Raw genomic sequence first — 115,343 nt, 5'->3', positions numbered from 1 at the left:
TGTTATCGCAAATGGAAGCCTTCATGACCCAGAAAAAGCAAAAGAAATTATCGAAAAAGATGAATCTGATGTTATCACTTTAGGTCGTGGAGCTCTTGCTAACTATGACTGGGTAAACAAAGTGAAAGATGGAGTACAACCAGACGAATTTGTACCAGAAAAGACATTAAGTCCTGACGCTAAAATCAAAGGATTTGAAGTGTAAACATTCTTCGTGTAATAGTGATAGTGCTTGAATAAGATAAAACACCAAATTTTGAAATTACCATAGTTATGTTTATTAAATAGAAGGATGAATTAGATAAAATTCATCCTTCTATTTATTCCATCAGTCTTTGGCTAGAGGAAAGTTTGTGAACAAATACATTTAAACAAAAGGTGCTTCAGTTCAAGGGCTATCTTCAGCAATCGAGCGCTATTGTTGAATCAAACTTAGATTTTTAAACAACTTTATTGTTATTTTTTAGTGTAGTGAAATATCTTACATCAAAAATTAAACAACTTTATTTTTCGCATAACCTCGTCCTTAGAACGGAGTTATGCTTGTTTGAACTTTTAAAAATAAATAATTTTATTTTCATTTTACATTATGGTAGCATTTTAGTAAATTTATTTATATGATTATATTATATAAATAAATAGTTTCAGAAAGGTAAGTGAAATAGTATAATTAATTTCGAACCATTTAATCTAACAATAAATGACATAGCGATCAAACTTGCTATGGTACTGTTTATACCGTTATTCTTAGCATTGCTTGACGAAGTCATACTTATGAAATTTATGAGAGAATCAATTGCTGGCAGGCTAGCTTATCTATCTTGTCTATTTTTTATGTACTATGTATTTAGTTCTGTAAATCTATAAAATTTTAGTTTGAATTTTCTTGGACCAAGCAAGTCCCAAAAATGAAAATGGATACTTTCTTGTCTAGAAAGTATCCATTTTCATGTCTTTGTACATTAAAGAAAGGAGGGGAGGTTAACTTTCATTATTCAAGTGTTCATTAAATTCCGATTTAATGAACACTTGGATAATATACGTACCTCTCTCCCTTCTTTATTTTTAAACTAAAATAATTAATGATAGGTATGATATTCATGAAGTAATTATTACTTTGTACACAGTTAAGCATTTATTTGTATGATGGTGTGATTTTTGAAAGAAGAACAAAGGAATTCTTGACTGTAAAAGTAAATATAAAAGTAATACAAAAAAGCAAATATAGATAAAAATTTTTTGATACATTTATGAGTATAAAAATTTATTTATATGAAAAATTAAATGTGGTTGAGTTATCAGAAAAAAATCAATAACTTCAATTGTGAAAAGATGAAAAAGGAGCGGAAATACGCTCCTTTTTCATTTACCTCACTATTTTTAAGAGGTTAGTATGAATAAGATATGAATAAAGGATGAATAGCATTTTTTTTGATAAAAATTTATTGGTTTTTTTATGGAATATATATGAAACGTTGTATAAAATAATCAAGAAAGTCAAAAATTATAGGAGGAAAGTTGTGAAGAAAAATAAGAGTTTAATAAGTTTTTTAGGAGTGTTTATTATGCTGTTTTCTTTTTGTTTTCAAGGAAATGTACAGGCAGATGTAAATACTGTTCAATCTGGGAAAATCAAATCAGGAAATGTAACGGTATGGGAAGTTGGGAATGTAGCGAAAGTGTTAGCTGATGTAGAGCGCTTAAATTTAAATACAGTAAATGTACCGATTCAGGTAGATATTCCGAACGTGACTTCTACAAACATGGTAATTAATCAAGCGCAAAAGCAACAGGCTATTCTTTTAATTCAAGAATTATTAAAGCATAATATTCAAGTTATTGTGGAACCTTTCCCGTATATTCAGCAAGGAAATGTTGGGGAAACGGAATGGAATCCAAGTAATATTAATGATTTCTTCTGGAATTGGAAAACGGTTATTTTACAAGACATCTTTAATTCCATTACAAGTAAATACAATGTGTACGGACTCAAGATTGCTTCTAATTTCGTGAATATGGAATATGCAGAAGGATATTGGAGCGATACGATTGATTTCGTTCGTCAGCAGTATAAAGGAAATGTTTTGTATCAAATGAATTGGTGGTTAACAGCAAGTTGGGATCCTTCTTATGAAGCGAAGTTTGTAGAGAAAATCAATCGTCCGTATTTAAAAAAGGTGGATATTGTTAGTATCGATAGTTGGTTTGAAGTTTCAGAAAAAAGAAATCCATCATACGAAGAAGTGAAGCAAAGTTTATTTGCCACGACAGTGTATAATCGTGGACAAAATGTTGTGCAGCAGTTGGAACAATTACATAAAGCAACAGGAAACCCGGTTTACTTTGGTGGATTCAACGTTCCGGCACGTGAACTAGGCTTGCAAAATCCGTGGAATCCAGATGTTTCTAATGTGTTTTCAAAGGACGTACAATTAAACGGATGGCGCGCTTATCGTGATGTATTAGAACCGAAACCATATTTTAAAGGTTTTTCAATTTGGTTTATTGGCTCTCATAATAGTACGCATGCGTATCAAATACATAGTAAAGAAGCAGAGGCAGTTATTAACGGCTGGTACCGAAAATAATTTTTATAAAATAGGTCAGTTTTAGATTTTACCACATATATTTCTAGTGAAAGGCCTTTCACCATCTTATCACCTAGGGGGCAATCATAATGAAATTTTTGTCTTACCTTACAGTAATTTTGGTGATTCTTGGCGGTTTGAATTGGTTGTTTGTAGCGTTAGATTACAATGTAGTTGAGAAATGGTTTGGTTCTATGCCGGCGCTTGTGGACACTATTTATTGGCTCATTGGTCTTTCTGCCATTTATCAAATTTTTGATCGGTTCTTCACGGACAATTAGCAATTATACTTTATTACTAGAGTGTTAAGTACGATTATGTACTTAACACTTTTTTGTATGTTTATAAAAAATAGTTTGCACATGCAAGCGATTCCATTGCGTCTTACGCCGTAATGATAGAAAACAAATTGACCACGTATTATATTTTAGGTTATAATTCAGAAAGTTTAAAAATTAATAAAATGAGAAATAGGGAGGTTTTTAGGGTGATGGAGAGAGTGTATAATTTTTCAGCTGGACCATCAATACTCCCTTTGCCAGTTTTAGAGAAAGTGCAAAAGGAGCTTGTAAATTATAACGGGACAGGCATGTCTATTATGGAAATGAGTCATCGATCTTCTTATTTTCAAAGTATTATAGATGAAGCGAGTAACCTACTTCGTGAATTAATGAACATTCCTGATGAGTATGAAGTATTGTTTTTACAAGGTGGTGCTTCATTACAATTCTCTATGATACCGTTAAATTTAATGAATACGTATAAAAAATCAGGGTACGTATTGACTGGTTCATGGTCTAAAAAGGCACTGCAAGAAGCTGAAAAAGTTGGAGAAGTACAAGTGATTGCTTCTTCTGAAAATGAGAAGTTTACTACAATTCCTAAACTGTATGGTTTACTAGGCGATGAAAAACTAGATTATGTACATATTACAACGAATAATACAATTGAGGGGACGAAATATGTGGATATTCCACATGTAGATAAAGTACCGCTCGTTGCGGATATGTCCTCAAATATTTTATCAGAACAATACGATGTTACGAAGTTCGGTCTTATATATGCGGGAGCGCAAAAGAATTTAGGGCCAGCGGGCTTAACGATTGCTATTATAAAAAGAGATTTAATTGGAGGAGCAGATTGCTCTTGTCCTACGATGTTAAACTATGAAACTTACAGTAAAAATAACTCCTTATATAATACACCGCCGTCCTTTAGTATTTACGTAACGAAACTTGTACTAGAGTGGCTGAAAGAGCAGGGCGGGGTATCTGCGATCGAAGAACAGAATAGAATGAAATCTTCACTTCTTTACAATTTCTTAGATGAATCAACATTGTTTACTTCACCGGTTGATCCTACGTATCGATCACTTATGAACATTCCGTTTACAACACCGTCAGAAGAGCTGAACAATGAGTTTTTACAAAAAGCGAAAGAACGCGGTCTTGTTACGCTAAAAGGACATCGCTCAGTCGGTGGTATGCGCGCTAGTATTTACAATGCGATGCCAGCACACGGCGTACAGCAATTAGTAAATTATATGAAGGAATTTGAGCTTGAGAATAGATAGGGAGATGGGGATATGTTTCGTGTTCAAACGTTAAATCAAATTGCGGAAAAAGGTTTGCAAGTTCTTAGCGGGGAGCGTTATGAAGTAGGGGAAAGAATGAACCACCCAGACGGTATTTTACTTCGCAGTTATTCTTTACATCAAGAAGATTTTTCAAAAGACTTAAAGGCGATTGCAAGGGCTGGTGCTGGTGTAAATAATATTCCTGTCGAGCGATGTACAGAAAAAGGGATTGTAGTATTTAATACACCAGGAGCGAATGCCAATGCAGTAAAGGAACTTATTATCGCCAGTCTGATTATGTCTTCACGTAACATTATTAACGGAGTAAGCTGGACGAAAAATTTAGAAGGTGAAGAAGTACCGCAGCTTGTTGAATCAGGGAAAAAACAATTCGTTGGATCAGAAATTGCAGGGAAGCGTCTAGGTGTTATCGGACTTGGCGCAATTGGTGCTTTAGTTGCGAACGATGCGTTAGCTTTAGGGATGGACGTCGTCGGATATGATCCTTATATTTCAGTTGAAACTGCATGGCGCCTTTCTACACATGTGCAAAGAGCGTTTAGTTTAGATGAAATTTTTGCAACGTGTGATTATATTACACTACATATTCCTCTTACGAATCAAACGAAGGGGATTATTGGTGAACACGCTATAGAGAAGATGAAAAAAGGAATGCGTCTATTCAATTTCTCAAGAGGAGAACTTGTAGATGAAAAGGTTCTTCAAAAAGCGTTAGAAGAAGAGGTTATTGCGCATTACGTAACGGACTTTCCGAATGAAAATGTGATTAAAATGAAAAACGTAACAGCGACGCCTCACCTCGGTGCATCTACGTCTGAATCGGAAGAAAATTGTGCAATAATGGCAGCGCGTCAATTACGTGAATATTTAGAGACAGGAAATATTCGTAATTCAGTAAACTATCCAAACGTAGAACTGCCGTATATCGGAAAGAAACGTATTACGATCATGCATCAAAACGTTCCAAACATGGTAGGACAAATTACAGGATGCTTAGCAGAACATCATATTAATATTGCCGATATGATTAATCGTAGTAAACATTCTTGGGCGTACACAATGATTGATATTGATAACGGAATTGATGATATAATAAAAGAGAACATTGTGGAAAATATAAGCAAAATTACAGGTGTTGTAGCCGTTCGAATGATTGTGTAAAGGAGAGAGGGAAACTTGGCAAAAATCCGACCGTTTCGGGCCATTCGTCCAGTAGAAGAAAAAGCAGTGGAAGTCGCTGCTTTACCGTATGACGTATTAAATAGTGAAGAAGCAAGAGAGGTTGTAAAAGGGAATCCGTATTCTTTCTTACACGTTGATAAAGCAGAAATTGATTTAGACCCGGCACTTTCACCGTACGATGATCGCGTATATGAAAAAGCGGGTGAAAATTTAAATCGGTTTATACGAGAAGAAGTGTTCATTCAAGACGAAGAGCCAGCGTTATACATTTATGAATTGACGATGCAAGGAAGAACGCAGTCAGGCCTTGTCGTTTGTACATCTATTGATGAGTATGAAGATGATACAATTAAAAAACATGAAAGAACGCGTCATGAAAAAGAACTTGATCGCATTCGCCACGTAGATGTGTGTGACGCGAATACGGGTCCTATCTTTTTAACGTATCGTACAAAAGAAGAGATAAAGAGTTTTATTGCCAGCTGGAAAGAAGAACATGCGCCAATCTATACATTTACAGCAGAAGACGGCGTTAAGCATGTTGCCTGGAAAATAGCTGATGAAGAAGTAATTGCAAGTTTAGTGAACTTATTTGAAGATATTCCCAATCTTTATATTGCAGATGGACATCACCGCTCCGCATCAGCTGCAAAAGTTGGGCTCATGCGAAGAGAACAATATCCGAATTACACAGGAGAAGAAGAGTTTAATTTCTTCTTATCTGTTTTATTCCCACACGGTGAGTTATCCATTTGGGACTATAACCGGGTTGTGAAAGATTTAAATGGCTTATCAGAAGAACAGTTTTTAAAGCAAATCACGCAATACTTCTATGTAGAAGAAGCATCTGTTTCTCCGTATAAACCAAATGAACCAAAAACATTTGGAATGTATGTAAACGAGAAGTGGTATAAGCTCACAGTGAAAGAGGAAACGTTTGATGCGAATGATCTTGTGAAAGGTTTAGATGTATCTATTTTGCAAGATCACTTATTAAGCCAAGTACTTGAAATACATGATCCGCGATCTGATTCACGCATCGACTTTGTCGGAGGAATCCGCGGATTAGAAGAACTAGAACGTCTTGTAAATAGCGGTGCATATAAAGCGGCGTTCTCACTATATCCGACATCAATGGAATCTTTATTAGCAATCGCAGACGCTGGAGAAATTATGCCGCCAAAATCAACGTGGTTTGAACCGAAACTGCGCAGTGGGTTGTTTGTACATTCTTTAAAATAAATATAGACTTCATTAGTTTGAAAAACCGAAATGATTTTAGTTTCGGTTTTTCTTATTTTAAAAGAGTTTTTGAGGAGGGGGACTAATGAAATTGCAAGTAGGCGAAAAAATCACCTTTGAACGAACTTTTACGAAAGAGGATGTTGCGTTATTTACGGAAGTATCGAAAGATGAAGGCGTTCATCATGTTACACCAGATGAGCAGGGGAGATTTGTTGTACAGGGCCTGTTAACATCAACACTACCTACAAAAGTAGGCGGTGATTATAATGTATTAGCTTGCAAGATGGATTTTGAATTTTTACGTCCTGTTTTTAGCGGTGATACGATTCGTTGTGACATAACCATTGAACAATTTGAGCCTGACGAAAAAATCGTACGAAAATTACGGCGATGTTTATATGCAGGAATCAACTTGAAAAGGAAATAATAAAGGGGAGATAAGGCTAGGTAGCATAAAATATATCACTATATGTGGAGTGGTTAATGCAAACATGTGGGTTGACTGGTTTTAAATGATGAATTAGCGGTAGTGGAGGGGAAAGAATATGGTGAGTATAAAGATAAAGTAGAAAATATAATGAATTGAACCCGAAAAGTAACGCAGTAATTGGAGGTGGTACACTAAACTAGATATTAAGTTAAGTAGAAAATTGCAACGATATATATTTCCTTGTGCTCTAGAACACAAGGAAACATTGAGCAAAGAAGTTAGTTGTTTTATGTGTAAGGTTTAACCCAAAATTGTAAGTATATAACTCACACCATTATGTAGTTACCTTGAAGCATCTACAGGTATTCTTATCATCCCTCAAGAACCACTTAGCTCTCGAAGTTGAGTAATTTTATGCACAATTAAATTAACGTTTTTCTACATAGATTAGTTGACATTTATATATAGTTCATCCATTTCTAAATGTATTTTTGCTTTGTTGTTTTTCAAATATAACGGATAAAATTTTCGTATTCACGAATTTAGTGCATAATGGTCGTTGGATAAATTGAAATACCACGTCCCTTTAGAATTTCAGACATATTATCTTTCTCAAACTACTTTTCTTTAACATATCTCATCTATTATGCTCCTTAGTTGGTTTTCCGAAGTTTATTATAGTTTGAAAAAACTGCACGAGAACCTATATTTATACTGTTTTGGTGCAGGTTCGCTACAATATAAAATACACAACAGTAAGGATAAAACCTACTTTATAATTGTAAATGAAACTTATGTATATGTGAAGTAAGGGGAAAGAGGGTCTGCGCATAATTAACAACCCTTTTTTATAACGTTTCTTTGCAGAGGCACGTTATAAAAAAGGGTTGTTAATTGAAAGATGAAAAATAACTTCTAGTAATCATTCATATTTTATTAAATTACATTGATCTAATTATAAGTCAGCTGAAACTGTACTTATTCCAACCTGGATAGTGCTAATAACAGTATATAATCTGTGGTATGAGTTTATAGGAGTAGAAACTAATTTTCATTTGATGTATTTATTTGATGATTGGTTATAGTACTATACTTCTTATTCATAACTATATAAATCCAACCAATAACTGATAAGATAACTGGATAGAAAATAGCCCAACCACTAAATGAGTATACAATAATACATATAATTAGAGATAGGAAGGCCATCCACCAACCTATATCACGCACTTTTAATAATTTAAGAGCAGCAAGCATTGTAAAAATATATGAAGTAATAAATATTACACTAGGACCTTTAAGAAGCATTTCTAAATTTGGTCGTGCCATACCATAAAAAATTAAAATACAACTAAAAATGCCTCCTAGAACTAGTAATACCCTAGTTGGAGTTTGAAATTGAGAGTGTAACTTAGCAAAGAAGGAAGGGAAATGTCCTTCTCTAGCTTGAGCGTAAATCATTCTTGAAAAACCTGCAATGTTAGCATGTACAGCACTAAACGATATGAAAATTGCTAAAATGGTTGTTATATATGTACCTATCGGTCCTAATCCTTTTGATATTAGAATACTAAGGGAAGCTATCTGATCTTTATCACCATATGAGTGGGTCCCTATTGTTACAAAAGATATTGCAATGTACATAATGGAGATACAAATTGCTCCTAAAAATAAACTAATCGAAATATCCTTAGCGGGCCTTTTAAATTCTTCAGCTAATGGGGTTATCATTTCCCACCCTACAAAGGAGAAAAAGATAATTACAGAAGAAGCGCCAACGGAAGACCACCCGTTTGGTACAAATGGTGTAAAAGAACTTAATTTTACATATGGTATAGAAACGATAACAGCGACAACTATTAAAAGTGAAATAATACAAATTACAAACACACTAACTTTTGATGATAGCTCGATTCCTTTTATATGTAAGAGTAAAGAGGTAATTAAAATTAATGCTGCAATTCCTATAACACTAAGATTGCTTATTGGAAAAACATATCCAATATAATGGGCACCTGTTAAAGCAATAATAGGCACTCCAATAGGAATAGATCCTAACATAATCCAGCCTAGGATGGCACTCGTATTTGCATTAAATGCCATCTGAACATAAGCTGTAATTCCTCCAGCACTAGGAATCATTTTAGCAAGACGCGCTAGAGTTGCTACAATAGGAAAAGCTAATATAGACATGATAACCCAAGATAAAATTGAAGCTGGTCCAGCGCTATTTGCAGTAATTGAAGGTAAAATAAGGATTCCACAGCCTAACACAGCTCCGATGGTTAATGCGGTCCCCTGTACCCAAGTAATTGAACGTTTCAATGATTGTTGTGTCAAGATTCTCAGCCTCTCTTTCGTTAATTAATATTAATTATATAAAGTTTAAAAAAAAGATAACATGCTATAATTTATGTATTAATTATAATTTTCTTAAAGAATTTAAGAATTATTAAATGTTTTCTTAATTAATCAAGGGGAGGCCAAGCAATGGATGATACAGATTTAAAGATTCTTTCTCATCTTCAGGAAAATGCACGTTTAAGTATGGTTGAAATAGGAAAACTGGTAGGTTTGAGTTCTCCTTCTGTTACAGAGCGAGTTAGAAGACTAGAAGAACAGGGGGTAATTATAAGTTATCGCACGATTGTTAATCCGAAAGAATTAAAAAAACATATTACTGCGTTTGTTTTGATGGAACCAAGGGATTGCAATAAATATAAAAAGTTTGCAATGGAACATTCAGATGTGGTTGAATGTCACCGTATTGCCGGTATGTATAGTTATCTAACAAAGGTAGTGACGGAATCTGTACATACACTCGAAGACTATATTAATTTGTGCTTAGAGTATGGAAAGCCTACAACCTTAATAGTGCTTTCTTCTCCAGTAGAACATAAATCATTTTTTACAGAGAGTGAAAAACTTTAATTACATATGAGTGATTATTCAAAATAAAAAGCGTTAAATTAATACCTAATAGGAAATAGAGTCCTATTAGGTATTAATTTTCAGAAAATTATTTAGAAAATTTAGATAAAAAATAATATTTGACATATTCTTACTACTGATGGAATAATGAACATTGTATTTTAGAAAAATTAAATTCTTAGTTAATTGGAGGTAGGATTATTATGAAATATGCAGTGCTCACAAATGATTTACAGTACGATTTGGTTAATAAAAATGAGGATAGAATTGCAGCTGTGGAGGCGTTTACGCCTAAAATGGTGTCTTTCTTAAATACTATGAGAGAAAATGATGTTTCTATTATTCACCTGCAGTTAATTAACTTAGAAGATGATCCGAAAGCTGAACGATATGGTGATTTTTTACCAGTCACAAAGGGATCTAAAGGTGCAGAAATCTTACCTGAGTTTCTTCATGAAAAAGATATTATTATGGAGAAAAATAAGGATAGTGGCTTTTTTGAGACACATCTTGATGAAACCTTAAAAAAATTAGGAGTAGATACAATTATTATTACGGGTATGCAAACTCAAATTTGTGTCCAAACAACTGCAGCGGATGGATTTTTCCGTGGTTATAATGTAATCGTACCAGAAGATGCAGTTGTTTCAGCGAAGGCTGAAGATAAAGAACGTGCTTTAAAATGGTTAGGTTCATATTGTGCAAAGATTATGAGTATCGAGGAAATTTGCAATTCGATTTCTAAAAATGAAGATATTTCTTTTGATGGAGTTGCAATTCCGTAAGTAAATACGTTGTAATATCACTTGTTCTATGTAGCAAGTGATATTATTTTTCAAAAATAAAAATAAAAAGGAGTTTTAACAAATGAAATTAACTAAAGATTTAGAAAATATAATTTTAGATCATGGAACAGGAGGACTATTGAGCCATGATTTAATTAGTTCAATTATTACTGCAAAACTAGAAGATGTTCACCTTGGAAAAATGGAGGATAGTGCCATTCTTGAGGTAAGTAGTAGAAGATTGGCGATGACAACAGACTCTTTTGTTATTGATCCTATCTTTTTTGGTGAAGGAAATATAGGTAAAGTAGCAGTTTGTGGAACGGTTAATGATTTAGCGGTTAGTGGTGCAAAACCACTTTATCTATCATTGGCATTAGTACTAGAAGAGGGTTTTCCAATTAAAGATTTGGAAGAAATATTAGATTCTATAAGAGAGACCGCGAAAGAAGCTGGCGTGTATATTGTTGCTGGTGATACAAAAGTTGTTAAAAAAGGTGAAGTAGACAAAATCTTTATTAATACAACTGGAATAGGAGTTTTTGAAGGAGATGTATCACCATTTTCAGTAAATTCTATTCAAGAAGGTGACGATATCATTATAACAGGACAACTAGGAAACCATAGTATACATATCCTTTCCATAAGAGAAGGATTAGGGTTTGAACAGAGAATAAATAGTGATTGTGCACCATTAAATCATATGATTTCAGAGTTAAAAAACCATTTTGGTGATTCTATACATTGTATGCGAGATATTACAAGAGGCGGGTTAGGTACAGTTTTAAATGAAGTTTCAGAAACAATTAATACTGGAATAAAAATACAAGAAAAAGATATTCCTATGTTAGCAGAAACTATTATGGCTGCCGACATGTTAGGTGTTAATCCTATGTATCTAGCTAATGAGGGTAATGTTTGTATGTTTGTGTCTCCAGAGGTAAGTGAAGAAGTTGTGAGAGTACTAAAAAATACTAAATATGGTAAAGAAGCTGCGGTAATTGGTAAAGTTACTCAAACACAAGAAAGACAAGTGCTAATGGAAGCAAAATCAGGTGAATTAAAACTTATTGAGTTATTATATGGGGCAGAATTACCTCGATTATGTTAGGAGACAATTTATGAAAAAGGTAATAAATGTGTTTATAAAAAAGTATCAAGTTAAAGGCATTGTGCAAGGTGTTGGTTTTAGACCTTTCGTATATAGAATAGCAAAAAAGTATCATCTAAACGGATGGGTGTTAAATGATTCAAATGGAGTGCTTATAGAAGTAGAAGGGGAACAAAATAATATTACGCATTTTATTCATGACATAGAATTTAATTCCCCAGAATTGGCTTATGTGCAAGAGGTTAAATTGATAGAGGAACAAGAATCTAATAATCGTTATAGCTCTTTTGATATTTTGAGTAGCCAAAAACATAGCAGTAGGCAAACTTTAATATCTCCTGATACTTATGTATGTAATGAATGTTTAGAAGAATTATTTGATCCAACGAATAGAAGGTTTCGTTATCCATTTATTAATTGTACAAATTGTGGACCTAGATATTCAATAATAAAAGATATTCCTTATGATAGACCGTATACTACAATGGTAAAATTTCCTATGTGCAAAGAGTGTGATAAAGAATACAAAGACATATTGGATCGGAGATTCCATGCACAACCAAATGCTTGCTGGAAATGTGGACCACAAGTTCAATTGAAAACAGCAGATGGTACAAATGTCCCCACTGATAATCCAATAGAAAAAACAATTGATTTGTTAAAAAAGGGGAAAATCCTAGCTATTAAAGGGTTAGGTGGATATCACTTAGTTGTAGATCCAATGAATCATGAAGTTGTAAAAGAATTAAGAAAAAGAAAAAAACGGGATGAAAAACCTTTTGCTTTAATGTCATCTCAATTAGATGATGTGAAAAATTTTGCTGAAATAACAAAAAATGAAGAAGCTTTATTAGTATCTAAAGAACGACCAATTGTGCTATTGAACAAAAAGAAAAATGAGTATATTTCTTCAGATGTTGCACCTAATAATAATACCTATGGGGTAATGTTAGCCTATACACCACTTCATCATCTCATTTTAAGAGAGAATTTTATTGCATTAATAGCTACGAGCGCCAATGTTTCTGATGAACCAATTGTATATAAAGATGGAGATGCAATTGAGGAGCTAAAAGGAATTGCAGATTATTATTTAGTACACAATAGGGAGATATTCACTAGAGTAGATGACTCTATTGTTAGGGGTATTGATTTAGATGATGAAATAACAAAACTACAAATAATTCGTCGCGCTAGAGGTTATGTACCAAACCCAATTGATTTTAAAGAAGGATCAACTAATGTACTAGCTTTAGGAGCAGAATTAAAGAATACGATTTGCTTAACTAAAGGTGAAAAAGCTTTTATTAGTCATCATATTGGCGATTTAAAAAACTATAAAATTTATGAATCGTTTAAAAATACTATAGCTCACTTACAAAAAATCTTTGAAATCAGTCCTTCTGTAATTGCAAGTGATCTTCATCCTGATTTTTATAGTACAAAATATGCATTTGATCAAAAAGTTTTACCAGTTATACAGGTTCAGCATCATCATGCCCATATGGCTTCTTGTATGGTTGATAATCAATTAGATGGTCCTGTTTTAGGAGTTATTTTAGATGGTACGGGTTATGGTGATGATGGGAATATTTGGGGTGGAGAATTTTTAATCGGTGATTTTCTTAATTATGAAAGAGCGGCATATATCGATTACTTTCAGCTGCCAGGCGGTGATAAAGCTGTTAAAGAACCGTATAGAATTGCTTTAGGAATATTGACGCAAATATATGGTGAACAAGTCAAAGAATTACCAATAAAGATAATTTCAGAGCGAAATAATTTTGAACTAGATGTACTTATAAAAATGATTCAAAAAGGAATTAATTCTCCTCTTACTTCAAGTATGGGAAGGCTTTTTGATGCTGTTTCAGCACTATTGGGTGTCCGTGAAACAGTCCAATATGAAGGGCAGGCTGCTATTGAGTTGGAGCAAGCGATTGATATCAATAATTCTTCCAATCCTTTATTATCTTATGAAATAGTTGCTTCGAATGGAATTAGAAAAATTGATATAAAACCTATGTTTAAAGAGTTGGTATCTTTGATACTTAAAAATAAGTATACCAAGGGTGAATTGAGCTATCGTTTTCATTATACAATGGTTCAAATGATTACAGAAACCTGTAAACAAATTCGTCAAGAAACAGGGATTAATACACTAGTTCTTAGTGGGGGAGTATTTTTAAATAAGTTTTTACTTGTAGAAACATATAAGTCACTTAAGGCTTGTAAATTCGAGGTTTACATGCACAAACAAGTACCTACCAATGATGGGGGAATCTCTCTTGGTCAAGCAGCAATAGCAGCTCATCGCTATAAAGAAATGCATTCGGTATAAATTTACAATAGCAATTATATAACTTTTCATTATTCTTTGTGAGTATAGTAAAAACGAAAAATTAGGAGGTGCTCTTTTATGGTAGTTAGTTCAAAAATGGATATATTTAATGAACTGGAATCCCAAGTTCGAAGTTATAGTAGAAGCTTTCCAACGATCTTCACTAAGTCTAAAGGATATAAATTATGGGATGTAGATGGAAAAGAGTATATTGACTTTTTCTCAGGTGCTGGTGCCCTTAATTATGGACATAATGATGATAAAATGAAACAGGTATTAATAGATTATCTTTTAGAAGATGGTATTATTCATAGTCTTGATATGGGAACAAGTGCTAAAGTGAATTTTTTAAAGCACTTTAACAAAATTATTTTGGAACCACGTGATTTAAATTATAAAATTATGTTTCCTGGTCCAACAGGTACAAATTCTGTTGAAAGTGCACTGAAAATTGCTCGAAAGGTGACTGGACGAACAAATATCATAAGTTTTTCTAATGCTTTTCATGGAATGAGTTTAGGATCACTTTCGATAACGAGTAATCATTTTAAGCGAAAGGGTGCTGGAGTACCACTAAATAATAGTATTATCATGCCGTATGAAAATTATTTAGATTCTCTTAATTCTTTATCATATTTAGAAAAAGTATTAGGCGATAGTGGAAGTGGAGTGGATTTACCTGCTGCAATTATTCTAGAAACAGTTCAAGGTGAGGGTGGTTTAAATACCGCTAGCTCCCAATGGTTAAAGGGAATTGAAAGATTGTGTAAAAAATATAATATATTATTGATTGTTGATGATATTCAAGCAGGTTGCGGACGTACGGGTACATTTTTTAGCTTTGAACTTGCGAACATTAAACCAGACATAATTTGTTTGTCAAAATCTATAAGTGGCATTGGCCTTCCGATGGCTATTACACTAATTAAACCAGAATATGATAAGTGGGAACCAGGAGAACATAATGGAACGTTTCGAGGGAATAATCTAGCATTTTTAGCAGCTACAGAAGCATTGAATTATTGGCAAGATATAGAGTTTATTAATGCATTAAAATGGAAAAGTGAAAAAATCACTAGCTTTCTTAATGGGATTTGTTTGAAATATCCCCAGCTTCAAGGAGAAGTTCGAGGAAGAGGCTTTATGCAGGGAATAGTGTGTAATACTTTTGGAATAGCTAAAAAGATTTGCTCAGTTGCATTTGAAAATGGTTTGATTATCGAAACGTCTGGGCCTAATGATGAAGTAATTAAGTTGTTACCTTCTTTAACAATTGATATAGAAGGCTTAAGTCATGGATTTGAATTGTTAGAAGAAAGTATTTTTAATATTATAAAAGAGTAACTAGGTAATGAATAAAAATATCATCAAAGTAGGTAAGAAGAGTGCTTCGGCTCTAGCTTGTCTTTCGCTTAAATATATTACTAAGTAATATATAATATGCTTATAGATGTGAAAGTGAGGGAGAGAATGGCATACAACAAGGTACAAAATGAAGCCACAAAAACTATAAAAAACGTAATCCCGAATAAGCGAAATAACTCAATTATAAGACTATGGCTAGAAGTTTCATCAAGAATTTAGCCCCACAAGAAGATTTTGATATGCTAAATGAATTAATGGCAGAGAAAGAGGAGAATGACCGTGCTAGAAAATGAATTAGGTATCAAAAATCAATTGGAATTGAATCGGGTGGAAGAACGACTATCAAAAATGAAAGCCAAAGATTTATATGATTTAGGAGAAATAAACCACATAGAAGTTGGCACATTTAAGGGTCTTTCTGACATTCATAATTATCTATTTGAGGATATTTATTTCTTTGCTGGAAAGGTTCGAAAGGTTAACCTAGCGAAGGGGAACTTTCGATTTGCTCCTGTTATGTATCTAAGTCATTCACTAGAACATATAAACACTATGCCACAAACAACCTTTGATGAAATCGTTGAGAAATAAGTTGAAATGAATATTGCCCCCCTTTTTAGAGAAAGAAATGGTAGAGAGACTAGAATATGGTTAGATTTAATCTTTAAGAATGAAATGCAACAGGTGGTCGACTGGAATAAAATTGATAAAGAAGATTATTTACTGGCAATGGAACGCAGCCCAATTAAAGATATTGAAATTAAGCATATACTCCAAAATGCACTAGTAGATAAAATTAATAGCCGTGCAGTATTCATGAGAGGCATTGATATTAGTTACTATTATGAGGGATATACCGAATATGATATAGAGGATTTATAAATAAAAAGGGCTGAAATAGCCCTTTTTTATTTGCGTTATGAAGAGGATTTTCATATGAAAACAGTATAAAAAGTCCATATTGTTATATGAAACTTATCTTTCATTTGCGCTAAAACCGACATAATGCTGTACCTTTATAAAAAGAATATATTTAATTTAAAGTAGCGAATACTGCTAAAGTATTACTTTATGTTAAGATTCATAAAAGAAGTTCCTCTTTTCTGATAATAAATATTTATGCATAATTAATAATTAATACGCATTAATGGTTTTATGTTTGATTCGTGTATTCCTTTCCATCTACATGAATCATTTATTGTAACAGCTTTCACGTCCAAAATATGATGTTCCAACCAAGGACAATATAAGTATTCTTATAATAATTTTCCAATATAATCAATGTGTTAATGAAAGTAACTCTGTGTTATTTTTGCTTTGCTATTAACTAATACAGCTTCAAACAAAGGACATAATTGTTACATACTAAGTGTAATTTATTACCCATTCAAAATTCTGTCTATTCAATCTTTCTAAAAATAAAAAAAGATTGAACTCATAAATATACAAGTTATAATGAGGGCGTCGAGAGATAATTTATGACCTCTAGAGAAAATATCAACCTCGTTTTGGTTCAAAAATTCTAAAGAACTTGCCAGTAAGTTTCTAAAATTGGACATACTGATATGATTACTATATGAAGGGTTGTGGATCAAAAGGAAAGTTTATTCAACTCAATAAAGAAAGCGCTATCAAATGGGTCTTGTTTTGAATTGATCATTCTAATAACTTAGATTCAACAGCAATTAAAAATAATAAACTATGGGGGTGCTTATATGAACATAAATGTAGCATCTATTAAAGAAAAAAAGGTTGTTAAATACAAAAGTTGTTTTGATGTGATTGGGCCCATAATGATAGGTCCTTCAAGTTCACATACTGCAGGTGCTTTGGCTATTGGAACAGTTGCTAATAAATTATTTCAAGGTCTTCCAAAAAAAGTTGTGGTAAAGTATTATGAATCATTTGCTGAAACACATAAAGGTCACGGAACTGATTTTGCAATAATTGCTGGTATATTAGGCTTTGCTGCTGATGACAGCAAAGTGCCAGATGCTATTAAAATAGCAGAATCTAAAGGGATTGACATTACTTTTATTGAAAAATCAGGTGATAGTCCTGCCGGTCATCCAAATACGGCAGATATATATTTAGAGGATGACAGTCGAAGTATTAGAACGATGGGTATTTCAGTCGGTGGTGGATTGATTGAAGTCAAACATGTTGAAATTGACGGATTTAGCTTAGAACTGCAGGGGCCATTGCCAGTTATTATTGCGATTTCAGAAAGAGCTGACTTTGAATTTGTCTTACGCAGGATCTTTAAACAATATGATGTTGAAATTAACAACTTTCATAGTTTGAAAGATAAAACAAAATATTTATATGCATTTGCTTTGGATTCGCTATTGCCTGGTAATGCTCAGAAGGAATTAGGGAATTTAAGCAATATAGCTAATCTTATTATTCTTTAGTTACATTAAGGAGTGAAAAAATATGTATATGGCCATAAAAGAAATTGTGGATGCAGCTAATAAAAGTCAAAAACCAATTTATAAATTAGCAATTGAACAGGAAATCGAACAAACTAAAACTTCTTATGAAGAAGTTTGGAGTGAAATGGAACGAAATTTAGCGACTATGCAAAATGCTATAAATAAAAGTATCGAGGGCGACGGTGTATTTTCTCCAACCGGTTTAACCGGAGGTGATGCAGTTAAAATTAAAAACTATCGAGAAAATAGGAAAACTCTTTCTGGAGATTTGATGGTGTTAGGGATTCAAAGTGCTATCGGCGTTAATGAAGTAAATGCTGCATTAGGAGCTATTTGTGCAACTCCAACAGCAGGTGCGAGTGGGACGATTCCGGGAGTCCTATTTAGTATTAAAGATACGTTGCAGTTAAGTCATGAAGATATGATACATTTTCTATTCACATCAGCGTTATTTGGAACGATAGTAGCAAACAACGCTTGTATTTCAGGAGCGTATGGAGGATGTCAAGCTGAAGTGGGCAGTGCCTCAGCTATGGCGGCTGCAGCTGCGGTAGAAGCTGCAGGTGGAACGCCACAGCAATCTTCTGAAGCTTTTTCGATTGCATTACAAAATTTACTTGGTTTAGTTTGTGATCCGGTCGCTGGTTTGGTAGAAATTCCTTGTGTAAAGAGAAACGCCATTGGAACGGCAAATGCTTTAGCAGCAGCGGACATCGCATTAGCCGGTGTAAACAATATCATCAATGCTGACGAAGTTATTGAAGCGATGTACAGAGTTGGAAGACAGATGCCTCGCGAATTAAGAGAGACAGGTTTAGGTGGAATTGCGGCTACACCTACAGGGATTGTCATTAAAAATAAAATATTTGGGGAGAAACAATCAAATCAATGAACAGTTAATGTCTATATTGTGAAAAAGTTAACAATCTATTCTCTATTGTTCGCTTAAGGATTTCTAGATATTGGGGGAATTATCAATAATATATCCTACTATATGATTGAAACATTTTGTAAGTGGTAACAAACTCGTCAGGTTGATGCTTCGTTAATTTTTTGATTTTGAACAACTTAAAAGAATGAAATACGATGTGGCGCAATTTATAAACAATTCATTTTTAAAGAACGGTCTATATTCCTATACCTTAAATAAAGACGTAAGAATAGGAAACAAGGAGGAATTATTATATGAATGAGAATACTGCAAAAAACATAGAATTTCAAGCTGATAATACTACAGGGAAAAATGAGAAATATCTAGACCCTAAAAAATGGCATAAACAAGATACTACATGGGCATTGAGTCTATTTGGAACAGCAATTGGAGCAGGAGTACTCTTCTTACCTATTAATGCAGGTTCAGGTGGTTTATTATCGTTGCTGTTAATTACCATACTTGCATATCCTGTTATGTATTACTCACATAGGGCGCTGGCTAAAATGATATACGCTTCGAATTCTGCCGAAGAGGGGATTACAGGTACAATAAGAGAGTATTTCGGAAATAAAGCAAGTATCATTTTTAACATCGTATATTTCGTCTCCATTTATACAATCGTGCTGATGTATTCGGTTGCACTTACAAATACTGCAAGTAGTTTTATTGTACACCAATTGCACATGCCGGAGCCTCCAAGGGCTATTTTATCACTTGTATTAGTACTCGGTCTTATCACTATACTAAATTTTGGTCAGGATATTACTGTAAAGATAATGAGCATGCTAGTATATCCTTTCATTGCTTCTCTACTTTTTATTGCAATATCTTTAATTCCACAATGGAATACTTCAATGCTAAGTTTTTCAAGTGTTTCTACTGCTTCAACTGGAACAGGATATTTTGGAATGATTTGGATGATACTACCAATCATAGTATTCTCGTTTAATCATTCTCCTATGATTTCGTCATTTGTTATGAAACAGAGGGCTACGTATGGAATAGACGCTACTGATGCCAAATGTGCTCAAATACAAAAAGTTTGTTATATCATGACATTCGTTGTTGTTATGTTCTTTGTGTGGAGCAGTACTTTAAGTTTGACTCCAGATGATCTTAAGGTAGCAAAAGAACAGAACTTGTCAATCCTATCATATCTTGCTAATGAGCTTAATTCACCAGTAATCACGATTGCGGCTCCGATTATTGCATTTGTGGCTATTACAAAGTCTTTCCTTGGCCATTATATAGGAGCGTATGAGGTAATGCGTGACATGATTATCAAGTCCGGTAAAAAACGTGGGAAAGATATAGGAGAGAAAACAGTTAAGACAATGATTCTTACTTTTGTTGTATTAACTTGCTGGTATGTTGCTTATACAAATCCAAGTATTCTTGGAATTATTGATGCACTTAGCGGTCCGTTAGTCGCTGCTATCTTATGTCTATTACCGATGTATGCGATTCGTAAAGTACCAGTACTAGCAAAATACAGAGGGAAAATGAGTAACGTATTTGTAATTGTTATAGGAATACTTACTGTTCTAGCAAGTATTAAGTCATTATTCTAATTCACTATTGTTAGTTCAGATGCAAAAATAGTAGGATATGAAAAGAGAATAAAAGACTTTTAGCGGAACTGAAGTATATATTGTTTAACCAGAGAGATTATGGTTTTGGACAAATTATTCACCTTGGATAGTTTGTCTTTTTTTGATTATATGAGGTTAAGCCCATACCCATCAAGTTAAAATATTGAAGTACGCCCATCGTCATCAAGCTAAAATTTTATAGTACCCCTAGAACAAGATTTTTTCTAATTTGTAACAAAAAAGCTCGTTTTTGTTTTGGAGTATTTCTGAATTCTTAGGTTGGTAGGTATACGTCAATATCTCATATAGTAAAAATAATGGCTCAAAAACGGCTTTTGTCGATTTAAAAGCCGAAAGGAATTATTAAATTTTATAAAAAAAGTAAGAATTACCAGGTTAATTGGTATTTCTTACTTTTTTTTACATGCATACTATTAATATCATAGCATTAAAAATTCTTGCACGGAGAGTGAGGTTTCTATATGCATTATGATGAAAATATAAGTTTAACAGGACGTATTGTGTCACCTGGTGAAGCACAATATGATTCGGCACGTCAATCGTTTAACACATTTTTTAATAGATTCCCTTTTGTTATAGTCTTTGCACAAAATACTCAAGACGTTGTGAATGCAGTACGATGGTCATTACATAATAACGTACCTATACGAGTACGTTCAGGAGGTCACAATTATGAAGGCTTGTCAGTTTTAGATGGTGTTATTGTAATTGATGTCAGTGAGATAAATCAAATAAAAATAGATCCAACATCAAAAACTGTTACAGTAGGAACTGGTTGTAAAAATCTCCAGTTAGCTGAGATTCTTGGGAAAGAAGGTTTAGCTATTCCTAATGGGGTTTGTCCTAAACCAGCTATCGCAGGAATAGCTTTAGGTGGCGGGCAAGGTATTCTTTCTAGACCATTAGGACTACTACTTGATCATGTAGTAGAAATAGAAATGGTTGATGCTAACGGCTGTGTATTGCAGGTTAATGATCAGGAGCATCCTAATTTATTCTGGGCTTTACGTGGTGGAGGCGGAAGTTTCGGTATTTGTACATCATTTCGCTTTCGTACTCAGGAAATTAAGACAGTTGGTTTTGCTGAAGTTAGTTGGGGACACCAGGATTTAAAAGCCGTTATACAGGAATGGCAAAAGTATACTCTACCTACTTCTGATAAACGCTTTACCCCTACATTATTATTGTCGTCAGAAAAGACAGCCCCCTTGTTGATGCATGGGATTTTCCATGGATCAGTTACAGACTTACAGAAATTGATACAACCACTTCTCCAAATTGGATCACCTATAAAAGTAGAAATAAAAGAACTGTCTTATTTAGAAGCTATAACGTTAATATCCAATCATCAGCCTGCAACTCCTTTTCCATTTAAAAGCGTAGCACCTTTTATGGACACTTTATTACCTGAAGAAGGTATTGCTACGATTCAACATTTTATAAATCAAGCTCCATCTAATTCTACTGTTTCCGTATTTTTTCAGGGCTTAGGTGGGACTGTTTCTGAAGTATTCGAGGAAACTACTGCTTATTTTTATCGAAAAGCCCTAGTGAATATGGTGCTATTTTCCACGTGGGACAAACCTGAGGGCGCAGCACAAGGGATTCGCTGGGTAGAAGATTTTCGTCACGCATTGATTCCTTTTACGAAAGGTGTCTACGTTAACACTCCAAATCTTTCAATGAAAGATTGGTCAGATTTATATTACGGTGAAAACTTCAAACGGTTGACTCAAGTGAAAGCTAAATACGATCCAGAAGATATTTTCAATTTTCCACAAAGCATTCCACCTGTACATAAAAAATAGAATTAATAATACATTTGTTTATTTGTAAAATTAGAAGGGAGTATGATGATTTATGAAAAAAATAGAAGTGAATCTCATTTAATCTTATTTATTTTATGGGAATTGTAAGATATACTAAAAGTAGGTGCAAAAATGCACTATTTGAAAAAGAGTGCAAGGCAAAAAGGAATCCGTAAAGGGTTCCTTTTTTTGTTTTTTAGAAAATGAAGCAACTTTCTAATTATCACTTTTTTGTATGCGTGAATGAACTTCCTTTTTATAAACATAAAAGGTATTTTTGGAAAATTGCCATATTCCTGTAACAAAACAAAGGTATGTTATGTGTGTAAAATATAAAGAGAAAGAAGGAAAAGTTGTGAAAAAAATTTTACCAATTGTTGCGTTGTTAGGCATGATGAGTTTTGGAGTACAGGAAATGAATGTAAAAGCTGATACCTATTACAAGAGCGATTCAAAAATTAGTTTTTGGGATTCGAAAAGGAAGGGTACTAATTTCATGAATAGTACGTCATTACCCGAGAACTATAAAAGTGCAAAAGAAGCTAATATTGAATATGTTCGTTTAGCACCTGATAAATGGGCAAAGGATAAAGATTTTTTATTTGAGGATAAACCGGATACCTCTGGAAAGGATTTTCTGATAGGTAGTGCAGATAACTATCAGGGATTAGTAAAGGAGGATCTAGAAAAATTAAAAGAGGATTTAGATGCCGCACAATCACAGGGAATGAAAGTTGTTCTTACAATGTTATCTTTGCCTGGTGATCGGTGGCGCCAATTTAATAATAACAAGAATGACGACAGAATATGGGAAGAAGAGAAGTATCAAGAACAAGCAAGTCAATTCTGGAAAGACTTAGCTTTGGAACTAAAAGATCATCCCGCAGTGGTTGGTTATAATATTATAAATGAACCACATCCAGAAACAGCTAAAAATAATAGATATAATGATTTTTGGACGGAAGATTACGAGAAATGGTATAAAAAAGTGAAAGGAACGACAGCGGATTTAAACAGATTCTATGAAAAGGTGATTAACTCTATTCGTGAAGTGGACAAAGAAACACCGGTTATTTTAGATTCAGGTTTATATGCTACTCCATGGGCTTTTAAATATTTAAACCCAGTAGAGGATAAAAAAACACTATACGCATTTCATATGTATGAACCATATGAATTAACGAGTCAAGGTGAAAAACAAAACAAGGAATATCAATATCCAGGACTAGTAAACGTAGGGGATTTAGAGAAACCTGTAATGTGGAATAAACAGGGATTAGAGAAATTTTTAAAGTCGATTGAACAATGGTCTAAGAAAAATCATGTACCATCTAATCGAATTATTGCAGAGGAATTTGGAATTAACCGTACTGTTCCAGGAGCTACTCAATACATGCAAGATCTTATTTCTATCTTCAATCAAAAAGGTTGGCATAAATCATTCTATGCATTTCGTGAAGATACATGGACAGGAATGAATTATGAATTAGGAACAGGAAAAATAAAATGGGACGAAGAGGGTAAACCGATACGTCAAGATAATTCACTCTGGGATGTGATAAAAAAAGATTTACAGGGGCATAAGTAGTTTGGAAAGTTTGGTTTAAGAACTAAATGTAAGCATTTAATTCAAATAGAGTTAGATGTTTTTGATATCAAAAAAGGCGGAGTCATATTAAAGATTCCGCCTTTCTTTTACATATAGAGTAGCAACCTGGTTTATTTACAAAAAACAACAAGATTCTTAGAGAATAGTTTAGAAAAAAGTTAAGGAAGTTTAAATAAATGTGGTTGCAATTATTTCAACCATTGAAGTTAAAAAATTTTTATGAATTTTTCGCTAGATTATAAGCTTTAAATGTTGAAATTTATTTACTTATTTCGCCGAATGAATACATTTATACAATTAGATGGAAGTTATGGGTGTTGAATCAAAACATAATAGTTTGTTATTGATGAGTTTATCGTAAAGTTGTTATTTAATGTGTCATCAAATAGTATTTGTATACAATGATAAATAAAGAAAAGGAGATTATTATGAGAAAAAATAGACTAAAAGATACAACATAGATAGCATGAATAGCTTGGGGTGTAAAAACATAAAAAACAAAAATCCTTAAGTGCATTAAGGAAAAATGGGGGAGTTAATATGGGGAATAATTCAAAACATAAAACTAGAAAAATACTTGCAGCCACGGCTACAGTAACTATGCTTGCAACTGGAATAATTTCTACAACAGATATCATTGCAGAGGAAACGCAGCAGCAAAATAAAATATCGACATCACTTCAAGATGAAAAGTCAGTTAAATCAGAAAACAGAACGTATACAGTTCCAGGAAAAGGGGATGTTGAGGTACTGAAACAACAGGAAAGAAAAAGTATGGCATTTAGTCCATATGAACCGACTGGTTTATATGCAAAGCCAAATGAACAAATAACGATTAATGTAGAAGGAAATCAAAATATTCAAGCATACATTGGAACGTATTCGTATGATGCTTCTTGGAGAGAAGATTCTAAAATAAAATCATTTACATTAAAACCAGGTATAAACACAATCCAATCGCCAAATGGAGGAATGATTTATTTTTACAATAAACAACAAGGTGGTACCATTCGAACAATGGTCACAACTGGTGGAACGACTACTCCTCTCTTTGAACTAGGCAAGCATACAAAACAAGATTTAATAGACATGCTGAACCAATATCCAAATGCACATGCAGTGGAGCTAAAAGGAGAACGTGTATTAATTACGGCCAGCCCTGCACGTGTTAAGAAATATTTGCTAGGTTCTAATACAGATCCTGTACAACTCTTAAAAAAGATGGATGAAGCTACCCGAATTCAAGACAAAGTAGCTGGATTATCCGAAGAACAAGCAGACAAGCATTATATTCATTACGTAGAAGAAAATCATTCACCAGATTATTATATGTATGCGACTTCTTATCGAACTGCATATGTAGGAGATGCAATTCAATACGTGTTAGATATTAATAAATTTATAAAAGATGGTTGGGGTCCTTGGCATGAGGCAGGGCATTTGAGACAGCAATCACCATGGAAGTTTTATAATATGACAGAAGTACAAAATAATATTTACAGCCTTTCTGTAGAAAAAGCATTTACATCTAATCAACCTTTTAGATTGCAACAAGAGGGTGCGTATACTAAGGCATTTCAATACTTAGAACAACCTAATAAAAATTATGACGAAGTTAGTGATGTTTTTGTTAAGCTTGTTATGCTTTGGCAACTACAATTAGCATATGGAGAAGACTTCTATCCTAAACTGCATCAATTGTATAGAGATATGCCTTCTAATGAACTTCCACAAACTGATGAAAATAAAAAACAATTATTTATGATTTCAGCATCAAAAGTAGCCAAACAAAATTTGATGCCTTTCTTTGAGAAGTGGGGATTACGTCCAAATAATGATACCATTCAAAAAGTGGCTGCATTAGGATATCCGATTTTAACAGCAGAGATTTGGAAGGGGACGGATTCTAATCCAATTAAACCAGATGTGCCTAATGCAAATAATATTTTAGAAGGAAGCCAGTTTGCATGGTCACTAAAAGGAATAAGTGATTTTGAGTTTGCTAAAATCAATTTCAATAAGTCGGCTGAAGAAATGCAAGTGGACTTAAAAGCAGGCGTACCGCATCATTATTTTAATGAAACATATGCGAGTATTAAAGTACAAAATGCATCAGGCAAAGTAGTATACAATAAAGACATTTATGGAAACAAACAACAAAATGCTGAATCGCAAAAAGTTCCAGTTAAAGTAGGAGATTATATTGAGTTAACACATCTAGAAGGTGTGCATAGAGCTACTTTAACAAATGTAGATAATAGTAAACAAGAAAGCTTTGGAAAAAAAGCAATGTACGAAGTTACAAAAGAAGGCCTGAAAAAAGTAGAAAAAATGCCAGAAGCAACAATTTTAGATGGAAATCAATTTGCATGGTCACTAAAAGGAATAAGTGATTTTGAGTTTGCTAAAATCAATTTCAATAAGTCGGCTGAAGAAATGCAAGTGGACTTAAAAGTAGGCGTACCGCATCATTATTTTAATGAAACATATGCGAGTATTAAAGTGCAAAATGCATCAGGCAAAGTAGTATACAATAAAGATATTTATGGAAATAAACAACAAAATGCTGAATCGCAAAAAGTTCCAGTTAAAGTAGGAGATTATATTGAGTTAACACATCTAGAAGGTGTGCATAGAGCTACTTTAACAAATGTAGATAATAGTAAACAAGAAAGCTTTGGAAAAAAAGCAATGTACGAAATTACAAAAGAAGGTCTGAAGAAAGTAGAAAAAATGCCAAAAACAACGGTTTTAGATGGAAATCAATTTAGTTGGTCTTTAAAAGGATATAGTGATAGAGAAATTGCAAAAGTAAATTATAATAGGGTAACAGAGAAAATGCAGGTGAATTTAGAAGCAGGCGTACCACATTCTTATTTTAATAATACGTATGCGAGTATCAAAGTACAGAATTCATCCGGTAGTGTTGTGTACAATAAGGAAATAGTGGGAAATAGACAGCAAACTGCTGAAAGCCAAACTGTGCCAGTCAAAGTGGGAGATTATATTGAGTTTACCCATATAGAAGGGGAAGCAGTGAATGAAAAGGCTCGGGCTACACTTACTAACCTTGAGAATAATAAACAAGAATATATAGGCAAAAAAAGAATCTATCAAGTTACTTCAACGGGATTAAACAAAATAGATTAACATGAAAAATATTCAAATTATTAGTTAGATGCTTAATAGCCGTTCATTATGAACGGTTATTTGGCTATTATTTAAAATAAAGTGAAATTAATTTTAAAAATATGTTTGAGGACCGAGTGGTGTTTAGATGCTATAGATTTGAGAAAAAAGAAACAGAATAATAAGGTATTTGTTGATAAAGACTCTCTTTAGTTACAATATTTTACATATTCGGTATGGTGTATATGAGTGCTATATATTAAGGGGGGAATGGGAATGAAGAGGTTCATAACTCATGCAAATGGTAATAATATCTTTAAAAAGTTAGTTTTAATGGTGTTGCCAATAGTTTTAATGATAATGATGATAACCCCATCAAATGATGCATTGGCAGCCAACCAATCAAATGTAAGTTCACTAAAAGGTGTGAATCTATTTAATGGAAGCTGGACTGTTGCTATACAAGCTGCAAATTTATAATATGTGTCTGCTGAGCCATCGGGCAATATAGTAGCAAATCGTAATGCAGTTAATGAATGGGAGAAATTCGAATTAATTCCGACTGGGGAATTATATACGTTTGCTTTAAAAGCGAAAAGTAATGGAAAATACGTTTCGTTTGAGCCAAATGGTAGAGTAGTAGCAGATCGTACATCAATTGGGGCATGGGAAAAATTTATCTTATATAATGGTGGAGACAATAGGATATATGTATTACAAGCGTTAAGTAATGGTAGATTTATATCAGCAAATGGTGGTAGAGAATTAACTGCTAATAGTTATGTAGCTGGAAGTTGGGAAAGATTTGTTATTGTGTATTTCTAAATTCTGAAGTGTTTTATATATAAATAATAATGAATGGTTTAGTTCATATGCATGCTAAATAAAGATTTAAGTACTTAATACAAGTGTATATTAAGGTGTAAAAAGGATTGCAAGTAATTGTCAGTCCTTTTTGTATGTTAAATAAGTAATTATTGAGGATGTAATGAGAAGAAAAAGAACCCTATTGGGTTCTTTTTCAAGGCATATTAACAGTAAGGAGAATCATGAAATGCTACTTCAAATCTTTATTAGGGGAAAGATTTTGAAAAAGCTTAACATACATCTATTTTTACATAAATGTAAGATATAGTAAATTGATAATCTTTATACTTACTATTATTAATATTCAATTAAGATAGTTAACACTATGTATATAGTGTTAACTGATGTTTAGTGTAGTATACATCTAGAAATCTAGTATTAGATTACAATTGTCAAAAAAGCTAATAGATTTATCGTTTCAAATTCTAACTAACATTTAAACGATTTTAATTGAAATGGGGTGTGTATTAACTCTTATAAGCCGAAAGTAAATAAAGACCCTGTAAAAGATACAGGGCCGGATACAGGGTTAAGGGAACGCATAGTTTCTTAAAAACATAATAGCATATATTTTTTGTATAGCTATATGAGGATTTTGACAAAATTAAGAACAAGACAGAAGATCTTTGAGAAAGCAAATATAGTGGTGGAAATATGATTTGGAAGTGAACAATTTACATGTTGATATAGACGGAAAATCTTGAGCACCATGATCAAATTGTCTTTAAATAAGAGGTTTAGGTTAGTGAAATAGTTGAATCTTCCTGAAAAAGAAAAATGTTTTTTAAATTAAAAGAAGAAAAGACACCTTTTGAGTGTCTTTTCTTTTGGGGTACAGCTCACATATTGCTGAATTAGATATGAAACCATAATTCAAATATGAAATAAACAACTTAAGAAATTTTAACATAATCTGAACTGAAAAAAATATGTAATAGTGCATCTTTAGTTTTCAATTGTTGTATTGGATATAGAACAGCAATATAAATAAAAGGGCATGCAGTCGTATCTACCGCCCTTTTTAGGAGGAATTCAAGACACCCAATAGAACACGTATTGGTAAAAAGGCTCAAAAATAGTGTATGTAAAAAGAAATAGTCCTATACCAAAAGTTGAGCTATATCTTTTTTACTGATTCAAAAATCAAATACCGTTCTTTTCAAAAGCAGTACAGCAAGCATATGGTTTGGAATGGAATCAGAAAAAGTATACATGAAAATGGCAGACAACAATTTTGTCGCCTGCCAGTGCCAATGGACTGAATGAGTTAGTCAATTACTATAAATTTACTATCCCATTACCAGAAGAGTGAAGCCGCTAGTTCAAACGGCTTAACCCTAGTTTGCCTAAGAAAGAAAAAATTATGAGTGGAAATTTTGTTTGCTCTATATGAAAAGATAATTAGATATTCATCAGACAAGGATAATACAGCATACCTTGAATAGGGTGTAGGAACGAATTAAGAAAAAGAATGTGATTAAGGAAGGGACTGAATCAGCAGTGGGAATTTCAGACAGGATTTGGGGAGCCGTGGTTGCCTTGGGCATTGCGACTAATATCGTTGCTTGTATAATGGCAGTATACATTCAAAAATATGAGTTAATGATAAACTACCTTACAAATACTTTATTTTTAATAATTATAGCGATAACGTATATTAAGATGAAAATTAATAAGTTGGTGGCGTTAGGATTTACGTTAGTTGTAATGGAAAAAGGTATTAAGGCAGGTTATGACTTCTACACACATAATTACTATGGCGTCAGTTGGAGTTTAGCTATCATTATCTATTGCATATACGAGATGAAAAATTATTATGTTGAAACAAATAAATAGCCGCAAAAAATAAAGGTTAGTAGGAGAAATTCTTGTTAAAGTATACAATTTTTTTAAACAACGATATTCCGGTCCTGTTTTTTACTTCAACAGCAAAAAAAAAGACGCCATAAGGCGCCCAAAAATTGGGTAAACGAGTTTTTAGTTTTCCAATCTAAAGAAATTATGTATCAGCTCACAATGAGAGCATATCATAATATGCAATCAAAAAATATGCATTATTACATATATGAGTTTAACAAAAGTAAGATGGGAGTAATTCAAAATAATATAAAAAAGACACTACAAGAGTGTCTTTTTGTGGAAAATACTCTATAATTAACTTTGGGGAAGGTAATGTTAGAGTATTCGTTTAGCATTATCTTTATATTTGATAAACCATGAAATCAAAAGATTTTGTGGTTTATTTTTTGAACAATAGCTATTACAAGTATTGGCAGGACGCTATTGATTGTTATAAGCATTTGGAGAGGTAGAATTAAACATCTAACATCGAATAACAGTTCCAGAATATAACGTTATGAAATGATCTCCCATATCCATAACGTTACTTGCCTGTATAAAGCCCTTAAAACCTTCTGAAGAATAATAAATCTCTTTTGGTATACTTTCTTTAGTTTGGAAATGTGCTTTAGAATATTTTACATAATGGTTTTTAATAACTTTTGATTCTGGAACAATATTGTTTTTTTGTTCCAATGTTTGCCTAGCATTAGAAGGTGGTATGAATTTTTGAGTGTCTTGGTAATTATGATCTAAGGTGTCAGCCTGTACACTGTGTGACGACACAAAGACGCTTAAACTACTTCCCACAATTAATGTTGCAAATGCTAACTTTGAGACTTTCGTTAATCTAATCATTTTATAATCTCCTTTTCATTATTTTGTAAGGTACCTCCTTACACCTCACAGTCTATATCCACTACATAAGGGTGTACATACATATTGATAGACAAAATTCTACAAAATACCTCGTGTTTTTTAGTTTGTGTATAATAATTCAATGTTTAATAATTTATCAGAAGTAAAAATGTAGGCCTTATATAAATGAAAATGAATAATTTATGCAGAGCTTGTATATGAGATTATTGTTCAAATATTCTAAAATGAGTTGATAAAGATGATGTGGTATTATTAGACAATAATTGATTCGATAAGTTGAATTTGAAAAGTGAATTCTTTTTTTGAGTTTTTATCATTTTAGCCAAGAAGACTCCTTCCTCAAGAAGCGTGAAGGGGCACAGCGCAGTGAGTAGGTGGGAGATGAATTGGCTTCGAACAAGGGATGGCAGGAAGCCATCTTAATTGTTCGACATACAGAAAGTGTTACTTTACTATCTACCGAATGTATGTTTGAATTGTAATTGTTATATGCCGAAATGGAAGTGAATGAAATGATGATCAATAAAGCCTATAAGTTTTGTATCTATCCAAATCAAGCACAAGCAATTTCAAAACTAGAACAAATAAGTGAATAATTGCATAGACTGTATTTTTGTTAAAGCAAGGCATTATTCTCTCAGAACAAAGGAATCACTAGAACAATATGTGATTCCTTTGAAAAATGTGATCAAATTCTGGACTAATTTCTTATGGTCCCGGTATCTTTTATTTTGACGTGTGTCTTTACATTTATTTTAGCCTCTGCCAACGCTTGCAACCAATCTCCTTTTACTTTTTTCCATTCTTTATATTGAAAAGCTCTAGCATATAGGGATAATCCAATTGGATCAATTCTATTTTGCTGTATTTCATTCAATATATTTTGCAAATTATTATTAACTTCTTTTTGAATAGCACCTTTTAAATTATTTATATTTTTTTTATTATCATAGTGTCCCTTCATTAAATTCGGATTGGTTTTTTCTATTAAAGCTACATTAGCATATATATTGAAATTAAATACAAATTTTCCGTTTTGAAAATTAACATCTACCTTTCTTTTCGCGTTCTGTATGAAGATAGAAGTGTTTGTTTTTTTGTTAAATTTTTTAGGGGGAAGCGAAAGGTGTAGTATCATTCGGCCGTTACTTTTTGGCTTATTTATAAGATTGAAAAATTTAACATCTTTTTTAGGGATATGAGTTAAATATTTCCCTCGGCGATTTAAAAATGCAATTCCTACTGTGTCGATTTCATTCTTTGTTTTTTTGATAATTGGAACAGTTTGCGTCATGCCTTCTTCATTTTGTTCTCTCATTAATTGTTGAATTGTAGAAGAGACGGATTGGTTATTTTGAATTGAGGATTCGATTACACCATTTATATAAGATGAAAGTGATGGTTTATTAGGCTTATGAATTTTAAAAATTTCTTCTGCAGGTCCATCTACAAGTACTACTTTAGCATTAATAGTAGCGTAAGGATCACGATAAGAGGAATCAAGCTCCTGCAACCAATTTGCTTCTTGCGCTAATTTTTTCCCAATTAAAATGATTTCAGCTTTGGAAGCTGTCATAAAGCCAGTTAACTTCGTATCTATTTTACTGAATCCAGTATATACAGTAGATGCTTGTGTCCAATGTTCTATAGTGCTTTTTGGCTGTTTATGATGAAAGAGTGGTATGCTTGTTCCAACTTTTATGTCTCCATTAGGGGTTCTATCCAAGCCAATTAACAGGATTAATGAAACCTTCTCAAGAGGAATTCTCTGACTACAACCAATTAAATATACACAACAAATTACAATCCATATCCATTTTCGAATCAAAGTTGTTTCCTCCTAGTAATCCAAGTAAAAAGAATACTGTAAGCGAAAAATAAGATTGGTAATAGAATAAAGAAAACGACATTAAAGATATCCATAAGAGAATATATAAACAAATATTGATCCACATCGGGATTTAGGAAAATAAATAGGCCAACTATAAATAACATAAAAGCAAGCAGCGCCCAATTGCGGGCGTTTTTTTGAAGTGAAATGGTCACAGATTTAAAACTGAAAAATAAATACGGATATATCGTAGTGGAAAATACAATTAAATAGTAAGCGATATATATAATTTCTAATCGTTCCATGAAAGAAAAACGAACCCCTTTTAACAGATGAAATACTGGCCAGATTACGTCTTTTATCCCCTCCGGACTAAAGTATATATAAGAAAGAATAGTCACATATAGATAGAAAAACATGGTTCCAGTATTCGCAATTAGTAGTCCTTTTATGGCTTTTTGTTTTTTTTGTAAGAACGGGTATATATAATATGCAAGTTCTAAGCCAGCATAAGGAGTAATGGTTTCTTTTGTTGCCTTTAGAATAGGGTATAATCCATCTTTAAAAATAGGTAATAGGTGTAAAGGGTTGTAGTTAGTCTTTAGTGAAAAAAGAAGAAATAGTGGCATCCAAGTAGTGAAGAAGAAAACAAGCATAGAATAACTAGTAAGAGCCCTTAACCCACTCAGGGCCAAAATAATAAAAGGTAATAGTAATAATATGGTGATTTGATAAGCAGGAGTGGAAGGGAATATCCACACTTTTACAATATCAGTTGCCTTTAATAAAGTATTAAAGCCAGCAAAAAATAGATAAAAGGCATATAAAAGAAAAAGAATTGTCCCTATCCATTTACCAAAGTACGTTTTTAGGATTTGTGAGAAATTTTTGTTGGGATTTTTTTGTAACAATAATATAATAAATACGCCGATTATAGAAGTAGTTATCCAGCCAAGAATGATAGAAATCCAGCCATCTGTGCCAGCCGTAGTAGCAAGTGGGCTTGGCATGATTAACATACCTGATGCAAGTTGCAGTGAATGAATGAAAATAATAAATTCAAATAAAGTTATGTTTTGGAATTTAAGATTCCCCATGCGAACCACCTTCTTTTTTCTTTTTTTGTTTCGGCTGTCCTGTACTCGAGCGGGTGGTAATCATAGAAATAGGAAATCTTACAAAAGAATCTTTTAATTCTTGAAGCCGAAATGGCGCGATTGGCAATCCGTATGGTGAACCATAGGAGGTTAGTGAAACAAAATGAGCGAATAAGAGCATTAATCCACTAACGATACCTACAATCCCATAAAAGTATGCCAATAACATCATTGGAAAACGAATAAGGCGTATAGAACTTGATAAATCATAATTAGAAACAATAAATGATGCAATGGCTGTAATAGATACGATAATAACCATAACGTTACTCACAAGACCTGCTTGAACAGCCGCCTGTCCAATTACAATCCCTCCAACAATTCCAATGGTCTGTCCAATTGGTTGTGGTAAGCGAATACCAGCTTCACGTAGCATTTCTAGTGTGATTTCCATTATAAAAGCTTCTAATAAGGGAGAGAAAGGGACTTTGACTCTAGACGTTGCAATAGAAGTGTATAAATCTATAGGAATGATTTCAAAGTGAAAAGACACTATAGCAATATAAAATGCCGGTAAAAAAATAGCTATAATAAATCCTGCAAATCGTAATAAGCGAAAAAATGAAGCAATGAGCCAATGAATATTATAATCATCTGGAGTTTGAAAGAATCCAATTAAATTCATTGGAACAATCATTGCACCAGGGGATCTATCCATTAACACTGCTACTTTTCCATCGAGTATATGATTTGAAATGGCATCTGGGCGTTCGCTTAAATAAGCTTGTGGGAAAGGAGTCCAATTTTGATCTTTTGTATAATTAGATAGTTCTCCAATACTCAATACTGCATCCGTTTTAATTCTACAGATTCTAGTTTCTATTTCTTGGACTACATCTGCGTTTGCTACATCACCTAAGTAAATTAAATAAACTACTGAAGTGGCTCGTTCTCCAATCGTCAGCTTTTTGATCTTTAACTCTGTTGAAGGAAGATATCGACGAATTAAGCCTATATTTTTTGTGGCATTCTCAATAAATCCATCATGTGAGCCTTTAATAGTAACTTCTGAAATGGGTTCTTGAATTGCTCTTTCTGCCCAGCCTTTTGTATTTATTAGAAGTGACCGCTTTTCTCCTTCCATAAATAGAACACATTGACCCTCAAGTAATCCTTCTTTAATTTTATTCCATGTAAATACTATTTTGGTATGAGTAGCAATAATATTAGAATTAAATATTTGACTGTCTTCATTTACTTCTTGTAGTAATGGTGTAACAACATTGCTTTTTAAAGCGACACCATCTGTAAGGCCTTCAAAATAATATAGTAAAATATTCGTGGTTGTTTTTAATTGCAAAGGATGTTCGATTAAATCTGCACTAATATCAAAGATATTATTTAATGTATTTTTAAGTTCTTTTAAGTTACTTGTTTGGATGTTTTTAATGTTTTTATCTGTTTTAGTTTCTAAGGTCTCTTCATTTAAGGACAAAATTGACACCTCTTTAATATATAACGATTAGTTGTATTTATTATTTTTAGTTGAGGGAATTTTATTCACAAATTTAAACAAATTTGGAATGGAAATTAATAATTGAGAGTAAAAAAGTAGAGGTAATTTGTGTGGAAATCTAAGTATCAAGATAGAATTGAAATTTGAATGATTATAACAAAAAAGAACCCTTGTAAGGCTCTTTTTCATAGTTGGTAAATATGTTGTCAACAATAGAGGGCAATTAAGGTAGTAATTTAGATGTCTTTAAGTTAATCAGTTGAATTTTGTAGGAAGAATTCTTTTTTCATATTTTAATGATCGATTAAAAAGACATTACATTTATTTGGGTGTTCTAGTGTATTTAAACTTTGCATGCTAACAATTTTTGTTTAGGGACAAAATATTTTTTTCTGAATTGACAGAAAAATTAAAGTGCAAAATTCCTATTGGTTATTTTGGTAGGTATCAAATATTTCTTTGGCCTTATTTTCTTGATGTTACCGTACATTTATATGTTTCTAAGGGAAAGAATTACTTTTATTTTTATTACCCTCTATTGTTTGATTAAGATGGTAACATGAAATTAAAACGTTTACAACCAGAAAATAAAGAAAAAACATTAAAATGCGACTTTTTTCGACAATTTTTCTACGTTAATATCTAATATTTTTATAGGAAAAGGTGGTGGAAAACGTACCCTTTTCCTATAAGATGTTTTGTAGGAATTAGATATAACTAAAGTAATAATAGTCTAAAATTAAAATGAAATTCCATGAATTTGAGCCCAAAGTCATGAAAACCATTGATAACGTTATAATTGAATTTTTGAACCGTAAGAGTTTTAAAAGTAAGGTCAAACTTTAGTCCACTTTGCGTTTCTTCCTTTTGTAACTAGCTTAATATGCCCAAATAATTGCAAGGAATTTAAAGCCTTACTAATTGTACTCTCTGCAATGTCTGGATATGTGTTACGAATACTTTCCTTAGTAAAGGGTTGTTTTTGTTTAAGTATAAAATCCTGAATTCTCTCAACTTTAGTATGTTTACATATAGAATCTAGAACAGTGTTATGCAGATCTTTGTAAGCCTCTAATATAATAGTTAAAAACGTTTTTAACCAAAAGCTACTATTGTGTTCCTCGCAGTACCAATTTACCGAAGATTTATAAATCGAATTGTAATATTCAGATTCATTTTTCTTAATATACTTATCCAAACATACATATTTTACAAATGTATGTCCACTCTTAATTAGCAGCAACTGCATTAACATAAATGCTAGCCTGCCATTACCTTGATTGAAAGGGACTATGCAATAAAAATTTAATATAAAACGAGCTATTAATAAAAGCGAATGTAGCCCCTTACTAGTATTTAATGAGTTGTATTGATCACATAATTGCTCCATAAACTGTGGAATGAGTTCATGTGGAAGAATGCGGTAACTATTCAAGTGCATTCCATGCTCAGGAATACCTGGAATAATAAAAGATTTTTCACGCCACTTGGCACTATCAGAGGTAAGGTAATGTATTAGTTGAAAATGTAATTCCTGTATAGTTGCTGGATTAATTGATAAAGTACAGGAGTTTTTATGTACAAAAGAAAGTGTTTGATAATAACAAAAAATAGCATCTTCCGAAATGTTTTGAGGTACTATATCATCTAAAATAAGTTCTTTTAATCTTTTATTAGGAACTTTTATATCCTCATAAATAGTAGTGAAATTTTTTATGTAATGTAGTGGTATAGTTTTTTCTAAACTATTAAATATGTCAGGGTTTTGTTCCTGATAAGCAGCTAATTTTCCTTTGAATTCGCTAATTTCACTTATTAAATTGATTAACCTCCTTTTTAATTCAATATTTTTATACTTATCATCAAAAAAATCTCTCATTTTTGTTCCCCCTGTAACCCCTTAACACGTTGTTGCATATATCATTCCATTCCATTCTAAAGGTGTTTCATGACATCATTATCAAATAACGACATTTTTGTTCTGATTTTGATCTTGTTTTATAATCTATATTTTTATTTGATAATAAAAATATAAAAGTTATAAAAAAGAATCGTTAGGATTCAATTTTAATAGGCATAATCCTAACATCAAATGTACAAATGTACAATAAAAAAATAAAAAATATAAAACTATCGACTCTTTTAAAAGATTATTAGGTAGTTGTGGCTATAGATATGTTTTAGTTTTAGAGTAAATATTGAAGTGGCAATAAATTTTTCATGGTTGAAAAAATAGATAAACTATTAATTTGTGACAGTTATGTGCCTAATCTATTCATTTGCTATGATGAGAATTCCAAAATTAGATCCTAATGAGCTTAATTTTCTATATTTAATATAAAGATTAGGGGAGGTATGTTGATAAAATGTATCATTAAATATAGACATATGTAACGTTTAACACTTGTATTGTAAAATATTTTGACATAAGTTAATTTGAATACTAGGTACAGGAACATTTAATAAAAATTCAGTGATGTACCCTTTAAACGTTTCACCCTAAAAACGTTTGTATTTATTTAAAACAAAACCTCAAGCACACTGAAGTTTTTCCCTTTGTTTCTGTACCTTATTAGGTAAAAATAATACAATAAATTGGTAGAACGTTATGGGGGGAATTGGATATTTTTTTATCTTACATTATCAATCTCTTGATGATTTGTTTAAAGGAAGGATTAACAGGGCAGGAGATAGCCATTAAAAAGAGCTATAAATTAAGTTGGACAAACGATCGGGGAAACGAAAGATTATTTTTGTCGTGGAACTGAGAAGTTCCCACTTTAAGTTTTGCAAAGTGGTGGGTAGTTCATTCATATATTTAAAATATAGTTTAACCGTTTTTTTTTTAATTGTATTACGGATATGTTTATCTAAAGAAGGGGGGATTAACTTGAGGAAATGTGAGCCAAGCTCAAGATATTGAGCTCGGCCCTTAGGGATGTATTTTCTTAGTGATTGTAATTCATATTATCACCTCCTTTAATGGATATTTGGAGAAAAGATATTTAAAACACATTATAAATTAACTAATATTGTTAGGAAAAAGAAACTGGCAACAACTCAATACCTCTTGAAGTAGCTGTGACCCTACGTGTTGGGCGTCTCAATAATCGTAAACGACTCGACTCTTCTAAAAGACATAAAATCAATTCTTTAATTGCTAATTTACCAAAAAAAGTTCCTACACATGTATGTGGTCCCCAACCAAACCCCAGATGTGGATTTTTTGAACGGTCAAGAATTATACTATCAGGTTCAGGAAACACTTCCGGATCCCTATTGGCTGCAGCAAACAGTACTACAATTACATCACCTTTCTGAATTGTAGTATCTCTAATTTTTGTCGTTTTGGCAGCTATGCGACCCGTTCCTTGTGCTGGTCCATCAAAACGAATTAATTCATCCACCCCAGTGTCAATTAAAGATTTATCATTTAATTTATCAAATACTTCTGGGTGTTCTAATAGAGCAAGCACGACATTACCAAATACAGCATATAAAGATCCAAAACTTGCATTGAACATCGTACCAGTTGTATTACGAATGTAATGCTCAGGAACATTTGTGTTTTGAGCATGCTTTCTAATGTATGAAACAATTCCTGGCCTATCTTCAGTAGCAAACCACTCACCAACAAGAGCATTGAGTTTTTCGCGTGCTTGATTACCTGGTTCAATATTCTCAGGTCTTAGTCCTGAATCCATTTGTCGAGTAATAGCTTCCGATATTTCAAGAAAAGAATCCAAGTTTGGCTCATCAACACCAAGTGTAATTGCTGTCATACTTAATGCTAGCGGAGCGGAAACCTCTCTCATAAAATCAAATTCATTTATTGATTTGTGTTTTTTTAAAATATCTTTAATTAATACATGTATTTTCTCTCGAACATTATTAATATCCTGTGAATTAAAAGCTTTCGTTAATAGATTACGCAAAGGTATATTGTCAGGTGGATCCAAAGATTGAACATTATGACGTACATCTGGAATTTCCACTCCAACTCGTCTTCTATCAGTTGTAAACACTTCATGATTACGTAGCACTTCTTTACAATCATCGTATCTTGTTAATACCCATGATTTCATTCCTTCATGCCAATAAACGGGAGCGTTCTCTCTTAACTTTTTATAAATAGGATATGGATTCAATAATGTTTGAGGATCGAGAGGATCATATTTAAGTTCTATTTTTTGTAACATAATCGTCTCCTTTCACAAAAAATAGTGTTTTTATCTTTTTCTATAAATTAACAAGAGCTCTCCTAATCACCAATACCCTCCTTAATTGTCTCCTCAAGAAGGGATTCTAATTTGGAAACTGATTGAATCTTATTAGCATAAATAGGAGCAGCATGAGTTATGCTAAATTCACCAGCTATTATTGCACTCGCTAAAGCGATGTCAGTAAACTTTTTTCCTTTCTCATTAAAACTCCGTAGTTGATTTATAATTCATAAATCAAATTTAACACTTTTAGCACAAATGTAAATATTTTGAATTTGTAGAAATATTATTCTGATTATTATGAATATTATGACATATATAAGGTTTTGATTTTGAACAAAGTTGTGATGTTTTTACCCTTTGGATTGGTTTATCTAAAGGGGGTCACCATACATGCCCATCAATTTAAGATTTTGAAGTACCCCATCGTTATCAAGCTAAGATTTTAAAGTACCCCATCGTTATCAAGCTAAGATTTTAAAGTACCCCCTAAATGGAAATTTTGTGTTTTTATAGTATCGAAGTTTATTTTTCTCTTTTTGGGGGTAACTTTTTTTCTTAAGTTGATGGGCATGGGGTTAAGAAAACATGTGCAAATTAAGATTTGGAAATTATATAATAGAAATGTGAAGACTGGAAGAAACTGATATTATCAGTTTCTTCCAGTCTTTTTTACTTTAAAAGTGTATTTTTTCTACATAAGTTTAAACATAAATTTTAAATTAATATTTGAATTTTTTGTGAAATTAAATGAGGTTTCTATTCTTCTATTAATACATAATGTTACAAAATAGACTTATTGTATTTATTTTATTTTTATATGAGATTAAAAATAATAATAAATGTACCAATGTATGAGAGATATTAGTAGATTTATAAGTAATTTGTTCGTTTATCTCTATATTGCTATTATATTAGCGATAACAATAATATATAGGGGGGACAAGAATGAATTTGAAATTTACATCTAAATTTGAAAGATTAAGAAAAAGTAAAAAAGGAATTGGTGCTTGTGTTTTAGCTGCAGGGGTGACGGCTATTACAATGATTCCTCAAAGTGCGTATGCACACGGATTTGTTGAAAAGCCAACCAGTCGTGCTGCTTTATGTAGTCAGAATTATGGAGCATTAAATTTAAATTGTGGAAATATAATGTACGAACCTCAAAGTCTAGAAGCACCTAAAGGATTCCCAGATGGTGGACCGATTGATGGGAAAATCGCTTCGGCAGGAGGACTGTTTGGAGGAATCCTTGACCAACAAACATCAAATCGCTGGTTCAAAAATACGATTAAGGGTGGAGAAACTACATTTACATGGAAATATACAGCTGCACATCTTACAAGTAAATGGCATTATTATATTACAAAAAAGGGATGGGACCCTAATAAACCATTAACACGTGCTGAATTAGAACCAATTGGAACAGTGAAACATGATGGTTCGGTCGCATCAAATAATTTAACACATACAATTAATGTACCAACTGATCGAAATGGTTATCATGTTATTTTAGCTGTATGGGATGTAGCAGATACGTCAAATGCGTTTTATAATGTAATTGATGTAAATCTAGTAAATAATGAAGCTCCCGATACAGTAGCCCCAAGTCAACCAACTGGTTTAAGTACGTCTAACGTTACTGCCAATAGTGTTGCACTAACATGGAAGGCCTCTACGGATAATATAGGTGTAAAAGAGTATCAAGTGTTACGCAATGGAGAAGTAATTGATACGGTATCAGGTACAACATTTATTGATAAAAAGCTAAAAGAAAATACGGAATATACCTATACAATAAAGGCATTAGACTCTGCTGGAAACATATCAAAAGAAAGTGAAGAACTAAAGATTAAGACAGCAAATGAAACAACAGATAAAGAAGCTCCGACTCAACCGAAAGGATTACATAGTATGAGTACAACAGCGACAACTGTTGATTTGATGTGGAGTCCGTCTGAAGATAATGTAGGAGTAGACCATTATATTGTATATAGAGAAAGCGCTGGAGTTATGAATAAAATCGGGACAACGGATAATACATCCTTTATGGATAAAGAATTGAAGGCTAATACATCGTATAAATATGTAGTAACAGCGGTTGATTTAGCTGGAAATGAATCTAGTAGAAGTGATGTATTGAATGTAAAAACAAAGGCAGAGGACTCCACATATGAAAAATGGGATGCGAGAAAAGCATATACTAAAGGTGATAGAGTAGTATATGAGGGGAAAGTGTATGAAGCAGTTCAAGATTATCAAGGAAATGGTGACACAAATTGGATTTTTGCTCTATCGCTTTGGAAGCCAGTTTTGAATCAATGATAAATGGGCAAATGTACTTAACATTTTTGGATTTTTCTTTGAAAATAAACGGTCGTGCAAAATATAAATTCTCGAATGGTTTAAATGATTTGCAAATAAATTTAATCTCCATCTAATATTGACGAAATGAAATCCAAAAAGAATCCCAATGGTATTCCATTGGGATTCTTTTTTTCTAATTTTTAATAGCATATATTTTCACAGTGAATTTGTTAGTGGCACCAATTGGACTTGCGATATAATATTTAGTATTTGAGTAAGCCTCAGTCCTAGATCCATGTGAAATATTTTTCCAACGAATAGAATCGGTACCGAGGGAAACATCAATCATTACATTGAAAGAGATAGTAGAAGGATGATCTTTTTCTGAAGGTTCAATAACCCATTTTAATTCTTTGGTACCTACAGGTAAACTATCAATTTTAAAGTTTTGACTGGATCGATTTTTTTGTCCGGATAAAGGACTAGATTCGGATGGAATTTGCAAAATTAATATCTCTTTTTCATTTGAATGCACCCCATTTAATTTAATGATATTATCAATTAAACCTGGTCCGGGAAAATCAGCTGCGATAATACCGGAATGTCTAATTTCACCTTGTTGTAAGAGTTGGGTCCCAAGTGTATTCATCCCACCATAATATACTTGCCCATTTCTATCGCGGGGGAAATCACTCCACGCATTAGTGTAATTCGTTTGAATCAACTTAGGGCTACTATCAGTATTTCTATTCTCTTTTCCGCTTGCAACAAACCAAGGATATACATTATTTAAAAATGCGGCTGCACCACCCGTACCACTAAAATGGTTAAGATATATTTTTCCATTATTAAAGTTAGTATTTGCACTTTGTAGATGAGTTTTTATCGCATTCCATTTTTCATATATTTCGTCTGGTCCGCTTCCAATTTCAAATTTATCTTGTATATTCAAACTATCGTAATCAATACCGTACAATTGAGAAGATGTAAAGTTTTGTAAGACTACAATTTTGCCACGGATATCTCCTAAAATAGGGTTGTTTCTGTCTATAGTTGGTACGGAATTAGGATCCCAAAAATATGAAGCATTAACGTTTTTATATTTTAAAAATATATCCTCAAATGCTAGAGATCCACTTTCAGGTGAAGTTTCTTCTTTTAAGCGCATTAAAATTGTTTCTGTCGGATAATCTTTTAAAAATTGAATTGCGTCTTTTAATACATCTTCAAACATTGCTTTTTGATTTACAATGCCATGGTACATTGCAAAAGAATTTTTTACACGTTTAACGCGCATATCTACATATCGAATTCCAGAATTTAATTGTTAGGGTAGACTCATAGTTTGATTCCTTGTCAAATTTTCATCAAGAAAACTTGCTCCATGTAAAGCCATTGTACCATGAGTTCCTGGAATAGATATTTCACTTAATTTTGTTGAATCAGCTACTTCTGACATCCATGATGGATTCTGATATCCTATATTGGGTTCATAGGAATAACCTGGATGACTATCAGCTAAAATAGTAGATGGTGCACTTAAACTTGCTAGTATAAAACAAGTAATGATGCTAACTTTAAAGAAATTTTTAATTTTAATTTTGTTCATTTTATCTCTCCTAACCTTTAAAAAATAGCTATAATAAGATGGTTTTTTACTATATTTATTGTTTTTTATTCCTAATGTAATTAATTTTTGTAATTGAAAAAGGGGTAGTGAGCTAACTTAAGATATTATTAGTTTATTGTAATAATTTATATCTAATAGCCAAATGGATTTTTAAAGAATTGAAGCATAGATAGGTAAAAATAAGTTTTTTGCTGTATTGTATACAAACAAAACAGAAGCCTTAAAAAGACTTCTATTTTGTGACATATTATGAATGATAAGGTGGTTAACAAACTAAGATAATGTGAGTGAGCGGTAAAAATCTATTTATAGCTGTTTCAGGAATTTCTTATAACAAGGCTATTTAGGAAAAGTGGTCCCTACAATGCTAATAAAAATTAAAACATTCTACTCATTAAAACTTAGACTAACTACAGTTGCGATAGATTGGGCTGCATGTTCCCAGCTTCCATCTATAACTTTACCAATCTGCTGACCAAGTGAATTTAAATCATTTGGATTAACTGGAATTCCATTATACGCAGCAAGAATTGATAAAAGTGGAGCAGCAAATGGTGTCCAACCACCTCTATCAATATTAAATACAGGCTTATCTACTACTTTTCCATCTTGCACAGTAAACTCATAATAAAATTGATCATCTGGACGGAAACTTAAATGATGAGAAATTTGTCCCTTAACATATTTTTTTCCTCCACCTAGATTTACTACTTCTATTTCTTTTACGTTAAATTCATGCTCAAATACTTTTATTTTTTTGACTTCTGGACCATTTAAGGCAGCATTAACAGCTGTTTCTAAATTATTTTGTGCTAATGGTTGAATACTCATTTGTGCCTCTTTTTGTTGGATAGGAGCCTCTTTTTCTGCAGCAAATACTGATGTAGAAGGTAGTGCACCTGTAGCTAACGTAGCTGCAAGTGCTGTTGTCATCATGATTTTTCTTTTCATCTTCATAGTTTATCTTCCTCTCTTAAAGTTTTGATATATAATCTTTTAAAGACTGACATTGTGTAATATTCTATTTAATAATGCACAAAAAACTGGTTTAAGAATTATGTCAGAGAATTAAAATTATATATGTATTTTAGATGATATCTATCTACACATATTTTTTCAATTTTTAGATAAATATAATGGTAATGACTTCTTAAGAGTCAATTTAGTACCTTGTTTATCTATAGAAATCCTATAAATAAACTAATTCTATAGTGAATGTAATATATTTGATATCAAATGTCTTACATAATGCTATAAAATTTCACAATTTTTTATTTTAAAGAATGGAGCAATAGGGATTCTAATTGCAAGGGATACGGGAATAGCCTAATCAATTAGAGTTTGAAAGAATTCTTTTCTTAGGATTCCCTCACTTCTAAATGAAGTGAAAGAGGGGGTAGTTCAAAATAATGAGAAGGAATCAAAGTTATGATGTATTGAAAGAAAAGAGAAAAGAGCGTAATAATTTTCCGAACCGGGGTTAAATGTCAAAGGTTCGAAATAATCTTCTAAACCTTGAAATAACAGGTAAAAATAATAAGCACTCACGTAGAAGTGCTTATTCAAATTCGATTTCTGTTTTACCATCTGATGTGAAGTATCTTATGGTTGTTTTGTCGTATTCTTGCAAGCCACTCTGCGCAACGGCGTCTTTTAACTTTGTTCTCGTTCTGTAGCCGGAATTTTTCCGTAAGCCTTCATCAGCATTTGACAATGCTGTTTTGTCAACGAAAACATATAATACATACAAGTTATTTTCTTTATTTAATTCAACCGCTGTTACAGTACCACCGAAATATTCTATAATCTCCTTGGTTCTACGTTCAATACTTTTCGTCATTCGTGTCTGCTCATCTTTTGGTTGTTCTGTTTTCACCGTTGTTTGTTGTGTTTTTGACTGCTCCTGTTGAACCATTTCTTTTTCACCGCAAGCTGCTAACATTACAACCGATAAACCAACTACTAATACTAATTTCTTCATCATCTAAATCCTCTTAATGTTAATATCTAAATATTATCATAAAATGAAATTTATTGCTGGATATGGAGTGATATGTAATGCTTTTCGTGAGTATGAATTATGTGGTGTCACCTATTGTAACAGTTAAAATGTTAGTACTTATCTTTCTTAATAACTTTATATATTTGACTTCGTGAAAAGCATTTTAATGGATTGTTTTAGCTTAATATAAAAAAGAGAACGCATTATTATTTACGTCCTCTTTTTATATATTAGATAAATTAAAGCAGAAACTTTTATTTTAATTATGTAGATTCACGAATAATTAAGTTAGTAGGATATTCAATAATTTTACGTTTAATAGATTCATCTGTATTTATATATAGTAGTATCTCGTTAACGGTACGTTTACTCAGTTCAACAATTGGAATATCAATAGTACTAATTGTTGGGGTTGTAACTGTACAAATTAATTGATTATCATAACCACAAACAGCTAAGTCAGTTGGAATAGAATACCCTTTAATAGTAGCTCCTTTAATGACTCCAGCAGCAACTTGATCATTTCCAGTAAATAATGCAGTAGGTTTATCTTTTAATTTATCTAGTTTCTCAAAAATTTTAAATCCATCATTAATAGTAATTGCATCTCCAAATAGCCAATTTTTATTGAATGGTAATTGTTTTTCTTTTAAGGCATGCAGATAACCTTGTTGGCGTTTTAATTGTGCTTGACTATTAAGAGAGTCAAAACAAAAGCCAATTTTTTTATGACCTTTGCTTATTAAATGTTTAACAGCTTTGTATCCAGCTTCAAATTCATCGTAACAAATTATCGGAATAGGTGCATTTTCCTCATACTCATTACAAAGTATTATGGGCCCATATGCTAAATAATGCTCTATATTTTCCCAACTATTTTCTAGGGATGCGAGAATTACACCATCTACAGCTTTATTCTTTAGTAATGAAAGTAATTCAAGCTCTATTTTTTTCTCATAAAAAGTCTGATAAATTAGCAATTTGTAATTGTGTTTTAATAATTCTTTAGAAATTTCTCTAGCTAATTTCCCGAAAAAAGGATGATCTATATTTGGAATTGATAGAGCAATGGTTTGTGTCTTATTTATCCTAAGATTCCTAGCAATAGCACTAGGAGTATAGTTGAATTCTTGCATTACTTTTATTATTTTCTCACGTTTTTCTGAATTTACATAAGGATGATTATTTAGAACTCTTGAAACCGTAGCATTTGATACATTACATAATTTAGCTATTTCATTAATTGTTACCATAGAGAAACCCTCCGTAAAAAATATGTTGACATGTAATCGATAACATAAAATATAGTCTACTCATGATTTTCAAAATAATTTCTTAGAGGTGATTTAACGTGAAAACTCTTACTACAATTTCTGGACATAGTAAAGACAATTTAGCTTTATTAAAGTGCCTACAGGGGGAAACAAAAGAAAAAGAATTTGAAATTAGTAATATATTGCCGAATCACAAGATGAAAGAGAAATTATTTAGGGAAAACAAATTGAAAATAGATATTGATATAGAAAAAGATATTTTCAATTATAGCAGAAAAAATATACAGAAAATAGAATTTATGCCAGTTAATCGGTTGATTTCTCAAGATGAGGTTGAAAAAATTATTGGAGTTTTAAAAGATGTTTTACCAACAGGTCAATTTACAAGTGGACCATTTTCAAAAAAGCTAGAAGAAGTAATCGGAAGTTATTTAAATAAAAAGTTTGTAATTGCAACAAGCAGTGGTACAGATGCCCTTATGGTGTCATTGTTATCTATTGGTATTCAGCCTGGAGATGAAGTAATTATGCCAGCTAATAGTTTTGCGGCTACTGAAAATGCCGTGTTAGCAGTCGGAGCAAAACCTATATTTGTAGATATAGATCAGAAGAGTTATTGTATTGATCCATCTAAAATAGAAGAAGCTATCACCAAAAAAACTAAATGCATTTTACCTGTACATTTGTATGGTAAACAATGTGAAATGAAAAAAATTCGTGAAATTGCGGATATATATCAATTAAGAGTTATTGAAGATGCATGTCAAGCTATTGGTTCTTCAAATCTTGGAGAATATGGAGATATTATTGTCCTTAGTTTTAATCCATATAAGAATTTTGGTGTATGTGGTAAGGCAGGAGCAATAATTACTGATAATGAAACTCTTGCCATTCGTTGCAATCAATATAGTTATCATGGATTTGAAATTGATAAAAAAAATAAAAAGGTATTAGACTTTGGATTCAATTCTAAAATTGATAATTTGCAAGCAGCTATTGGTTTGGAAAGAATTAAGTACTTATCATATAACAATTTAAAAAGGGCGTATTTAGCTCAACGATATATACGTGATTTAAAAGAATTAGAGGATAGAGAACTAATTAAGCTACCTACAATGACAGAAGATAATGTCTGGCACCTTTTTCCGATTAGAGTTGAAAATGGAAGAAGAGACGAGTTGAAAAATAAATTGTACCAATTGTATAACATTGAAACAGATATTTATTATCCGATATTATCTCATAAACAAAATACTAAGTGGATAAAGGAAAATTATTTGCAAAACAATATGTTCAATACAGAGCAAGTTCATAAAGAAATATTACATTTACCTTTACATCCAAATATGATGTTAGAAGAGCAAAATTTCGTTTTGGAGGGATTATTCAATGTCAATAAGTAATGAAGTTTTACAGTCTTTAAATTTTGAAAGATTACCACAAGTTAAAAAGCCTAAGTATGTAGTGTTCTGTGATTTTGATGAAACTTATTATCCTCATAACATGGATGATTCTAAAAGAAGCAATATGAAATTGTTAGAAAAGTATTTGTATGAACACGGAAGTAAAGGGGATTTAGTAATTGGTTGGATAACGGGAAGTAGTTTAGAATCAATTGTTGAAAAAATGAAAAAGGGTGGTATTCAGTATTTCCCTCATTTTGTGGCGAGTGGATTAGGTACAGAAATAACGTACTTTGATAGTAATGGGACTACTATAGATGATCAAATTTGGGAAGAGAGAATTATAGAGGGTGGTTTTGATTCTTCGAAGATTGAAAGAATTCTTAAATTGCTAGAATTAAAATATGAAATTTTTTTAAGACCTCAGACACAATTAGGAAGTTCTAAGTACAAATTTAATTTTTATTATGAAGAGCAAAATGAATTTATTGATGCAAAGAATTTAGAAAAGATAGAAGAAATCGGAGAGATATTCCAAGTTGGAGTTAATATTAACAAATGTAATCCATTAGCTGGTGATCCAGAAAATTGCTATGATGTAGATTTTATTCCACTTGGAACAGGTAAAGATGAGATAGTGAAATTTATTTTAGACAAGTACGAACTAGATAAAACAAATGCAATTGCTTTTGGAGATAGTGGGAATGATTTAAGGATGCTACAAGCTGTAAGGCATGGCTATTTAGTAGAAAATGCAACAGAAGAGGCCAAAAAAACACACTCAATGCTAGCTCAAGGTGAATACTCGATTGGAATTTTAAATACTCTAAAGCACATTATTAATTAAAAGGGGATGTTCATATAATGAATATTGGGATTATAGGTGCAGGAAGTATTGCAAGAGCTCATTCTAGAGCATTATCAACTATTGATAATTGTAAATTAGTTGGAGTGTATGATGTTAATTCTGAGAATGCCGATAAATTGGTAGGGGATTTTGGTGGGAAGGTTTTTGATAGCTATGAAGAGTTACTAGAAGTAGTTGATGGGGTAATAATATCTTCCCCGAATTTTTGTCATAAATCTCAAGCTGTTCAAGCATTATTAAAAAACAAACATGTTTTATGTGAAAAGCCTATGGCGATTTCTTGTGAGGAAGCAAAGTACATGATGACAATAGCGAAAAATACTAATTTAGTCGCTTCAATGGGGTTTAATTATCGCTACTTATCCTATGTTAAGGCTTTAAAGCAATTAATTCAAAATGAAGAATTAGGGGAAATAGTAGTAATAAGATTGCATTTTAAAAAAAATAGCGCTTTTAGGAGAACTTCGTTTACTTGGCGAGATGATTTTCAAAGTAATAGAACTAGTGGAGCCTTGGGAGATTTGGGAATTCATCTAATAGATTTACTATGGTTTTTATTTGAGAGTGATTTTAGAGAGGATACCGTTCGAACTAAAATCAAAACAAATGTTAAGGAAAAAGAAAGCAAACCAGTTTTTGTTGATGACTATGCTGAGGTTTATGGCCAATTGGAAAATAAGGTTTTTGTTAATATTACAACATCTAAAAGTTCATTTCCTGATGATTGTGGTTTTAGTATAGAGGTAATAGGTACGAAAAAAGAATATAAGTATTCTTCTAAAGAGCCAAATAAATATAGACTCTTTGATGGATTGGAAAAACATGAAATCGCATTACCATTACCTTTACTAGTCGATCCAGAAAATGAGATTTTTGAATGGTCTGATTCTTTTAGAAGTGAAATTTTAGAATGGGCAAAGGCTGCGGAAGGTGGTCCTAAAAAGTCTGTAGCAACATTTGAAGATGGATTTCGTTCACAAGTTATTTTGGATATGTTTTTTGATAAAAGCAGTAGTAATAAAGAGCGATCTGTAGCAACTATTTAGTTTTATGGTAAAAACAGGGGTTTAGAACTTTTACTTAAATCCCTGTTTTTATTTTGGATTGGAGTTGAGAAAAGATGCGGTTAATGTTTTATTATGGTTGCTTGTTTTATTTTATTGTAGGAATCATACATGTTTGTATCGGTAGTTTAATTCCTTCATTAATACAATATTATGGAAGAACCCCTGATCAATTAGGTGTTTTAATATTTTTTCAATTTACAGGTTTTTTATTTGGTGTTCTAAGTTCGCCTATACTAGTAAGAAAGTATCATTATTTTAAAACAATAACATTAGGTGTTTTAGTAATGTCCATCGTTCTAGGAGGTTTTATATATATAAAAGAATGGGCATATTTATCTGTTATTTGCTTTGTATTAGGCTATGGAGCAGGTTTGTTAGAAACTACGGTGGGTTCCTTTATTATTTCAGCAGAAAGGAATAGTGCTGCTAAATTTAGCATTCTTGAAGTATGGTTTGGGGTTGGGGCGCTAGGGTTTCCGTTACTAGTTAATTATATTATAAAATTTTATGAATGGTATTTTATTCTTTATGGGATATTACTATTCTTTATTTTTACACTATTTGTTTGGTACATGTTTGGACGTACAAAATTTCTAAATTTTTCTCCTCAAAATAATGAAAAGGGAGGAGCATCCCTTTCCTCATTTACTCTGAAATTTAAAAGTGAAAAGATTACAGTTATATTATTTATTTCACTTTTTGCATTCTTATATGCAGGCATAGAAACTAATCTTGCAAATTTTTTATCTACAATAATGATTCTTACCAATAATGAATTAATCAGTTCATTGAGTATATCTTGTTTTTGGCTAGCAATAGTTATAGGAAGAATACTTGTAGGTAAGCTAGCCCATAAATTTAATTATTGGACATACATTACATCTAGTTGCTTTACATTAGTGATTCTTTTATCTCTATTTCCCTTTGTTCGAGGTACAGGTATGTATTTGTTTATCATCTTTATTATTGGTTTAGTCATAGCGGGTGTTTTTCCAATAACATTAATCTTAGCTTCCCGTATTATGGAAAATAATATTGATCAAGTGACTAGTCTATTTATCGCATCGGCCAGTTTAGGGGGGGCACTAGTATCTTTCTTAATTAGCTGGAGTCTATCATTAAATACTATAACTGTTACTTTTGGGATATTTTCACTTTTTGCATTGAGTCTAGGTTGTATTATTTTAAAAATGAGGAAAATTGCAACTTACGGTAACGAAAGTGCCAAAAAGGTAGAAAGTATGAAAAATTTATAGAAAAAATTTTTATAATATGAAAAAGTTAATTTTATTGGGAATTCCTAAAAAAGTTGATAAAGTTAAAAATTCTGTATTTGGGCTTTGTTTTATATATTGTGCTGTGTAATATATAAAACAGAGATACTTCAAAAATAAAAATGATATGCAACAGTGACCAGTTCTCAGGTAATAAAAAGTTATTTTAATTAGCTTTTCAGATTAATCTAAGAGGGGTTTGTTATCGAATGGAGATAAAGATTAGTAAAAAGGATAAGATTGATATCTCTAAAAAATTAAAGTCTTTTTTAGCTGAACAGTATTCACTGGAATTGGGTGAATACATAAGCTATGAGTTACTTGAATTCATAATAAAGGAATTAAATCCACATTTTAATCAAGTTACTAGGGATAGGTTGGAAATGTTGTTAAAGAATATAGAGAAAGATATATACAGTCAATAGACTTTAAATGACAATTGAAAAAATAAGGTATCATTTTAGATACCTTAATACCCAGTAAGAGTAGAATAAGTAATGCGTTACAAAACACCCATCCAATTTTATTGATTATAAAGGATGGGTGTTTTCTTTCTTAGGATATTATGAAAAACTTGTCGATGAAAGTCTACATTAAAGACTGTCCCGCATTTTTGTATGCTATATCATTTTCTATAACTAAAACCTAATGATATATAGACTAATTCCATATGGGAATAGTTAATAAATGACAGAATTGAAATAAAATTAGAAAAAATACCTATATAATGGTAGAATATGGTTGGTTAACCTATAGATGAATAATCAATAAATCTATTATTAAAGGGGGAATTAATTTGGGGAATAGGAACAAAAGAATGAAAAATTATTTTCAAAGGTTAATAGCTGTAAGTGTTTGTATTTTGTTAGTTTTTCTGGGGAGCAATTATTCAAAAGCCGAAACTGTTACACCAATAACATTAAATCCTAAAGATGTAGAAGCGTTCACCAATAAAGTAATCCCAGAGAAAATGAAAAAAGAAAACGCGGCTGGTGTAGCTCTTGTCGTTGTAAAGGATAATCAAATTCTATTTCAAAAGGGATTCGGATTTTCCGATAAAGAAAAGAATACTCCCATCGATCCTAACAAAACAGTTTTTCGATTAGCGTCAATATCAAAAGTTTTTACTGCTAGTGCTGTCATGCAGTTAGTTGAACAAGGAAAAATTGATTTAAATAAAGATATAGTAAATTATATGGGGGGATTAAAGTACCAAAATAACATGGGTGAACCAGTTACAATGGAGCATTTACTTACCCATACAACAGGGTTTGATTACGTAGATCCTAGACCAGAGGACATCCATTATCAAGATAATGATTATACAATGCTTAAAGATTATGTAGAAGATAATATGCCCACAGTAGTGAGAAAGCCAGGAGATACATATACATATGATAATTTTGCTTCTATGCTTCAAGGGTATATTGTTCAAAATCTGACAAACACACCTTTTTACAAATATATGGCCAAAAATGTTTTTTACCCTTTAGAAATGCATAATAGCAGTTTTGTTATGACAAATTTTATTAAAGAAAAGTTAGCAACAGGATATGATGCTAAAGGTAATGTTATCCCATTTTATCAAACTAGACCAACAGATATGCCACAAGGGAGTATGTTTTCTACAGGGAGTGATGTAGCCAATTTCATGATTGCTCAATTGAATGATGGTAAATTTAAAAATAACCAAATACTACAAAAAGAAACTGTAGAAGATATGCAAAAAACAAAATTTGCTTTACATCCCAAATACCCTAATATGACATACGGATTTGAGTTCTTTTCACCGCAAAGTCATAATGGGCAATATGTGTTTGGTAAAGGTGGGAATATACCAGGTTTTTCATCTTTAATGTGGTTAATTCCAGAGCATAAAATTGGAGTTTTTGTTGTTACAAATAAAGATAGTTCAGCACTACCTGTTGAAGTATTTGATGATTTTATGAATGAATATTTCCCAGATAAGACAAAGCCTGAATATTTGAAACCTAATGAAGAAGAATTAAAGAAATTTGAAGGGGTTTACCGTGATTTGAGATTAAAAAACCTAATGTCACATGTAAACATAAGTGAAGGGAAATTATATGTAAGTGATAAAGCATATGGTAAACAGGAGCTAAAACAAATAGACCCTTTACTATTTGAGGATGAAAAAGGGGATTATATGGCGTTTAAACTTCACAAAGATGGTACCGTGAAAGAAATGATACATTGGAACTCTGGTAGTTCAGCGGTGAAGCTAAGTGAGCCTGAGAGATTTAAAGACGTAGATGAAAATCATCCATATGCTAAGTTTATAAATCCTTTACATCAATACGAGGTATTACAAGCAAATAAGGAGGGGAATTTCACTCCAGAATCTTCTCTTACATGAGCAGAATTTGCATATTGGTTATCTCAAATTGCTTACTTTACGCCACCTTCAAAAAAAGAACCAGTGTTTTCTGATGTGAAAAATCATCCATATGCACCACATATTCAAAAGTTATATGAAATTGGTATTTTATATGAAAAAGAAGGGGAACAATTCCATCCAGACCGTGCAATTACTAGACAAGAAGCAGCATGGATTACCTGGCAGTATTTAAAAATGTTAGGAGCGCCATCTGCAGATGCAACATTAAAGGGAGAAACTGATGAATGGGCAATAGAATCCGTGAAAAACATTGTAGGTCATCGTTTAGTAGGGCCTGAGGTTATATATAATGAAGATGGATCAGCAGATTATCTATCAAAACAAAGTATGAAACGGCAAGAGGCAGCTGCATTATTATTTTACGTTTTATTATCTAGTTAATTTGTTTTGAGATAAATTTCACAAAGAGAGAAGATCTAAAGAGCTTGAAATAATACACAGAAAAAGAATAATCTTTGACCAATGATTATTCGTAACAAATAGAGGTGGCGGAGTTATAAGCATACTCCAAATCTTAAGTATAGTTGTAATTAGAAGGATTTCATAAGTGTTTTGTAATGTAAGGAGCTCCTTTCAGGGGAGCTTTTTTTATATTATTATTATTATTATTAATTTCATGTACCGTAATTATTAATAATAATAATATAAAAACCTATAACAAGGGGATTCAGTCCAAGCCAGGTCACAGTAATACATTCGTTACCGCCTTTCTTTTTTTGAAGGAGATTTTAGTATTTTGAAATAGCGCAAACATTGCTATCAAGTTAAGATTATGCAAAGTCAATTTAAGACGAAATTGTTCTGTTTTCTAAAGGGAGAGTATATTGCTTTAACTATTGTAAATAATTTTGAGTCCGATAGAGCTCTTATTCTTGGCGTAAAATTAAACCCCAATAAATGGGTAAATCCGAAAATCTATTTTGTGTAACCGACTGTGTCTGAATACAGCAATATGACTTTACTTGGTGTAATAGGTATGATAGGCTCGTTATTCAGAAAAGATTCCGATTGAGAAAAGCACATCCATAAAGGAGGATTGGTAATCATGAGTGATAAAGTACTTATTGTGGAAGATGAACGTGAAATTGCCGATTTGGTTGAGCTATACTTGAAAAACGAGAATTATACGGTTTTCAAATACTATACTGCTAAAGAAGCGTTGGAATGTATAGACAAGAATGCTATTGACCTTGCAATATTGGACATTATGCTTCCCGACGTAAGTGGTCTCACTATCTGTCAAAAAATAAGAGAAAAGCATACCTATCCAATTATCATGTTGACAGCGAAAGATACAGAAGTAGATAAAATTACTGGGCTAACAATTGGCGCGGATGATTATATTACAAAGCCTTTTCGTCCACTAGAGTTAATTGCGCGAGTCAAAGCGCAGTTACGCCGGTATAAAAAATACAATGGAGTAACGGCACAGAACGAGAATGTTATCGTCCACTCTGGTCTTGTTATTAATATAAGCACGCATGAGTGTTCTCTGAACGAGAAACCGTTATCTCTCACTCCCACCGAGTTTTCAATCCTGCGTATCCTCTGTGAAAACAAGGGAAATGTGGTTAGCTCTGAGCAGCTGTTTCATGAGATATGGGGTGACGAATATTTCAGCAAGAGTAATAACACTATCACCGTGCATATCCGACATCTGCGAGAAAAGATGAACGACACGGTTGATAATCCGAAATATATAAAAACGGTATGGGGGATCGGCTATAAAATTGAAAAATAAAAAAATCGATTATTCAAAATTAAAACGGAAACTCTACCAATATATCCTTACGATTGTCATGGCAGCAGTTGTATTTGTGCTGTTTTTACGTCTATTTATCCAAGGAACACTTGGAGAGTGGATCGTACGTTTTTTGGAAAACAGTTATCATTTAGAGCGTTGGGACGCAATGATAATATATCAGTATACTATACGGAACAATATAGAAATTTTTATTTATGTGGCGGTAGCCATTAGTATTCTTATTCTATGCCGAGTTATGCTTTTAAAATTTGTAGAATACTTTGAAGAGATAAATACCGGTATTGATATACTTATTCAGAACGAAGATAAACAAATTGAGCTTTCTGCGGAAATGGAGTTCATGGAACAGAAGCTCAACACGTTAAAGCGAACCCTTGAAAAGCGAGAGCATGATGCAAAGCTGGCCGAACAAAGAAAAAATGAAGTTGTTATGTACTTGGCACACGATATTAAAACGCCTCTTACATCAGTTATCGGTTATCTAATCCTGCTTGACGAGGCACCAGACATGCCAAGAGAGCAAAAGGCAAAATATGTGCGTATCACGTTAGAAAAAGCGTATCGCCTGGAACAGCTAATTGACGAGTTTTTTGAAATTACGCGATATAACCTTCAAACGATTACGCTCACGAAAAAACATATAGATCTATATTATATGTTGGTGCAAATGACTGATGAATTTTATCCCCAGCTTGCCGCGAAGGGAAAACAGGTGGTACTCCATGCTTCTGAAGATTTGACCGTATTTGGTGACCCTGATAAGCTAGCGAGGGTCTTTAACAATATTTTGAAAAACGCCACTGCATACAGCAAGGACGACAGCGTTATTGACATTAAGGCGGACCTATCCGAGGATGTGGTATCTATCGTTTTCGAGAATGCTGGATGCATCCCGAAAGATAAACTCGCTAACATATTTGAAAAGTTTTACAGATTGGATGATGCCCGTTCTTCTGATACGGGCGGCGCGGGACTTGGATTGGCGATTGCAAAAGAAATCATTGTTCAGCATGGTGGACAGATTTACGCGGAAAGTAATGATAACTCTACGACATTCACGGTAGAGCTTCCAGCCTTTCAAGACTTGGTTGATAAAGAGGGTTCATAGAAAATAATCACTGTTTCTTAAGGAATTCTTAAGGTTATCTCTACTTTTTCTTAGGAAATTAACAATTTAATATTAAAAAATGGCTCGTTCTTATGCGGTAGACTTAAACCATAAGAACGAGCTTTTTTTATTTCGTCAAAGAAAGATATGATAACTTATGCGTGGATTAAAATAGCTCAAATGTTTAGAAAAAGAGTGACACAAATACTTCTTTTCCTTTTAACGAATTGTGTCAAATGAGCAATCTGCTGTTTTGGATGTACCTGCACACAACTGAACAGAGTATCCACATAGATATAGCTTCGCTTTGCAGAAAGTAATCGTTAAGAGTTACATATCCGAAATCTTCAGCGCTGAATCAGCGTGACATCATCATCAAGTCATTTACTTAAGGAGGAAGCTGAAAATGAAGAAGTAGTGTTTTTTATTGTTATTTTTCTTAGGTTTTGCTTTCATGAATAAAGCACTGTTTTTTCAGAATAAAGTAGAGGTACAAAAATATAACCAAAATCACAAAGATAACATAGATAATACAGGGACTACCTCAATTATTCAAAAGAAAGAGATTGTAAAAGAACAGATCTATCAAGGGGATTTGCTCTTAATTAACAGTAAATAGCCTATTCGCTATGTCGGTTTGCCTCACAGTACGATTATGCAAAAAATGAATTTAGCCTTGGAAGAATACCTGGATTATTTAAAAGAAGAAGAGAGTATTTCAGCAAGCATTGATGGGAAAAAATATACGATTTCATATTATCCCTTTTTTCAAAACAAGACAATTGACGTTGAAATACCAGTAAATTAATTTCGTGAAATATCTGGAAATAATATAGATGGGGTGATTGTGACCACCCGTGCTTGAATTATATTCTAAAATGACAAAGTTATAGATTACAATGTAAAGTTAGGAGATTTTAAATGCATTCAGGAGTTTTGATTAATTATTTATATACTTATTTTTTTACTATTATTTTTTGTATAGTGTTTCAAATTGGATTTTATTTTAAAACGAAAAAAAATATATCTATTCAGCATTTTGTATGGGTGTATGTTTTTCTATTCTACCTTTCACTAGTGTATAAGGTAACGCAGATAGGGACTATATGGGACATAGGTAGATACGAAACATTAATTCGTGCAAATCAAATTAACTTGATTCCATTTGCTTCTGAAGGTATGACTACTTATGTCTTAAACATTTTACTGTTTATGCCATTAGGTTTTTTATTGCCGACTATTTGGCCGCAGTTTAGAACAATGAAAAGTGCTGCCTATGCTGGATTCGGTTTTTCATTGGCTATTGAGTTAGGTCAATTGCTAGATAATAGAATTACAGATATTGATGATTTATCTATGAACACCCTGGGAGCAATTATTGGGTATTTATTATATAGAGTATTATTCAAAATGATATATAAAAGAGATGAAAAAAAGATTGATAATAATATTTCTCTAGTAATAAAATACGAGGCTATTTTTTATTTAGTTTGCTCATTTATAGGTATGATGTTGATTTATTATCCAGTTTTATTTAGACGGCCTCTAATCCTTCAATAAGGTGATTAAGATACTGTCAGATAATATACATATAGCAAATTGATTCTTAAATAATAGGATATTACATATACCCATTTATATTAAATTCTCATAGAAATTTTTCAAAACTATTCTTACTGAAAGTTGAGTGGTTATTGAATTGATTTCTATTGCTCTCGTTTTATATCAAAGTACTAGCCTTTAATTAACAATTATATCCATTGTGAAAAAATAAGATAGGCTTTAATATTTACCAGTATTTAAATGCCGAAAATTATTTAAGGCATTTCAACCAAAATTTAAGAGGAGCATACAATGAACAAACTAAAAAGGATATTGAAACGTAAAACGACTTGGATAATTCTTATCCTATTCGTATTTGTTTATGTAAATAACAGTTCTTTTTTTGCTAAGAGGGACGATGGGACTCCTCTTCTTCTTGCTCACCGAGGACTTTCACAAACATTTAGCATGGAAGAGATTGAGAGTGATACATGTACAGCAGAACGTATAAATAAACCTGAACATTCTTATTTAGAAAATACAATTCCATCTATGGAAGCGGCATTTAAAGCTGGAGCTGATCTAGTAGAGTTTGATGTTCAACCAACTAAAGATAATAATTTTGTTATTTTTCATGACTGGACTCTTGATTGCCGTACTAATGGTAAAGGTGTTACAAGAGATTTTACAACAAAAAAATTACAAGCACTTGATATTGGTTACGGTTATACAGCTGATGGGGGTAAAACATTCCCGTTTCGTGGCAAAGGGATTAATCTTATGCCAACACTTGATGAAGTACTTACCCATTTTCCAGACCGTTCTTTTCTTATTCATATTAAAAGTGATGATGAAAATGAAGGAATTCAATTGGCTACTCACCTCAAGAAATTACCAGCGAAGCGCCTTGATCAACTAACTGTATATGGTGGCGATAAACCAATTGCTGCGATAAAAGAGCGCATCCCTAGTTTACGAACAATGTCAAAAGCGACCATGAAAAAAGATCTTATTACTTATATGGCATTAGGGTGGACTGGCTACATACCTTCAAGCCTGAAGCATGGAGAATTACATATACCAGACAAAGTGGCTCCTTGGCTTTGGGGATGGCCAAATCGTTTTCTTAATCGAATGGATAAAGCAGATACTCGAGTTATCATTGTAGGAGGAAATGGGTTTGGGTTTTCAAGTGGATTTGACTCATCTGAAGATATAAAACGCCTTCCTGAAGATTATACAGGTGGAATTTGGACAAATCGCCTTGATAAAATAGCACCTGTATTTAAGAAATAAGGGATAATATAACAGTCGAAGTTTTTTTCATCTGTTTAACCATTTATATTTTAAAAGAAGACTTATTAATAATTTTAAAGGTTTATATACCGATAAACACCCTTGATTTCCTATGAATAATGGAAATCAGGGGTGTTTTTTGAATGAAGAAAACTTATTTTAAACAGAAGTACGACAATGATTAATAATTACTCGCAAGATGTAAAAAAATGAGCTGAATCCTCATAACTAACTGTAGAAAAGTAAATTTTTCATTTGGGGGTACTTTCAAATCTTAGGTTGATAGACATGTGAAGGTACCCCTATAAGGAGTTAATATCTTAATAATTCTATAAATGGATAATATGCAATTTTTCATATTTGAACAATAAATTCGAAAATAATTGTATATTAAATTTTGCAATTATTTCTTTTATATTACTCATATTGAAGGGGGAAAACGAATGAAAAAACGGTTATTACATTGCTTGCTGCAGGAACAATGTTAGGTGCTCCTTTTTCAACTGCGTTTGCAGAAGAACAAGCCTCTCAACAAGAAGCAATGAATAAAATGGAGGTACTACAAAAAAATTGGAATGAGGAACAGGGAAGTCCTTCATTTCTTTCGGGTGATTTATCTGATAAAAAGGTAGAGACTCAAAAAGCGGTAAAAGAGTTTCTTGAAGAAAATAAAGAATTATTTAAAATAAATCCACAAAAAGATTTAACACTTAAAGAAGTGAAATCAGATGATTTAGGTATGAAACATTATGTTTATACACGATCTATAAATAAAATACCTGTTGACGGTGCACAATTTATTGTACATACAGATAAAGAGGGTAAAGTAACTACGGTCAATGGAGATGTCCACCCAGCTGCAGAGGAGAGTTTAAAGGGTAATACAAAAGCAAAAATTACAAAGGAAACAGCACTTTCAAATGCTTGGAAACATATTAAACTTACAAAAAGTGATACGCTAGTAAAAATGGATGGGAATGCATTAGATCAGATAAAAGAAAACTTAGAGTCTACTAATGAAACAGCAGATTTAGTTGTATACGAAAAAGATGGAACATACTATTTAACGTTTAAAGTGAAACTACAATTTATTAAACCCTATGGTGCTAACTGGCACATCTATGTTAATGCGGAAGATGGGACAATTGTAGATTCATATAATGCAGTTACAGATGCAGATAGTGCTCATAAAGGCTACGGATATGGGGTATTAGGAGATAAAAAAGAATTAAATACAACTTTTAGTAGTGTAAAGGGAAAATACTACTTAAAAGACACAACAAAACCTATGAATGGCGGCTACATTGAAACATTTACAGTAAATCATAGTGATGAAGATTATCCAATAAATTATCGTTTGTTTGATGAGGATGATGCTTGGATAAATAAAGATCAGGGGCCAGCAGTTGATGCCCATTACCATGCAGGAAAAGTCTATGATTATTATAAAAATGTCCATAATCGTAACAGTATTGATGGGAAAGGTAAAACAATTCGCTCTGCTGTGAATTATGGGGTTAACGTAAATAACGCATTTTGGAATGGCCAGCAAATGATATATGGGGATGGAGATGGTCGCAGATTTATTCCGCTTTCTGGTTCTCTTGATGTTGTGGCACATGAATTAACTCATGCTGTTACAGAGTATTCTGCTGATCTTCGTTACGTAAATCAATCAGGTGCATTAAATGAATCTTTCTCTGATGCGTTTGGCTATTTTGTTGACCCTACCAATTGGGATGTAGGGGATGCTGTATTTACACCTGGTGTTTCTGGAGACGCATTGCGAAGCTTATCTAATCCTGAGAAATATGGACAACCTGCTCATATGAGGAATTATCAATATCTTCCAGAAACTGAAGAAGGAGATAATGGTGGAGTGCATATAAATAGTGGTATTCCGAATAAGGCTGCATACCTGACAATTAATTCTATTGGTAAAGAAAAGGCAGAAAAAATCTATTATCGTGCGTTAACAACATATTTGACTCCAACTAGCGACTTTAAACAAGCTCGTACTGCTTTATTACAATCTGCGGCTGATTATGATAGTGTAACGTATAAAGCCATAGAAAATGCTTGGAATCAGGTCGGTGTAAAATAATTTAGTTACTATAGGCTAGGAATTATAGCTATTAAAACAGAAAAAAGAACACACTTGTATAACAATAAAGTGTGTTCTTTTTCGTTGTTTTTTGTATTGTTTAAGAAATAGAATCCAAATCTGGTTATTTTTAAAATTAATCAGTACAGTAATACTTATACATTTATTATATTTAAAAGGGCTATTTCATTGAAAATAATAGATAATTCTACTTTACTAATAAGGTCTACTTCTCCTTTTTCAACGTCAGCATATATTATCTTCGGTAACCTCAATAATTTCACTCAATTGAATATGAGTCGGAGCTAATTTCCATGTAATTAGTAATTTTTTCACATGAATACCTAGCGCTTTATAAAAACCTCCCGTATTTAAATAACAATTCCTCTATCCAATTAAGTAAATTTGTACATTTAAGAAAAACTATTCGAACTCTTAAATTCCAATTACAAGTAACGAAGTATTCTATAAAGGTTAATATTGAAAAATATAAAAGATGGAAGTAGCATAGGGGATTTACGCATAAAGTAAAATTGATGGTAAAATTAACAAAAAATTCATTTAAGTCAGATAAATGGGTGGTGTTTTTCACTTATAATAATGTTAATACAATGAAAATAAGGCTGCGAATTAGTTATTTTAAAAATCAAATTTAGATGGGAAGAGGATAATGAAGACCAGAGATAGTTATAAAATTATTGTAATTGGTGCTGGGACTGCAGGAATATCTTCTACTGCACACTTGTTACGAAATGTACCCTTATTGAAAGAAAATATAGCAATTATTGATCCATCAAAAAAACATTATTTCCAACCACTATGGAGTTTAGTGGGGGGAGGAATTGTTTCAAAGGAAAGTACGATGCGTGATCAAGAAGTGCTTATTCCAAAAGGTGCAACGTGGATTCCTAAAAGTGTCGTTAAGTTGTTTCCGGAAGAAAATAAGCTACTTTTAGATGATGGACTGCTGCTTGAGTATGAAATTCTTATTGTAGCAGCCGGTATACAAATAAATTGGGATGGTATTAAAGGCTTGAAGGAGTCTATTGGGACTAATGGGGTTTGTAGCAATTACTCGTATAAATATGTTGATTCTACTTGGAGAGAAATTGAAAAATTTAAAGGAGGAAATGCAATTTTTACCCACCCAAATACTCCTATCAAATGCGGAGGTGCTCCACAAAAGATTATGTATTTAGCAGAAGAGTATTTTGGTAATAGCGGTGTAAGGAACAAAAGTGAAGTAATGTTTTACACGGCTAACGCTAACATATTTCAGGTTCCACGTTATGCTAATACATTAGAACAAGTGCTAGAAAGAAAGCAAATAATAACAAATTATAATAAAAATTTAGTAGAAATTATCGCTGAGAAGAAAGAGGCAATTTTTGAAGATACGCAAACACTGAAAAGAGAAACAGTACCGTATAGTATGATCCATGTTGTTCCACCTATGGGGCCGCCTAATTTTCTCAAAGAGAGCGAGATAAGTGATCATCAGGGTTGGATAGATATAAGCCCTTATACTTTGCAGCATGTAAAGTATAAGAATATTTTCGGACTTGGAGATTGTACCAATTTACCGACCTCTAAAACTGGAGCGGCAATTCGAAAACAAATACCGGTCTTAAAACAAAATATTATGGACGTACTTAACGGAAGAGATTTGCGTGCTAAATATGATGGATACACATCTTGTCCGATTATTACAGGTTATAAAAGTCTTATACTCGCTGAATTCAACTATGAACATGAGCCTCAAGAAACCTTTCCGTTCAATCAAGCGAAAGAACGATATAGTATGTTTTTACTTAAAAGATATATGTTGCCCTATATGTATTGGAACTTTATGTTGAAAGGGATCCTATAAGGGAAGAGAGAAAGCGGTTATAAAAATTGAAAAGCATTTTGAATTAACTATTTGGAGGGAATAGCTATGCTTTTAAAATATTTTTATGATGAAAAATTAGCACATGCTTCTTATTTAGTTGGTTGTCAGAAGGAAGGCGTAGCAATTGTAATTGATCCAAGTCGCTATATAGAACAATATATAGAATTTTCTAAGAAAGAGGGGATGGAAGTAATTGCTGCGGCTGAAACTCACATTCATGCAGATTTTCTTTCTGGGTCTAGAGAACTTTCAAATCTTTATGATGCAAAGTTATATGTATCTGATGAAGGAGATTGTGATTGGAAATATCAATATCTTAACGAAGGTCGATACAAATTGGTTAGAGAGGGCACAGAGTTTAAAATAGGCCATATAAAATTTAATGTAATTCACACCCCAGGGCATACACCTGAAAGTATTTCTTTTTTAGTAACTGATACGAGTCAAAATAATTATACGAATGATAAGCCGATGGGAATATTCACAGGTGATTTTATATTTGTAGGAGATATAGGAAGACCGGATTTATTAGAAACTGCTGTAGGTATGAAAGATACTGCAAAAATTGGAGCGAAACAATTATTTAATTCTATAAAAAAAATAAAAATACTCCCTGATTATTTGCAAATATGGCCATCACATGGTGCAGGAAGTGCATGTGGAAAAGCATTAGGAGCAATTCCCACTTCTACCTTAGGTTATGAAAAGATGTTCAATTGGGCATTTCAGTGTAATGAAGAAGGTAATTTTGTATCGACTTTATTGACCGGGCAGCCAGAGCCTCCAAGGTATTTTTCATTAATGAAGAATTTAAATAAGTATGGTCCTCCAATTCGTAAGAAGAGAGAAGTTTTTGTTATTAAAACAGTAGAAGAACTTCAAGAAGTTATGAGGAGCGTTCAGCAAATAGTTGATATAAGGGATGTAGAGAGTTTTGCTTCTGGTCACATTGAGAAATCAATTAACATACCGTATAACAATTCTTTTACAACTTGGTGTGGATGGTTACTAGATTATAAAACAGAAACTTTAATCATACTAGATGAGGAAAAGGTTAGAGTGGAGGAGGTTATTAGAGACTTTGAATCTATTGGGCTAGATAATATTATTGCTTTTGTACCTTTAAAGGTAATACAAAGATTGACTAGATTAGAAAGTTATAAAGAAGACACATCAATCGAATTATATCCACATATACAAGGTGGGAGTGTTAAGGTAATTGATGTGCGTAGTAAAAAAGAGTGGGAGGAAGGACATCTTCATGATGCAATACATATCCCTTTAGGAAATCTATCTAAGCAGCTAGATTGCATACCAAAAGATTGCCCAATAGTATTACAATGTCGAACCGGATTGCGTTCCGCTATAGCAGCTAGTATTTTACAAAAAGCTGATATAAAAGAAGTAATTAATTTAAAGGGAGGATTTCTTGCATGGAAAAAAGAAAAGCTTCCTTACACAACTTGTAATCTCAATGTGTAGGGAAATAATTCTTATTAATTTAAAAGGGTTATGATACACTTTACACCCGAGGCGAAGAATAAAAGAATCGAAGTAAAATGAAATCCAAGCCACATTTTACAGTTAAAATAGAAGAATTTAAAAAGCTGAAAAAAACAACTTATAGCATATAAGGTGTTTTTTTACCTCTAAATTAGGGCTAGCCAAAAGAGTTACTAGGCAAAAAAACAATTACCATGGAAGAGTTCGTTCATGATTATAGAGAGCAAATCACCTGAAATCATAAGAACTGGGTGAAGTCTTCTGGAAAGTTAAAATCTGTTATGTATTAAACAACACAAAATATCTATAAAAAAACAACCTCATTATATTAAAGTGGATTTAGAACACATTATGAATACTTTAAAACCAGGATAGGTCTATGAAATAACAGATGCTTATATTGGAATGGATAAAAAACTATTCACACGAGTTATTATATATCAATTAACTGAAAAACAACTTCGAGAACATAAGAAAAAAGAAGTGTATACAGAAAGTAAAAAGGGTATTACGTACTCAGAAAAAATTAAACGATTAACTATCATGAACATTTATGTTACCAATATCCCATCGCTATCAACTTAAGAAATTAATTGTTCCCTAAAGCGAAAAAATAAAATAAATTTCTTTGAACACCTATGAAAAGAATAAATTTTCGTTTTGGGAGTACTTCAAAATGTTAGCTTGATAGCGATGGGATTAGAGCCCAACTGATTAAAGTTTCACTTTATTCCACTCCACTTTCTAATATAGAGAAAGAACCAGTATTACAATCAATTTCTGCCAACGCGCCGTAAGGTAAAATAAACTTTGGCTCGGTATGACCAAAATTTAAATTATAAAGAATCGGCAAATCTTCTAAGTTATATTCTTTCATAACTTTTAGTATTTCATGTTTATATTCTTCATAATACATTTCGTCTTTTGGTTTACCAAAAATGATTCCTTTTGCTTTTTGGAGAATGCCTTGCGCTGCGTAATTTCGTAAACAATACTTTATATAACTTGGTTCTGGATGGTCTTCAGAAGTTTCAAAGAAGAGAATACTATCCTCCCAATGTTTTTTCTCAGGCCAAAGCTCTGTTCCTTTTGCAAATTCAAGTACTTCTATACATCCACCAATTAAACGTCCTTGTACGGTAGTAGAGCCTTGAAGTACCTCATATCCTTTGTTTTGCTGCATCGTACGTCTTGTATCTTTATTTGCCTCTATCCATTCTAAACGCTCACTCGTCCATTCATGAGCTGGTTGAATTTCGCCAATCATTTCATTGGAAAAGAGAGTTCGATTTACCATTTCAACTGTATATGGATCCATCTCTATATTTTCAGCAAAATCGGTTAAAATGGCTGGACCGTAAAAAGAGGAAATTCCTGCTTTATGGCAAAATAAATGTGAAATGGTAACGTCAGAGTACCCCATAAAAATTTTCGGATTTTCACGTATTACATTAAAATCTATATAGGGAAGTAAGCGAATGCTATCTTCACCGCCAATATTTGCGATAATTGCTTTCACGCGCGTATCTTGAAATGCAGTCATTAAATCTTCCGCACGAGCCTGTGGATTGTTATAAATGAATTCGCTACCTTTTAAACTATTCGGCATTGGAACAACCGTAAGACCGAAAACTTCTTCTAATCTCTTTACTCCTTGATCATATCGCCATCTTATTTCAGAATCACCTGCGCCTCCCCATGAAGGACTTACTGTTGCCACAATATCTCCTACCTGTAATCTCTTTGGTTTCTTTAACATGTTAACTCCGCTCCTACATAATGTAATGGACTACGATAATACAAACTGTAGCATTGAAAAATATGATGCATGACATTAGTTTCTTCATCATCAATTCGTTTACCTGCTGGTATTCAAGAATTTAGCAGTAGTGTTGAATATAGGGAAAAACGCATTATATTTAAAAAGTATAGTATGCAACATTGCATGAGAAAGAGGGTTGCTATTTCTCACAACCTATAACTGTAATGATTACAGGTTGGTCGTATCCAATCAAAAATAAAATCATCATGAATGGAGATGTTTCATAATGGGTATGAAAAAAATAATTTTAGCAGGAGCTTTAGGTATTGCGGCATTATCAGGAACGAATTTACCAGGATTAGAAGTAACAAAAGCGAGTGCTGCTTCTATTGAATCGAATTTCTCAACATTAGAAGGACGAGTAGTAGAAGTAGATAACGGTGTAATTGTTGTTAAATCTAAGCAATATGAAGAACCTGTTAGTGTGTATATAGATTCTCTTTCAAACGTGAAAGTAGGAGATGAAGTAAAAGCTACTGGATCTATGATGCGTAATTTTACAGAATATATGGTTGCAACTGCAATTGAAAATACAACAAACAAGTTAGGTATGCACATGAAAGAAGATGGCTCACCTGATTATGTAATTGGAGAAGTAGCAAAAGTAGGAACGATGGAAGATGAGGGAGACGGTGCTACTAAATATGTCGTAGTGGAGTATCCATCGCTAAACGGGAAGAAAGTGATTATTGATGTTTTCTTAACAAAGGGACAAGTATTTAATACGGGTGAGAAAGTGAAAATTGATATGAAGTATGTAGGCTGGGGTGGAAGTTCTATTAACTGGAACACAACGGACAATATTGAAAAAGTTCATGAGGTAAAGAGCAACGTTGAAAATAATGATGATGTTTGGATTTGGTCTTAATTAGAATTCTGTAATTAACAAATGTAACATGCAGCACCCATCAAATGATTATTTGATGAGTGCTTTTTTATTTATTCTGCTATTGAGACAAATGGAGCAATTCACGGTTCATATTCATTTTTTAGCATCAATTGCATGTGAAATCAAAACTTTATTTGTAGTACATAATAAATACAGTTGTTTTACTTTTTTAATTACATGTGGATATAAGATGAGGTTGATTTATTACCCTATATTAAAATAAAAATAAACCACTGTTCGATTTGAATATTCCACGATATAATGGTGAGAGTTTATGACAGAATAAATATTTACATAAGAAGTGAGGTACTGTATGAAAAAAAGAACGACAGACATTATTTTTATTATTATCGGTGCATTTCTTTTCGCGTTAGGTGTCAATTTGTTTGTTATCCCGAACGAGTTTGGTGAGGGTGGGGTAACAGGTATCACGATTATTACGTACTATTTATTTGAATGGTCACCGGGCTTAGTTAACTTAATTTTAAATGCGATTTTGTTAATAGTCGGTTATAAATTTTTAAATAAAATCACAACAATTTATACGATTATCGCTGTAGTTACGAACTCGCTATTTCTTCATTTAACAGAAGGCTGGATAATTGCTTCGGATGAAATGCTCGTAAATGCCATTTTTGGAGGAATATTTATTGGGTGCGGGATTGGTCTTATCATTCGCGTTGGCGGAACAACGGCAGGTACTACCATCTTAGCAAGAATGACACATAAGTATTTAGGATGGAGCATTAGCTACGGTCTACTGTTCTTCGATTTAATCGTTGCGTTTTCATCTTATTTCATCATTGGTGCAGAAAAACTGATGATAACAATTATTATGCTATATGTAGCAACGAAAGTAATGGAATTTGTAATTGAAGGTTTAAATCCGAAAAAGGCTATTACGATTATTTCTGACAACCCGAATGAAATCGCCGGGAAGGTGACTACATTAATGGGCAGAGGAGTTACGGTGTACTCAGGTCATGGCTATTACACGAAAACGCCGAAGGATATTCTTTATGTTGTTATTAATAAGCAAGAAGTAGTGAAGCTAAAACGGATTGTTCAAACTACGGATCCGGCTGCATTCATCGCAATACACGATGTTCGTGACGTATTTGGAGAAGGATTCGTTGATATTTCTAAAGCTTAGAACTTATTTTCCATTAAAATAATCTTAATACTAAAACGTAAGAATCTATTTTGAATCATCTGTTTTCAAAATAGATTCTTTTTCTTTTTCTTGCAAAAAATCCAATTGTTTCTTAAGGTAAGGATGTAGAAGGATGAACAAGAGAGGGTTTAATGAAGATGATACATATTTTATTAGCAGATGATGATAAGCATATTAGAGAGTTACTACATTACCATTTACAAAAAGAGGGGTTTAAAGTTTTTGAAGCAGAAGATGGAAAAGTAGCGCAAGACATATTAGAGAAGGAAAATATTCATCTTGCGATAGTAGACATTATGATGCCATTTGTTGATGGCTATACGTTATGTGAAGAAATCCGGAAGTATCATGATATACCTGTTATTTTATTAACTGCGAAAGATCAGTTAGTTGATAAAGAAAAAGGATTCATTTCTGGTACGGACGATTATATTGTAAAACCATTTGAGCCAGCTGAAGTCATTTTCCGTATGAAAGCATTACTGCGTCGTTATCAAATGCTGAGTGCTGATATGATTATGCTGCACGGAACGACTATCGACCGAAAAGGGTTTGAAGTGAAGTGTAACGGTCAAACGATTTTACTTCCGCTGAAGGAATTTGAATTGTTATCACAACTTGCTAGTTATCCTGGAAGAACATTTTCAAGACAAGAACTAATTGAATTAGTATGGGGAATGGATTTTGAAGGAGATGAACGAACAGTCGATGTTCATGTGAAAAGACTAAGAGATCGCTTCTCAAAACGAACGGATGATTTTCAAATTACGACAGTACGCGGACTCGGTTATAAGATGGAGTTGAAATAAAATGAAATCATTATACTCTAGATTTGTTTTTATGACGGTTGGAATTATGCTACTTAGCAGTATTATCGGTTTTTTATTAACGAATGTGTACTATCAAGTGAAGTTAAAGCCGTACAATAGTGAAAAGATTTTAATGTATGCGGAAGAAGTAAAATCGTTATATGAAAAGCAAAGTGAAGAAAATCAAGAGGCATACTTACAGTCTATTGCGAAGCTAGGATATGAAATTTATATTGTCGATGATCAAAAGAATGGAAAGCGTATCGGTAATGCATTTCGTAAAACGACAATAAGTGATGATACCGTTCATAAAGTATTGCAAGGAGAAACGTTTAACGGTGTTTCTACGTATCCAACGCGCCTTTTCATTACAGGATTTTTCGATAATGAATTAATTAATAGTGTCGGGGTCCCGGTACAACACGGTGATAAACAGTACGCCTTATTCATTCGCCCTGACATTCAGCAACAATTTGGTGAGATGCGAATTTTCTTAGCGGTATTACTTGGGTTTATCGTACTATTAAGTATTATCTTTATCGCAATCGCAGCAGGTTATATCGTTCGTCCTATTCGTAAATTTACAAGGGCTACGCAAAAAATTGCGAGTGGGGAATATGAAATTGAATTAGACGTAAAACGAAAAGATGAAATAGGGACGTTATCTACAAGCTTCCAAAAGATGACGAAAAGTATTAAAGAACTAGATGAGATGAGGCAAGAATTCGTTTCGAATGTTTCACACGAATTTCAATCGCCGCTTTCTTCTATACAAGGGTTTTCGAAAACATTGCAAACAGAAAAGATGAGCGTGGAAGACAGAAATCACTATTTACAAATTATTGAGGGCGAAAGTAAGCGAATGTCTAGTTTATGTAAACAGTTACTTACGCTAGCGTCATTAGATAAAGAAGAGAAAGTGTTGCAAATAAAAGAATTCAATCTACAAAAGCAAATTAAAGACGTCATTTTTATGCTCGAATGGAAATGGCGTGAAAAAGACATCGCCGTTGAATTTGATGTGCCGGATATTATAATACAAGGTGATGAAAACTTACTTCATCAAGTATGGAGTAACATCTTTACGAATAGCATTAAGTTTTCAAGCGACGGAGGGACCATTGAGTTTTTTGTCGAAGAGTTAGAGTCTAGTATCATGATTTCTATATCAGACAACGGAATTGGTATGGATAAAGAAGAAATGGACCGTATATTTGATCGTTTTTATAAAGTGGATACTGCAAGAGCGAGAAACGTAGAAGGTAGTGGCTTAGGATTATCCATCGTGCAGAAAATTGTGGAACTGCATAACGGAAACGTTTCAGTGTATAGTATGAAAGGAGAAGGGACGACTGTTCAGGTGGAGCTTCCGAAATAGATGAAAGAGGCTGTTTGGGAACAGCCTCTTTTTTTGTCTCTAGTATACGTGTAAAGTGAAAAAATGTGAGTCATTTTCATTACATAATCGGACGAGTTTGTGGAGTGAGCTCAGGAGGAAGTTTATTTGAACATGTAGAATCTCTACAGAGTTATAAGGATTTTATTGAGACTTTAACTATTCAGGGAGGAAATTACTTTGAAACGAACTGACTTGTTATTAAACGTACTAGATTCAACATTCGATAAAGAGAGTTGGTATGCACCGTTTAAACATGCTATAGAAGGACTTACAGCCGAACAGGCTACGTGGAAACCATCTGGTGAGGCAACGAATACCATTTGGGAGAACGTTAATCATCTTATTTATTACAAAGAGAGGCTTGCTGCAAACTTAGAAGGCCGTGAATGGACACATAATCTCGACGGTAATGACACCTTTTATCTTACTGAACAATCTAATGATGACATGGAATGGAAGAAAGTTATTGAACGTTCTGAAAATGCTCAGCGTAATTTAAGACAGGTATTGAGCACAATTTCTGAAAAAGAGCTTGAACAAAATTCACTTGAGGGAAAATTACTAGATATCATGCTTCATGATGCTTATCATACAGGCCAAATTATTCAATTAAGGAAAATGCAGGGGTCTTGGCCAGCAAATCGATAATTGAACGTTTTAGTTGGTGCTATTGTTGAATAAAATTTAGATATTCAAACGACTTTATTGTTATATTTTTAGTGAAGTATTTTACATCCAAAATGAAATAACTATATTTTTAACCCCGTCCCCAATTTAGAACGGGGTTATGTTTAGTTTGCTATAAAGCCGCACCTTTCCCGTGCTCAATTTTAAACCGCACTCCAAAAGTATCCGCTGTAATTTCATCAGCTTTCGGCAATGCTCGTAATTTCGGATGAAGTAGCCATACGAGAGAAATAAATAAAATCCCGATGCTAGCGAGCGCGAAAATGAGTTGGCTACTAAATACATTTGCGGCGTATCCACCAATTAAAGAGCCGAATGGCATAGCAATTGTGCCCATACTTCGCATGACTGAATTGATGCGTCCGATATATTGATTTGGGATTACCATTTGGCTAATTGTCGCAAATAATATGTTCGTGGCACCAATTGGAATCCAAGCTAGGCCGAATAAGAAAATAGATAGCCATTGAAATGGTACGATCGTAGAGAGAAACCAAAAGATAGCGCCAGTTGTAAAGCTAATAATAGAGACACGACCAACATTCCGTTTGCCAACCCATGAACTGAATAATGCACCGATAAGACTACCTGCTGATATAGCAGCTAAGAAGAAGCCGTATGATTTCACACCTCCTAAAGAGTCAGCGAAAGAAGGGAGTATTGCCATCGTCATACCAATTGAAAAATTAGCGACAACGGTACCAATTAAGAATACGCCCATTAATGAACGGAAGACGATCGAAAAACCTTCTTTTAAATCAGAGAAATATTGTTTAGTTGATAGGGATGTATTGGTTTCTGCTTGCTTTGGCATTTTTAATGAAAAGAACAAAAGGGCAGTAATCGCGAATGTAAAAGAGTCGATTACATATAAAGTGATTGCGCCAAATAGTGCTACTAATATGCCAGAAAGCATCGTACAAATTAAATCAATGCCTTGATATGCAAATGAAAAGAGTGAATTTCCTTTTAATAATTGTGTTTTATGCAGTAGAAGTGGTAAAGCTTTTGATTGTGCGGGATAGGCGAATTGTTCGATAAAGGCTACGATGGGCATGATGATGAGTAGTAGTTGAACGGTTAATAGATCGAAGTAGTGTGTAATAGGAATGATTAAAATAAGAATGCATTGCAAAACTTGTGTGATGACGAGGGTGTTTTTTATTGACCATCTATCAACAAATGGCCCGGTAAGAAATTGAAGTGCAGAAGGTAATAATGTAAGAAAACCAGCCAATCCAGAATAAAAAGGATTACCACTCAGCTTATATACGAGCCACATCGCGGCTACATAATACAAACTATCTCCTATGTTTGTAAAAATTCTCCCTAAAAATAATAAGAGGAAATTCCGGTTTTTTAATATGTCCACTTTATCTACTCCTTTATAATAAATTTATTCGGTAAAATAAATTTGGCCGTTTGTATAAAAAAAATCGTATTACGATTTTTCTTCTTTTTTCACAAATCGCTGTATTGCTCGTTCGTCGATTTGTAGTGCAGTAGTAGAAATGTAATAAGATTTACTATTTGGATCTTTATCCGCATCTTTTGCGATATCATTTAATTCAGCCATCAATTCATGAAACTTTTTCACCCACACTTGAAATTGTTCTGGCGTAGCATCAAATTCCCAGCAAGATGAAACGTAATTCCACTCAGCTGGATCTTCGCTTACTTTTCGTAATGTAAAAGCTTCTTCTGGTGCAGCGAGAATATGGCTTTTCGTTCTTTCCGTCATTTGTAAAAAGATTTGGCGACCTGATTCGCTTAACATTTCTAAATGAGGTAATAAATCTGCGGCAGGGGTGAAGCTTCTAGCGACAGATTGATAAAACTTTTGAATGATGCCATTCTTTTCTTCTGTATAAACAATTTCTATAAAACCATTCTTTTCTAATTCTTTTAAATGATAATGAATTTTCGCCCTTGGAATGCCGAATTTCTCAGATAGTAATTGTCCTGTATAAGGGCGTTCGCATAGACGCATCATCATTTCGACACGTAGTGGATCGCTTATTGCTTTTAGTTGGCTATAAGTAGTGAGTGTTAACATGGGCTTCAAAATGATCAACTCCTCAAATGAAATTACTCGGTCAAGATTATTTGACTGAATTGTATCAAGGATTTTAATTATTTTCAATACTTTCTGAAAATTAATTCTTATCCTCTGTAATCTTCTGTTCATATTCCGTTCATATTTCTTTTTTATGATAGGTGCATAGAAAGAAAGAGGAAGGAGCGAGCGAAATGTTTTTAGCTCTGCGTGAATTAAAACAATCAAAATTACGATACGGATTAATCGGACTGATTATGGTGTTATTATCATTTTTAGTTCTTGTTATTTCAGGATTAGCAAATGGACTATCATATGATAATGCTTCATCGATTCAAAATATGGAGGCAAATAAGTTCGTTTTAGCAGATGATGCAGAAAATAAATTACTTCGTTCACAAATTAAGAAAGACGATGTTGATAACGTAGTAAATCAAGTAGGCGAGAAAGAGGCTGTTCCGTTTCGTGTAAAAGTTTCAACGTATGAAAAGAAAGATAGTTCGAAAAAGGTTGATGTTGCTATTTTCTCAAGTGAACGTGATTCATTTTTAGAACCGAACATTGTAAAAGGTGAGAAATTAGGCACAGCAAATAATGAAATGGTTGCTGACGAATCAATTAAAGAAAAAGGAATTGATATTGGAGATACAATTATTGATCCTGTTTCAAAGAAAGAATTTAAAATTGTTGGATTTACAAAAGATCAAATGTTTAGCCATACACCAGTCGTTTATGTAAATGAAGACGTATGGGGCGCTATTTCACAACCAAATCAAAAAGATTATAGTGCAATTGCACTTAACACAGATAAAGAGATTAAAAATGCACACGTAATTGACAAAAAAGAAGTACTGCAAAGTATTCCAGGATTTAAAGAAGAGCAAGGGACATTAACGATGATCATTGCATTCTTATTAGTTATCGCTGCGTTATTAATTGGTGTATTCTTCTACGTCATTACACTGCAAAAAACACAGCAATTAGGCGTATTAAAAGCAATTGGTACGAAGAACTCTTATTTAGCAAATAGCTTAGTCGTACAGGCGTTATTCTTATCAGTCGTTGCGATGGTAATCAGTATTGTTCTTGTACAAGGATTAGAACAAATTTTACCGGCAGGTATGCCATTCTTATTAACAACACCGATGATTGCACAATATGCAGCAATCTTTATCGTAATTAGTATTTTAGGAACACTTATTTCGTTATACCAAGTATTAAAAGTTGATGCGCTAGAAGCAATTGGAGGCGGGATGTAATGACTTCATTATTAAAATTAGACAGAGTAAGTAAAGTGTACGGAGAAGGAAATACGGAAGTAACAGCCCTTCATCCGATGTCGCTTGATGTGAAAGCTGGAGAGTTTATCGGAATCGTCGGTCCTTCTGGATCTGGGAAAAGTACGTTGTTATCAATCGCGGGTGCTTTATTATCACCGTCAAAAGGGGATATTTACATTCGTGAACAAAATATTACGAAGCTATCAGAAAAGGAAATGACGGACATTCGTTTGAAAAAAATCGGCTTCATTTTCCAATTCGCAAATCTTGTTCCATATTTAAATGTAAAAGAACAATTGCTTTACATTGCAAAGTTAAAAAAAGAAAGTAAACAAGAATCAGAAAAGCGTGCGGATCATTTATTAGCGGCATTTGGATTAGGCGAAAGAAAAAATCATTATCCCAATCAACTATCTGGCGGGGAAAAACAAAGGGTAGCAATCGCTCGTGCGTTCATGAACAATCCGGATTTAATATTAGCGGATGAACCAACGGCAAGCTTAGACTCAAAACGTGCACGTGAAGTTGTAGAAATGATGAAACGTGAAGTGAAAGAGAGCCAAAAAGCAGCAATTATGATTACGCATGATGAAAGAATGCTTGATGTATGCGATCGTATATTGACGCTAAGAGATGGGAAGTTAATATAAAGAAAAAAGACAATCGCACAAGTGTGCGGTTGTCTTTTTTATAATTGCTTTATTTTGAGAATAACGCTTTAATTTTATTTCGTGTAATTAATAAAACGCCGCCTAAGACAGATAACATACCTAAAGCCATATTGTTTGATTGCTCACTACCAGCGTTAGGAAGTTCTCTAGCGTTATTGTTTGTGTTTGTAGTACCAGTTTTTGTTTCTGGTTGTTTCGCTTGAGATACTTCATTAATTTTGTTATCTACATTTTGCTTCGTAGTATGTACCTCAGCTAATTTGTCCTCAATTTTTTTCTCAGTATGTTTAAAGTCGTTAATTTTAATATCTAAGTCTTGTTTTTTCTTTGTTAAATCATCTGAAACAGTTTGTTTCGCTTGTTTAATTTCGTTAATTTTATTTAGTAAATCTTCTCTAGCTTTTTGTAATTCAGCTAGTTTGTTTTTTACATCTTGTTTCGCTAGTTCTAAGTTAGCGGAAAGACTATCTAAATTGCCTTTAATTTTCTTAAGTTCCTCTAACGTGTTCCCAGTATGCGGCTTATTTTCTTTTAACTCAGCAAGTTTGTCCTCAGCAGTTTGTTTTGCTTTCTTTAACTCAGCTAATTTTTCATCTACCTGTTTTTTAACTTCCTTAAGTTCATTAACCTTTTGATCAATGTTCTCTTTATGTTGCTTCATTTCATTCACTTTTTCATCGACAGTTTGTTTCTGTTCTTTAATTTCATTCACTTTGTTATCGATATTTTGCTTATGTTCTTTCACTTCAGCAACTTTATCTTCTACTTGTTTTTTATGCTCTTTTATTTCATCGATTTTATCTTCGGCGATTTGCTTGTCTTGCTGAAGTTTTGCATCTAACTCTTCTTTACGTTGTTTTATTTCGTTAATTTTTTCATCAGCAACTTGTTTACGCTCGTGTAGTTCATTCACCTTCGTATCAACATTTTCCTTAACTTTGTTAAGTTCATTTAATGTTTGATCCACGTTTTCTTTGTGTTGCTGCAATTTCGCATCTAGCTCTTGTTTGTGTTGCTTAATTTCAGCTAATCGATCTCCCGTGCTTTGCTGAGGAGTAGCATCAGTTACTTCTGCATGAGCAGAGTTTGCGCCAGCAATCATTGCTAAAGCTAGTGTAGACGCAGCAATTGTTTGTTTTGTTTTCATATTTTTGTACCTCTTTTCTTTCATATGCATGAACTGTTTTGTGTAAAAATGAGCATATAGAAGTAGATTATCTTATCATTATATACCATGTTAAGTGGTTAGAGGAAGGATTTGCATAATAATCTATCATTATGTAATTTTTAAATTCTTTTATTTTGGAGTAGGGGACAAATCTTTAGCTAGATGAACAATTTCTTTTATAGTAGAGTTTACATCCTTACTATTACGAATAACAAACAAATAATCCGCCTCGTTTTCTATCGGATCAACCACATCTTCATGTAGTGATTCAGACTGTTGTCGATCGAGTACTTCCTTGAAATTAGAATATCCACCTCTAAAAATATTCGTACTTCGTGTGCTTCGAGCTACTCTTTCGTAAAGGACATCATCTGGAATGTCAAAATGAATGAGTATACGTACATATTCCTCTTTCTGAAACAATTCATTTAGCAAATACATCCGGCCATTTCGACTTCTATTTGAGTTGCAAATAATAAGATGTAAACTCGTATGTTCTTTTGCATAATCAACAATGAATTTCGAAAGACCATGTTTAAATGTATTAGCGCCTTCAGCTGGTTGTAACTTTTCATAATGCATGTTAATAAATTCAGCTTGGTTATCTTGATCCATAACGAAAGAGTGAGGTAACTCTTTTTCTAGTTCTTTAGCAAATGTAGTTTTTCCGCTGTGTGTTTTTCCTATTGTAAGAATGACGAATCGTTTCATATTGGCCTCCATATGTATTGTTATAATTTGGTGCATTCTGTGTGAATTGATAATTTTCCTGCTAGAGAATATACAAAGTGTCAGAGTTGTAGCAGGCTGAAAACTTGACAAAAAAACTTATTTATGCTATAATTTACCAATGTAAAAATAAAGTGTATAATAGGGTTCTCCTGGCCAGGGGAACCCTATTTTTATTGTCAAAATGAAGGAGTGTATGTGCGTGAAAAAAGGTGAATCAAGTATAACGTCGCTAGTATCGGCTTTCGGAAGGGCATATCACAGTGAATTTGATAGTCCGAAAATATTTGATGATTATGTAGCTAAAGAGTTCATTTCACAAAAAGAACGTAACGATATTGAAACAAATATGGTTCAAGGAATACAGTTTTTTAATACAGACATTGCACAGCAGTTTCAAGACAATCCACAAGAAATATTAAAATGGATTACACAAGTTCAATTATCACCAACACCTTTGGCACGTGCGGCATATTGTGAAAGAGTATTACTACATGAAATTGCATTAGGTGCAAAACAATACGTCATACTCGGTGCAGGCTTGGACACGTTCAGTTTCAGACATCGAGAATTAGAGAATGAAATAGAAATATTTGAAGTGGATCATCCTTCTACACAAAGATTTAAGAAGGAGAGAATAAAAGAAGCAGAACTTGAAATTCCAAACAACCTTCATTTTATTTCGATGGATTTCACGAAAGGATTTTCCAGTGAACAGTTACGGAATGAAGGATTTGAAAATAAAAAGACTTTCTTTAGCCTATTAGGTGTTACGTACTATTTAACGAAAGAGGAGTTATCTAGGTTAATAGAACGTTTATTTGCGATGGTTCCAGAGGGGAGTTCTATCGTATTCGATTATCCGGATGAAAACTTATTTAAGGAAAAAGGATTGTCCAATCGAGTTGAAAATATGGTGAAAATGGCTGCAGTAGGTGGAGAACCGATGAAATCGTGTTTTTCTTATAACGAAATGGAAGCACTGTTAGAAAAGGCGGGCTTACTCATTTTTGAGCATTTATCGCCAGAAGACATAAATAAATTATATTTTGAAGGACGAAACGATTATTTAAAAGCTTTCGAGACGGTGCATTATGTGCATGCGGTGAAGAAGTAGGAATTAGTAGGCATGGGGAGAAATCTCTGTGTCTTTTTTGGGGAAACAAAAGAGAAAATAGAAGGTGTTAAAATTACATATAAGTTTATATTTGCTGCTCAATAAACGATCCTCTCACGTAAGTTCGTACCACATATTCACTTTTATTTACAAAAAAATACTATTAATTATTTTCGGATAATTGTTATAATATAGTTAAATTGATATAAAAGTTTTTTCTAGATTATGTATTTGAAGAATTCTCATGCAAAAAGAGCCAGTTCTCAAGTAGAGAGCTGGCTCTTTTTTTGAAGAGAAGTAGGTTTAGATGTACATAATAGGATAGCGGAATATTACAAAAAAATCTGTATTTATCCACAACAGTATTTAGATATGACGGAATTTTAAAATTTATAAAAGATTAAGAGGCGATAGAAAATGAAAAGATATATTAGTATAAAAGGAATTGGTACATATCTTCCGAAAAGAAAGGTAGAATCTTTTGAAATAGATCGTATGCTACAAGTGCCAGAAGGCTGGACATTAAAAAAAGCTGGGGTAAAAACAAGATATTTTGTTGATGGGGAAACGTCTTCTTATATGGGGGCGGAAGCTGCAAAAAAAGCTGTAGAAGATGCTAAGTTAACTTGGGATGATATCGATTGTATTATTTGCGGAAGCGGAACGATTCAACAGGCGATTCCTTCTACAGCATCACTTATTCAAGAACAGCTCGGGCTACAGCATTCTGGTATTCCATGTTTTGATATTAACTCAACATGTTTAAGTTTCATAACAGCACTTGATACAATTTCGTACGCAATTGAATGCGGGAGATACAAAAATGTTGTTATTATTTCTTCTGAAATTTCTTCTGTCGGATTAAATTGGGGCCAAAATGAAAGCAGCATTTTATTTGGTGACGGTGCGGCAGCTGTTGTCATAACAAAAGGCAATCATACATCTTCTATTATTGCTTCCCATATGGAAACATATAGCTCTGGTGCGCATTTATCAGAAATTCGTGGCGGTGGAACGATGATTCATCCTCGCGAGTATAGTGAGGAACGAAAAGAAGACTTCTTATTCGATATGAATGGAAGAGCCATTTTTAAACTATCTTCTAAGTATTTGTTGAAGTTTATCGACAAGCTACTTATGGATACTGGTTATTCCCTGGCCGATATTGATTTAATTGTTCCCCACCAAGCGAGTGGACCAGCTATGAGACTCATTCGTAAAAAACTAGGGGTTGAGGAAGAGCGCTTTATGACCATTTTTGAAGACTACGGTAATATGATTTCCGCATCTATTCCAGTCGCTCTTTTCGAAGCGATTAAGCAAAAGAAAGTGCAACGTGGAAATAAAATACTATTACTAGGTACTTCTGCAGGACTTTCTATCGGGGGCATCCTTCTTGAATACTAAGAAAACAGTATTAATTACAGGGGCACGTGCACCAGCAACTTTGCATTTATGCAGACTGTTTCATAACACCGGACATACCGTTATTATTGCAGATAGTATTCCGTATCCATTAAGTAAAGTTTCAAAGAGTACGGATTACTTTTATGAAATTCCTTCTCCAAAGTGGAAAACAAATGAAAGTATCCGTGCGCTACTATCCATTATTCAACGACACAATGTGGATTTGCTTATTCCTACTTGTGAAGAAGTGTTTTACATATCTAAATATAGAGAAGAGTTAAATGCATTTTGTCATGTATTAGTAGATGATTTTCAAAAACTTTCATTACTGCATAATAAGTGGGAATTTATTCAGTTCGTAGCGAATTTAGGGTGGCAAGTACCTGCAACATATAGAATAAATAATGAAGCAGGGATAAGTTCAATGATGCACAAAACACCAGCTCATACTCCTTTTGTAAGAAAGCCGATTTTCTCTCGTTTTTCTGATAAAGTGGAATTTATTACAAAAGAGGATGCTCTAAAAGAAAGCATGATAGATAAGTCGAATTATATTATGCAAGAGTTTATACGAGGGACGCAGCATTGTTCCTATAGTATTGTACAATCTGGGGAAGTGTTAGCTCACTCTACGTATAAAACGGAATTTACGGCAGGCTTAGGCGCTACCATTGCTTTTCAGCATATGGATCATCCTAAAATTGATCAGTTTGTTACACATATTGTAAAAGAGCTAAATTTCTCAGGACAAATTGCTTTTGATTTTATCGTTACAGAGGATGGAGAAGCGATTCCTATTGAATGTAATCCACGTACTACAAGTGGATTACATTTATTCGATGAGGAAATATTGCCGGCCTTCTTTCATGAAAAGGTAAATAATACACTCATTCCAAGACCGAACTCTGAGTGTGCAATTCGGTTAGCGATGCTTCTATATGGATTTCCGAATTTAAAAAGTAAACAAAAACGTAAGCGATGGTTAAAAGTTCTATGCTCTTATCCAGATATCGTTTATCGTCACAATGATTGGAAACCATTTTTTTATCAGTTTTTTAGCATGTATAAATTGTGGCGTGAAAGTTATAAACAGGAACGGACTATTTTAGAGCAAACAACATATGACATATCGTGGGATGGTGAAGATTTATGAAAATGCTAGTAACTGGTGGAACGGGCTTTCTAGGACAAAAACTTGCCTTTCGACTGAAAAATATGGGCTATGAAGTAACGGCAACAGGAAGAAATAAAACAATCGGTAAGGTATTAGAACAAAATGGAATCGAGTTTGTTCATTGTCCTCTTGAAGACAGGGATCGTGTGCTACAAGTTTGTAAAGATAAAGATTATATCTTTCATAGCGGAGCACTTTCTTCCCCTTGGGGCAAATATGAAGATTTTTATAATGTGAATGTGTTAGGAACGAAACATATTATCGAGGGATGTCAAAAGTACGGTATAAAACGCCTGATCCACGTATCAACACCAAGTATTTATTTCTATTATGATGAACGACAAAATGTAGTAGAAAACGCGAAACTTCCTGATACATTTGTAAATCATTATGCAACAACAAAGTACATGGCTGAACAAGCTATTGATCAAGCTTTCGCGCATGGTTTACCAGTTATCACGATACGCCCGCGCGCTTTATTCGGACCAGGAGATAATGCGATTCTTCCGCGTCTTATTAAAGTATGTGAAAAGGGTGCTTTACCGAGAATTGGTACTGAAGATGTTCTTGTTGATATTACGTATGTTGAGAATGTAGTAGATGTTTTACTTCTTTGTATGCATTCCCCAAAACATACATTAGGGCAAAAGTACAATATAACAAATGACGAGCGTGTAAATTTATATGAGGTCATAGAAAATGTAATGAAGCGTCTTGATAAGGAAGTAAAATATAAAAAAATTTCCTACAAAACCGCTTTTTCACTAGCTGCTATACTAGAAGGAATCTCAAAAACTATTTTATTCGGAAAAGAACCTATTCTCACAAAATATACTGTTAGTGTCCTTTCAAAAAGTCAGACATTAAATATTGATAAAGCTAAAGAAGAACTAGGATATGCTCCAAAGATTAGTATAGAAGAAGGAATTACAAAATTTGTAGACTGGTGGAAAATACAATGAAAATCAAATCTTTAAAGCTATATGATACAGGATATTGTACACATCCAGAAAAAATTGCATACTCCAAGGGCAGTTGGAAACAAATATGCTTTCCTGCTACAGTAGGGTTACTCCAGCATCCAGTATTAGGATATATTTTATTTGATACTGGATATGCGGGACATTTTAAAGAGGCGACAAAAAAATTCCCTTACTCTGTATATGCAAAACTTACGCCTGTTCATTTCACGGAAGAGCAATCTATTAAACAGCAACTTCTTCTTGATGGTATTCAGCCAGAAGAAATTAAATATATTATTCTTTCTCATTTTCATGGCGATCATACAGCTGGTTTACCTGATTTTCCAAAAGCGAAAATACTAACCTTCGCAAAAGCTTATGAGGATATTAAAAAGAGAAGTAAATTTGGTGCTCTATTAAAAGGGTGTCTAAAAGATACACTGCCGGTGGATTTAGAGAAGAGGATGTCATTCATTGATCAAACTCCACCGCAAAAATTCCCTTCTACATATGGAAAGTTTGAAGAGGGGTATGATGTATTTGATGATGGCTCATTATTTGCTGTTGACTTAACAGGACATGCAACTGGTCAATTTGGTATATTCGTCCATTTGCAGAGTAATAAAATTGTTTTTCTTTGTGCAGACGCAGTGTGGCTAAGTAAAACGTATCAAAACCTTGTATTTCCTAGTAAGATTGCCAACCTTTTAACGAGCGATCCAAAATCTTACCGAAAGAATATTGAGAAGTTACACCATTTATCACAAACATCACCTGAGATTGAAATTGTACCAACTCATTGTGAACATACGTGGGATAAAATTAAAGCAGGGGTGTACTATGAATAAACTACGAATTCTCAAGCAATACTTGAAAACAAAATATGGCTCGAGATTTTCAAATCGTAAACAGTTGGAACAGTTTCATAAACAACAAATAGAAAAACATCTTTTGTTCACGATAGAGGCGTCTCCTTTTTATCGCCAATTATATACGCCTTTTTTAAATGAAATTCAAAAGGGGAATTTGGCTGCGCTCCCTATTATTGATAAAGAAGTAATGATGGAACATTTTGATACATTAAATACAGCTCATATTTCAAAGGAAGAAGCGTTTCATGTAGCATTTGAAGCAGAAAAGACCCGGAATTTCTCACCAACCATTCGTAATATAACTGTCGGTTTATCATCAGGAACTAGTGGAAATCGTGGGGTTTTTCTCGTTTCTGAGGAAGAACAAACGTTGTGGGCTGGATCGATTATTGGAAAGGTGCTTCCTTCTAGCATTTTACATAAACACACGATTGCGTTTTTCTTACGTGCAAATAGCAATTTATACGAAGCGACAAAAAATAAGCGAATCTCATTTCATTTTTTTGATTTACTAGACTCGTTTCAGCAGCATATTACGCGATTAAATGAAATACAGCCATCTATTTTAATTGCACCCCCGTCTATGTTACGGAACATTGCTGACTGGCAACAAGAAGGACTGATTACGATTTGTCCCCAAAAAATTATCTCTGTAGCAGAAGTGCTTGAAGATATTGATAGAGAGTTTATTTGTGCAACTTTCAAGCAGACAGTACACCAAGTTTACCAATGTACAGAAGGTTTTCTTGCTACCACCTGCAAGGAGGGGACATTACACATTAATGAAGATCTCGTTCATATTGAAAAAGAATACTTAGATCAAGAGAAAGGGATATTCGTGCCCATTATTACTGATTTCATGAGGAAAACACAGCCGATTATACGCTATCGTCTCAATGACATATTAATTGAGAAAAAAACACCGTGCAGCTGTGGTTCACCTTACTTAGCGTTAGAACGAATTGATGGTCGATGTGACGATATATTTATTGGAATAAGTGAATTGGATAATAAAGAAATATTTATTTTTCCAGATTTCATTAGAAGAGCAATTTTGTTTGCATCCAGTGACATTCAAGAATTTAAAGTGATACAACATAGCGTAGACAAAATTGAAATTAAACTTAAAGCACTACCTGAAGATCTCGAATTATGTCAATCAAAGGTATGGCAAGAATTACATACACTGTGGGCTACTAAAAAGTGTGCGATACCACAGTTTTTCTTTTCACATTACGATATTCAAGTATATGATAAAAAATTAAAAAGAATAGAAAGTCTTGTAAGGCATGGTGAACATAAATGATTCAGTTACACGATGTTCATTCCTTGCATAGCATTGATTGGGAATCCAAAAAAGATGGAGCATATGTACGAGATAGTTTTCTGCCACTGTTTCAAAAGGGCGTTACAGTATTTATTGAAAATGTTAACACGCAGCTCTTTCTATTAGAAGTTGATAATCTCATCTTGCCAGTTACTCTTAATAACGCAGAGTTCGAAAATTCATATGTATGTTCTCCTTATACACATTACGTATCTTATGCGTTAGAAGAGCTATGGGAGTTGAAAAAACCATGGTTAGAGAAGCTATTAACCTATCCAATTCATCTTATGGGAAGTTGGTTACGACGAACGAATTTGAATAAAGTAATTGTCGTAAATAATTGGATGCTTTCAACAAACCTTTATCACTCTATCAACGAACAACAAATCGAACAAATTACAAATCTATTTGTTGAGAAATTTCCAGAGCATACAATTTTATTTCGCTCTTTAAATAACGCATTATATCCTGTAACGACAGAAGCACTATCTATGGTAGGTTACAAGAAAATTATGTCTCGTTCTATATACTTATTTGATCCGAAACACTATAAAAAAATGAATCGAAAAAAACGAAAAGACTTATTAAACGATAAAAGCTTATTAGAGAAAAGCAATTATGAAATCATTACGAATGAAGAATTAACAAGGGAGGATATTTTACAAATTTCCTATTTATACAACCAACTATATATCGAAAAATATTCCGCCCATAACCCAATGTTTACACCCGCTTATTTATGGAATGCTCTTCAGCATCGTTTATTTGAGATAAAGGCCATAAAAAAAGGGAATACCATTGATGGTGTCATTGCTTATTTTATTCGGGATGGAGTTATGACAACGCCGATCCTTGGCTATAATACAAACTCTGACCAGCAACAAGGTTTATACCGTATACTTTCCCTCCTTATTACAATGGATTCTATCGAAAAAGATTTAATTTGCCATTGTAGTGCTGGGGCTGGAGAGTTCAAACGAAATCGTGGTGCAACACAGCAAATTGAATACAGTTATGTATATAACGATCATCTACCACCTAGCCAACAAAAGGTATGGAAAGTATTAATGTGGATATTAAATACATATATAGAACCGATGGCAAAAAAACATCGCTTTTAAACAAAAAGACTTTTATGATTGCTTGTTACCTGGAACTCTTTATTTAAGTGTAGCTGCACTACCTACGTTATGGAGTTTATATAGTATGTTTTTAATAATTTATTTTATATGTATCGTTTGGATGAAAGAGAGAAGTGCTTGAAGAGTAGTTCTCTTTTTTATTAAGTTTTTGAAACAGCCCATTATGTACATACAGTAAAGAAGTAGAAGATTAGTAGGCATGGAGAGAAATCTTTATGTCCTTTTTTATGAGGATTTTTAATTTTTAAAATATATCGTAAGAAATAATTTACAATTTGTAAAAAATAAATTACAATTATCTAAAGAGGTGTTACTATTGTTGCATAATAAAATTGTAGTTTGTCGTCAAACTATCGCTACTCTTGAAAAGAATAAATATAACCCTTCTCTAATTCTTGCCTTTAAAATCGCAAATGCATTTGAAAAGCCGTTAAGCGACGTATTTGATTATCTAGAGGAGTGATACATATGTTGTTGTTAAAAATTTTATTATTTGTTTTAATAGTGATAAGTAAGATGTATGTAATAAAATTTCAATCAAGTGATGAAGCAAATGACGAAAGAGGAAGAGAAATTCTATATAAAACAAATAATGCTTTGTACAATATTCTATATTTAGGTATCCTTGCCATTATTGTTTTACAATTAATTGATATTATTCCTTTGAAATTTCTACCTGATTTGTTATTATATTTTGCACTTTCATTAAGTGTATTAGGCAGTATTTTTATATTTATCAACAGAAACAGTAAAAATTACTAATACGAGTTAAGTGTTTAATCTTGTTCTGTTAATTAATTGAACAAAATTTTTTTAGTAAGCTACATAGAATAATCAATCTTTTTCATGAAAATTTAAGGAAGCCAAAAGAACCCCACACATTTTAATCAAAATGTGAACTGTACCCCGAATCATGGACACTTAAAAAAAGCCCCATGATTCGGGGTTTTTGTGTATTTTTATCAAAAAACCTCGTTATAATGGAACCAACGATAGAAATGAGGTACGGAGAATGAGTAAAATTATTTTTAATGAGATTCAAATGAAGCAGCTGGAAAAAAATAAAAATGTAGTAAAAGCGTCGGAACGTTCGATTAGCTATTGTCCAGATTTCAAAGTAAGAGCGGTAAAAGAAAATCAACAAGGAAAAGGTCCTAGCCAAATCTTTTTAGAGAATGGGTTTGACTTAGCTGTGATTGGTGAGGAGAAACCAAAACAATGCTTGAAACGTTGGCGAAGAACCTTTGAACAATTTGGTGAAGAAGGATTTTATACAGAACGCCGCGGGAAAGGAAGCACGGGACGTCCTTCGGAAAAACCTCTCTCTTCCGATGAAAAATTAAAGAAAGCGGAAGCGCGTATTGCGTTCTTAGAAGCGGAATTGACATTCCTAAAAAAGTTAGAAGAACTCGAAAGGCAGGCGTTACAGAAGAAGCGTTAACACCACGAGAAACATACACACTGATTGAACAAACCATACGTCGATTCCAATTCCCACGTATGGTGCGTTATCTTTGCACACTGGCTGGGGTAAGTCGGAGTGGATACTATGCGTGGCTTCATCAGACAGAGAAACATCTAGAAAAAGAACGCAATGATGAAACAGATTATGAATGGATCCAAGAAATTTTCAATCGAAAAAGGAAAACATGTGGTGGTCGTTCTATCAAAATGGTGTTGGAAAAGACAAAAGGAATTTGTATGAACCTCAAACCTATTTACCGTATTATGCGTAAATATAATCTTGTGACAAAGATTCGCCGAGCGAATCCTTATAAACACATCGCAAAGGCGACACAAGAACATAAAACATGTCCGAACCTTTTAAAACGCCAATTCAATCAAGAAGAGCCTGAAAAAAGTATGTTAACGGATATTACCTATTTATTTTATGGAAAAGGAAAGAAGGCTTATTTATCATGTGTAAAAGACAGCACAACACGAGAAATTTTAGCCTATCATGTCTCCTCTTCTTTACAAATGGATATCGTCTATCAAACATTAAATAACTTGAAAGAGAGATTAGGAGAAAGCATCCATTCTGAAGCGCTTCTACATTCAGACCAAGGTATTCATTACACACACCCTGAATTTCAGAAACGCGTAAGGGAAATGGGAATCAGACAATCTATGTCCCGTAGGGGCAATTGTTTAGACAATGCACCAATGGAATCCTTTTTTGGTCATATGAAAGATGAATTAGATTATAAAGATTGTCAAACCTTTGAATCCCTCGAGCTCAACATAAGGGAATATATGAAGGAGTATAATTATAATCGTTATCAGTGGACATTAAAAAAGATGGCTCCGATTGAATATCGGAACCACCTTTTAAGTGCTTGATTTTTCAGGGCTTTTTTATTAAACTGTCCATTTTATAGGGTACAGTTCAATGTGTGGGGTTCTTCTTTTTATAGAATAAATATTTGCAGCAATACTTTGGTCAAATTCTAATTAAAACTAAAATCCATCTTTTCTATTATAAATTTTTGTAGTTTGGAATATATCTATTTGATTAACAAAACTAGTATTTTAGGGGCCTTAACTGAAACAATACATATAACTTCATATCAATCTTGTTAATGAATTTCATTGCCCTCGGATAAGGGACAATAGTAGGTATTTGATTTTTATTACAATTTTGTAAGGTTAAGTAATGAAAATCGATAGAACTAGATATGTGAATAGGATACTCTGATTATCGGATAGAATATTCTGAAAAAGGGGTAGAGCAAATGAAGAATAGACAAAAAGCATCGATAATATGCAAAAGTATTTTATGTTTCATCATTTGTATATTCATTGCGAATGAAGCATGGTATACAAATGTGGTGAGGGCAGAATCGGGTACGTTGACTGGTAGGAGTATAGAGGATTTCAAAAAAAAGCTGGATGAACAGGTACCAAAATGGCAGGGGAATTATGAGGTACCAGGAGTTGCAATAGGGATTGTACATGGGGGGCGTATTGCTTATACACTAAACTACGGTTATGTAGATAACAAGACAAAAAAAGCGGTGAATGATGATACATTATTTCAAGCTGGTTCCATATCTAAAAGCCTTACAGCGTGGGGAATCTTGCATCTTGTAGATGAAGGTCGTTTATCACTAGATGATCCAGTTGAAAAATATCTGACCAAATGGAAATTATCTAATTCAGATTTTCATAATAATGAAGTCACAATAAGAAGATTATTAAGTCATACAGCAGGGCTGTCTGCACATAAAAGATACCTCGGGGTTGCACCAGGGAAACATCTTAATTCTATCGAGGAGTCTCTGTCTGGAAAAGGATGGCTTAATGAACCAGTGGAGGTGACCAATAAACCAGGTTCAGAAACAATTTACTCTGGTGGCGGATATACAATTTTACAACTTGTAATGGAAGAGGTTACCGGAATACCGTTTGATCGTTATATGGAAGAACAAATTATGAAACCTTTAGGAATGAAATCTAGTTCATTCTTGCAACGTCCTGAAAACTATAACCTTTCGAAAGCTTATGGATATTTTGGAGAAGAGCTCCCTAGTTACCAATTTACCGAACAGGCTGCTGCAGGTCTCAAGACAAATGTTACGGATATGATGACCTTGATACTTGCAAGCATGGATGCAAATAATAAAGGGAATGGTGTCATCAAAAGTGAACGTGTTGAAGAAATGCAAAAGCCAGTATTAGGGGAGAATGGTTTAGGTATATTTGAAAAAAAACTATCTAATCAATGGAAATTACTTTATCATTCTGGTGACAATCGAGGCTGGCATTCTTTTTATGGTTTCATTCCTAATACAAAGGATGGATTGGTAATCCTTACGAATAGTGAGGGTGGTATAGACTTACGACAGGATATTTACCACGCATGGATTGAATATGAAACTGGAAAATTACCTGAAAGTTACTTCTCTCTAGCTGAGCAGAGAAAAAACAACTCTATTACATCAATTGTTATTGGAGCCACACTTGGTTTATATTTGCTGCTATTTGTAATTAGATTGTACAAAGGTAGAAGAACTTTTATTTTTAAGCAAGAGAAGAATTCCTACATCGGATTAGTAGTTAGGACATTTTTACTTATTATTACTGCTATTCTCATTTTTTGTGCTGCCTATTTGTGGAGAGTTTTCAGCTTGAATTCCGGTAATACAATAAATTTTATTCTAATAATGGTATGGATTATAACATTATTAATTAGTGGATTTTTCCCGAAAATTAGAAGTAATAAAAAACAACGTATGAAAATAAAAGATTTAACATCAAAATTTACATGTATGTAATGTAAAAGGCTAGAAAGCTAGATTGGGACGAATCGCTAATTATGGTTTACAAAAAACGACAAAATCTCTAAAAAAACAATTAACTTTTAACGTCATCTATCTTTACAATCCCTCCCTATAATGTGAAGTGGACAAGCACTTAAGAGAAAACAAAACATGTCAGTTTATACATTCTATTATTAAGGGGAGAATTTGTATGAAAAAGACAGTTGCTTCGTTAGCAGTTATGACGGCATTATTGCCTACGTTTTCAGCCTATGCGGAAGGGAAAGAGCAAGTTCGAAAATCAGCTACAACTTTTAATGTTATTAGTGATATTCAAGGGGATTTAGGAGACTTTGATCATGTGTTAAAAGATATGAACAAAGTGACACCACTTTCTAGAGCGCTTATTATGAATGGGGATATAACGCCAACTGGACAGCAGTCACAATATGATGATGTAAAGCGTGTGCTAAACAAAAATAAGCATCCAGAGAATGTATGGTCAACTGTTGGGAATCATGAGTTTTATGCTGGTAAATGGACAGCTGATGGGAAGCTATCTCAAAGTACATGGCCTAATGGTGTAACGGAGGAAACGCTATTCAACCGCTACTTACAATTTAGCGGGCAAGAAAAGGTATATCATAAAAAAGAATTAGACGGTTATCCGCTTTTATTTTTAGGAACTGAAAAATATATGAAATACCACGATTCAAAAATGTGGGATGAAGTATATATGAGTGATGAGCAATTAGGTTGGTTAAAACAAAATTTAGAAGAATATAGCCAAAAAGATAAAAATAAGCCGATCTTCATTCTCTCTCATCACGTTTTACCTGATACAGTATCTGGATCAAGATAATCACCATATTTACAAGATTATTTAAACGTGGATAAGTTGTACGATATATTAAAAGACTATCCGCAAGTTGTTTTCTTCACGAGTCACACGCATTGGGATTTAAACTTACCAGACTGGGCTGGTAAAAAGAAAATTGCAGGCGGAGATAAAAAAGGATTTACTGTAGTAAATACAGGCGGAATTGAAACGGGCTGGATATCAGCCGGACCAAATGGCGGAGAGAAGACTGCTCCTGATGGTTATTCATTTAAACAAGGGTTGCAAGTGAAAGCGTATGGTAGCGATGTAATGGTGACAGCTTATGATTACAAACGTGATAAAGAGATAAAAAAATTATTAATTAGTGATTCGAAAATTGCACAAATGGCACCAAATGTAACGGCTGATGATAGTAAAAATATAATCGTCGGTGCAACGGAGTATATGGAGTACTCTGTAGAAGGAACGAACGAGTGGCTGAAGTATAATCCAGGAAATCCTCCAAAATTTGATGGGAACAAGACTGTATACGTACGACATAAAGGCGAAATGAATTTAGAACCAGGATTAACGCAGCTTCTTCGATTTTCGGAAAATAAGTGATTGGAGAGGGCCCACTTTTTAATGAGTGGGTCTTTTTATGATGTCGCTTTTTGTTGGTAAGTCGATATGTTATGTCGAATCGTCGATATATTGAAAAAATCGTTGATATATTTCAAGTTATGAACGATATATTTGAAAAATCGTCGATATAAATTTCATGTACCGTAATATGGTTAAAATCATTATTATAATTTCATGTACCGTATTAAAGATAAAACCTTTAATACAATTCCATTCACCAAACCGAATTCCAATACATTTTTCCACCAGAAAGATGACTTCATCATTTTTACGTGTAATAATAGTATCGTTACATACATTGTGAAAGAAGTACAAAAGGAGCGTTATTCATGAATTTAGCTAAATTCCCGAGAAAAAAATATACAGAATCATATACACCAATTGAGAAATTAAACAATTTTTCTGAGGCACTTGGTGGGCCGACTATTTATTTTAAACGAGATGATTTACTTGGTTTAACAGCTGGTGGTAATAAGACGAGAAAGTTAGAGTTTCTAGTTGCGGATGCACAGGCAATAGGTGCAGATACGTTAATTACAGCTGGTGGTATTCAGTCAAACCATTGCCGTCTAACACTTGCAGCTGCGGTAAAAGAAAAAATGAAATGTATTCTTGTGTTAGAAGAAGGGCTTGAGCCAGAAGAGAAACGAGACTTTAACGGAAACTATTTCTTATATCATTTACTAGGTGCTGAAAATGTAATTGTTGTACCAAATGGGGCGGATCTTATGGAAGAAATGCACAAAGTCGCGAAAGAAGTTAGTGAAAAAGGTAATACACCATATGTAATACCAGTTGGTGGATCAAATCCTACTGGTGCAATGGGATACGTTGCTTGTGCACAAGAAATAATGACGCAATCATTTGATCAAGGAATTGATTTCAGTTCAGTCGTTTGCGTAAGCGGTAGCGGCGGTATGCACGCTGGTTTAATTACTGGTTTTTCTGGAACACAAAGTAACATTCCTGTAATCGGAATTAACGTAAGTAGAGGAAAAGCAGAACAAGAAGAGAAAGTAGCAAAACTTGTAGAGGAAACTTCAGCTCACGTTGGTATTCCGAACTTTATCCCGCGTGAAGCTGTCACATGCTTTGATGAATATGTAGGACCAGGTTACGCGTTACCAACACCAGAAATGGTGGAAGCAGTGCAATTACTTGCGAAAACAGAAGGTATTTTACTGGATCCAGTGTATACAGGTAAAGCAGTAGCGGGACTAATTGACTTAATTAAAAAAGGTACATTTAATAAAGAAGACAACATTTTATTCGTACATTCAGGTGGTTCACCAGCGTTATATGCGAATACGTCTTTATTTGCGTAAGTATGAAAAGCATTGGGTATCCAATGCTTTTTTGTTATATAATGGAATTTTTAGAAGGTGAGGAGGGCGTATATGAGTTCAAATGTAAAATGGATTATATACACAATACTCAGCATTGCTATTTTACTAATTTTATTTGTGGCTTATGGAGTTTATCTGTATTTTTAAACTTAAATTAATAACCTTTATTTTACAATGTAAGATATTTTGTATTGAAAAGAGGGTCTTAATATGAAAGTTAGAAATCGGTCTCTCATTTTTATTAGCATCTGTATATTCATAATAACCGGCTGTTCAAATATACTAGAAAATGAAGGTCAAAGAATCGAAGTGCAAAAACATATTGGTGATAATGAATATGAAGATCTTAAAGGAGTGAAACATAATAATGAAGTGTTGCAAGTAAAGAAAATATTGAATGCTATTACTTTTGAAAATAAAAAAGTGGAAATGTCTCGTCCAGCTGATTATCACTTTATATTTCAATTTAAAAATCCAAAAATAGAGGCGAAAGCAGTGTTGTATCAAATTTGTGTAAGCACGAATAAGGATAAAATAGAAATTAAGGCGGGGGATAATCAGTACGCCCAATTAGAAGGAAAATATGCAGCCGCTTTGTTGCGGATTGTTACAGGGGAGAAGTTAGCTGAATAAACGTATATGGGGTTATAGGAATTCAGTTCGTATTTTTCATTTTGAGAGATAATTAGTTTTCAACAATTATAGCTATATATTTATATTGGAATAAATATTGAGAATCGGATAAAATGGAAATTGACTTGATGATCATGAGGTTTTACGTTTATATGCGGATTAATGTATCCATTAATCCGCCAATGAATAATAAACCGAGGAAATATATTGTTTTTAGAAAGATTCGATGTTATGTTTAATTTTCTTAATATAATATTTCATTTATATAGGAGTGACTATTTGAAAAAATTAATATTATTGGTTGTATTGACTACATGCTGTCTTACTATTGCAGGATGTTCTAATAATAGGATTACACCAAAGAAAGAGTCTAAAACTTTAACACCAGTAAAGATTAAGCGTATCAATAAAGCGTGGTATAAACATATATGAAAATTTTTAAGAACTTTGACATTGTTGATGATAAAAGTCATAAGGTGAATTTAGTTAGGCCAATAGTAGAGTTTGTGAAACCTGGTGAAAAGCGGGAAGCATAGTTCGCATTTAAATTAATAAAATATGCGACATTAAAATATTCACCAAAAAGAGTCTACATGTAGAACCTTTTTTGTGGATATTTTTCATAAATAGGAGGCATTCTATGTTGCTTGTCTTTAACTTAAACCTTCTGAAAATTATTTTACTAAGTTAAATATCATCCTTCAAAATTCGGGAAATGCGGAGGCACGTAATAACTCGATTGATGAGGTCCTTTTTCGCTTTATTTACCATCTTTATATATCTTTCTATTAAAAAATCTAACTTTAATAGATTAAATGTGATGAAATCTGGAAAAAACAATGAAATTTCAGGGAAAATAAGGTACACTAATCAATGGTTTTGGTTTAAAATCAATTGACGTTTATGTATACGGGGGAAAGATTGATGAACAATAATTCAGTAAATGAATCTGTTGAAGAAGTTGAGAAAAAACGGGTAAGATCAAAAAAACGTTTTACAAATTGGAAGCTAATCGCTGCGGGTGGCGGTGTAATTGCACTTCTTATTGGGGGATTGAATTATTATCAAGCAACTCACTTCAATTCAAATGTTACAATTAACGATACGAATGTTGGTGGTTTGAGCGCTGATCAGGCAATACAGAAATTAAAGACGTCTGGGCTAGCGAATAAAGTCTATATTGATCAACAAGAAATTTTAGATGAACAAGATACAAAAACGGAACTGACGGAAAAAGATATGCCACAAGTTAAGAAATTATTAAAAAGCCAGTGGACATTTTTCCCTTCCGCAAAGGAAAAAGATTATTCATTGCTACCGAAAGAAGTAGATCAGTATCGTAGTGAAACGATGAAAAAGCTTGTGGAAGAAAAGCTCGTTTCAATGAATGAAAAATTAAAAGCGCCTCAAGATGCTATGGCGAAGCTTGAACAAGGAAAAGTTGTTATTTCGAAGAGCGTTGATGGGAAACAATATGACGTTACGAATCTACTAAAAGATTACGATAAGCAGAAGCATAAAAGCGAAATTCATTTAAAGTCTGCATACATACAACCTATTAAAGAAGATGATCCAATTATTAAAAAAGAAGAGAAAGCATTACAAAATCTTCTTACGCAGTCTGTTGATTATAAAGTGCAGGATGAAGTGTATTCATTAAAAGCAAAAGATTTAATTCAAAATGCGTCTATGTCAAAGGATATGAAAGTGGCAATCGATGCGAGCGATATTCAGAAGAAGGTTGCTGAAATTAATAAGGCTAAATCTACATTACATAAAGACTTCGCTTTTAAAACACATTCTGGCTCGGTTATTTCAGTAAAGGGACAAGGATACGGCTGGGCACTAGATGTGGAAAAAGAAACAAAACAAGTTCAACAAGCTTTTGAGAAAGGCGAAAAATCACTTTCTGCTTCTAATATTCACGGGAATGGTTGGGAGAAGGAAGGGATTGGTTATAAAACAACATCGAATAATGGCATCGGAGACACGTATGCAGAAGTTTCCATTGCAGATCAACAAATTTGGATTTATAAAGATGGGAAATTAGTTGTCACAACAAATGTAGTAACGGGTAAACATAGCACGGGTGAAGATACATCACCAGGTGTATGGTACGTATTATATAAACGAACTCCATACACGCTGAGAGGAAGCGCAGTAGGGAAAGCTGATTATGCAGTTAAAGTAGATTATTGGGTTCCATTCACAAATAGTGGTCAAGGATTCCATGATGCCGGTTGGCGAAAAGACTGGGGAAATAATGCTTACTTAACAGGAGGATCAGGCGGGTGTGTAAACCTTCTGCCTAATGTTGCAAAAACTGTGTATGATAGTTTGAACACGTATGATCCAGTTATTGTGTACTAGAAAATAGCTGCAGTATTAAGAAAAAACACCTCTTGAAGTCACATACAAAGTATGTAAATTCAATGGAGGTGTTTTTTAGTTTGACAACAAAAGTTCATTGCTTATAAGAAACAGGTATTCAAATAGTCAATAAAATTGACATTGAATATCATTTTCATTTATTATGGAAACGTCGCATTTAATTTAGACATGACTTTTTTATTCATATAATAGATTGCTAATAAGTGTCCCATTTAAGAATTAAAACGTAGGAAAGGGAATATAAAAATGAACTGGAAAAAAGGCGGATTATGGATTATTATTTTTTTTATTGTAAAAGGTACGATTTCTACACTTTTACTTGTCACAGGTGCTAAATATTTTAATTTATCATACATGCAACTTTTCGCACTAGTACTGATCTTATTACTGATTTCTCTCATAAGCCGAAAATTGCTGCATAGACATAAACAAAACAAAAAGCAAAAAGAGCTAAATATATAATGAAGCCCCAGAGACCTTTGGATTTCTGGGGTTTTATATCGATACTTTTTCCATATGCATATGAACTTAACAGAACAAAATGCAACGGTTACTTTTATATAAGGATGGAAGAATCTTTACCTTGGAGCTACAAACATTCATACATTATGCTCGTTTTTCAATTGGTAGTTTAAAAGTAAATGTACTGCCTTCTCCTAATTTACTTTCAACCGTAATTTCTCCTCCGTGTAGTTCGATAATCCATTTTACCATCGACAATCCTAACCCTGTGTTTCCGGCGCTTGAAGATGTTCGTGCTGCGTCAACTCGATAGAATCGGTCCCATATTTTCGTAATATGTTGCTCGCTGATGCCAATGCCATTATCGGAGACTTTACCTATTATGTTATTTCCATCACGGGACAGTTGCATATGCACAGTGCCGTTCGCTTTGCTATAAGCAATCGCATTCGTTAGTAAATTCATTAATAAACGCATCATCAATGTTTGATCAGCTTTTATAAACAGGTTTTCCTCTATATGAGTTGTGATATCAATCGATGCTTCTTGATCCATTAATGAAAGCTCTTCTACAACGATTTCCGTTAATTCACTCATATTGATGCATTCAAATTGGAAAGTATTATGGTTTCCTTGGTCAACTCTTGCTAACAATAAGAGTTGGGATAGTAGCGCGGACATTTTACGTGATTGCTTTAAAATGACTTCTAACGATTCTTCCATTTCTTTCGGGTTATTCCTCTGTGATAAAGCGTATTCACATTGTGAAATAATAACAGATGTTGGTGTTCTTAATTCATGAGATGCGTCAGATGTAAATTGTTTTTCACTTTCGAACGATGTCTCTAATCGCTCAAACATTTTGTCAAAGGTTTGTGCTAAATGATACATTTCGTCCTTCGGTGAACCTTGTAAATGAATTCTCTTCGAAAGGTCTTTACCATCACTAATTTTACTGGCTGAATCACTTATTTGTTGCACAGGTCGAAACGCTCTTTGCGTAATAAAATATCCTCCCACTGCCGCAATGAGAATAAGTAATGGGAATGAGATGAGTGTTATGACGATAAGCGTATTCATCGTTGACGATAATTGGCTCATAGTCATTATTCCACGAATCCAGACTGGCTCATCGCCGCCTGTATTATGGAGAAAATCATATACAATCCATTCTTTATTACCGTCTTTAATGGTTTGTATTTCATCGGATTTCAGCGATATCTTTTTATTAAAGCTTGTTGGACTATTACCTGCCAGCAGCTCACCTTGTTTATTATAAATGATGATATTTACTCCATCTTCTAAGGGTTCAAAATCATCGTCCATCTTTAATTGTCCATGCTTATATTCAATATCTTCTATGCTTTCTTTTACTGTGCTCTTCAATTGATCTTTCATATTAAAAAGCAAAACTTTATCTGAAGAAGTTAAAATAAAAGCTAACACGAGTGCCATAATAATTACAATTAGCCCTGTATACCACAGGGTTACTCTCATTTTTATTGATAGTCTTTTCATGATTCTACTCGCAATACGTAACCAGTTCCTCGTACTGTATGAATTAACTTCGTTTCAAACTGGCTATCAATTTTTTTACGAAGATAGCGGACGTAAACATCAATAATATTCGAGCCACCTTCATAGTCGTAATTCCACACATGTTGCTCAATTTTATCTCGTGTCAGCACAACTTCTTTATTACGAATCATATATTCTAAAATAGCAAATTCTTTACTGGAAAGAGTGATAACCTGGTCTCCTCTTGTTACTTTATGCATATTACAATCTACCACTAGGTCAGCGATTTCAAACACATTAGATGTGTTTCCTGTATTTCTTCGCATTAACACGCGAATTCTTGCTAACAGTTCGTCAAAAGCAAATGGTTTTACTAAATAATCGTCCGCACCTAAGTCGAGTCCTGTTACGCGATCGTCAATTGTATCTTTAGCTGTAAGAAGCAAGACAGGAGTTGTGTTATTGTCCGCGCGTAATTTTTGTAATACTTGCAAACCATTTATTCCGGGAATCATAATGTCAAGCACAATCAAATCGTAGGTAGCCATGTTTATATAATCCAAGGCATCTTCTCCATCCCCACATGCGTCGACACTATAATGTTCTGCATTTAATCGTTTTACTAATATATTTTGTAAGTCTTGTTCATCTTCGACAATAAGAACTCGCATTAACATTCTCCTTTTTTTTCTTATTTATATGTATCACTATAATTCCAAAACATTAAAGAAAGATTAGAAACGATTTAATTATATCATTTTATCCAGCATTAACGGGCAGTAAGACTCCTCCTTCAAAATTCGGCGAATGCGAGGGAGTTAGGGGGAGTCGGGCTACCCGTAAAAGTCTTCACTTTATTTTTTTGTACATTAATCTTCCTTTAATGTTTGTTCAGTAATATAAAGGCGAGGATAAGGTGCACTTGTAAAGGGAGGAAAACAGAATGAAAAAGTGGATGTTAATTGGAGTAATGTCTTGTTTATTCTTAACAGCTTGTTCTACTCAAGCTGATAACAATACAGAAGTACAACAACAGAAAGTGGAAAATGATACATTGCAAAAAGAAAGTTCTCAATTACAACAAGAACCAATCAAAACACAAGCTGCTGCCAATGATACGAAGCAAATACAAGATTTCAAAAACGAAGTCGCAGCTATCGTTGAAAAGGCAAATAACACGAAACCAGTTGGAGCAAAAGAAGAAAACTTAAATACGTACTTAGCAACGAAAAAAGAAATTGATCAATTGGATGACAAGATAGATTTATCCGATAATCAGCTAGAAGCAGATTATCACGCTGGAACGATAACGATTGAACAATATAAAGCGCAAGAAAAAGAATACGATATACTGGAAGATCAATTAGAGCAAGCAGAAAATGCGCTTGAAGCAAGATTTGGAATAGATGATTAATCATGAAGGAGTGGATGAAAATGTTAAAACATAAAAAGAAAATAATAATAAGTGTAATTGCTATTTTAGTAAGTGGTATTGCGATTGTTGGTGGATATTATGGTATGGGTTACAATTATGCCAAAAAGAACGAAAACTACACAGAGAAACAAGTTCGTGAAATTGCTTTAGCTCATACAAATGGAGAAATTATGAATGTGAAAAAAGAATTCGAATTAGAAGATGACAAATTAGCACAATCTACATTTGAATATGAAGTGGAAATCAAAACATCTGATAATCTGTTAAATAGTTTAAAAGTTAGTGCTAGAACAGGTACAATAGAAATTAATAATGAAGATTGAAAAAATATCGACAAATAAAATATCGTATATTTGAAGAAATCCAATAAGCTGTCCATATGGGCAGCTTATTTACATAATTCTTGTTTTCGGTAGCGAAGAAAAAGACGGTTCCCTAATTTCACAAGGGAATCGTCTTTTTTGTTCTATGGATCTATGCATTTTTTATACGTTCTTATCCTGGTGCGGTTTTAGGATTTTTGTCTGTTATTGGATTAACCAAAAAAATGTATAAAATCTTGTATACCCTTAGCGTGTTTTTTTCCGAAATACTGACGGTACTCCATCGCTATCAAGCTAAGCTCATACAACGTCAATTATATTAGGGGGTGTTTCAGTTCTCGTTTCTTTTTCATAAGCAGTAATTGCCGCATTTGAAACATAGTAGAAGAACAAAGTAGAATGGCAATCAATTGCCCATACAAATGGCATTCCAATCGTTCTCGTTTTATCTTTTTACAAGGATGGATATGAAAGAATGAATTCCACTTATAAGAATGTGAAGAAGTGCTGATGCCGGTTGGAACTGTGGTAAAGGTTGAGGGTGGAATCTAAGGGAATATCAGAGATGTGCATGAAAGGTTATTAATCCATCTTCTATGAAATCGTGGGATTATATATGCACTTATTATCCTGGAGATTTAAAATAAAACCTACCTAATCATAGAAGTGATTTGAACGTAAGGAAATTGTAAGAAATGGATAAGGAAAAAGAAATTTTTATTGTATAGGATACAAATATAGAGAAGCGTAAAACAGGGGGGGGGGAATAGGAGATATTTATACGAAAAACAAACTAGTAATAAGATCATTCTAAATGAAAAAGTAATTTATGGTACTAACATACGTGTGAAAAAGAGAGGAGTTATCCTTGGTTATGACAGAATGGTGCTTGTAAACACAAACAATATGAAGATGATCTCTGTGTAGTTAGTAAGAAAGAATATACAGCCGCTCATACTATATCAATAGAGGGGAAGAGCGTCTTATGAAAATATATAGTTAACTTCCATTTGCAAATTTGGGACTTTTCATTGCCGGAACTTCTTTATTATACCTAATACTAACCAAAATTATAAAAACAGGTTCCACTCAAAATATACTTAGTTCATTACAAATAAGTACTCAACGAGATCGTACTTCCATGAGATACATTGCAACTTGGATACCACGGGATAATTGCTAAAACTTCCCGGAGTACAGAAACGTGGGGATATGCAGCTGGTGTAGCGGATATAAGAACTAAGAAATCGATAAAAACAGATTTTTACTTTCGTATTGGAAGTGTAACGACTTAAACAATTTTTTCTTATTTGCTTGGTGGCAAATTACTGAAAGAACAGCAAATAAAACAAATACTCATTACAGTTCCTGCAGGAAAGGGAAGAATCAATGGATATGGTCTAGGAATCTATGAAATTTAACTTCCTAACGGTGTCCCGATATGGGGACATACAGGTGGTATTTCAGGATTTGATACTTTTGCTGGAGGGATACATGGAGGTAGGCATATGTTGATCGTCAATTTGAACAGTATGAGTAGAGCCGAGAATCTAGGTCTTTTTAAAAGTATTTTACTTGTTGAATTTAGACGGTAGGGATAAAGGCGGGATAGTAGTTTATGTGATGTTTGTAATTGAACAAATAAAAGATGAAATCGATCATTTATCTAAGGAGGAATTTTTCTTATGGAAAATAAATTATATGGGGTGTTAGCCGCTACCTTAGCTCTAACGATGAGCCTACCAACAGGAGCGATAGCGTCTTCTAGCAGTAAGACGGCGGTTGTAGCTAACCAAGAAGTTGCTAGCAAGGATTTGGAGAAGATTGCTGCAGAGAACGCTGCACTGCTCACGAAGTCCTATGAGACGACTAGCGTACAGTATGCGCTGATTGATAATGGTAAACTTATTTTGTCAGGGCAGACAGGTAAGAACGACATAGAAGGGAAAGAGCCACTAACCAAAGATACTCTATACGGAATTGGCTCAACCAGTAAAGTATATACGGCTGCGGCTGTTATGAAACTAGTAGACGAAGGGAAAGTTGATTTGGATGCTCCTGTTGCCCGCTATATTCCTGATTTCAAAATGAAAGATAAACGATATAAGCGTATTACACCGCGTATGCTGTTGAATCACTCCTCGGGTTTGCAAGGTTCGACGTTCAATAATGCATTTTTATTTAAAGATAATGATGCTTATGCTCATGATATCTTGTTGCAACAATTGTCCAACCAAAACTTGAAGGCAGACCCTGGTGCGTTCTCAGTATACTGTAATGACGGTTTTACAATGGCTGAGATCTTGGTAGAAAGAGTCAGTGGTATGAGTTTTACTGAATTTCTACATCAAAAGTTTACAGAGCCATTAAAACTGAATCATACGATAACATCGCAAGACAAATGGGAAGACGAAAAGCGGGCTGGACTGTATTCTCCGACATACCAGGGACAGCTTCCAAGTGAAATGGTGAATGTGATTGGTACGGGAGGAATCTCTTCTACTGCAGAAGATGTGGTGCGATTCTCACAAATATTTATGGGACAGGGAAAAGAAATTCTCTCTAATAAAGCAGTCAAGGCGATGGAACAAGAAGAATATAAAAAAGGAATGTGGCCGGGAGATAGCGGAAATGTGTTCAACTATGGTCTTGGCTGGGATAGTGTGAAACTATACCCATTCAGTGAATATGGGATAAAAGCGTTGACTAAGGGTGGGGATACGATACTGCAACATGCTACATTGGTCGTGCTTCCAGAACAGAAGATGGCAGCAGCTGTATTGTCCTCCGGCGGCTCCAGCATGACAAATCAACTGTTGGCAAACAAATTACTGCTAGCTAGGCTTAAAGAAAAAGGGACAATTAAGGAGATAAAACCAGATAAATCCTTCGGCAAGCCAGTCAAGGCTAAAGTGCCCCAAGACGTGGTAAAAAAAGCAGGATTTTATGGAAATAGCTACAGCCATTTCAAAATAGAAATTACGAAGAAGGGAGAACTGTTTTTACCAACTAAACCGGAAGAAAAATATGTATATACGGCGGATGGAAGCTTTATAAATGAGAAGGGTACTTCCAGGCTTAACTTTGTCACTGAGAAGAATGGAAAAGTTTATTTGAGAGAGAGCACATATGAATTATCACCGGGATTGGGGCAAAATGTGATGACTCACTATTTAGCCCAGAAATTAGAAAACAATGTGTTACCGAAGAAAACAGCTGCTGCATGGGCGAAGCGTGAGGGTGGCAAGTTCTACCTCGTTAACGAAAAATTTAATTCTATGAACTATCTAGGACAACTAATGCCTCTTAACACACAAATTACGATCAAGGATGGGTATTGGGACGGCAAAAAAATTACAGGTCCGAATACGGCGACGCATCAAATTCAGATTCCTGTGATGAATGGGCGGGATACAAAGGAAGCCCATTTCTATACAGAGGATGGTACTGAATATATGGAGATGTCCAGCTTTTTATACGTCAGTGAATCTAACGTAAAATCCCTTGATACAGGTCAATTATCGAAAGTTACACTGCAAAAAAATGGGCATGCCAAATGGTTTACGATCCCGCAAGAGGCAGTAGGGAAAACGATGAATGTGGAGTTGCCATCAGGAAGTTCATTCGCGGTGTATGATGAGAATGGAGTATGCGTCAATTTTACCGTTGTGAGCGGCAATAACAACGTGAAACTACCAGAGAACGGAACGGTTGTATTTGCTGGTGCACCGAACTCAGAATTTACAGTCGCATTGAACTAGCTACAACTCGGGGTAGACTTTAATAAAACAGTACGACATGGAAAAGATATTTTATTTGTAGCTTAAGTATTCCCTTAAATGATATTACACTTAAATTCTTAGCTTAATAGCAATGGAATCCCGCCCACATTTTAACGAAAATATATGCTAAGCAAATCCCAACATAAAGCGAGCCGAATTTTCTACTCTTAAGAAAAATTTCGGTTCGTTTTATGTTTTCATGACAAGTTGTTTACTGAACAATAAAGTTCTTTATTGGAACAGGCTACTTTCTTCAACAATCGGGCCAGATTGTTGAAGAAGAAATATAATAAAAATGCTTTTGATTGTTTTATTAAACGAATTAAACCGCAAAAAACAAGAAGAATTCCTCCCTTTTTACTAGTACACTAAATCCTATAAAAGGGGGGAGATCATGAACAATAAAGCCATTGGATTATTTCAAGGAATTGCGTTATACATTTCAGCTATTCTAGGATCAGGTGTCCTTTTTTTATCGGGGGTAACGGCCTCAATAGCGGGCCCTGCATCTATTGTATCCTGGTTTATCGTTATTATAATTAGTTTTCCGCTTGCTTATTCCTTTGCTAGTTTAGCACGGATATATCCTGATTCCGGTGGAGCAGCAACCTTTGTTAGAAATTCTTTTGGATATCATCTTGGCAATATCGTTGGGTGGTTTTATTTTGTAACAGCAGCAGTTGGTCAAACGATTGTATCTTTAACTGGTGCTTTTTACGTCAGTCAGGCATTTGGATTTTCGCATTTTGAAACAATTTTAATTGCCGTCTTTATTTTGGTAATTGCAGGTGTTTCCAATTATTACGGCGTAAATGTTAGTGGTAAAGTTGCATTGATTTTAAGTTCTTTATTACTGATTCTTTTAGCGTCAGCTGTATTTGTGGCGTTTCCAAGAATACAATGGGGAAATTTTACTCCCTTTGTTCCAAATGGATGGTTTTCTGTCGGGAACGCTATAACGGTTATCTTTTGGTCATTTTTCGGTTGGGAGGCGATTTGTAATTTGGCTGAGCACTTTAAAAGACCAGAAAAAGATATTGTCAAAGGAGCAGTTATTAGTGCAGTTGTCATTGGATTATTATTTTTAGCGCTAAGCCTTGTTACTATTGGAACGGCTACGTATGGCAGTCAAGAAAGTAACCTGTCTCCTATTGGTGTTATAATGGGAGATACAGTAGGCGGAGGTGCCAAAGTCGTTACAGCTGTTTTAGCTTTAATTATTTGTACAGGGACAGCGAATGCTTTTGTAGCCAGCCTAACGCAATTAGGATATTCATTAAGCAGAGATGGCGCTTTCCCAAAATTTTTCTCAAGGCTGCATGCAACTACTCAAATTCCAAGACAGATGGTATTGTTTGTTATCTGTTTTTCGGTAGCAGGTGTGTTAGTGACAAAAGCTTTGTCACTAACGTTTGATGATATTTTGTTTATACCGACTTCTCTTGGGATTCTAGTTTATGTTCTTTCAATGGCAGCAGGCGTTAAATTATTTAGGAAGAACACACCGGCATGGTGGGCATCGTTAATCTCTTTCATTTTATGTTTGCTGGTGATTCCATTTTTTCAATTGTATATATTTGTTCCGTTAATTGTCGTGGCTATATATGTGAGTTATATGATTTTGAGTAATAAGATTTTCGCCTACAAGGGAGGATTAAAATCTAATGAAGGATCAAAATAACCTTTCCAGAGATACCATGTGGAAAGCAACAGTATCATGTGATTCAGCGTATGACGGGATATTCTTTTACGCAGTCAAGACAACTGGAATTTTCTGTCGGCCTTCTTGCAAGTCTAAGGTTCCTAATTATGAAAATGTATCCTTTTTTTCAAATGCGCAAGAAGCTCAAAGGTCAGGATATCGCCCATGCAAAAGATGCCGATCAGATCTAAATATAAAAATATACGACCCGTTCGAATGCGTTTTGGAAGATACTATGCGATTAATAAAAAATAATTATGTTCAAAACATGTCTTTAAATGAAATTGCATCAAGGGTAGGAGTTAGTCGTTTTCATTTAAATCGGATTTTCAAAGAAAGAACAGGGTATACTCCTCGAATATATTTAGAAAGGATCAGAGTTAAGAAAGCAAAGGAACTTCTCTTGACAACGGTCTTTAATAGTACAGAGATTGGTTATCAAACAGGCTATCAAAGTGTATCTAGCTTTTATAATGCATTTAAAAGAAATACAGGATTTTCACCGAGTCAATTCCGTGCTTTCCATAGTGGAAATACCGTAAACCAAGAACTTGACTGAATTCACGTTCTTTAACAAAAGATAGCATGAATTAACAAGAGTGCTTTGTACTCCTCGTATTTTTCAATAAATCATTACTGATTGATTAAAAGTAAACAACTTTGTATTGAACAATAATAAGCCATTTTTTCTCTGTTTTAGAATTGTAAGCTTTTTAATTCAATCCTCAACAAACGGGCAAGATTATTGAACAAGTTTTATGAACTTTAGTGGTAGCATCATTAGTGAAATGCTTTATAACAACTAATTAAGGGGGGATAGAATATGAGAAATAACTTTCAAATCGTTGCGTTACAAGAGAAGGAGTTTAATAACCTATTTCTAATGAATGAAGAAGTATTAAAAAGTATCGGGGCAGTCAAAATAATAGCAAATAAAAATCCTGGATATCCTTGTAGGATAAGTTTGAAGGATGCTGAGGTAGGAGAAGAGGTAATCTTACTGAATTACCAATATCATAGTGTTAATTCGCCTTATAAAGCAAGTGGTCCTATATTTATACGAAAGGGAGCAACTACTGCTAAGCTAGATATAAATGAAATTCCGCATATGTTACATCATAGGTATCTATCTGTACGCGGCTACAATACTGACTCAATGATTGTAGAAGCAAGGGTTACAGAAGGTGTAAATTTAAGAGAAAATATAGATGAAATTTTTGATAATAAAGAAGTAGAATATATTCACATTCTTAACGCTAAACCAGGATGCTATAACTGCCTTGTTAATAGAGTGTGAAAAAATTGAAACTGCAAACTTCTATTATCCTATAAGGGGTACCACCAATCGTTATTAGGCTACTTCAACAAACTCTCCCCTAAAATGAAAAAATGCGCTATTCTTTTTGTAGAATCATAGGAAAGGATGGCGTTTTTGTATGTCTATTTCTGTATCTGATGAATTACAACTATTTGCTCAAGAGATTCAAAATTTTTTATCGTTTTGAGGAAATTTTTTCTGTTAAGTCTATAGATTATAAAATAGAGCACTAAGCATCCGATTTGAAAGCAGCTAGCCTTCTTTTGGTCACCCAGGTACAGGAGAATCATTCTGTTTTGCCGATCCAGATGAAAAGTTAGGTTATGCTTATGGGAAAACATGGATTTGCATGGCTAATGAATGAAGAGAACTTGCACTAAGAAAAGTCCTTATACAGTTGCCTCTGAAAAAATGAAACTACATAAATAGTTGGAAATATTTTTATGTTGTACGGTTTGGGGCTATGAATAGTGGAATAAATAGTAAGTATTCAATAATTAACATAAAAAGATGACTCTTTTTATGCTAAAATGCACTTAGTGTATATTTTCGTTAAAATGTGGGTGGGACCCCTTTTAGCAAAACCGGAGTGGAAATGATGAGTATAAACAGTTTTGTGGGATTGATAAAGGATGAATTATTAAAAGAGGTAAGTATAAGAAGTGAGGATGAATTCGAGCCTGTAGTAGTTAAAGATATTCCCAGACTTTGGAAGTGTTTAGGGATGGGTAATTATGCCGCAGTATTTATGCATAAAGAATACAAAGATTGGGTAGTGAAAGTTTACGTACGAGAAGGAGAAGGAATTGAAAAAGAGTCAGAAGTATACCGAAGAATCGGAAATCATCCTTCTTATTCAAAGCTTATATATAAAGGAGAAAATTTCATAGTATTGAAACGTTTAAAAGAAATTACCTTATACGACGCTATTCATAAGGGGATTAAAATTCCTAAGCAGGTAATTTTTGATATCAATGAAGCATTAGAGTATGCAAGAGAACAAGGATTAACTCCTTGTGACGTTCATGGGAAAAATGTGATGATGGAAAACGGAAGAGGATATGTAGTGGATGTATCTGATTTCTTAAAAACAAAAGAAGATAGTAAGTGGAGAGACCTAGAAAAGGCATATTTTATATTTTATTTGCCTTTCATTTATAAATTTCCTTTCCCTATTAAAATACCGTATTTTATGTTAAACATTGTTAGACATTCGTATAGAAAATATAAGAAGTTTAAAAAGAAATTCAAATGGTAAAAGGACCACATACTTATTTTTAGGTTATATAAGTGAACGACTAGTAAACGAAAGGACCGTACATATTAGATATGTCTAATATGCACGGTCCTATTTTTATGAATGCATGAAGTAATCAGTAAGCTATACCTTTCCTTTTTCACGCAATTACTTTTTTTCTTCCTCAAACCCTTTATTCTTTTTCTCTAACTTTTTAATTCTTCTTTTAAGAAAAGCAATGACGGCGTTTTGAATGTTCTCGTTTTGTTTAAACCTAGAGTCCACAAATACTTTTTCTTGTTTATTTCGCAAGAATGGATGCGTTCTTTGAGTTCTGTTTTGTTATACAGTGTGAATTTACTAATCAGGATTCTTTTTGTCACACTCTTGAAGTTAATTATATTTTTCTACGTACGAAATAAAAAGATAAGGATCCCATAATAACAGGTGCAACGAAATCAAAGAAATGGGAAAAATTAAAAGGAAAAAGAAAAAGAAATGGTATAAGTGTATAGATAACTGCTAGTCCTATAAATACAGGAATTCCAAATTGAAATTCTCTACATCTTTTGATTTTCCTGTATAACACTTCCCCAATTAGACAAGCTACAAGAGCCGGTATACTACCATAAGTGACGATTGTTTTAATGAACCCTAATACAACGTTCGGGTGAATAAAGCTAGGATGAGAAATATATGAAATCAAGAACCATCCAAAAATAAAAGCGAACAGACTTGCAGCATAACTAATTACAAATTTTATCAACGTAATCATCCTCACAGTTTTCTAATATTAACTCCATTGTATGACATAACGCCTCATTAACAGTAGTCAATATTTGATTTACGTTAATATTGAAGACGTTGAGGCCCCGCTAATTTTCGCAAGGAAAGTTAGAAGAGCGTTATGCAATTAACCGATTTTTTTAGTTAAATGAGTGAGTATGTCGGTTAGAATATTTTAGATTGTTGAATGGTTTTATAAAGTGAAAGAAGACGTTCCATATTTGGAATGTCTTTTTTGATGTTTTTATAATTTGAAAGACGAGGAAACGAACTTGTAGGGAGTATTGGAAGCGTACAATTAATACATTGAGGGGGATGTTTGAGAAGATTAAATCATGGGAAAAGGAAATGTTTTTTGATTCTAGGTTAAGGACCTATCCTCCCGTTCTAATTAACTAAAAGAAGAACTTCCCCATACCGATTAGACTACTAAGCATTCCGATTCCATTCATGGTGCCTTTTCCTAATGTAAGTAAGTTTCCAAACATTCCTGGCTGACCATTATTCCCCCATCCCATAGGACCCGCATGTCCGCCCCATCCTGGAGGGTTTCCAAAAATACCCCAGTTATTATTGGTATTAAAATTAAAAGCTTTGGCTGGTGGCGATAGTAAAGCGGCGAGATGACCTTGTGCGAACATCCCTGCATGATTGAATGGTTGAGCCCAGGGTAAGGGAGGTTTTTGAAAATTACCTACATGGCCTTGTAATGGCGTCCAATTAGCGGGATGTCCTTCTGGCATCATCCCTGCATAATGGATTGGCTGACCTAAAGAGAAGGGAGGAGTTTGAGAATTGAAACCCGTATAATAGGCTGGCGAATCCCAACCAAATGGATAGCCTCGACAACTCCAATTCTCAAGAATCTTCAAATCATTCATTCCCTCAGCCTTAGTGATTTGGGGCTGTAAATATAATGATGACATTGTAATTTGGTTCGTATATTGCTCACCGTTGCCTTCTGAATTCAAATGCCAATATTGGTACATAAGTTTATTCCCCTCACTTTAAAAATGTAATGTTAGACTTAGCCTATGTAATATTCCTTTTTATGGATGGTTACATAACTAGATTTACAAGCCTGTATTTAAAGGAATAGGTGTATGGTCTTGTTGATTTATCCTACTATTTGTGGGCAATAAGACAACTCCACCTCAAAATGTAACCTAATTTAATTTCGGTTAACAAACGCGTTTATGAACGTTTGATCAATAAAAAAGATTTTCAGATGTAACGATGTAACGTTGAGCAAGTAGAATTGCTAAAAAGAGAATATCCATTCGAAGAGTTTGGCAAAATACTGCAAGGGCAATGTATTCTTGTGCAGATATGCAAAAGGCTTAAACGAATTAATGGAATATATAATGAAGGGGTAAATGAATATATGAGTGAAACATTACATAAAAGAAAGCCACCATATTTAATGCTTGTCATCCTTTTTATTGGAGCATTTGTTTCATTTCTAAATAACTCGCTTTTAAATGTAGCCTTGCCATCAATAATGAAGGATTTAGACATTCAAGATTATTCAACGATTCAGTGGCTTTCTACAGGGTATATGCTTGTAAGTGGTGTATTAATTCCGGCCTCAGCATTTTTAATAACCCGCTTCTCCAATAGGAGCTTATTTATTACATCTATGTTGATTTTTATTCTTGGTACAGCCTTAGCGGCTTTAGCACCGAACTTTGGGTTATTACTTACTGGCCGGATGGTTCAAGCAGCAGGTTCTTCAGTCATGGGGCCTTTATTAATGAATATTATGCTAGTAAGCTTTCCGAGAGAAAAAAGGGGAACAGCAATGGGGATTTTTGGGTTAGTTATGATTACAGCCCCAGCAATTGGACCGACACTATCAGGTTATATTGTAGAGTATTATGACTGGCGTTTGCTTTTTGAAATGATTTTACCGTTAGCGATCATTAGCTTACTGTTAGGGATTTGGAAATCGGAGAATGTCATGAAACAAAATAAAAATGCAAAACTTGATTATCTCTCATTATTATTATCTTCTGTCGGTTTTGGCGGTCTGTTGTATGGATTCAGTTCTGCAAGTTCCGATGGTTGGACGAATAAAGTGGTCTTAACAACCTTAATTATAGGCGCTATTGCCTTAATTGCTTTCATTATACGTCAATTAAAAATGAATGAACCGTTATTGGATTTACGTGTTTACAAGTACCCAATGTTTGCACTTGCGTCTGTAATTGCAATTGTCAACGCAGTGGCTATGTTTTCGGGTATGATTTTAACACCAGCTTATGTACAAAACGTCCGTGGCATTTCGCCGCTGAGCTCTGGACTGATGATGCTTCCAGGTGCGGTAATAATGGGGATTATGTCACCAATTACAGGTAAACTATTTGATAAATATGGACCTCGTATTCTTGGTATAGTAGGACTTTCCATTACAGCCGTTTCAACTTATATGCTCGCAAACCTGCAACTCGACTCTAGTCACACACATATTATTCTTATTTATACACTGCGGATGTTTGGGATGGCGATGGTGATGATGCCGCTTATGACAAATGGTCTTAATCAATTGCCAACTCGCTTAAATCCGCACGGTACAGCTGTTAATAATACAGCTCAACAAGTATCCGGTTCAATTGGTACTGCTATTCTTGTTACGATTATGAATTCTGTAACAAAAACAAAAGCTGAAAGTTTAATGGCAGATGTAGATCCAACAACCTTCACAGAAGCTACGAAGGCAATGTTAACTCAGAAGGCTTTATTATCCGGAATTCAATATTCGTTCTATGTAGCGCTTGGCATGAATATTGTTGCACTGCTATTAGTTTTTTTCGTTAAACGTGTAGATACAAGCGCGGAAGCTGTCGAGAGGTTAAATCGGTAGAGCAAAATAAAACTTTAGATTATAATTCCTACAAGTTTTTAATGTTTAGTTAGACTATGAAGAAATGCAAATTTCTGCTGCTAAGGCGCGGGTATTTAAATTTGGACAAGAATCAGTGAAATAATTATATATATAGTAAAAAGGATCTGATATTCATATCAGATCCTTTTTCATTAGTAACACAACAGTATACTTACTTATCGTATTTGTTTGAATTGACATGAGAAACTACTGGTTTTCCTAATACTACAACCTTTAGCTTTCAATTTCTGATAAACATTATCATAATACACTTCATTTTCATTTAGTATTTTTTCTGCAAGTTATAAATGTAATAGCAACAAATAACTTAGATTACCAACCTTATAAGCAATATCATAATCGTGAATAGTTAGGGGAAAGATAAATTAAGGTAATTAATTACATATTTTTATCCCAGGCGATTCATTGCTATCTTCTTTTTATTGAATGGGATATTTTATTTCATGCTTTTTGAAAGGGTGTTTTTAATGGATAAAAAAGTATCTGCCATTCCTCAGCCGAAAACATATGGGCCGCTGGGGAATCTCCCATTAATCGACAAAGATAAACCGACCTTATCTTTTATCAAGATAGCGGAAGAGTATGGTCCTATTTTTCAAATTCAAACTTTAAGTGATACGATTATTGTCGTTTCTGGACATGAACTGGTAGCAGAAGTCTGTGATGAAACAAGGTTCGATAAAAGTATAGAGGGGGCTTTAGCGAAAGTTCGCGCCTTTGCCGGAGACGGATTATTTACAAGCGAGACTCATGAGCCTAACTGGAAAAAAGCTCATAATATTTTGATGCCTACATTTAGCCAACGGGCAATGAAAGATTACCATGCCATGATGGTCGATATTGCTGTACAACTTGTTCAAAAATGGGCACGGCTTAATCCGAATGAAAACGTAGATGTTCCAGAGGATATGACTCGCCTTACATTAGATACAATTGGTCTATGTGGTTTTAATTACCGGTTTAATAGCTTTTATCGTGAGACCCCTCATCCTTTTATTACTAGCATGACCCGTGCTCTAGATGAGGCGATGCACCAATTACAGCGGCTGGATATAGAAGATAAACTCATGTGGAGAACGAAACGTCAATTTCAGCATGATATCCAATCTATGTTTTCTTTAGTAGATAATATTATTGCTGAACGTAAAAGTAGTGGAAATCAGGAAGAAAATGATTTACTTTCCCGTATGTTAAATGTGCAGGATCCGGAAACTGGTGAAAAATTAGATGATGAAAATATTCGTTTCCAAATTATCACTTTTTTAATAGCTGGGCATGAAACAACGAGTGGATTATTATCTTTTGCAATCTATTTTTTATTAAAGAATCCGGATAAATTGAAAAAAGCCTATGAAGAAGTAGATAGGGTTTTGACAGATCCTACTCCAACATACCAACAAGTTATGAAACTTAAGTATATCCGGATGATTTTAAATGAATCGCTACGTCTATGGCCTACTGCTCCAGCATTCAGTCTCTATGCAAAAGAAGATACAGTGATTGGTGGGAAATATCCAATTAAGAAAGGAAAAGATCGTATTTCTGTTCTTATTCCACAGTTACATAGGGATAAAGATGCGTGGGGAGACAACGTGGAAGAATTCCAACCTGAACGATTTGAAGAGCTGGATAAGGTTCCTCATCACGCTTATAAGCCATTTGGAAATGGTCAACGAGCATGTATCGGTATGCAGTTTGCACTTCATGAAGCCACAATCGTAATGGGAATGCTTCTTCAACATTTTGAATTCATTGATTATGAAGACTATCAGCTGGACGTAAAACAAACATTAACGCTAAAGCCTGGTGATTTTAAAATTAGGATTCTACCCCGAAATCAAATTATTAGCCATACTACTGTTCTTGCGCCTACAGAGGAGAAACCGAAAAAACATGAAATTAAGCAGCAAGTTCAGAAGACTCCTTCTATTACTGGGGCCGATAATCTTTCGCTTCTTGTTCTATATGGATCGGATACAGGGGGAGCAGAAGGTATTGCAAGAGAACTAGCAGATACAGCTAGTTTAGAAGGTGTTCAAACGGAAGTGGTAGCTCTTAACGATCGAATTGGAAGTCTACCGAAAGAAGGAGCGGTTCTTATTGTAACTTCTTCTTATAATGGAAAGCCGCCAAGTAATGCAGGACAGTTTGTGCAATGGTTGGAGGAATTAAAACCGGATGAGCTAAAAGGTGTTCAATACGCAGTGTTTGGTTGTGGAGATCATAATTGGGCGAGTACCTATCAGCGAATTCCAAGATACATTGATGAGCAAATGGCTAAAAAAGGAGCAACAAGATTTTCTAAACGCGGGGAAGCGGATGCAAGTGGTGATTTCGAGGAACAGCTCGAGCAATGGAAACAAAGTATGTGGTCTGATGCGATGAAGGCATTTGGATTGGAACTTAACAAAAACATGGAGAAAGAACGCAGTACTTTGAGTCTGCAATTTGTCAGCCGTCTTGGAGGATCTCCTCTTGCGCGAACATATGAAGCAGTTTATGCATCTATACTAGAAAATCGTGAACTTCAATCATCTAGCAGTGAAAGAAGCACGCGACATATTGAGATATCCTTGCCAGTAGGCGCTACGTATAAAGAAGGAGACCACCTTGGGGTGCTGCCAATTAATAGTGAGAAAAATGTCAACCGAATTTTAAAACGCTTTGGATTAAACGGAAATGATCAAGTCATATTGAGCGCGAGTGGGCGCAGTGTAAATCACATACCTTTAGACAGTCCTGTTAGTTTATATGACCTTCTTAGTTATAGTGTTGAAGTGCAAGAAGCAGCCACTCGAGCACAAATACGAGAAATGGTGACATTCACAGCATGCCCTCCTCATAAAAAGGAATTGGAATCATTATTGGAAGAGGGAGTTTATCATGAACAAATATTAAAGAAACGTATGTCAATGTTGGATCTTCTTGAAAAGTATGAGGCTTGTGAAATCCGATTTGAACGCTTTTTAGAACTTCTTCCTGCGCTCAAACCGCGTTACTATTCTATTTCAAGCTCTCCACTCGTTGCGCAGGATCGTCTGAGCATTACGGTGGGTGTTGTTAATGCACCTGCATGGAGTGGGGAAGGGACATATGAAGGAGTCGCTTCTAATTATTTAGCTCAGCGTCATAATAAAGATGAGATTATCTGTTTCATTCGAACGCCACAATCAAACTTTGAATTACCTAAAGATCCAGAAACACCAATTATTATGGTTGGGCCAGGTACTGGAATTGCACCATTCCGTGGATTCTTGCAAGCACGTCGCGTTCAAAAGCAAAAAGGTATGAACTTAGGACAAGCACATCTATATTTTGGTTGTCGTCATCCTGAAAAGGATTATCTCTATCGTACAGAACTAGAAAATGATGAAAGAGATGGATTAATCTCTTTACACACAGCTTTTTCTCGCTTAGAAGGACATCCTAAAACATATGTACAGCATTTAATAAAACAAGATAGAATCAATTTAATTTCGTTATTAGATAATGGAGCTCATCTTTATATATGTGGTGATGGAAGTAAAATGGCTCCTGACGTAGAAGAAACCCTTTGTCAAGCATATCAAGAAATTCATGAAGTTAGTGAACAAGAAGCAAGGGATTGGTTGGAACGTGTGCAAGATGAAGGACGATATGGAAAAGATGTTTGGGCTGGAATCTAAATTCTTCTTAATTAGATAAATAATATTTCATTCACGAACTTCTTTCGACTAAGTATAACTTTAAACAAAATAAACTGCTTTATAAAAACCCTGTATTTTTTATTGAATATGGGGTTTTCTTATTTTTAAATAACAGGGACATATATGTTGATTCAAAATCCAATAATCTTTATGCTTTATATAAACAACATGGTAGATTTGAAGTACTTAATAAAAAGGGGAAACATCAGGGAGAAGTAGACTTTAATTTAAACTCAACAAAATGTGTAATTGTTGTTACTCATTCACAAGAAGTTGCAAAAAAATCAGATCGAGCATTTTATTTAATTAAAATGAAGTTAGTAGTAAACGAAATTAAGAATAGTTAAGAAAAAGCTATTTTCGCTCTTAATTAACATAATTTTCGAAATGTATGAATGCTAATATTTGTTATATGATATATTTATCAAATTATTATTCATGTAGTTTCTATGATGAATCTGTAAGATAGTTTAAGGGTTGAATGTGGATTTGAAATAAAGAAACGATTTTTTGAGAGGAGAAAAGTAAATGTTTATAAGAACAGAAAGATTATTAATACGAAATTTTGAATTCAAAGATTGGCAAGCTGTCCATGAGTA

General features: G+C 33.5%; 83 protein-coding genes and 13 pseudogenes (2 of these 96 only partly in view). 74 read left to right on the top strand and 22 right to left on the bottom strand.

Annotation, left to right across the window (positions count from 1 at the left end; all coding sequences use genetic code 11):
* From AAG068_RS16235 to AAG068_RS16205, 7 genes and pseudogenes are all read left to right on the top strand, one after another.
* On the top strand, nt 1–205 hold the final stretch of the coding sequence (locus AAG068_RS16235; protein ID WP_342714982.1) for an NADH:flavin oxidoreductase. Its footprint begins 926 nt before the window's first position; only the last 205 of its 1,131 coding nucleotides appear in the window; its start codon lies off the left edge, out of view; the stop codon is at nt 203–205.
* Between the two features lie 1,315 nt (nt 206–1,520).
* Nucleotides 1,521–2,588 carry a glycoside hydrolase family 113 gene (locus tag AAG068_RS16230; protein WP_342714981.1) on the top strand — a complete coding sequence of 356 codons (1,068 nt, stop codon included), beginning with the start codon at nt 1,521–1,523 and terminating at the stop codon, nt 2,586–2,588.
* An 89-nt stretch (nt 2,589–2,677) separates the two neighbouring features.
* Nucleotides 2,678–2,869: a DUF378 domain-containing protein gene (locus tag AAG068_RS16225; protein ID WP_000670803.1), complete on the top strand. Its 192-nt coding sequence runs from the start codon at nt 2,678–2,680 to the stop codon at nt 2,867–2,869.
* 209 nt (nt 2,870–3,078) lie between these two features.
* Entirely contained in the window at nt 3,079–4,161 is a 1,083-nt protein-coding gene (gene serC, locus AAG068_RS16220) for a 3-phosphoserine/phosphohydroxythreonine transaminase (protein WP_342714972.1), read from the top strand.
* Nucleotides 4,162–4,173: 12 nt separating this feature from the next.
* Nucleotides 4,174–5,346, top strand: a complete 1,173-nt coding sequence (locus AAG068_RS16215) for a 3-phosphoglycerate dehydrogenase family protein (RefSeq protein WP_342714971.1) — start codon at nt 4,174–4,176, stop codon at nt 5,344–5,346.
* A gap of 15 nt (nt 5,347–5,361) precedes the next feature.
* On the top strand, nt 5,362–6,609 hold the full coding sequence (locus AAG068_RS16210) for a DUF1015 domain-containing protein (protein WP_342714970.1): 1,248 nt from the start codon (nt 5,362–5,364) through the stop codon (nt 6,607–6,609).
* Between the two features lie 85 nt (nt 6,610–6,694).
* Nucleotides 6,695–7,053 (top strand): annotated as a pseudogene (locus AAG068_RS16205) (enoyl-CoA hydratase).
* Nucleotides 7,054–8,086: 1,033 nt separating this feature from the next.
* Here the strand turns inward: AAG068_RS16205 and AAG068_RS16200 are convergent.
* Nucleotides 8,087–9,382, bottom strand: coding sequence for an APC family permease (locus AAG068_RS16200; protein WP_000193977.1), 1,296 nt, complete (start codon nt 9,380–9,382; stop codon nt 8,087–8,089).
* 150 nt (nt 9,383–9,532) lie between these two features.
* On the opposite strand from AAG068_RS16200, the gene AAG068_RS16195 reads away from it, so the two are divergent.
* The 14 genes and pseudogenes from AAG068_RS16195 (at nt 9,533) to AAG068_RS16130 (ending at nt 29,806) form a co-directional block, all read left to right on the top strand.
* Complete coding sequence (locus AAG068_RS16195; RefSeq protein ID WP_000342843.1) at nt 9,533–9,973, top strand: Lrp/AsnC family transcriptional regulator; 441 nt, start codon at nt 9,533–9,535, stop codon at nt 9,971–9,973.
* Between the two features lie 203 nt (nt 9,974–10,176).
* On the top strand, nt 10,177–10,758 hold the full coding sequence (locus tag AAG068_RS16190; protein WP_342714969.1) for an isochorismatase family cysteine hydrolase: 582 nt from the start codon (nt 10,177–10,179) through the stop codon (nt 10,756–10,758).
* Between the two features lie 82 nt (nt 10,759–10,840).
* Complete coding sequence (gene hypE / locus AAG068_RS16185; RefSeq protein WP_342714967.1) at nt 10,841–11,869, top strand: hydrogenase expression/formation protein HypE; 1,029 nt, start codon at nt 10,841–10,843, stop codon at nt 11,867–11,869.
* A 10-nt stretch (nt 11,870–11,879) separates the two neighbouring features.
* A complete protein-coding gene (hypF, locus tag AAG068_RS16180) occupies nt 11,880–14,210 on the top strand; it encodes a carbamoyltransferase HypF (RefSeq protein ID WP_342714966.1) in 2,331 nt (776 codons plus the stop codon).
* Between the two features lie 78 nt (nt 14,211–14,288).
* A complete protein-coding gene (gene ectB / locus AAG068_RS16175; RefSeq protein WP_342714964.1) occupies nt 14,289–15,554 on the top strand; it encodes a diaminobutyrate--2-oxoglutarate transaminase in 1,266 nt (421 codons plus the stop codon).
* Nucleotides 15,555–15,848: 294 nt separating this feature from the next.
* Nucleotides 15,849–16,457, top strand: a pseudogene (gene fic / locus AAG068_RS16170) (protein adenylyltransferase Fic).
* 833 nt (nt 16,458–17,290) lie between these two features.
* Nucleotides 17,291–17,989, top strand: coding sequence for an L-serine ammonia-lyase, iron-sulfur-dependent subunit beta (gene sdaAB / locus AAG068_RS16165; protein WP_342714963.1), 699 nt, complete (start codon nt 17,291–17,293; stop codon nt 17,987–17,989).
* A 22-nt stretch (nt 17,990–18,011) separates the two neighbouring features.
* Nucleotides 18,012–18,902: an L-serine ammonia-lyase, iron-sulfur-dependent, subunit alpha gene (gene sdaAA, locus AAG068_RS16160; protein ID WP_342714962.1), complete on the top strand. Its 891-nt coding sequence runs from the start codon at nt 18,012–18,014 to the stop codon at nt 18,900–18,902.
* 293 nt (nt 18,903–19,195) lie between these two features.
* On the top strand, nt 19,196–20,515 hold the full coding sequence (locus AAG068_RS16155; protein WP_342714961.1) for an aromatic amino acid transport family protein: 1,320 nt from the start codon (nt 19,196–19,198) through the stop codon (nt 20,513–20,515).
* A 503-nt stretch (nt 20,516–21,018) separates the two neighbouring features.
* On the top strand, nt 21,019–22,365 hold the full coding sequence (locus AAG068_RS16150) for an FAD-binding oxidoreductase (RefSeq protein ID WP_342714960.1): 1,347 nt from the start codon (nt 21,019–21,021) through the stop codon (nt 22,363–22,365).
* A gap of 319 nt (nt 22,366–22,684) precedes the next feature.
* The gene (locus AAG068_RS16145) at nt 22,685–23,953 is read left to right on the top strand and encodes a glycoside hydrolase family 5 protein (RefSeq protein WP_342714959.1); all 1,269 of its coding nucleotides are present in this window, start codon (nt 22,685–22,687) and stop codon (nt 23,951–23,953) included.
* 561 nt (nt 23,954–24,514) lie between these two features.
* The gene (locus AAG068_RS16140; protein WP_342714958.1) at nt 24,515–27,124 is read left to right on the top strand and encodes a putative mucin/carbohydrate-binding domain-containing protein; all 2,610 of its coding nucleotides are present in this window, start codon (nt 24,515–24,517) and stop codon (nt 27,122–27,124) included.
* A 255-nt stretch (nt 27,125–27,379) separates the two neighbouring features.
* Nucleotides 27,380–27,928 (top strand): annotated as a pseudogene (locus AAG068_RS16135) (fascin domain-containing protein).
* A 1,542-nt stretch (nt 27,929–29,470) separates the two neighbouring features.
* A complete protein-coding gene (locus tag AAG068_RS16130) occupies nt 29,471–29,806 on the top strand; it encodes a hypothetical protein (RefSeq protein WP_342714957.1) in 336 nt (111 codons plus the stop codon).
* A 486-nt stretch (nt 29,807–30,292) separates the two neighbouring features.
* Here the strand turns inward: AAG068_RS16130 and AAG068_RS16125 are convergent, their stop codons facing one another.
* Nucleotides 30,293–30,667, bottom strand: a complete 375-nt coding sequence (locus tag AAG068_RS16125) for a hypothetical protein (RefSeq protein ID WP_342714956.1) — start codon at nt 30,665–30,667, stop codon at nt 30,293–30,295.
* Nucleotides 30,668–31,185: 518 nt separating this feature from the next.
* Here AAG068_RS16125 and AAG068_RS16120 point away from each other — a divergent pair.
* Nucleotides 31,186–31,284: a helix-turn-helix domain-containing protein gene (locus AAG068_RS16120; RefSeq protein WP_342719777.1), complete on the top strand. Its 99-nt coding sequence runs from the start codon at nt 31,186–31,188 to the stop codon at nt 31,282–31,284.
* A 104-nt stretch (nt 31,285–31,388) separates the two neighbouring features.
* Here AAG068_RS16120 and AAG068_RS16115 read toward each other — a convergent pair whose 3' ends face one another.
* The 5 genes from AAG068_RS16115 to AAG068_RS16095 form a co-directional block, all read right to left on the bottom strand.
* Nucleotides 31,389–32,516: a Ger(x)C family spore germination protein gene (locus AAG068_RS16115; protein ID WP_342714955.1), complete on the bottom strand. Its 1,128-nt coding sequence runs from the start codon at nt 32,514–32,516 to the stop codon at nt 31,389–31,391.
* On the bottom strand, nt 32,513–33,616 hold the full coding sequence (locus AAG068_RS16110; protein ID WP_342714954.1) for a GerAB/ArcD/ProY family transporter: 1,104 nt from the start codon (nt 33,614–33,616) through the stop codon (nt 32,513–32,515). The genes AAG068_RS16115 and AAG068_RS16110 overlap by 4 nt, the downstream gene beginning before the upstream one ends.
* Nucleotides 33,603–35,111: a spore germination protein gene (locus AAG068_RS16105; RefSeq protein ID WP_342714953.1), complete on the bottom strand. Its 1,509-nt coding sequence runs from the start codon at nt 35,109–35,111 to the stop codon at nt 33,603–33,605. Before AAG068_RS16105 ends, AAG068_RS16110 begins: the two co-directional genes overlap by 14 nt.
* A gap of 856 nt (nt 35,112–35,967) precedes the next feature.
* Nucleotides 35,968–37,011: a Fic family protein gene (locus AAG068_RS16100; protein ID WP_242254448.1), complete on the bottom strand. Its 1,044-nt coding sequence runs from the start codon at nt 37,009–37,011 to the stop codon at nt 35,968–35,970.
* A 1,156-nt stretch (nt 37,012–38,167) separates the two neighbouring features.
* The gene (locus tag AAG068_RS16095) at nt 38,168–39,331 is read right to left on the bottom strand and encodes a cytochrome P450 (RefSeq protein ID WP_342714952.1); all 1,164 of its coding nucleotides are present in this window, start codon (nt 39,329–39,331) and stop codon (nt 38,168–38,170) included.
* 972 nt (nt 39,332–40,303) lie between these two features.
* Between AAG068_RS16095 and AAG068_RS16090 the strand changes: the two genes are divergently transcribed.
* Nucleotides 40,304–41,680, top strand: coding sequence for a lytic polysaccharide monooxygenase (locus tag AAG068_RS16090; RefSeq protein WP_342714951.1), 1,377 nt, complete (start codon nt 40,304–40,306; stop codon nt 41,678–41,680).
* A gap of 175 nt (nt 41,681–41,855) precedes the next feature.
* Here AAG068_RS16090 and AAG068_RS16085 read toward each other — a convergent pair.
* From AAG068_RS16085 to AAG068_RS16070, 4 genes and pseudogenes are all read right to left on the bottom strand, one after another.
* Nucleotides 41,856–43,271, bottom strand: a pseudogene (locus AAG068_RS16085) (phosphatidylinositol-specific phospholipase C).
* Nucleotides 43,272–43,679: 408 nt separating this feature from the next.
* Nucleotides 43,680–44,249, bottom strand: a complete 570-nt coding sequence (locus tag AAG068_RS16080) for a methyltransferase (protein ID WP_342714950.1) — start codon at nt 44,247–44,249, stop codon at nt 43,680–43,682.
* A 601-nt stretch (nt 44,250–44,850) separates the two neighbouring features.
* Nucleotides 44,851–45,276 carry a hypothetical protein gene (locus AAG068_RS16075; RefSeq protein WP_342714949.1) on the bottom strand — a complete coding sequence of 142 codons (426 nt, stop codon included), beginning with the start codon at nt 45,274–45,276 and terminating at the stop codon, nt 44,851–44,853.
* 281 nt (nt 45,277–45,557) lie between these two features.
* Nucleotides 45,558–46,547, bottom strand: a complete 990-nt coding sequence (locus AAG068_RS16070; protein ID WP_000256373.1) for a LacI family DNA-binding transcriptional regulator — start codon at nt 46,545–46,547, stop codon at nt 45,558–45,560.
* Between the two features lie 98 nt (nt 46,548–46,645).
* Here AAG068_RS16070 and AAG068_RS16065 point away from each other — a divergent pair, with 98 nt between their 5' ends.
* The 6 genes and pseudogenes from AAG068_RS16065 (at nt 46,646) to AAG068_RS16040 (ending at nt 53,980) form a co-directional block, all read left to right on the top strand.
* Nucleotides 46,646–47,971 carry a DegT/DnrJ/EryC1/StrS family aminotransferase gene (locus tag AAG068_RS16065; protein ID WP_342714948.1) on the top strand — a complete coding sequence of 442 codons (1,326 nt, stop codon included), beginning with the start codon at nt 46,646–46,648 and terminating at the stop codon, nt 47,969–47,971.
* Nucleotides 47,958–48,818, top strand: a complete 861-nt coding sequence (locus AAG068_RS16060) for an HAD-IIB family hydrolase (protein ID WP_342714947.1) — start codon at nt 47,958–47,960, stop codon at nt 48,816–48,818. The genes AAG068_RS16065 and AAG068_RS16060 overlap by 14 nt, the downstream gene beginning before the upstream one ends.
* A gap of 17 nt (nt 48,819–48,835) precedes the next feature.
* On the top strand, nt 48,836–49,885 hold the full coding sequence (locus tag AAG068_RS16055; RefSeq protein WP_342714946.1) for a Gfo/Idh/MocA family protein: 1,050 nt from the start codon (nt 48,836–48,838) through the stop codon (nt 49,883–49,885).
* Nucleotides 49,886–49,959: 74 nt separating this feature from the next.
* The gene (locus AAG068_RS16050; protein WP_342714945.1) at nt 49,960–51,162 is read left to right on the top strand and encodes an MFS transporter; all 1,203 of its coding nucleotides are present in this window, start codon (nt 49,960–49,962) and stop codon (nt 51,160–51,162) included.
* Nucleotides 51,163–51,389: 227 nt separating this feature from the next.
* Nucleotides 51,390–51,605: a DUF2164 family protein gene (locus tag AAG068_RS16045; RefSeq protein ID WP_000403244.1), complete on the top strand. Its 216-nt coding sequence runs from the start codon at nt 51,390–51,392 to the stop codon at nt 51,603–51,605.
* Between the two features lie 392 nt (nt 51,606–51,997).
* A pseudogene (locus AAG068_RS16040) lies at nt 51,998–53,980 on the top strand (serine hydrolase).
* A gap of 459 nt (nt 53,981–54,439) precedes the next feature.
* On the opposite strand, the pseudogene AAG068_RS29980 reads toward AAG068_RS16040, so the two are convergent.
* Nucleotides 54,440–54,544, bottom strand: a pseudogene (locus AAG068_RS29980) (Tn3 family transposase); the annotation flags it as partial.
* A 100-nt stretch (nt 54,545–54,644) separates the two neighbouring features.
* Here AAG068_RS29980 and vanR-A point away from each other — a divergent pair.
* The 9 genes and pseudogenes from vanR-A to AAG068_RS15990 form a co-directional block, all read left to right on the top strand.
* A complete protein-coding gene (vanR-A, locus tag AAG068_RS16035) occupies nt 54,645–55,340 on the top strand; it encodes a vancomycin resistance response regulator transcription factor VanR-A (RefSeq protein WP_001281104.1) in 696 nt (231 codons plus the stop codon).
* Nucleotides 55,324–56,472, top strand: coding sequence for a vancomycin resistance histidine kinase VanS (vanS, locus tag AAG068_RS16030; protein ID WP_428846004.1), 1,149 nt, complete (start codon nt 55,324–55,326; stop codon nt 56,470–56,472). Before vanR-A ends, vanS begins: the two co-directional genes overlap by 17 nt.
* Before the next feature lie 622 nt (nt 56,473–57,094).
* Nucleotides 57,095–57,280, top strand: a pseudogene (locus tag AAG068_RS29975) (D-Ala-D-Ala carboxypeptidase VanY); the annotation flags it as partial.
* Between the two features lie 113 nt (nt 57,281–57,393).
* Nucleotides 57,394–58,032, top strand: coding sequence for a VanZ family protein (locus AAG068_RS16020; RefSeq protein ID WP_048561045.1), 639 nt, complete (start codon nt 57,394–57,396; stop codon nt 58,030–58,032).
* 294 nt (nt 58,033–58,326) lie between these two features.
* Nucleotides 58,327–59,310, top strand: a complete 984-nt coding sequence (locus AAG068_RS16015; RefSeq protein ID WP_342714942.1) for a glycerophosphodiester phosphodiesterase family protein — start codon at nt 58,327–58,329, stop codon at nt 59,308–59,310.
* 481 nt (nt 59,311–59,791) lie between these two features.
* Nucleotides 59,792–61,414: a M4 family metallopeptidase gene (locus AAG068_RS16010; protein WP_342719776.1), complete on the top strand. Its 1,623-nt coding sequence runs from the start codon at nt 59,792–59,794 to the stop codon at nt 61,412–61,414.
* Nucleotides 61,415–62,084: 670 nt separating this feature from the next.
* A complete protein-coding gene (locus AAG068_RS16000; RefSeq protein ID WP_342714941.1) occupies nt 62,085–63,284 on the top strand; it encodes an FAD/NAD(P)-binding oxidoreductase in 1,200 nt (399 codons plus the stop codon).
* 66 nt (nt 63,285–63,350) lie between these two features.
* The gene (locus tag AAG068_RS15995) at nt 63,351–64,787 is read left to right on the top strand and encodes an MBL fold metallo-hydrolase (RefSeq protein WP_342714940.1); all 1,437 of its coding nucleotides are present in this window, start codon (nt 63,351–63,353) and stop codon (nt 64,785–64,787) included.
* A gap of 324 nt (nt 64,788–65,111) precedes the next feature.
* Nucleotides 65,112–65,378 (top strand): annotated as a pseudogene (locus tag AAG068_RS15990) (IS4 family transposase); the annotation flags it as partial.
* 157 nt (nt 65,379–65,535) lie between these two features.
* On the opposite strand, the gene AAG068_RS15985 reads toward AAG068_RS15990, so the two are convergent.
* The gene (locus AAG068_RS15985; RefSeq protein ID WP_342714939.1) at nt 65,536–66,567 is read right to left on the bottom strand and encodes a S66 family peptidase; all 1,032 of its coding nucleotides are present in this window, start codon (nt 66,565–66,567) and stop codon (nt 65,536–65,538) included.
* 289 nt (nt 66,568–66,856) lie between these two features.
* On the opposite strand from AAG068_RS15985, the gene AAG068_RS15980 reads away from it, so the two are divergent.
* The 5 genes from AAG068_RS15980 (at nt 66,857) to AAG068_RS15960 (ending at nt 71,549) form a co-directional block, all read left to right on the top strand.
* On the top strand, nt 66,857–67,498 hold the full coding sequence (locus tag AAG068_RS15980) for a hypothetical protein (RefSeq protein WP_342714938.1): 642 nt from the start codon (nt 66,857–66,859) through the stop codon (nt 67,496–67,498).
* 334 nt (nt 67,499–67,832) lie between these two features.
* Entirely contained in the window at nt 67,833–68,672 is an 840-nt protein-coding gene (locus tag AAG068_RS15975; RefSeq protein WP_342714937.1) for a YitT family protein, read from the top strand.
* Nucleotides 68,673–68,824: 152 nt separating this feature from the next.
* Nucleotides 68,825–69,502 carry a response regulator transcription factor gene (locus tag AAG068_RS15970; RefSeq protein WP_342714936.1) on the top strand — a complete coding sequence of 226 codons (678 nt, stop codon included), beginning with the start codon at nt 68,825–68,827 and terminating at the stop codon, nt 69,500–69,502.
* 1 nt (nt 69,503) lies between these two features.
* Complete coding sequence (locus tag AAG068_RS15965) at nt 69,504–70,880, top strand: sensor histidine kinase (protein ID WP_342714935.1); 1,377 nt, start codon at nt 69,504–69,506, stop codon at nt 70,878–70,880.
* 198 nt (nt 70,881–71,078) lie between these two features.
* Nucleotides 71,079–71,549 carry a DinB family protein gene (locus tag AAG068_RS15960; RefSeq protein WP_342714934.1) on the top strand — a complete coding sequence of 157 codons (471 nt, stop codon included), beginning with the start codon at nt 71,079–71,081 and terminating at the stop codon, nt 71,547–71,549.
* A 151-nt stretch (nt 71,550–71,700) separates the two neighbouring features.
* Here AAG068_RS15960 and AAG068_RS15955 read toward each other — a convergent pair whose 3' ends face one another.
* Together AAG068_RS15955 and AAG068_RS15950 are read right to left on the bottom strand one after the other, a co-directional pair.
* Nucleotides 71,701–72,960 (bottom strand): MFS transporter, encoded by a 1,260-nt coding sequence (locus AAG068_RS15955; RefSeq protein WP_342714933.1) that lies wholly within the window; start codon nt 72,958–72,960, stop codon nt 71,701–71,703.
* A gap of 69 nt (nt 72,961–73,029) precedes the next feature.
* Nucleotides 73,030–73,653: an ArsR/SmtB family transcription factor gene (locus AAG068_RS15950; RefSeq protein WP_342714932.1), complete on the bottom strand. Its 624-nt coding sequence runs from the start codon at nt 73,651–73,653 to the stop codon at nt 73,030–73,032.
* A gap of 185 nt (nt 73,654–73,838) precedes the next feature.
* On the opposite strand from AAG068_RS15950, the gene AAG068_RS15945 reads away from it, so the two are divergent.
* Nucleotides 73,839–74,903 (top strand): ABC transporter permease, encoded by a 1,065-nt coding sequence (locus AAG068_RS15945; protein WP_342714931.1) that lies wholly within the window; start codon nt 73,839–73,841, stop codon nt 74,901–74,903.
* A complete protein-coding gene (locus AAG068_RS15940) occupies nt 74,903–75,574 on the top strand; it encodes an ABC transporter ATP-binding protein (protein ID WP_342714930.1) in 672 nt (223 codons plus the stop codon). Before AAG068_RS15945 ends, AAG068_RS15940 begins: the two co-directional genes overlap by 1 nt.
* A 49-nt stretch (nt 75,575–75,623) precedes the next feature.
* On the opposite strand, the gene AAG068_RS15935 is transcribed toward AAG068_RS15940, so the two are convergent.
* Together AAG068_RS15935 and AAG068_RS15930 are read right to left on the bottom strand one after the other, a co-directional pair.
* The gene (locus AAG068_RS15935; RefSeq protein WP_342714929.1) at nt 75,624–76,742 is read right to left on the bottom strand and encodes an LPXTG cell wall anchor domain-containing protein; all 1,119 of its coding nucleotides are present in this window, start codon (nt 76,740–76,742) and stop codon (nt 75,624–75,626) included.
* A gap of 150 nt (nt 76,743–76,892) precedes the next feature.
* Nucleotides 76,893–77,486 (bottom strand): ATP-binding protein, encoded by a 594-nt coding sequence (locus tag AAG068_RS15930; RefSeq protein WP_342719775.1) that lies wholly within the window; start codon nt 77,484–77,486, stop codon nt 76,893–76,895.
* A gap of 202 nt (nt 77,487–77,688) precedes the next feature.
* Here AAG068_RS15930 and AAG068_RS15925 point away from each other — a divergent pair, with 202 nt between their 5' ends.
* The 16 genes and pseudogenes from AAG068_RS15925 to AAG068_RS15850 all read left to right on the top strand — a co-directional run bounded on the left by AAG068_RS15925 (nt 77,689) and on the right by AAG068_RS15850 (nt 96,052).
* Nucleotides 77,689–78,609: a class I SAM-dependent methyltransferase gene (locus tag AAG068_RS15925; protein ID WP_342714928.1), complete on the top strand. Its 921-nt coding sequence runs from the start codon at nt 77,689–77,691 to the stop codon at nt 78,607–78,609.
* 417 nt (nt 78,610–79,026) lie between these two features.
* A complete protein-coding gene (locus AAG068_RS15920; protein ID WP_342714927.1) occupies nt 79,027–80,016 on the top strand; it encodes a beta-ketoacyl-ACP synthase III in 990 nt (329 codons plus the stop codon).
* Nucleotides 80,006–81,169, top strand: a complete 1,164-nt coding sequence (locus AAG068_RS15915; protein ID WP_342714926.1) for an ATP-grasp domain-containing protein — start codon at nt 80,006–80,008, stop codon at nt 81,167–81,169. The genes AAG068_RS15920 and AAG068_RS15915 overlap by 11 nt, the downstream gene beginning before the upstream one ends.
* The gene (locus tag AAG068_RS15910; protein ID WP_342714925.1) at nt 81,166–82,152 is read left to right on the top strand and encodes an NAD-dependent epimerase/dehydratase family protein; all 987 of its coding nucleotides are present in this window, start codon (nt 81,166–81,168) and stop codon (nt 82,150–82,152) included. The genes AAG068_RS15915 and AAG068_RS15910 overlap by 4 nt, the downstream gene beginning before the upstream one ends.
* On the top strand, nt 82,149–83,000 hold the full coding sequence (locus AAG068_RS15905; RefSeq protein ID WP_342714924.1) for an MBL fold metallo-hydrolase: 852 nt from the start codon (nt 82,149–82,151) through the stop codon (nt 82,998–83,000). The genes AAG068_RS15910 and AAG068_RS15905 overlap by 4 nt, the downstream gene beginning before the upstream one ends.
* Nucleotides 82,993–84,330, top strand: a complete 1,338-nt coding sequence (locus AAG068_RS15900; RefSeq protein WP_342714923.1) for a F390 synthetase-related protein — start codon at nt 82,993–82,995, stop codon at nt 84,328–84,330. Before AAG068_RS15905 ends, AAG068_RS15900 begins: the two co-directional genes overlap by 8 nt.
* Nucleotides 84,327–85,472, top strand: a complete 1,146-nt coding sequence (locus tag AAG068_RS15895; RefSeq protein WP_342714922.1) for a hypothetical protein — start codon at nt 84,327–84,329, stop codon at nt 85,470–85,472. The genes AAG068_RS15900 and AAG068_RS15895 overlap by 4 nt, the downstream gene beginning before the upstream one ends.
* Nucleotides 85,473–85,809: 337 nt before the next feature.
* Complete coding sequence (locus tag AAG068_RS15890; protein ID WP_428845973.1) at nt 85,810–85,956, top strand: helix-turn-helix transcriptional regulator; 147 nt, start codon at nt 85,810–85,812, stop codon at nt 85,954–85,956.
* A gap of 5 nt (nt 85,957–85,961) precedes the next feature.
* A complete protein-coding gene (locus AAG068_RS15885) occupies nt 85,962–86,255 on the top strand; it encodes a hypothetical protein (RefSeq protein ID WP_342714921.1) in 294 nt (97 codons plus the stop codon).
* Between the two features lie 250 nt (nt 86,256–86,505).
* A protein-coding gene (locus AAG068_RS15880; RefSeq protein WP_342714920.1) for an IS3 family transposase occupies nt 86,506–87,836 on the top strand; the annotation gives its coding sequence in 2 pieces (ribosomal slippage) (nt 86,506–86,893 and nt 86,893–87,836; 1,332 coding nt in all).
* 392 nt (nt 87,837–88,228) lie between these two features.
* Complete coding sequence (locus AAG068_RS15875; protein ID WP_342714919.1) at nt 88,229–89,770, top strand: serine hydrolase domain-containing protein; 1,542 nt, start codon at nt 88,229–88,231, stop codon at nt 89,768–89,770.
* A gap of 196 nt (nt 89,771–89,966) precedes the next feature.
* A pseudogene (locus AAG068_RS15870) lies at nt 89,967–91,199 on the top strand (DUF4073 domain-containing protein).
* A 350-nt stretch (nt 91,200–91,549) separates the two neighbouring features.
* Nucleotides 91,550–92,545, top strand: a complete 996-nt coding sequence (locus AAG068_RS15865) for a D-cysteine desulfhydrase (protein ID WP_342714918.1) — start codon at nt 91,550–91,552, stop codon at nt 92,543–92,545.
* A gap of 231 nt (nt 92,546–92,776) precedes the next feature.
* Nucleotides 92,777–93,199, top strand: a complete 423-nt coding sequence (locus AAG068_RS15860; protein ID WP_342714917.1) for a hypothetical protein — start codon at nt 92,777–92,779, stop codon at nt 93,197–93,199.
* Between the two features lie 924 nt (nt 93,200–94,123).
* Nucleotides 94,124–95,569 (top strand): L,D-transpeptidase family protein, encoded by a 1,446-nt coding sequence (locus AAG068_RS15855; RefSeq protein ID WP_166688353.1) that lies wholly within the window; start codon nt 94,124–94,126, stop codon nt 95,567–95,569.
* Nucleotides 95,570–95,836: 267 nt separating this feature from the next.
* Complete coding sequence (locus AAG068_RS15850) at nt 95,837–96,052, top strand: hypothetical protein (RefSeq protein ID WP_048525353.1); 216 nt, start codon at nt 95,837–95,839, stop codon at nt 96,050–96,052.
* A 144-nt stretch (nt 96,053–96,196) separates the two neighbouring features.
* On the opposite strand, the gene AAG068_RS15845 is transcribed toward AAG068_RS15850, so the two are convergent.
* Both AAG068_RS15845 and AAG068_RS15840 read right to left on the bottom strand, forming a co-directional pair.
* Nucleotides 96,197–97,570: a sensor histidine kinase gene (locus AAG068_RS15845; protein ID WP_166688354.1), complete on the bottom strand. Its 1,374-nt coding sequence runs from the start codon at nt 97,568–97,570 to the stop codon at nt 96,197–96,199.
* Nucleotides 97,567–98,241 carry a response regulator transcription factor gene (locus AAG068_RS15840; protein WP_048525357.1) on the bottom strand — a complete coding sequence of 225 codons (675 nt, stop codon included), beginning with the start codon at nt 98,239–98,241 and terminating at the stop codon, nt 97,567–97,569. The genes AAG068_RS15845 and AAG068_RS15840 overlap by 4 nt, the downstream gene beginning before the upstream one ends.
* 272 nt (nt 98,242–98,513) lie before the next feature.
* On the opposite strand from AAG068_RS15840, the gene AAG068_RS15835 reads away from it, so the two are divergent.
* On the top strand, nt 98,514–98,984 hold the full coding sequence (locus AAG068_RS15835; RefSeq protein WP_071757985.1) for a hypothetical protein: 471 nt from the start codon (nt 98,514–98,516) through the stop codon (nt 98,982–98,984).
* Between the two features lie 20 nt (nt 98,985–99,004).
* Nucleotides 99,005–99,328, top strand: a complete 324-nt coding sequence (locus tag AAG068_RS15830; protein WP_166688355.1) for a PepSY domain-containing protein — start codon at nt 99,005–99,007, stop codon at nt 99,326–99,328.
* A 332-nt stretch (nt 99,329–99,660) separates the two neighbouring features.
* Here AAG068_RS15830 and AAG068_RS15825 read toward each other — a convergent pair.
* Nucleotides 99,661–99,813 (bottom strand): annotated as a pseudogene (locus AAG068_RS15825) (IS4 family transposase); the annotation flags it as partial.
* 816 nt (nt 99,814–100,629) lie between these two features.
* Here AAG068_RS15825 and AAG068_RS29970 point away from each other — a divergent pair.
* The 6 genes and pseudogenes from AAG068_RS29970 to AAG068_RS15795 all read left to right on the top strand — a co-directional run.
* Nucleotides 100,630–100,923, top strand: a pseudogene (locus AAG068_RS29970) (serine hydrolase domain-containing protein); the annotation flags it as partial.
* 90 nt (nt 100,924–101,013) lie between these two features.
* Complete coding sequence (locus tag AAG068_RS15815) at nt 101,014–103,089, top strand: serine hydrolase domain-containing protein (protein WP_166688356.1); 2,076 nt, start codon at nt 101,014–101,016, stop codon at nt 103,087–103,089.
* Nucleotides 103,090–103,504: 415 nt separating this feature from the next.
* Nucleotides 103,505–104,791: an APC family permease gene (locus AAG068_RS15810; RefSeq protein ID WP_166688357.1), complete on the top strand. Its 1,287-nt coding sequence runs from the start codon at nt 103,505–103,507 to the stop codon at nt 104,789–104,791.
* Nucleotides 104,775–105,371, top strand: coding sequence for a bifunctional transcriptional activator/DNA repair enzyme AdaA (locus AAG068_RS15805; protein WP_072180086.1), 597 nt, complete (start codon nt 104,775–104,777; stop codon nt 105,369–105,371). Before AAG068_RS15810 ends, AAG068_RS15805 begins: the two co-directional genes overlap by 17 nt.
* Nucleotides 105,372–105,635: 264 nt before the next feature.
* On the top strand, nt 105,636–106,109 hold the full coding sequence (locus tag AAG068_RS15800) for a DUF1203 domain-containing protein (RefSeq protein WP_097951870.1): 474 nt from the start codon (nt 105,636–105,638) through the stop codon (nt 106,107–106,109).
* 619 nt (nt 106,110–106,728) lie between these two features.
* Nucleotides 106,729–107,388 (top strand): serine/threonine protein kinase, encoded by a 660-nt coding sequence (locus AAG068_RS15795; protein WP_166688358.1) that lies wholly within the window; start codon nt 106,729–106,731, stop codon nt 107,386–107,388.
* Nucleotides 107,389–107,764: 376 nt separating this feature from the next.
* Here the strand turns inward: AAG068_RS15795 and AAG068_RS15790 are convergent, their stop codons facing one another.
* A complete protein-coding gene (locus AAG068_RS15790) occupies nt 107,765–108,142 on the bottom strand; it encodes a hypothetical protein (RefSeq protein ID WP_048525370.1) in 378 nt (125 codons plus the stop codon).
* A 64-nt stretch (nt 108,143–108,206) separates the two neighbouring features.
* Between AAG068_RS15790 and AAG068_RS15785 the strand changes: the two are divergent.
* Nucleotides 108,207–108,284: pseudogene (locus tag AAG068_RS15785) on the top strand (DUF1259 domain-containing protein); the annotation flags it as partial.
* A 264-nt stretch (nt 108,285–108,548) separates the two neighbouring features.
* On the opposite strand, the gene AAG068_RS15780 reads toward AAG068_RS15785, so the two are convergent.
* Nucleotides 108,549–109,142 carry a hypothetical protein gene (locus AAG068_RS15780; protein ID WP_166688359.1) on the bottom strand — a complete coding sequence of 198 codons (594 nt, stop codon included), beginning with the start codon at nt 109,140–109,142 and terminating at the stop codon, nt 108,549–108,551.
* A gap of 395 nt (nt 109,143–109,537) precedes the next feature.
* Between AAG068_RS15780 and AAG068_RS15775 the strand changes: the two genes are divergently transcribed.
* The 4 genes and pseudogenes from AAG068_RS15775 to AAG068_RS15760 form a co-directional block, all read left to right on the top strand.
* Nucleotides 109,538–111,016, top strand: a complete 1,479-nt coding sequence (locus tag AAG068_RS15775; RefSeq protein ID WP_071757971.1) for a DHA2 family efflux MFS transporter permease subunit — start codon at nt 109,538–109,540, stop codon at nt 111,014–111,016.
* A gap of 509 nt (nt 111,017–111,525) precedes the next feature.
* Entirely contained in the window at nt 111,526–114,723 is a 3,198-nt protein-coding gene (cypD, locus tag AAG068_RS15770) for a bifunctional P-450/NADPH--P450 reductase (RefSeq protein ID WP_342714915.1), read from the top strand.
* Between the two features lie 260 nt (nt 114,724–114,983).
* A pseudogene (locus AAG068_RS15765) lies at nt 114,984–115,091 on the top strand (ABC transporter ATP-binding protein); the annotation flags it as partial.
* 181 nt (nt 115,092–115,272) lie between these two features.
* On the top strand, nt 115,273–115,343 hold the start of the coding sequence (locus AAG068_RS15760; RefSeq protein ID WP_001968677.1) for a GNAT family N-acetyltransferase. Its footprint extends 436 nt past the window's final position; only the first 71 of its 507 coding nucleotides appear in the window; its start codon is at nt 115,273–115,275; the stop codon falls past the right edge of the window.

This window comes from Bacillus paramycoides, assembly GCF_038971285.1.
In the GTDB taxonomy this organism is placed as follows: domain Bacteria; phylum Bacillota; class Bacilli; order Bacillales; family Bacillaceae_G; genus Bacillus_A.
This window is presented reverse-complemented; position numbering and strand designations above follow the sequence as displayed.

Coding starts and splice junctions, on each gene's coding strand:
- AAG068_RS16225 (WP_000670803.1), top strand. CDS start 2,678: ATGAAATTTTTGTCTTACCTTACAGTAATTTTGGTGATTCTTGGCGGT.
- serC (WP_342714972.1), top strand. CDS start 3,079: ATGGAGAGAGTGTATAATTTTTCAGCTGGACCATCAATACTCCCTTTG.
- AAG068_RS16215 (WP_342714971.1), top strand. CDS start 4,174: ATGTTTCGTGTTCAAACGTTAAATCAAATTGCGGAAAAAGGTTTGCAA.
- AAG068_RS16195 (WP_000342843.1), top strand. CDS start 9,533: ATGGATGATACAGATTTAAAGATTCTTTCTCATCTTCAGGAAAATGCA.
- AAG068_RS16190 (WP_342714969.1), top strand. CDS start 10,177: ATGAAATATGCAGTGCTCACAAATGATTTACAGTACGATTTGGTTAAT.
- hypE (WP_342714967.1), top strand. CDS start 10,841: ATGAAATTAACTAAAGATTTAGAAAATATAATTTTAGATCATGGAACA.
- hypF (WP_342714966.1), top strand. CDS start 11,880: ATGAAAAAGGTAATAAATGTGTTTATAAAAAAGTATCAAGTTAAAGGC.
- ectB (WP_342714964.1), top strand. CDS start 14,289: ATGGTAGTTAGTTCAAAAATGGATATATTTAATGAACTGGAATCCCAA.
- sdaAB (WP_342714963.1), top strand. CDS start 17,291: ATGAACATAAATGTAGCATCTATTAAAGAAAAAAAGGTTGTTAAATAC.
- sdaAA (WP_342714962.1), top strand. CDS start 18,012: ATGTATATGGCCATAAAAGAAATTGTGGATGCAGCTAATAAAAGTCAA.
- AAG068_RS16155 (WP_342714961.1), top strand. CDS start 19,196: ATGAATGAGAATACTGCAAAAAACATAGAATTTCAAGCTGATAATACT.
- AAG068_RS16150 (WP_342714960.1), top strand. CDS start 21,019: ATGCATTATGATGAAAATATAAGTTTAACAGGACGTATTGTGTCACCT.
- AAG068_RS16145 (WP_342714959.1), top strand. CDS start 22,685: ATGTGTGTAAAATATAAAGAGAAAGAAGGAAAAGTTGTGAAAAAAATT.
- AAG068_RS16140 (WP_342714958.1), top strand. CDS start 24,515: ATGGGGAATAATTCAAAACATAAAACTAGAAAAATACTTGCAGCCACG.
- AAG068_RS16125 (WP_342714956.1), bottom strand. CDS start 30,667: ATGATTAGATTAACGAAAGTCTCAAAGTTAGCATTTGCAACATTAATT.
- AAG068_RS16120 (WP_342719777.1), top strand. CDS start 31,186: ATGGAAGTGAATGAAATGATGATCAATAAAGCCTATAAGTTTTGTATC.
- AAG068_RS16110 (WP_342714954.1), bottom strand. CDS start 33,616: ATGGGGAATCTTAAATTCCAAAACATAACTTTATTTGAATTTATTATT.
- AAG068_RS16100 (WP_242254448.1), bottom strand. CDS start 37,011: ATGAGAGATTTTTTTGATGATAAGTATAAAAATATTGAATTAAAAAGG.
- AAG068_RS16095 (WP_342714952.1), bottom strand. CDS start 39,331: ATGTTACAAAAAATAGAACTTAAATATGATCCTCTCGATCCTCAAACA.
- AAG068_RS16090 (WP_342714951.1), top strand. CDS start 40,304: ATGAATTTGAAATTTACATCTAAATTTGAAAGATTAAGAAAAAGTAAA.
- AAG068_RS16080 (WP_342714950.1), bottom strand. CDS start 44,249: ATGAAGATGAAAAGAAAAATCATGATGACAACAGCACTTGCAGCTACG.
- AAG068_RS16075 (WP_342714949.1), bottom strand. CDS start 45,276: ATGATGAAGAAATTAGTATTAGTAGTTGGTTTATCGGTTGTAATGTTA.
- AAG068_RS16070 (WP_000256373.1), bottom strand. CDS start 46,547: ATGGTAACAATTAATGAAATAGCTAAATTATGTAATGTATCAAATGCT.
- AAG068_RS16060 (WP_342714947.1), top strand. CDS start 47,958: ATGTCAATAAGTAATGAAGTTTTACAGTCTTTAAATTTTGAAAGATTA.
- AAG068_RS16055 (WP_342714946.1), top strand. CDS start 48,836: ATGAATATTGGGATTATAGGTGCAGGAAGTATTGCAAGAGCTCATTCT.
- AAG068_RS16050 (WP_342714945.1), top strand. CDS start 49,960: ATGCGGTTAATGTTTTATTATGGTTGCTTGTTTTATTTTATTGTAGGA.
- AAG068_RS16045 (WP_000403244.1), top strand. CDS start 51,390: ATGGAGATAAAGATTAGTAAAAAGGATAAGATTGATATCTCTAAAAAA.
- vanR-A (WP_001281104.1), top strand. CDS start 54,645: ATGAGTGATAAAGTACTTATTGTGGAAGATGAACGTGAAATTGCCGAT.
- AAG068_RS16020 (WP_048561045.1), top strand. CDS start 57,394: ATGCATTCAGGAGTTTTGATTAATTATTTATATACTTATTTTTTTACT.
- AAG068_RS16015 (WP_342714942.1), top strand. CDS start 58,327: ATGAACAAACTAAAAAGGATATTGAAACGTAAAACGACTTGGATAATT.
- AAG068_RS16010 (WP_342719776.1), top strand. CDS start 59,792: ATGTTAGGTGCTCCTTTTTCAACTGCGTTTGCAGAAGAACAAGCCTCT.
- AAG068_RS16000 (WP_342714941.1), top strand. CDS start 62,085: ATGAAGACCAGAGATAGTTATAAAATTATTGTAATTGGTGCTGGGACT.
- AAG068_RS15995 (WP_342714940.1), top strand. CDS start 63,351: ATGCTTTTAAAATATTTTTATGATGAAAAATTAGCACATGCTTCTTAT.
- AAG068_RS15985 (WP_342714939.1), bottom strand. CDS start 66,567: ATGTTAAAGAAACCAAAGAGATTACAGGTAGGAGATATTGTGGCAACA.
- AAG068_RS15980 (WP_342714938.1), top strand. CDS start 66,857: ATGGGTATGAAAAAAATAATTTTAGCAGGAGCTTTAGGTATTGCGGCA.
- AAG068_RS15975 (WP_342714937.1), top strand. CDS start 67,833: ATGAAAAAAAGAACGACAGACATTATTTTTATTATTATCGGTGCATTT.
- AAG068_RS15970 (WP_342714936.1), top strand. CDS start 68,825: ATGAAGATGATACATATTTTATTAGCAGATGATGATAAGCATATTAGA.
- AAG068_RS15965 (WP_342714935.1), top strand. CDS start 69,504: ATGAAATCATTATACTCTAGATTTGTTTTTATGACGGTTGGAATTATG.
- AAG068_RS15945 (WP_342714931.1), top strand. CDS start 73,839: ATGTTTTTAGCTCTGCGTGAATTAAAACAATCAAAATTACGATACGGA.
- AAG068_RS15940 (WP_342714930.1), top strand. CDS start 74,903: ATGACTTCATTATTAAAATTAGACAGAGTAAGTAAAGTGTACGGAGAA.
- AAG068_RS15935 (WP_342714929.1), bottom strand. CDS start 76,742: ATGAAAACAAAACAAACAATTGCTGCGTCTACACTAGCTTTAGCAATG.
- AAG068_RS15930 (WP_342719775.1), bottom strand. CDS start 77,486: ATGGAGGCCAATATGAAACGATTCGTCATTCTTACAATAGGAAAAACA.
- AAG068_RS15925 (WP_342714928.1), top strand. CDS start 77,689: ATGTGCGTGAAAAAAGGTGAATCAAGTATAACGTCGCTAGTATCGGCT.
- AAG068_RS15920 (WP_342714927.1), top strand. CDS start 79,027: ATGAAAAGATATATTAGTATAAAAGGAATTGGTACATATCTTCCGAAA.
- AAG068_RS15910 (WP_342714925.1), top strand. CDS start 81,166: ATGAAAATGCTAGTAACTGGTGGAACGGGCTTTCTAGGACAAAAACTT.
- AAG068_RS15905 (WP_342714924.1), top strand. CDS start 82,149: ATGAAAATCAAATCTTTAAAGCTATATGATACAGGATATTGTACACAT.
- AAG068_RS15900 (WP_342714923.1), top strand. CDS start 82,993: ATGAATAAACTACGAATTCTCAAGCAATACTTGAAAACAAAATATGGC.
- AAG068_RS15895 (WP_342714922.1), top strand. CDS start 84,327: ATGATTCAGTTACACGATGTTCATTCCTTGCATAGCATTGATTGGGAA.
- AAG068_RS15885 (WP_342714921.1), top strand. CDS start 85,962: ATGTTGTTGTTAAAAATTTTATTATTTGTTTTAATAGTGATAAGTAAG.
- AAG068_RS15875 (WP_342714919.1), top strand. CDS start 88,229: ATGAAGAATAGACAAAAAGCATCGATAATATGCAAAAGTATTTTATGT.
- AAG068_RS15865 (WP_342714918.1), top strand. CDS start 91,550: ATGAATTTAGCTAAATTCCCGAGAAAAAAATATACAGAATCATATACA.
- AAG068_RS15860 (WP_342714917.1), top strand. CDS start 92,777: ATGAAAGTTAGAAATCGGTCTCTCATTTTTATTAGCATCTGTATATTC.
- AAG068_RS15855 (WP_166688353.1), top strand. CDS start 94,124: ATGAACAATAATTCAGTAAATGAATCTGTTGAAGAAGTTGAGAAAAAA.
- AAG068_RS15850 (WP_048525353.1), top strand. CDS start 95,837: ATGAACTGGAAAAAAGGCGGATTATGGATTATTATTTTTTTTATTGTA.
- AAG068_RS15845 (WP_166688354.1), bottom strand. CDS start 97,570: ATGAAAAGACTATCAATAAAAATGAGAGTAACCCTGTGGTATACAGGG.
- AAG068_RS15840 (WP_048525357.1), bottom strand. CDS start 98,241: ATGCGAGTTCTTATTGTCGAAGATGAACAAGACTTACAAAATATATTA.
- AAG068_RS15835 (WP_071757985.1), top strand. CDS start 98,514: ATGAAAAAGTGGATGTTAATTGGAGTAATGTCTTGTTTATTCTTAACA.
- AAG068_RS15830 (WP_166688355.1), top strand. CDS start 99,005: ATGTTAAAACATAAAAAGAAAATAATAATAAGTGTAATTGCTATTTTA.
- AAG068_RS15815 (WP_166688356.1), top strand. CDS start 101,014: ATGGAAAATAAATTATATGGGGTGTTAGCCGCTACCTTAGCTCTAACG.
- AAG068_RS15810 (WP_166688357.1), top strand. CDS start 103,505: ATGAACAATAAAGCCATTGGATTATTTCAAGGAATTGCGTTATACATT.
- AAG068_RS15805 (WP_072180086.1), top strand. CDS start 104,775: ATGAAGGATCAAAATAACCTTTCCAGAGATACCATGTGGAAAGCAACA.
- AAG068_RS15800 (WP_097951870.1), top strand. CDS start 105,636: ATGAGAAATAACTTTCAAATCGTTGCGTTACAAGAGAAGGAGTTTAAT.
- AAG068_RS15795 (WP_166688358.1), top strand. CDS start 106,729: ATGAGTATAAACAGTTTTGTGGGATTGATAAAGGATGAATTATTAAAA.
- AAG068_RS15790 (WP_048525370.1), bottom strand. CDS start 108,142: ATGATTACGTTGATAAAATTTGTAATTAGTTATGCTGCAAGTCTGTTC.
- AAG068_RS15780 (WP_166688359.1), bottom strand. CDS start 109,142: ATGTACCAATATTGGCATTTGAATTCAGAAGGCAACGGTGAGCAATAT.
- AAG068_RS15775 (WP_071757971.1), top strand. CDS start 109,538: ATGAGTGAAACATTACATAAAAGAAAGCCACCATATTTAATGCTTGTC.
- cypD (WP_342714915.1), top strand. CDS start 111,526: ATGGATAAAAAAGTATCTGCCATTCCTCAGCCGAAAACATATGGGCCG.